Origin of the sequence: Nocardia sp. NPDC101769, assembly GCF_044766925.1 — a bacterium.
In the GTDB taxonomy this organism is placed as follows: domain Bacteria; phylum Actinomycetota; class Actinomycetes; order Mycobacteriales; family Mycobacteriaceae; genus Nocardia.
Window position 1 is genome coordinate 56597 of sequence record NZ_JBIWMX010000013.1, and the last position, 115343, is coordinate 171939.

The 115343-nt window shown below is 67.7% G+C and carries 106 protein-coding genes, 2 tRNA genes and 2 pseudogenes (2 of these 110 running past the window's edge); 49 read left to right on the plus strand and 61 right to left on the minus strand.

The annotated features are described in order from the left end of the window. The 10 genes from ACIRRA_RS21100 to ACIRRA_RS21145 form a co-directional block, all read left to right on the plus strand. A protein-coding gene (locus ACIRRA_RS21100; RefSeq protein ID WP_402770509.1) for a nitrate- and nitrite sensing domain-containing protein crosses the window boundary here: on the plus strand, positions 1 to 755 show its 3' end. Its footprint begins 1540 nt before the window's first position; 755 of the gene's 2295 nt are visible here — the last part of the coding sequence; its start codon lies off the left edge, out of view; its stop codon occupies positions 753 to 755. A gap of 20 nt (positions 756 to 775) precedes the next feature. Then, complete coding sequence (locus ACIRRA_RS21105; protein ID WP_402770855.1) at positions 776 to 1204, plus strand: roadblock/LC7 domain-containing protein; 429 nt, start codon at positions 776 to 778, stop codon at positions 1202 to 1204. Continuing rightward, positions 1201 to 1563 carry a DUF742 domain-containing protein gene (locus ACIRRA_RS21110; protein ID WP_402770512.1) on the plus strand — a complete coding sequence of 121 codons (363 nt, stop codon included), beginning with the start codon at positions 1201 to 1203 and terminating at the stop codon, positions 1561 to 1563. The genes ACIRRA_RS21105 and ACIRRA_RS21110 overlap by 4 nt, the downstream gene beginning before the upstream one ends. Positions 1564 to 1603: 40 nt before the next feature. Further along, positions 1604 to 2131, plus strand: a complete 528-nt coding sequence (locus tag ACIRRA_RS21115; RefSeq protein WP_402770858.1) for a GTP-binding protein — start codon at positions 1604 to 1606, stop codon at positions 2129 to 2131. Positions 2132 to 2145: 14 nt separating this feature from the next. Beyond that, positions 2146 to 3927, plus strand: a complete 1782-nt coding sequence (locus tag ACIRRA_RS21120; protein ID WP_402770515.1) for a gamma-glutamyltransferase family protein — start codon at positions 2146 to 2148, stop codon at positions 3925 to 3927. A 79-nt stretch (positions 3928 to 4006) separates the two neighbouring features. Beyond that, positions 4007 to 5635, plus strand: coding sequence for an ABC transporter substrate-binding protein (locus ACIRRA_RS21125; protein ID WP_402770517.1), 1629 nt, complete (start codon positions 4007 to 4009; stop codon positions 5633 to 5635). Between the two features lie 6 nt (positions 5636 to 5641). Then, entirely contained in the window at positions 5642 to 7273 is a 1632-nt protein-coding gene (locus ACIRRA_RS21130; RefSeq protein ID WP_402770520.1) for an ABC transporter substrate-binding protein, read from the plus strand. A 6-nt stretch (positions 7274 to 7279) separates the two neighbouring features. Beyond that, on the plus strand, positions 7280 to 8236 hold the full coding sequence (locus ACIRRA_RS21135; protein WP_402770523.1) for an ABC transporter permease: 957 nt from the start codon (positions 7280 to 7282) through the stop codon (positions 8234 to 8236). After that, positions 8233 to 9189, plus strand: coding sequence for an ABC transporter permease (locus ACIRRA_RS21140; protein WP_402770525.1), 957 nt, complete (start codon positions 8233 to 8235; stop codon positions 9187 to 9189). Before ACIRRA_RS21135 ends, ACIRRA_RS21140 begins: the two co-directional genes overlap by 4 nt. 10 nt (positions 9190 to 9199) lie before the next feature. Further along, on the plus strand, positions 9200 to 10864 hold the full coding sequence (locus ACIRRA_RS21145; protein WP_402770528.1) for a dipeptide ABC transporter ATP-binding protein: 1665 nt from the start codon (positions 9200 to 9202) through the stop codon (positions 10862 to 10864). Positions 10865 to 10944: 80 nt separating this feature from the next. Here the strand turns inward: ACIRRA_RS21145 and ACIRRA_RS21150 are convergent, their stop codons facing one another. The 7 genes from ACIRRA_RS21150 to argC form a co-directional block, all read right to left on the minus strand. After that, the gene (locus ACIRRA_RS21150) at positions 10945 to 11625 is read right to left on the minus strand and encodes a hypothetical protein (protein ID WP_402770531.1); all 681 of its coding nucleotides are present in this window, start codon (positions 11623 to 11625) and stop codon (positions 10945 to 10947) included. A gap of 90 nt (positions 11626 to 11715) precedes the next feature. Further along, positions 11716 to 12213 (minus strand): arginine repressor, encoded by a 498-nt coding sequence (locus tag ACIRRA_RS21155; protein WP_357003075.1) that lies wholly within the window; start codon positions 12211 to 12213, stop codon positions 11716 to 11718. 29 nt (positions 12214 to 12242) lie between these two features. Then, positions 12243 to 13187 carry an ornithine carbamoyltransferase gene (gene argF, locus ACIRRA_RS21160; RefSeq protein ID WP_402770534.1) on the minus strand — a complete coding sequence of 315 codons (945 nt, stop codon included), beginning with the start codon at positions 13185 to 13187 and terminating at the stop codon, positions 12243 to 12245. Beyond that, entirely contained in the window at positions 13184 to 14377 is a 1194-nt protein-coding gene (locus tag ACIRRA_RS21165; protein ID WP_402770537.1) for an acetylornithine transaminase, read from the minus strand. The genes argF and ACIRRA_RS21165 overlap by 4 nt, the downstream gene beginning before the upstream one ends. Next, a complete protein-coding gene (gene argB / locus ACIRRA_RS21170; protein ID WP_402770539.1) occupies positions 14374 to 15273 on the minus strand; it encodes an acetylglutamate kinase in 900 nt (299 codons plus the stop codon). The genes ACIRRA_RS21165 and argB overlap by 4 nt, the downstream gene beginning before the upstream one ends. Next, a complete protein-coding gene (gene argJ, locus ACIRRA_RS21175) occupies positions 15270 to 16478 on the minus strand; it encodes a bifunctional glutamate N-acetyltransferase/amino-acid acetyltransferase ArgJ (protein ID WP_402770542.1) in 1209 nt (402 codons plus the stop codon). The genes argB and argJ overlap by 4 nt, the downstream gene beginning before the upstream one ends. Continuing rightward, complete coding sequence (gene argC / locus ACIRRA_RS21180) at positions 16475 to 17536, minus strand: N-acetyl-gamma-glutamyl-phosphate reductase (protein ID WP_402770545.1); 1062 nt, start codon at positions 17534 to 17536, stop codon at positions 16475 to 16477. Before argC ends, argJ begins: the two co-directional genes overlap by 4 nt. An 88-nt stretch (positions 17537 to 17624) precedes the next feature. Here argC and ACIRRA_RS21185 point away from each other — a divergent pair, with 88 nt between their 5' ends. After that, positions 17625 to 19337 carry an LCP family protein gene (locus tag ACIRRA_RS21185; RefSeq protein WP_402770862.1) on the plus strand — a complete coding sequence of 571 codons (1713 nt, stop codon included), beginning with the start codon at positions 17625 to 17627 and terminating at the stop codon, positions 19335 to 19337. A gap of 66 nt (positions 19338 to 19403) precedes the next feature. Here the strand turns inward: ACIRRA_RS21185 and ACIRRA_RS21190 are convergent, their stop codons facing one another. Continuing rightward, positions 19404 to 20282 carry an RNA polymerase sigma-70 factor gene (locus ACIRRA_RS21190; RefSeq protein WP_402770864.1) on the minus strand — a complete coding sequence of 293 codons (879 nt, stop codon included), beginning with the start codon at positions 20280 to 20282 and terminating at the stop codon, positions 19404 to 19406. 147 nt (positions 20283 to 20429) lie between these two features. Here ACIRRA_RS21190 and ACIRRA_RS21195 point away from each other — a divergent pair, with 147 nt between their 5' ends. From ACIRRA_RS21195 to ACIRRA_RS21215, 5 genes are all read left to right on the plus strand, one after another. Then, positions 20430 to 20921 (plus strand): nitroreductase/quinone reductase family protein, encoded by a 492-nt coding sequence (locus tag ACIRRA_RS21195; protein ID WP_402770548.1) that lies wholly within the window; start codon positions 20430 to 20432, stop codon positions 20919 to 20921. 506 nt (positions 20922 to 21427) lie between these two features. Further along, positions 21428 to 22168: a dienelactone hydrolase family protein gene (locus ACIRRA_RS21200; protein ID WP_402770867.1), complete on the plus strand. Its 741-nt coding sequence runs from the start codon at positions 21428 to 21430 to the stop codon at positions 22166 to 22168. A gap of 165 nt (positions 22169 to 22333) precedes the next feature. Beyond that, positions 22334 to 23896, plus strand: coding sequence for an FAD-dependent monooxygenase (locus ACIRRA_RS21205; protein ID WP_402770551.1), 1563 nt, complete (start codon positions 22334 to 22336; stop codon positions 23894 to 23896). 120 nt (positions 23897 to 24016) lie between these two features. Beyond that, positions 24017 to 24892 carry an alpha/beta fold hydrolase gene (locus ACIRRA_RS21210; RefSeq protein ID WP_402770554.1) on the plus strand — a complete coding sequence of 292 codons (876 nt, stop codon included), beginning with the start codon at positions 24017 to 24019 and terminating at the stop codon, positions 24890 to 24892. A 2-nt stretch (positions 24893 to 24894) separates the two neighbouring features. Beyond that, positions 24895 to 25992 (plus strand): GlxA family transcriptional regulator, encoded by a 1098-nt coding sequence (locus tag ACIRRA_RS21215; protein ID WP_402770557.1) that lies wholly within the window; start codon positions 24895 to 24897, stop codon positions 25990 to 25992. Positions 25993 to 26047: 55 nt separating this feature from the next. On the opposite strand, the gene ACIRRA_RS21220 is transcribed toward ACIRRA_RS21215, so the two are convergent. The 4 genes from ACIRRA_RS21220 to ACIRRA_RS21235 all read right to left on the minus strand — a co-directional run bounded on the left by ACIRRA_RS21220 (position 26048) and on the right by ACIRRA_RS21235 (position 29781). Further along, positions 26048 to 27529 carry an amino acid deaminase gene (locus ACIRRA_RS21220; RefSeq protein WP_402770560.1) on the minus strand — a complete coding sequence of 494 codons (1482 nt, stop codon included), beginning with the start codon at positions 27527 to 27529 and terminating at the stop codon, positions 26048 to 26050. 99 nt (positions 27530 to 27628) lie between these two features. Further along, on the minus strand, positions 27629 to 28057 hold the full coding sequence (locus ACIRRA_RS21225) for a hypothetical protein (protein WP_402770563.1): 429 nt from the start codon (positions 28055 to 28057) through the stop codon (positions 27629 to 27631). A gap of 127 nt (positions 28058 to 28184) precedes the next feature. Next, positions 28185 to 29249: a hypothetical protein gene (locus tag ACIRRA_RS21230; protein WP_402770564.1), complete on the minus strand. Its 1065-nt coding sequence runs from the start codon at positions 29247 to 29249 to the stop codon at positions 28185 to 28187. Between the two features lie 22 nt (positions 29250 to 29271). Then, on the minus strand, positions 29272 to 29781 hold the full coding sequence (locus ACIRRA_RS21235) for a PspA/IM30 family protein (RefSeq protein ID WP_402770567.1): 510 nt from the start codon (positions 29779 to 29781) through the stop codon (positions 29272 to 29274). A gap of 321 nt (positions 29782 to 30102) precedes the next feature. On the opposite strand from ACIRRA_RS21235, the gene rho reads away from it, so the two are divergent. Continuing rightward, positions 30103 to 31275 carry a transcription termination factor Rho gene (gene rho / locus ACIRRA_RS21240; RefSeq protein ID WP_402770570.1) on the plus strand — a complete coding sequence of 391 codons (1173 nt, stop codon included), beginning with the start codon at positions 30103 to 30105 and terminating at the stop codon, positions 31273 to 31275. Here the strand turns inward: rho and ACIRRA_RS21245 are convergent. Beyond that, positions 31262 to 32047: an alpha/beta hydrolase gene (locus tag ACIRRA_RS21245; RefSeq protein ID WP_402770573.1), complete on the minus strand. Its 786-nt coding sequence runs from the start codon at positions 32045 to 32047 to the stop codon at positions 31262 to 31264. The genes rho and ACIRRA_RS21245 overlap by 14 nt on opposite strands. Before the next feature lie 567 nt (positions 32048 to 32614). Here ACIRRA_RS21245 and ACIRRA_RS21250 point away from each other — a divergent pair. Continuing rightward, entirely contained in the window at positions 32615 to 33217 is a 603-nt protein-coding gene (locus ACIRRA_RS21250; RefSeq protein ID WP_402770575.1) for a hypothetical protein, read from the plus strand. 48 nt (positions 33218 to 33265) lie between these two features. On the opposite strand, the gene pheT is transcribed toward ACIRRA_RS21250, so the two are convergent. The 3 genes from pheT to ACIRRA_RS21265 all read right to left on the minus strand — a co-directional run bounded on the left by pheT (position 33266) and on the right by ACIRRA_RS21265 (position 37802). After that, positions 33266 to 35788 carry a phenylalanine--tRNA ligase subunit beta gene (gene pheT / locus ACIRRA_RS21255; protein WP_402770578.1) on the minus strand — a complete coding sequence of 841 codons (2523 nt, stop codon included), beginning with the start codon at positions 35786 to 35788 and terminating at the stop codon, positions 33266 to 33268. A 32-nt stretch (positions 35789 to 35820) separates the two neighbouring features. Next, positions 35821 to 36879, minus strand: coding sequence for a phenylalanine--tRNA ligase subunit alpha (gene pheS / locus ACIRRA_RS21260; protein WP_402770580.1), 1059 nt, complete (start codon positions 36877 to 36879; stop codon positions 35821 to 35823). A gap of 113 nt (positions 36880 to 36992) precedes the next feature. Beyond that, positions 36993 to 37802 (minus strand): potassium channel family protein, encoded by an 810-nt coding sequence (locus ACIRRA_RS21265; protein ID WP_402770583.1) that lies wholly within the window; start codon positions 37800 to 37802, stop codon positions 36993 to 36995. Between the two features lie 119 nt (positions 37803 to 37921). Between ACIRRA_RS21265 and lipB the strand changes: the two genes are divergently transcribed. After that, positions 37922 to 38593, plus strand: coding sequence for a lipoyl(octanoyl) transferase LipB (gene lipB / locus ACIRRA_RS21270; protein ID WP_402770585.1), 672 nt, complete (start codon positions 37922 to 37924; stop codon positions 38591 to 38593). A 98-nt stretch (positions 38594 to 38691) separates the two neighbouring features. On the opposite strand, the gene ACIRRA_RS21275 is transcribed toward lipB, so the two are convergent. Beyond that, the gene (locus tag ACIRRA_RS21275) at positions 38692 to 39216 is read right to left on the minus strand and encodes a hypothetical protein (protein WP_402770588.1); all 525 of its coding nucleotides are present in this window, start codon (positions 39214 to 39216) and stop codon (positions 38692 to 38694) included. 27 nt (positions 39217 to 39243) lie between these two features. Then, positions 39244 to 40698, minus strand: coding sequence for an MFS transporter (locus ACIRRA_RS21280; RefSeq protein ID WP_402770591.1), 1455 nt, complete (start codon positions 40696 to 40698; stop codon positions 39244 to 39246). 102 nt (positions 40699 to 40800) lie between these two features. Between ACIRRA_RS21280 and ACIRRA_RS21285 the strand changes: the two genes are divergently transcribed. Beyond that, the gene (locus tag ACIRRA_RS21285; protein WP_402770592.1) at positions 40801 to 41370 is read left to right on the plus strand and encodes a TetR/AcrR family transcriptional regulator; all 570 of its coding nucleotides are present in this window, start codon (positions 40801 to 40803) and stop codon (positions 41368 to 41370) included. A 10-nt stretch (positions 41371 to 41380) separates the two neighbouring features. Here ACIRRA_RS21285 and ACIRRA_RS21290 read toward each other — a convergent pair whose 3' ends face one another. From ACIRRA_RS21290 to infC, 4 genes are all read right to left on the minus strand, one after another. After that, on the minus strand, positions 41381 to 42178 hold the full coding sequence (locus ACIRRA_RS21290) for a TrmH family RNA methyltransferase (protein ID WP_402770595.1): 798 nt from the start codon (positions 42176 to 42178) through the stop codon (positions 41381 to 41383). A 37-nt stretch (positions 42179 to 42215) separates the two neighbouring features. Continuing rightward, entirely contained in the window at positions 42216 to 42596 is a 381-nt protein-coding gene (gene rplT / locus ACIRRA_RS21295; protein ID WP_040807291.1) for a 50S ribosomal protein L20, read from the minus strand. A gap of 118 nt (positions 42597 to 42714) precedes the next feature. After that, the gene (rpmI, locus tag ACIRRA_RS21300; RefSeq protein ID WP_357002895.1) at positions 42715 to 42909 is read right to left on the minus strand and encodes a 50S ribosomal protein L35; all 195 of its coding nucleotides are present in this window, start codon (positions 42907 to 42909) and stop codon (positions 42715 to 42717) included. Between the two features lie 57 nt (positions 42910 to 42966). Beyond that, complete coding sequence (gene infC / locus ACIRRA_RS21305; protein ID WP_402770869.1) at positions 42967 to 43653, minus strand: translation initiation factor IF-3; 687 nt, start codon at positions 43651 to 43653, stop codon at positions 42967 to 42969. 329 nt (positions 43654 to 43982) lie between these two features. Here infC and ACIRRA_RS21310 point away from each other — a divergent pair, with 329 nt between their 5' ends. Then, positions 43983 to 44351, plus strand: a complete 369-nt coding sequence (locus ACIRRA_RS21310) for a DUF1844 domain-containing protein (protein ID WP_357003083.1) — start codon at positions 43983 to 43985, stop codon at positions 44349 to 44351. Positions 44352 to 44541: 190 nt separating this feature from the next. On the opposite strand, the gene ACIRRA_RS21315 is transcribed toward ACIRRA_RS21310, so the two are convergent. Continuing rightward, the gene (locus ACIRRA_RS21315) at positions 44542 to 45156 is read right to left on the minus strand and encodes a TetR/AcrR family transcriptional regulator (RefSeq protein ID WP_402770598.1); all 615 of its coding nucleotides are present in this window, start codon (positions 45154 to 45156) and stop codon (positions 44542 to 44544) included. Between the two features lie 6 nt (positions 45157 to 45162). Continuing rightward, on the minus strand, positions 45163 to 45999 hold the full coding sequence (locus ACIRRA_RS21320) for a class I SAM-dependent methyltransferase (protein WP_402770601.1): 837 nt from the start codon (positions 45997 to 45999) through the stop codon (positions 45163 to 45165). A gap of 126 nt (positions 46000 to 46125) precedes the next feature. Between ACIRRA_RS21320 and ACIRRA_RS21325 the strand changes: the two genes are divergently transcribed. The 5 genes from ACIRRA_RS21325 to ACIRRA_RS21345 all read left to right on the plus strand — a co-directional run bounded on the left by ACIRRA_RS21325 (position 46126) and on the right by ACIRRA_RS21345 (position 53040). After that, positions 46126 to 46827 (plus strand): alpha/beta fold hydrolase, encoded by a 702-nt coding sequence (locus ACIRRA_RS21325; protein WP_402770603.1) that lies wholly within the window; start codon positions 46126 to 46128, stop codon positions 46825 to 46827. 311 nt (positions 46828 to 47138) lie between these two features. Beyond that, the gene (locus ACIRRA_RS21330; protein ID WP_402770606.1) at positions 47139 to 47963 is read left to right on the plus strand and encodes an LppX_LprAFG lipoprotein; all 825 of its coding nucleotides are present in this window, start codon (positions 47139 to 47141) and stop codon (positions 47961 to 47963) included. Positions 47964 to 48366: 403 nt separating this feature from the next. Beyond that, the gene (locus ACIRRA_RS21335; protein ID WP_402770872.1) at positions 48367 to 49776 is read left to right on the plus strand and encodes a fatty acid desaturase; all 1410 of its coding nucleotides are present in this window, start codon (positions 48367 to 48369) and stop codon (positions 49774 to 49776) included. Between the two features lie 194 nt (positions 49777 to 49970). Beyond that, a complete protein-coding gene (locus tag ACIRRA_RS21340; RefSeq protein ID WP_402770874.1) occupies positions 49971 to 51080 on the plus strand; it encodes a type III polyketide synthase in 1110 nt (369 codons plus the stop codon). A 37-nt stretch (positions 51081 to 51117) separates the two neighbouring features. Next, complete coding sequence (locus ACIRRA_RS21345) at positions 51118 to 53040, plus strand: ATP-binding cassette domain-containing protein (protein WP_402770609.1); 1923 nt, start codon at positions 51118 to 51120, stop codon at positions 53038 to 53040. A gap of 54 nt (positions 53041 to 53094) precedes the next feature. Here the strand turns inward: ACIRRA_RS21345 and ACIRRA_RS21350 are convergent, their stop codons facing one another. From ACIRRA_RS21350 to ACIRRA_RS21360, 3 genes are all read right to left on the minus strand, one after another. Beyond that, on the minus strand, positions 53095 to 53580 hold the full coding sequence (locus ACIRRA_RS21350) for a RidA family protein (protein WP_402770611.1): 486 nt from the start codon (positions 53578 to 53580) through the stop codon (positions 53095 to 53097). Between the two features lie 71 nt (positions 53581 to 53651). After that, positions 53652 to 56651: an excinuclease ABC subunit UvrA gene (gene uvrA, locus ACIRRA_RS21355; protein ID WP_402770614.1), complete on the minus strand. Its 3000-nt coding sequence runs from the start codon at positions 56649 to 56651 to the stop codon at positions 53652 to 53654. Between the two features lie 123 nt (positions 56652 to 56774). After that, a complete protein-coding gene (locus ACIRRA_RS21360) occupies positions 56775 to 57602 on the minus strand; it encodes a sigma 54 modulation/S30EA ribosomal C-terminal domain-containing protein (RefSeq protein WP_402770616.1) in 828 nt (275 codons plus the stop codon). Positions 57603 to 57855: 253 nt separating this feature from the next. On the opposite strand from ACIRRA_RS21360, the gene ACIRRA_RS21365 reads away from it, so the two are divergent. Next, on the plus strand, positions 57856 to 58503 hold the full coding sequence (locus tag ACIRRA_RS21365) for a response regulator transcription factor (protein ID WP_357002915.1): 648 nt from the start codon (positions 57856 to 57858) through the stop codon (positions 58501 to 58503). 72 nt (positions 58504 to 58575) lie between these two features. Continuing rightward, entirely contained in the window at positions 58576 to 60306 is a 1731-nt protein-coding gene (locus ACIRRA_RS21370) for a GAF domain-containing sensor histidine kinase (protein ID WP_402770620.1), read from the plus strand. A 46-nt stretch (positions 60307 to 60352) separates the two neighbouring features. Here the strand turns inward: ACIRRA_RS21370 and ACIRRA_RS21375 are convergent, their stop codons facing one another. Beyond that, entirely contained in the window at positions 60353 to 61498 is a 1146-nt protein-coding gene (locus ACIRRA_RS21375; RefSeq protein ID WP_402770622.1) for a beta-ketoacyl synthase N-terminal-like domain-containing protein, read from the minus strand. A gap of 227 nt (positions 61499 to 61725) precedes the next feature. Here ACIRRA_RS21375 and ACIRRA_RS21380 point away from each other — a divergent pair, with 227 nt between their 5' ends. Continuing rightward, the gene (locus ACIRRA_RS21380) at positions 61726 to 63057 is read left to right on the plus strand and encodes a diguanylate cyclase domain-containing protein (RefSeq protein ID WP_402770877.1); all 1332 of its coding nucleotides are present in this window, start codon (positions 61726 to 61728) and stop codon (positions 63055 to 63057) included. A 161-nt stretch (positions 63058 to 63218) separates the two neighbouring features. Continuing rightward, the gene (locus ACIRRA_RS21385; RefSeq protein ID WP_402770625.1) at positions 63219 to 65495 is read left to right on the plus strand and encodes a HelD family protein; all 2277 of its coding nucleotides are present in this window, start codon (positions 63219 to 63221) and stop codon (positions 65493 to 65495) included. A gap of 90 nt (positions 65496 to 65585) precedes the next feature. On the opposite strand, the gene ACIRRA_RS21390 is transcribed toward ACIRRA_RS21385, so the two are convergent. The 3 genes from ACIRRA_RS21390 to ACIRRA_RS21400 all read right to left on the minus strand — a co-directional run bounded on the left by ACIRRA_RS21390 (position 65586) and on the right by ACIRRA_RS21400 (position 67899). After that, positions 65586 to 66038, minus strand: a complete 453-nt coding sequence (locus ACIRRA_RS21390) for a universal stress protein (protein WP_357002922.1) — start codon at positions 66036 to 66038, stop codon at positions 65586 to 65588. 460 nt (positions 66039 to 66498) lie between these two features. Next, the gene (locus tag ACIRRA_RS21395; RefSeq protein WP_402770628.1) at positions 66499 to 66915 is read right to left on the minus strand and encodes a DoxX family protein; all 417 of its coding nucleotides are present in this window, start codon (positions 66913 to 66915) and stop codon (positions 66499 to 66501) included. An 87-nt stretch (positions 66916 to 67002) separates the two neighbouring features. Beyond that, positions 67003 to 67899 carry a DUF6597 domain-containing transcriptional factor gene (locus tag ACIRRA_RS21400; protein WP_402770630.1) on the minus strand — a complete coding sequence of 299 codons (897 nt, stop codon included), beginning with the start codon at positions 67897 to 67899 and terminating at the stop codon, positions 67003 to 67005. A gap of 56 nt (positions 67900 to 67955) precedes the next feature. Between ACIRRA_RS21400 and ACIRRA_RS21405 the strand changes: the two genes are divergently transcribed. After that, positions 67956 to 68438, plus strand: coding sequence for a VOC family protein (locus ACIRRA_RS21405; protein ID WP_402770633.1), 483 nt, complete (start codon positions 67956 to 67958; stop codon positions 68436 to 68438). Positions 68439 to 68563: 125 nt separating this feature from the next. Here the strand turns inward: ACIRRA_RS21405 and uvrB are convergent, their stop codons facing one another. Then, on the minus strand, positions 68564 to 70729 hold the full coding sequence (uvrB, locus tag ACIRRA_RS21410) for an excinuclease ABC subunit UvrB (protein WP_402770636.1): 2166 nt from the start codon (positions 70727 to 70729) through the stop codon (positions 68564 to 68566). A gap of 490 nt (positions 70730 to 71219) precedes the next feature. Here uvrB and ACIRRA_RS21415 point away from each other — a divergent pair, with 490 nt between their 5' ends. Further along, positions 71220 to 71726: a DUF402 domain-containing protein gene (locus tag ACIRRA_RS21415; protein ID WP_402770639.1), complete on the plus strand. Its 507-nt coding sequence runs from the start codon at positions 71220 to 71222 to the stop codon at positions 71724 to 71726. Between the two features lie 66 nt (positions 71727 to 71792). On the opposite strand, the gene ACIRRA_RS21420 is transcribed toward ACIRRA_RS21415, so the two are convergent. Then, positions 71793 to 72218, minus strand: a complete 426-nt coding sequence (locus ACIRRA_RS21420) for a hypothetical protein (protein ID WP_402770642.1) — start codon at positions 72216 to 72218, stop codon at positions 71793 to 71795. A 213-nt stretch (positions 72219 to 72431) separates the two neighbouring features. Here ACIRRA_RS21420 and ACIRRA_RS21425 point away from each other — a divergent pair, with 213 nt between their 5' ends. Continuing rightward, entirely contained in the window at positions 72432 to 72956 is a 525-nt protein-coding gene (locus ACIRRA_RS21425) for a DUF402 domain-containing protein (RefSeq protein ID WP_402770645.1), read from the plus strand. A 98-nt stretch (positions 72957 to 73054) separates the two neighbouring features. Here ACIRRA_RS21425 and coaE read toward each other — a convergent pair. After that, positions 73055 to 74005, minus strand: a pseudogene (gene coaE, locus ACIRRA_RS21430) (dephospho-CoA kinase); the annotation flags it as partial. Positions 74006 to 74273: 268 nt separating this feature from the next. On the opposite strand from coaE, the gene ACIRRA_RS21435 reads away from it, so the two are divergent. Further along, the gene (locus ACIRRA_RS21435) at positions 74274 to 74492 is read left to right on the plus strand and encodes a hypothetical protein (protein ID WP_402770647.1); all 219 of its coding nucleotides are present in this window, start codon (positions 74274 to 74276) and stop codon (positions 74490 to 74492) included. 95 nt (positions 74493 to 74587) lie between these two features. Here ACIRRA_RS21435 and ACIRRA_RS21440 read toward each other — a convergent pair whose 3' ends face one another. Continuing rightward, complete coding sequence (locus tag ACIRRA_RS21440; RefSeq protein ID WP_402770650.1) at positions 74588 to 76111, minus strand: phospholipase C; 1524 nt, start codon at positions 76109 to 76111, stop codon at positions 74588 to 74590. A 233-nt stretch (positions 76112 to 76344) separates the two neighbouring features. Here ACIRRA_RS21440 and ACIRRA_RS21445 point away from each other — a divergent pair, with 233 nt between their 5' ends. Further along, on the plus strand, positions 76345 to 78600 hold the full coding sequence (locus tag ACIRRA_RS21445) for an MMPL family transporter (RefSeq protein ID WP_402770653.1): 2256 nt from the start codon (positions 76345 to 76347) through the stop codon (positions 78598 to 78600). Here the strand turns inward: ACIRRA_RS21445 and ACIRRA_RS21450 are convergent. Continuing rightward, positions 78546 to 79178, minus strand: coding sequence for a TetR/AcrR family transcriptional regulator (locus tag ACIRRA_RS21450; RefSeq protein WP_402770655.1), 633 nt, complete (start codon positions 79176 to 79178; stop codon positions 78546 to 78548). The genes ACIRRA_RS21445 and ACIRRA_RS21450 overlap by 55 nt on opposite strands. Positions 79179 to 79326: 148 nt before the next feature. After that, positions 79327 to 80790, minus strand: a complete 1464-nt coding sequence (gene rpsA / locus ACIRRA_RS21455; RefSeq protein ID WP_040856871.1) for a 30S ribosomal protein S1 — start codon at positions 80788 to 80790, stop codon at positions 79327 to 79329. Positions 80791 to 81085: 295 nt separating this feature from the next. Here rpsA and ACIRRA_RS21460 point away from each other — a divergent pair, with 295 nt between their 5' ends. Together ACIRRA_RS21460 and ACIRRA_RS21465 are read left to right on the plus strand one after the other, a co-directional pair. Then, the gene (locus ACIRRA_RS21460; protein ID WP_402770659.1) at positions 81086 to 81958 is read left to right on the plus strand and encodes a class I SAM-dependent methyltransferase; all 873 of its coding nucleotides are present in this window, start codon (positions 81086 to 81088) and stop codon (positions 81956 to 81958) included. A 104-nt stretch (positions 81959 to 82062) separates the two neighbouring features. Further along, complete coding sequence (locus ACIRRA_RS21465) at positions 82063 to 83565, plus strand: protein kinase (RefSeq protein ID WP_402770662.1); 1503 nt, start codon at positions 82063 to 82065, stop codon at positions 83563 to 83565. On the opposite strand, the gene ACIRRA_RS21470 is transcribed toward ACIRRA_RS21465, so the two are convergent. The 3 genes from ACIRRA_RS21470 to ACIRRA_RS21480 form a co-directional block, all read right to left on the minus strand. Beyond that, positions 83566 to 83724, minus strand: a complete 159-nt coding sequence (locus ACIRRA_RS21470) for a hypothetical protein (RefSeq protein ID WP_357002950.1) — start codon at positions 83722 to 83724, stop codon at positions 83566 to 83568. Further along, complete coding sequence (locus ACIRRA_RS21475; protein ID WP_402770666.1) at positions 83724 to 84602, minus strand: SPFH domain-containing protein; 879 nt, start codon at positions 84600 to 84602, stop codon at positions 83724 to 83726. Before ACIRRA_RS21475 ends, ACIRRA_RS21470 begins: the two co-directional genes overlap by 1 nt. A 128-nt stretch (positions 84603 to 84730) precedes the next feature. Continuing rightward, positions 84731 to 86095 carry an FAD-binding oxidoreductase gene (locus ACIRRA_RS21480; RefSeq protein WP_402770669.1) on the minus strand — a complete coding sequence of 455 codons (1365 nt, stop codon included), beginning with the start codon at positions 86093 to 86095 and terminating at the stop codon, positions 84731 to 84733. Positions 86096 to 86166: 71 nt separating this feature from the next. On the opposite strand from ACIRRA_RS21480, the gene ACIRRA_RS21485 reads away from it, so the two are divergent. Further along, on the plus strand, positions 86167 to 87087 hold the full coding sequence (locus tag ACIRRA_RS21485; protein WP_402770671.1) for a LysR family transcriptional regulator: 921 nt from the start codon (positions 86167 to 86169) through the stop codon (positions 87085 to 87087). Between the two features lie 7 nt (positions 87088 to 87094). On the opposite strand, the gene ACIRRA_RS21490 is transcribed toward ACIRRA_RS21485, so the two are convergent. Next, complete coding sequence (locus ACIRRA_RS21490) at positions 87095 to 87559, minus strand: DUF4383 domain-containing protein (RefSeq protein WP_402770674.1); 465 nt, start codon at positions 87557 to 87559, stop codon at positions 87095 to 87097. Between the two features lie 135 nt (positions 87560 to 87694). Between ACIRRA_RS21490 and ACIRRA_RS21495 the strand changes: the two genes are divergently transcribed. Together ACIRRA_RS21495 and ACIRRA_RS21500 are read left to right on the plus strand one after the other, a co-directional pair. Then, positions 87695 to 88126 carry a helix-turn-helix domain-containing protein gene (locus tag ACIRRA_RS21495; protein WP_402770677.1) on the plus strand — a complete coding sequence of 144 codons (432 nt, stop codon included), beginning with the start codon at positions 87695 to 87697 and terminating at the stop codon, positions 88124 to 88126. Then, entirely contained in the window at positions 88123 to 88962 is an 840-nt protein-coding gene (locus tag ACIRRA_RS21500) for an alpha/beta fold hydrolase (RefSeq protein WP_402770680.1), read from the plus strand. Before ACIRRA_RS21495 ends, ACIRRA_RS21500 begins: the two co-directional genes overlap by 4 nt. Positions 88963 to 89036: 74 nt before the next feature. On the opposite strand, the gene ACIRRA_RS21505 is transcribed toward ACIRRA_RS21500, so the two are convergent. From ACIRRA_RS21505 to ACIRRA_RS21520, 4 genes are all read right to left on the minus strand, one after another. Beyond that, complete coding sequence (locus ACIRRA_RS21505; RefSeq protein WP_402770880.1) at positions 89037 to 89789, minus strand: amino acid ABC transporter ATP-binding protein; 753 nt, start codon at positions 89787 to 89789, stop codon at positions 89037 to 89039. 90 nt (positions 89790 to 89879) lie between these two features. Further along, on the minus strand, positions 89880 to 90830 hold the full coding sequence (locus ACIRRA_RS21510) for an amino acid ABC transporter permease (protein ID WP_402770683.1): 951 nt from the start codon (positions 90828 to 90830) through the stop codon (positions 89880 to 89882). 6 nt (positions 90831 to 90836) lie between these two features. Next, on the minus strand, positions 90837 to 91745 hold the full coding sequence (locus ACIRRA_RS21515; protein ID WP_402770686.1) for an ABC transporter substrate-binding protein: 909 nt from the start codon (positions 91743 to 91745) through the stop codon (positions 90837 to 90839). Positions 91746 to 91898: 153 nt separating this feature from the next. After that, positions 91899 to 92984: an isocitrate/isopropylmalate dehydrogenase family protein gene (locus ACIRRA_RS21520; RefSeq protein ID WP_402770688.1), complete on the minus strand. Its 1086-nt coding sequence runs from the start codon at positions 92982 to 92984 to the stop codon at positions 91899 to 91901. A gap of 89 nt (positions 92985 to 93073) precedes the next feature. Here ACIRRA_RS21520 and ACIRRA_RS21525 point away from each other — a divergent pair, with 89 nt between their 5' ends. Both ACIRRA_RS21525 and trxA read left to right on the plus strand, forming a co-directional pair. Next, positions 93074 to 93589 (plus strand): 2'-5' RNA ligase family protein, encoded by a 516-nt coding sequence (locus tag ACIRRA_RS21525; protein ID WP_402770691.1) that lies wholly within the window; start codon positions 93074 to 93076, stop codon positions 93587 to 93589. A gap of 81 nt (positions 93590 to 93670) precedes the next feature. Next, complete coding sequence (gene trxA, locus ACIRRA_RS21530; RefSeq protein ID WP_402770694.1) at positions 93671 to 94036, plus strand: thioredoxin; 366 nt, start codon at positions 93671 to 93673, stop codon at positions 94034 to 94036. 123 nt (positions 94037 to 94159) lie between these two features. Here the strand turns inward: trxA and ACIRRA_RS21535 are convergent, their stop codons facing one another. The 3 genes from ACIRRA_RS21535 to polA all read right to left on the minus strand — a co-directional run bounded on the left by ACIRRA_RS21535 (position 94160) and on the right by polA (position 97899). After that, positions 94160 to 94591, minus strand: coding sequence for a 2-keto-3-deoxygluconate kinase (locus tag ACIRRA_RS21535; RefSeq protein ID WP_402770696.1), 432 nt, complete (start codon positions 94589 to 94591; stop codon positions 94160 to 94162). Positions 94592 to 94682: 91 nt separating this feature from the next. After that, positions 94683 to 94814 carry a hypothetical protein gene (locus ACIRRA_RS21540; RefSeq protein ID WP_402770699.1) on the minus strand — a complete coding sequence of 44 codons (132 nt, stop codon included), beginning with the start codon at positions 94812 to 94814 and terminating at the stop codon, positions 94683 to 94685. Between the two features lie 349 nt (positions 94815 to 95163). Continuing rightward, a complete protein-coding gene (gene polA, locus ACIRRA_RS21545) occupies positions 95164 to 97899 on the minus strand; it encodes a DNA polymerase I (protein WP_402770702.1) in 2736 nt (911 codons plus the stop codon). Positions 97900 to 98021: 122 nt separating this feature from the next. On the opposite strand from polA, the gene ACIRRA_RS21550 reads away from it, so the two are divergent. Further along, a tRNA-Trp gene (locus ACIRRA_RS21550) sits at positions 98022 to 98094 on the plus strand. Positions 98095 to 98155: 61 nt separating this feature from the next. Here the strand turns inward: ACIRRA_RS21550 and ACIRRA_RS21555 are convergent. The 6 genes and pseudogenes from ACIRRA_RS21555 to ACIRRA_RS21580 form a co-directional block, all read right to left on the minus strand. After that, positions 98156 to 98851, minus strand: coding sequence for an ABC transporter ATP-binding protein (locus tag ACIRRA_RS21555; RefSeq protein ID WP_402770883.1), 696 nt, complete (start codon positions 98849 to 98851; stop codon positions 98156 to 98158). A gap of 171 nt (positions 98852 to 99022) precedes the next feature. Further along, a pseudogene (locus tag ACIRRA_RS21560) lies at positions 99023 to 99964 on the minus strand (ABC transporter ATP-binding protein); the annotation flags it as partial. Continuing rightward, positions 99961 to 101196 carry a branched-chain amino acid ABC transporter permease gene (locus tag ACIRRA_RS21565; RefSeq protein WP_402770704.1) on the minus strand — a complete coding sequence of 412 codons (1236 nt, stop codon included), beginning with the start codon at positions 101194 to 101196 and terminating at the stop codon, positions 99961 to 99963. The gene ACIRRA_RS21565 and the pseudogene ACIRRA_RS21560, both read right to left, overlap by 4 nt. Next, on the minus strand, positions 101193 to 102233 hold the full coding sequence (locus tag ACIRRA_RS21570) for a branched-chain amino acid ABC transporter permease (protein WP_354846087.1): 1041 nt from the start codon (positions 102231 to 102233) through the stop codon (positions 101193 to 101195). Before ACIRRA_RS21570 ends, ACIRRA_RS21565 begins: the two co-directional genes overlap by 4 nt. A gap of 75 nt (positions 102234 to 102308) precedes the next feature. Next, positions 102309 to 103520 carry a branched-chain amino acid ABC transporter substrate-binding protein gene (locus tag ACIRRA_RS21575; RefSeq protein ID WP_402770886.1) on the minus strand — a complete coding sequence of 404 codons (1212 nt, stop codon included), beginning with the start codon at positions 103518 to 103520 and terminating at the stop codon, positions 102309 to 102311. 246 nt (positions 103521 to 103766) lie between these two features. Continuing rightward, positions 103767 to 104390: an ANTAR domain-containing response regulator gene (locus tag ACIRRA_RS21580; protein ID WP_213560578.1), complete on the minus strand. Its 624-nt coding sequence runs from the start codon at positions 104388 to 104390 to the stop codon at positions 103767 to 103769. Positions 104391 to 104611: 221 nt separating this feature from the next. Between ACIRRA_RS21580 and ACIRRA_RS21585 the strand changes: the two genes are divergently transcribed. From ACIRRA_RS21585 to ACIRRA_RS21610, 6 genes are all read left to right on the plus strand, one after another. Then, positions 104612 to 104698: transfer RNA gene (locus tag ACIRRA_RS21585), tRNA-Leu, on the plus strand. Between the two features lie 234 nt (positions 104699 to 104932). Then, a complete protein-coding gene (locus tag ACIRRA_RS21590) occupies positions 104933 to 105943 on the plus strand; it encodes a glycosyltransferase (RefSeq protein ID WP_402770707.1) in 1011 nt (336 codons plus the stop codon). Positions 105944 to 106221: 278 nt separating this feature from the next. Beyond that, on the plus strand, positions 106222 to 106551 hold the full coding sequence (locus ACIRRA_RS21595; RefSeq protein ID WP_402770710.1) for a hypothetical protein: 330 nt from the start codon (positions 106222 to 106224) through the stop codon (positions 106549 to 106551). A 146-nt stretch (positions 106552 to 106697) separates the two neighbouring features. Further along, entirely contained in the window at positions 106698 to 107375 is a 678-nt protein-coding gene (locus ACIRRA_RS21600; protein ID WP_402770712.1) for a phenylacetaldoxime dehydratase family protein, read from the plus strand. 60 nt (positions 107376 to 107435) lie between these two features. Next, positions 107436 to 108125: a low molecular weight phosphatase family protein gene (locus ACIRRA_RS21605; RefSeq protein WP_402770714.1), complete on the plus strand. Its 690-nt coding sequence runs from the start codon at positions 107436 to 107438 to the stop codon at positions 108123 to 108125. Positions 108126 to 108318: 193 nt separating this feature from the next. After that, entirely contained in the window at positions 108319 to 108681 is a 363-nt protein-coding gene (locus ACIRRA_RS21610) for a hypothetical protein (protein WP_402770717.1), read from the plus strand. Between the two features lie 212 nt (positions 108682 to 108893). Here the strand turns inward: ACIRRA_RS21610 and ACIRRA_RS21615 are convergent, their stop codons facing one another. From ACIRRA_RS21615 to trpA, 7 genes are all read right to left on the minus strand, one after another. Continuing rightward, positions 108894 to 109805 (minus strand): acyl-CoA thioesterase, encoded by a 912-nt coding sequence (locus ACIRRA_RS21615; RefSeq protein WP_402770889.1) that lies wholly within the window; start codon positions 109803 to 109805, stop codon positions 108894 to 108896. Positions 109806 to 109818: 13 nt separating this feature from the next. Continuing rightward, a complete protein-coding gene (pyk, locus tag ACIRRA_RS21620) occupies positions 109819 to 111243 on the minus strand; it encodes a pyruvate kinase (RefSeq protein WP_357002991.1) in 1425 nt (474 codons plus the stop codon). Positions 111244 to 111333: 90 nt separating this feature from the next. Next, the gene (locus ACIRRA_RS21625; protein WP_402770720.1) at positions 111334 to 112002 is read right to left on the minus strand and encodes an amino acid ABC transporter permease; all 669 of its coding nucleotides are present in this window, start codon (positions 112000 to 112002) and stop codon (positions 111334 to 111336) included. Between the two features lie 21 nt (positions 112003 to 112023). After that, the gene (locus tag ACIRRA_RS21630; protein WP_402770722.1) at positions 112024 to 112779 is read right to left on the minus strand and encodes a transporter substrate-binding domain-containing protein; all 756 of its coding nucleotides are present in this window, start codon (positions 112777 to 112779) and stop codon (positions 112024 to 112026) included. A 256-nt stretch (positions 112780 to 113035) separates the two neighbouring features. After that, positions 113036 to 113461, minus strand: coding sequence for an NINE protein (locus ACIRRA_RS21635; protein WP_402770725.1), 426 nt, complete (start codon positions 113459 to 113461; stop codon positions 113036 to 113038). 20 nt (positions 113462 to 113481) lie between these two features. Beyond that, complete coding sequence (gene lgt, locus ACIRRA_RS21640) at positions 113482 to 114660, minus strand: prolipoprotein diacylglyceryl transferase (protein ID WP_402770728.1); 1179 nt, start codon at positions 114658 to 114660, stop codon at positions 113482 to 113484. 193 nt (positions 114661 to 114853) lie between these two features. Continuing rightward, on the minus strand, positions 114854 to 115343 hold the 3' portion of the coding sequence (gene trpA, locus ACIRRA_RS21645; RefSeq protein WP_402770730.1) for a tryptophan synthase subunit alpha. 311 nt of this gene lie beyond the right edge of the window; only the last 490 of its 801 coding nucleotides appear in the window; its start codon lies beyond the right edge, outside the window; its stop codon occupies positions 114854 to 114856.

A 115343-nucleotide genomic window follows, 5' to 3' on the forward strand; every position in this document is an offset into this window, starting at 1 on the left:
GCCGGGCGGCACAGGGGTATCTGCTGGCCGTGGTCGACCACGGCGTCGGCATGTCGGCCGAGCAACTGGCCCAGTCCAATGCCAAGTTGCGTGGCGAACAGGACTTCATCGTCGCGCCGACCCGATATCTGGGGCACTACGTGGTGGGTCGGCTGGCCCAGCGCCTGGGCATCGAGATCGAGCTGACAACCTCGCCGGTCAGCGGCATCGTCGCGCGACTGACCCTGCCCGTGGAATTGCTTGCGGCGGAACAGGATCTGGTGCCGGAGACGGTGCGGGAGCCGACCACCAGCCTGGAGGTCGAACCGACCTGGGGCTCGGACCCGGGACCGGTGAGCGCGCCGACCCCGGAGCCGACGCGCGCCGCGATCCCGGCGGTGGCCGAGCCCGCCGCCCTTCCGGCGAGCCACGTGCCGGAGCGTGTCGCCCTTCCGGTGAGCCCGATGCCCGAGCCCGCCGCCGCACCGGAACCCGCCGCCCGACTCACCACCCGCAATGGTTTGGTCAAGCGCAACAAGGCCGCTCGCACCGCGGCCGCCGCGCCGCAGCCGCGTCCCGCGCCCGCGACCGCCGCGGGGCCGGAGCCGGAATCGACGACCGATCGGACCCCCGAGCAGACCCGTTCCATGCTGGCCGCCTTCCGGGCCGGCCACGAGCGCGGCGCGGAGATCTATTCGACGTCCTCCGGGCTCTTCCCGGTCACCGGCGAGATACCCTCTCGCACAGCAGATTCCGCTCCACTATCCCATCCGTGACTACCCGAGAGGAGATCCCCGTGACCGCCCAGCTGCCGAGCACCGATCCCCATACCTTCAGCTGGCTGCTGGCGAACTTCGTTCGCAATACCCCCGGGGTGCGCGATACCGTCGCGGTGTCGTCGGACGGATTGCTCATCGCCATGTCCGACGGGCTGGAACGGGTCGCGGCGGATCGTTTGGCCGCCATGGTATCCGGACTGACGAGCCTGGCCACGAGCGCCTCGCGCAGCTATGCCTTCGAGGGCCTCAAGCTGATCATGATCGAGATGAAGCGCGGCTTCCTGCTCGTCTCGGCCATGGGCAGCGGCAGTTGCCTCGGTGTGATCGCGGACGGCAACTGCGATGTCGGCCTGCTCGGCTACGAGATGTCGATCCTGGCCGAACGGGCCGGCTCGCTGCTGGATCCGGCGCTCATCACCGAGCTGCGAGAGACCCTGCGGCGATGAGAGATTCCGACTCAGTCCGCGCGGACCTCGACAACAGCGCGCACGACTTCGTCCGGCCCTTCGTCGTCACCGGAGGCCGCACCACCCCGGTGATCGACGGTCTGCGCATCGAAACCCTGGTGCACACGGCGCCGCACGCGTACTCCGCGCCCATCCAGCTCGAACAGCGCGAGGTGGTGCGGTTGTGCCAGCAACCGACCTCCATCGCCGAAATCGCTGCCGCACTGCATGTTCCGGTCGGCGTCGCCAAGGTGATCGTGAGCGATCTCGCCGCCGGCGGCTATCTGACGGTCCGTGAGGCGCCCGAGCTGTCCACCGCCGCCATCGAGAGGATCAGGGACCTTGTCCGCGCACTCTGACGTTCGCATCGCGCCACGCACGCCATCCTCGGTGAAGATCGTGATCAGCGGCGGATTCGGCGTCGGCAAGACGACTTTCATCGGGGCCATCTCGGAGATCGAGCCGCTGGCCACCGAGGCCGCCATGACCGAGGCCGCGATCGATGTCGACGATCCTGGTCACCGCGCGGACAAGACCCAGACCACGGTGGCGCTCGACTTCGGCCGCATCACGTTGGATCGGTCGCTGATCCTCTATCTGTTCGGCACCCCCGGCCAGGAGCGGTTCGTCTTCCTGTGGGACGACCTGGTGGACGGCGCGCTCGGCGCGGTGATCGTGGTCGACACCAGCCGGATCGACGACTGCTATCCGGTGCTGGACTACTTCGAGGAGACCGGGACGCCGTTCGTGGTCGTGGTCAACCGCTTCGACGGCGAACCGCGCTTCGACCTCGACGAGGTGCGCGAGGCACTCGAACTCGAGGACGACATCCCTGTGCTGGAATGCGATGCGCGCGAACGGGAATCGGTGAAGAACGTCCTGGTGGCCCTGCTCGAGCAGGTGCTGTACCACCGGCTCGCGGTGTAGAGGAGGCTCGGCTGATGTTCACCACGCGACCCACCCTGCAGGGCTCCTTCGGCATGGTGTCCTCCACCCACTGGCTGGCCTCGGCCACCGCCATGGCGGTGCTCGAGGACGACGGCAATGCCTTCGACGCCGCCGTCGCCGCGGCCTTCGTGCTGCACGTGGTGGAACCGCACCTCAACGGCCCCGCGGGCGAGGTGCCGATCATCCTCGCGCCCGCCGGGCGGAACCCGCGCGTGCTGTGCGGTCAGGGACCGGCACCGGACGGTGCGACGATCGACCACTACCGGGGCCTCGGCCTCGAATTGGTCCCGGGCACCGGGCCCTTGGCCGCCGCTGTGCCCGGCGCGTTCGACGCCTGGCTGCTGCTGCTGCGCGATCACGGGACCAAGCGGTTGGCGGAGGTGCTGTCCTACGCCATCGGCTATGCCGAGCGCGGGCACCCGGCGGTGGAGCGGATCGGCCAGACCGTGGCCGAGGTCCAGGGACTGTTCGAGACCGAGTGGACCAGTTCCGCGGCCGTGTATCTGAGCGACGGCAGGCCACCCGCACCGGGTGCGCTGCTGCGCAATCCGGCTCTGGCGCGGACCTGGCGGCGCGTGATCGCCGACGCCGAGGCGGCGAGCTCGGACCGGGACGCGCAGATCGAGGCGGCCCGACAGGTGTGGCGGACAGGTTTCATCGCCGAGGCGCTGGCCGCCGCGGCCGCGCAACCCACGATGGACACCTCCGGCGAACGGCACACCGGCACGCTCGGCCTCGAGGATCTGGCGAATTTTCAGGCCACGTACGAGGATCCGGCCACCTACGACTGGAACGGCTGGACCATCGCCAAGGCTGGACTGTGGAGTCAGGGACCGGTGTTCCTCCAGCAGCTCGCGCTGCTGTCCGAGCTGCCGGAGTACGGCACGCCCGAGTACTACCACGTGCTCATCGAGGGCTCGAAGCTCGCCATGGCCGATCGTGAGGCGTGGTACGGCGACAGCGCGACGGTCACACTCGAGCAGCTGCTGTCCCCGGAGTACAGCGAGCAGCGGCGGAAGCTGATCGCAGAGCGGTCGTCGGAGGAGCTGCGTCCCGGCAGCCCGGACGGTCTGACACCGCGGCTCAGCTCCTACGCGCAATCGAATTCTGCTGGGGCGGTACCGGTTCCGCTCGGCGCGGGCGAGCCGACGGTCGCGTCCAATGGCGGCACCCGGGGCGACACCTGTCACCTCGACGTGGTGGACCGCTGGGGCAATATGATCGCGGCGACGCCCAGCGGCGGCTGGCTGCAATCCAATCCCGTGGTGCCGGAACTGGGTTTCCCGCTCGGCACCCGGCTGCAGATGTCCTGGCTGGAGCCGGAGCTGCCGAATTCGCTTGCCCCCGGCTGTCGCCCGCGCACCACGCTGACCCCGTCGCTGGCGCTGCGCGACGGCGAGGCGGTCATGGCGTTCGGCACTCCCGGTGGCGATCAACAGGATCAGTGGAACCTGCATTTCTTCCTGGCGGTCGCGCTGGGCGAGCCGGTGCGCGGCAGCCTCGACCTGCAGGGCGCCATCGACGCGCCGAACTGGCATCAGGAGAGCTTCCCTGGCTCGTTCTATCCGCGCGTCATGAGTCCCGGTGTGACGGTGGTGGAATCGCGGATCGGCATCGAGGCGATCGCCGAGCTGGAGCGCCGGGGACACCGCATCACCGTCGGCGGCCCGTGGTCGGAGGGCCGGCTGTGCGCCGTGGCCCGCGATCCGGAGACAGGTGTGCTCGCCGCCGGGGCCAATCCCCGGGGCATGCAGGGATACGCCGCCGGACGATGAAACGAACAGCGTATGAACGGAATTGCGCGGCGGTTCTCCCGGTGCGAAATTCATGGGATGTCGAAGTAGGTTGTTGCGCATGCTCGTTCGCCTCTCCAGGCTTCTAGGGCTCGGCATGGTCGCCGTCGCGCTCGCGTCCTGCGCCCCGTTGCAGTACCCGGACCGCACCGCGACACACACCGATGATTTCGGCACCCCGGTGGGCGCGCAATCGGTGCGGGCGGGCGGAGATCTCGTGATGGGGCTGTCGGCCGAACCCGACCGCCTCGACCCGACCACCTCCAGCTCGCTCTACACCCGCTATGTCATGAGTTCGATCTGCGAAAAGCTCTACGACAACGACGCTTCCGGCAATCTGGTCCCGCAGCTGGCGACCGCCCTGCCGACGGTGTCCGCCGACGGGCTGACGGTCACCATCCCGGTGCGCACGGGCATCAAGTTCGCCGATGGCACGCCCTTCGACGCGGCCGCGGTGCAGACGAGTCTGCAGCGGCATCTCAGCTCGAAGACCTCGCAGCGGACCAGCGAGATGGGCCCGATCGCCGCCATCGAGGCGAATGGCGCGGCGCAGGTGGTGATCCACTACAGGAAGCCGTTCGCACCCATCACCGCGGCGCTGGCCGACCGGGCCGGGATGATCATGTCACCGGCCGAGCTGACCAAGGCGGGCAATGACTTCGGGGATCACCCGGTGTGCGTCGGTCCGTTCAAGTTCGTCGAGCGGGTGCCGCAGACCTCCATCGTGGTGGAGCGTGATCCGCTGTATTACGACGCCGAGCACGTGCACCTGGACAAGATCACCTATCGCATCATGACCGACGGCAATATTCGCGCGGCCAACCTGCGGTCCGGCGACATCCAGGTCGCCGACACCATCAGCCCGCAGGATGTCGACGCGCTGCAGCAGGATTCGAGCCTGCGCCTGTTACAGGCGCGCGGGCTCAACTTCCGGGGCTTCTATGTGAACATCGGAAACGTGGACGGCGTGGGCAAGCCCGCCAGGCAGATCGATACGCCGCTGGCGAAGGATGCCCGGGTCCGCGAGGCGCTGTCGCTGAGCATCGATCGAAATACGTTGGTCGACACCGTGTTCGACAACTGGTACGAACCGACGTGCTCACCGATCGTGCCGCAGACCACCTTTGCCACGCCCGCCGGAACAGCCTGTCCCGCTTACGATCCCCAGCGAGCGCGGCAGCTGCTCGCCGAGGCCGGGGTGCAGATCCCGTACCGGGTGCGGTTGCAGGTGCAGAACAGTCAGGACCAGCTCCGGTATGTGCAGGCACTGCAGGCCAGTGTCGCGGCGGGCGGGTTCGAACTCGATATCCAGCCGATCGAGTACGCGACGCTGCTGGACGTGCAGAAGCGCGGCACCTTCGAGGCCTTGTTCCTGGGCTGGTCGGGCCGTATCGACCCGGACGCCAACATCTCCCGGTTCCTGATGACCGGATCCACCGGCAACTACCCCGGGTACAGTTCGCCCGCGCTCGACGATGTACTCGGGCAGGCCGCCCGGATCACCGACACCGCGCGCCGCGCGGAGCTGTACGGACAAGCGGTGCAGATCATTCAGAAGGACAATCCGTATCTCTACACCTACCGTGAACGGCTGCTGACGGTGCATTCCACCAAGGTGACCGGCATCGAGCAGTACCCGGACGGCGTTGTGCGGGTGGGCAAGGCCGCGTTCCTCACGGACAAGGGCTGAGCGACCATGCGCATTCGCTTGCTCCGAGTCCTCGCACTCGGTGTCGTCTCCCTCGCGGTCGCCTCGTGCTCGCAGACCCGGGCGCCCGTCGCCATCGCCACGCACGCCGACGATTACGGCACACCGGTCGGCGACCAGAAGGTGCAGCAGGGCGGCGATCTGGTGATGGGGCTGTCGAACGACCCGGACCGCCTCGACCCGACCACCTCCAGCTCGCTCTACACCCGCTATGTCATGAGCACGATCTGCGAAAAGCTCTACGACAACGACGCTTCCGGCAACCTGGTGCCGCAGCTGGCCACGGAGCTGCCGCGCTTCTCCGAGGACGGCCTGACGGTCACCATTCCGGTCCGCACCGGGGTCACCTTCGCCGACGGCACGCCGTTCAACGCGGCCGCGGTGCAGACCAGCCTGCGGCGGCACCTGGGTATGGAGGGGTCGCAGCGCAGCGGCGAACTGGGCCCGATCGCCGAGGTCGAGACGGACGGCCCGGCCCAGGTGCTGATCCGCTACCGCACGCCCTTCGCACCGATCACCGCGGCGCTCGCCGACCGCGCCGGAATGATCATGTCGCCGACCGCGCTCAAGGAGGAGGGCAGCGATTTCGGCGACCATCCGGTGTGCGTCGGCCCGTTCAAGTTCGCGCAGCGGACACCACAGACCTCCATCGTGGTCGAGCGCGATCCGTTGTACTACGACGCCCAGAACGTGCACTTCGACACCATCACCTACCGCATCATGGCCGACCCGAAGGCCCGCACGGCCGCCATGCATACGGGTGCGATCCAGGTCGCGGACACCATGTCGCCCCAGGACGCGGATGCGCTGAGCACGGATCCGCGCCTGCACCTGCTGGTTTCGGGTTCGTTCGGCTACCAGGGCTTCTACCTGAACCTCGGCAATGTGGACGGGGCGGGCAAGCCGGCGAAACAGATCGATACGCCGCTCGCCAGGGATCCCCGTATCCGCCTGGCACTCTCGCTGAGCATCGATCGACAGGCGTTGGTGGACAAGGCCTTCAAGGGCTGGTACGAGTCGGCCTGTACGGCCATCGCGCCGCTCACCTCCTACGCGACCCGGGCCGCGACGGCCTGCCCGGTCTTCGATCCGGAGCGCTCACGCCGCCTGCTCGCCGAGGCGGGGGTGCAGACGCCCTATCCGATCACCATGCAGGTCATGAATGTCGCCGACCAGCTCGAGTACGCGCAGGTGCTGCGGGCCGGGGTCGCCGCGGGCGGATTCGATCTGCGAATCGTGCCGACCGAGTACTCGGCCATGCTGGACGCGCAGAAGCGCGGCACCTACGAGGCGCTGCTGCTGGGCTGGTCGGGGCGGTTGGATCCGGACGGCAATATCGCCCGCTTCCTCGTCACCGGGTCCAGCGGTAATTACACCGGATACAGTTCCTCCGCGCTGGACGACGTGCTGTCCTGGGCCGCGCACACCACCAGCCCGGCGCGTCGCGGGGCCCTCTACGAGCAGGCGGTCGCGACCATTGAGCGGGACAACCCGTACATCTACACCTATCGGCTGCGCAACCTGACCGTGCACTCGACCCGGGTGACCGGGATCGAGGTGTACGCCGACGGCGCGGTGCGGCTCGGCAAGGCGGCGTTCGTCTCGGAACGGAACAGCTGAGAATCCATGTTGCGGTACATCTTCCATCGAGTATGGCAGTCCGCGGTGACGCTGCTGCTGGTCTCGTTCGTCGTGTTCGCCGGGGTGCGGGCGCTGCCCGGCGATCCCGCCATCGCGATGGCCGGTGAGCAGGCGGACCCGGCCACCATCGCCGCGGTGCGGGCCGATCTGGGGCTGGATCGGTCACTGCCGGTGCAGTATCTGGATTTCGCCGGGAACGCGTTGAGTGGTGACTTCGGCCGGTCCATTCGGACCGGAATGCCTGTGCGCCATATGATTCGGGTGACGTTGCCGGTCACCCTGGAATTGGCGGTGTACGCCATGCTCATCGCGGTGCTGGCCGGGGTGATCGGCGGTGTGATCGCGGCGGTGTATCGCGGGCGCTGGCCGGAATGGGTCGTCAACGGCTTCTCGCTGGTCGGGTTGTCGGTGCCGACCTTCTGGCTGGGCATCCTCGCCGTGCTCTACCTATCGGTGGGGCTGGGGATGTTCCCGGCGTCGGGATATGTGTCGCCGTTCGATCATCCGTTGCGCGGTCTCTACTTCCTGACCCTGCCCGCGCTGATTCTGGGCGTGACGCACGCGGCCGTGGTGCAGCGGCAGACGCGCTCCTCGATGGTGGAGACGATGACCGCCGACTTCGTGCGGACGGCCCGGGCGAAGGGGCTCGGACCCCGCACGGTGATCGTGCGCTACGGGCTGCGCAACAGTCTGATCGTGGTGACCACGGTCATCGGACTCCAGCTCGGGCTGCTCATCGCGGGCACGGTGGTCACCGAGCGCATCTTCAGCCTGCCCGGCATCGGGAAGCTGACACTGGATTCGGTGTTCGCGCGGGACTATCCGGTGATTCAAGCGGTCGTGATGGTGATCGCCGCGTCCTACATCGTGATCAATCTGCTGGTCGACGTACTGTACACGGTGATCGACCCGCGCGTGCGAGTGTCCGGGAGGGCGCAGTGACTGTGTCGGAGAGCACGGCGTCCGGGGCGGAGGACATCAACGGGGTCGGCGTGAAGGCGACCGCTGAATCGGCTGTGGCCGTGGCCGATTCGCCCATCGTGCCCCCGCCGCCCGCATCGAGGCGCGGTCGCGTGCTGCGCGAGTTGCGGCGCAATCCGCTGGGCATGGTCGGCGCGGCGCTGCTGCTGATCGTGATCCTGGTCGGCGTGTTCGCGCCGGTGCTGGCTCCCTATTCGCCCGCCGAGGTGCATTTCCCGACGCCGTTCCAGAAGCCGGGGACGGTCGGATTCGTCTTGGGCACAGACGATCTGGGACGCGATGTCCTCTCGCGGGTACTGTACGGCACTCGCGCCTCGCTCGAGGTGGGCGCGCTGTCGGTACTGTGCGCGGTGGCCATCGGGGTGCCGATGGGTCTGCTGGCCGGGTATTGGCGGTGGCTGGACGCGGTGCTGGCCCGGATCGCGGACGCGGTGCTGGCCTTTCCGTTCGTCATGCTCGCCGTCGGGCTGACCGCCATCTACGGTGGCGGCCTCACCCAGGCCGCCATCGCCCTCGGCGTCGCGCAGGTGCCGGTCATGATGCGGGTGGTGCGCGCGGAAGTGTTGCGGCTCAAGGAAACCGACTTCGTCCTCGCGGCGCGCGCCATGCACGTCCGGTCCTGGCGCATACTCGGCGAGCACATTCTGCCGAACTCTCTGGCCCCGATCATCGTGCAGGCCACCGTGATCATGCCGACCGCCGTACTCGGCGAGGCGATCCTTTCGTTCCTCGGGCTCGGCATCAAACCGCCCGAACCCAGCCTGGGCATCATGCTCTCGGACGCGCAGCAGTATCTGATGCGCACCCCGTGGCCGGGCATCTTCCCGGGCGTGACGCTGCTGCTGATCTGCCTGGGATTCAACCTTTTCGGCGATGCGCTGCGTGATGCGCTCGATCCGAAGACGAGCCGCTGAGGGGGCCGCGATGAGCGAATCACTGCTGGAGATCAGCGATCTGCGGGTGGACTTCGGCAACGTGAAGGCGGTGGATGGGGTCGATCTGACGGTCGCGCCCGGCGAGCGCGTCGCCGTGGTGGGCGCGTCCGGATCCGGGAAATCCTCGCTCGCACACGCGATCATCGGCCTGCTGCCCGGCTCCGGCCGGGTGCGCGACGGGAGTATCCGCTGGCGCGGCACGGACATCACTCGCGCCGACGAGATGCACATGCGCGGGATCCGCGGCAAGGAAATCGGTTTGGTGCCACAGGATCCGATGTCGAACCTGAATCCGGTGTCGCGGGTGGGACGACAAGTGTCGGAAACCCTGGTGGCGCACGGCCTCTACGCCGGTCGAGCGGCCGCCGACCGTGCGATCGAACTGCTCGGCGAGGCGGGCCTGCCCGAGCCCGCGCGCCGCGCCCGGCAGTACCCCCACGAACTCTCCGGCGGCCAGCGGCAGCGCGCCCTGATCGCCATCGGCCTGTCCTGCCGCCCCGGCCTGCTCATCGCCGACGAGCCCACCTCCGCCCTCGATGTCAGCGTGCAACGCCGAATCCTCGACCATTTGGACGAACTCACCAGGGAATTGGGCACCGCACTACTGCTGGTCACCCACGACCTGGCGCTGGCGGCCGAGCGGGCGGAGCGCGTCCTGGTGATGTCCGAAGGCCGGATCGTCGAGTCGGGCCCGGCCGACGAGGTGCTGATCGATCCGCGGGAGGACTACACCCGCCGGCTCGTGGCGGCAGCTCCGGCGCGAATGTCACCCGCGAAGAGCGCCGACAGCAAGATCGCCGAAGTGAATGAGCCTCCGGTTCTGGAGGTTTCGAATCTCACCAAGGAGTTCCGAATCCGCGGTCGCCGCGGCGCAGTCCGCGCCGTCGACGATGTCTCCTTCACCATCGCCCGCGGGCGCACCACCGCCATCGTCGGCGAATCGGGCTCGGGCAAAACCACCACCGCCCGCATGATCCTGGGCCTGCTCCCCGCCACCTCCGGCACCGTGCGGCTCGACGGCGACGAGGTAGTCACCCTGCGCGGCGCGCGATTGCGGGCGGCGAGGCAGGCAATGCAGCCGGTCTTCCAGGACCCGTACTCGTCACTGGACCCGATGTGGACGGTCGAACGCCTCATCGCGGAACCCTTGCGCGCCATCGCCACCGGGGACCGCGCCACCCGCAGTGCCCGCGTCACCGAACTCCTCGACCAGGTAGCCCTCCCCGCCACCCTCGCCGACCGCTACCCCCACGAGCTCTCCGGCGGCCAACGCCAACGCGTAGCCATCGCCCGAGCCCTGGCCATCGAGCCCCGCCTGATGATCCTGGACGAACCCGTCTCAGCCCTCGACGTCCTCGTCCAGAACCAAATCCTCACCCTCCTGGCCGATCTTCAGTCCAATCTGAACCTCAGCTACCTGTTCATCACCCATGACCTGGCCGTCGTCCGCGCGCTTGCCCACGACGTGGTGGTCATGCGCGAGGGCCGAATCATGGAACAGGGCCCCACCGACCGAATCCTCCACTCCCCCAGCGACCCCTACACCCGCGACCTGCTGGCCGCCGTCCCCGGCGCCACCCCTCCCCCACCCGCCGAGGCCGCGGCCGACAGTGAATCGTCACCCCTCCCAGAACGGTCCGGCCAGCCCCACTGATTGGAAATACTCCGCCGCCTGTGCCGGATGCCGTCGCACGTATCCGGCGTCGAGATCTTTTGGCTCTCTATCTTTCGGACCTAAGTCGAGAGCTGCGACAGAAAATCCCGACCCCGCTCCGGCTGGCCGACAAGCTCCGAAGTCTCGCGAATCCGACCAAGCATGCAGTAGCCCGCGTCGTCGGCGAGCCACACGATCTGCGGCGGGCTCTCCGGCAGGCGCAGTCGGGCGGAGTCGAGATCGCGGGGGTCGGGCCGGCGCAGGCGGGCGGTGCGGCCACCGGGCTCCAGGGGCGGGATGGGCGGCCGCGGTGGCAGGTCCGGCAACCGAACCGGTTGCGGCACAGTGATATCCGACCAGGTGATCACGGTCTGTCGTTCGGCGCGGAAGAGGAGGCCGCCGCGAATCCAGTGGGAGGCCAGGATCCGCCCGGACAGCGCGACCTCGAGCACGGTGAAGCGGCCGCCGTAGGGTTCCGGTGCGGCTTCGGATACGGCGTGGAAACCGCAGCTGCAGTCCTCGTCCGGCACCGCGTGACTCCGACCGCGCCGGCATTCGGCGATCGCGTCGCGCGGGTAGGGCGCCCCGCCGGTCGCCGGAATGAAACGATCCCCGTCGATGTGCCGGGCCACCTTGCGGGCCATGACCACCCAGACACCGTCGTCGGTCCGGCGCAGGCTGGGCCGGACCACCTCGGGGGCGTGAGGCCGCTCCCGCGTCCCGGCTTCGAAGGATCCGATCAGTCCATAGCCTTCGCACATGTGCGTTCCTTGCTCGGGGATGTCCTTCCTACCGAGCGTACGCCCGCACCTCTACGCCGCTACCGCAATTATCCTGCGGCACAGTCCGATTCAGGCCAGCTGTTCGATCTTGGCGGCGAGTTCCGCGCCGGTCATGGGCTCGCGCGCGATGACGGCGATGGTGTCGTCGCCCGCGATGGTGCCGACCACCTCCGGCAGGGCGGCGCGGTCGAGGGCGCTGGCCAGGAAGTGCGCGGCGCCCGGCGGGGTGCGCAGGACGGCGATATTGCCGCTGGCGTCGGTGGAGACCAGCAGGTCGCCGAGCAGTTTCGAGAGCCGCTCGGTGCCGCCGGTCACGCCGCGGACAGGGCTGCCGTCCTCGGGAACCACGTACACGCCGGCGCCGCCGTCGGCCGCGCGCAGCTTGACCGCGCCGAGTTCGTCGAGGTCGCGGGACAGTGTCGCCTGGGTGGTCTCGATGCCCTCGGACGAGAGCAGCACGGCCAGTTCCGACTGGCTGCGCACCTCGTGCTGGGAGAGGATGGCGACGATCCGGGCCTGCCGGCCGGCGCGGGTGCGGGCAATGGCCGCACCCGACTTGCCGGACACCGGTGCGGCCGTGCGACGTTCGCCGCTGCTCACCTCTCGCCTCGCTGGTATCGCTCCAGCAGCCACACCAGCAGCGCCTTCTGCGCGTGCAGGCGGTTCTCGGCCTCATCCCAGACCGCGCTGTGCGGGCCGTCGATGACCTCGTCGGTGATCTCCTCACCGCGGTGCGCCGGAAGGCAGTGCAGCACCGTCACATCCGCGGCCGCGCGGGCCAGCAGCCCGGCATTGACCTGGAAGGGACGGAACGGGGCGACGCGGTCGCGGCCGTCGTTCTCCTGGCCCATGGAGGTCCAGGCGTCGGTGACCAGCGCGTCCGCGCCCTCGGCCGCGGCCTGCGGGTCATCGGTGATGGTGATGGTCGCGCCGGTCTCGGCGGCGCGCTTCTGGGCGGCGTCGACGATCCAGCCGAACGGCTCGAAACCCTCGGGGGCGGTGATCGTCACGTTCATGCCGGCGGTGACGCCGCCGAGCATGAGCGAGTGCGCCATATTGTTCGCGCCGTCGCCGAGATAGGTGAGGTTGCGGCCGCTCAGGTCGGAGCCCTTGCGCTCCTTCAGCGTCTGCAGATCCGCCAGCACCTGGCAGGGGTGGAACTCGTTGGACAGCGCGTTGACCACGGGAACCGTTGCGGCACCGGCCATCTCGTCCAGACGCGCCTGCTCGAAGGTGCGCCAGACGATGGCGTCCACATACCGCGACAGCACCCGGCCGGTGTCGGCGAGGGTCTCCTCGCGTCCCAGCTGGGTGTCGCGGCCGTCGACCACGACGGCGTGCCCGCCGAGCTGGGCGATGCCCATCTCGAAGGAGAACCGGGTCCGGGTGGAGTTCTTCTCGAACATGACCGCGACGCCGCGCGGGCCCTCCAGCGGCCGCCGCGACTGCGGTGCGGCCTTCAATTCCGCTGCCAGCGCGAGGATCTCGGCCTGCTCGGCGGGGGTGACGTCATCGTCACGCAGGAAATGCCGGATGGTCACTTGGTCTCCTTCTGGGCCTGGGCGGCATCGAGGATGCCGGGCAGGTCGGACAGGAAGTTCTCCGCCTGGGTCTCGGTGAGCACCAGGGGCGGAGCGAGGCGAATCACGTTGGGCTTGGCCGGATTCAGCAGGTACCCGGCCTCCCGGGCGGCCAACTCCACGTCCGTGGAGGCATCGGCGGTCAGCTGGATACCGATGAGCAGGCCCGCACCCCGCACGTGGTCGACCAGCGGGTGGCCGAGGGTCTCGATCCCGTCGACGAGGATCTTGCCCACCGTCTCCACGTGCGAGAGCAGGCCGTCTTCGTCGATGGTCCGCAGCACGGCCAGCGCCGCCGCCGCGCACACCGGATTGCCGCCGAAGGTGGTGCCGTGCATGCCCGGCTGCAGCAGCTCCGCGGCCGGGCCCTGGGCCAGCACGGCGCCGATGGGCAGGCCGCCGCCGAGGCCCTTGGCCAGGGTGATGACATCGGGCACGATGCCCGCGGCCTGGTGCGCGTAGAACGCGCCGGTGCGGCCGATTCCGGTCTGAACCTCGTCCAGGATCAGCAGCGCGCCTTGCTCTTTGGTGATGGCGCGGGCCTTGGCCAGGTAGTCGGCCGGGGGCACCACGACGCCGCTCTCCCCCATGATGGGTTCCAGGAACACCGCGGCCGTGTCCTTGTCGACGGCGGCGGCCAGGGCCAGCGCGTCACCGTAGGGCACGTGGATCACGCCGGGCGGCATGGGCTCGAACGGTTCCCGCTTCGAGGGCTGACCGGTCAGCGCGAGCGCGCCCATGGTGCGGCCGTGGAAGGCCTCCTCGCAGGCGATGATCTTCCTGCGCCCGGTCAGCCGCGCCATCTTGAAGGCGGCCTCGTTGGCCTCGGTGCCGGAGTTGCAGAAGAACGCCTTCCCGTGCCCGTCGCCGAAGTGCGCGAGCAGCCGCTCGGCCAGCTCGATGACCGGTTCGGTGGCATACAGGTTCGAGACGTGGCCCAGCGTGCCGAGCTGCTGGGTGACCGCGGACAGGATGGCCGGGTGCGCGTGGCCGAGGCTGTTGACCGCGATGCCGCCCAGGAAGTCGAGGTAGCGCTTGCCGTCGGCGTCGTAGACGACCACGCCGGCGCCGCGGACCAGCGCCACCTTGGGGGTGCCGTAGTTGTTCATCAGCGCGGTGTTCCACCGCTGCTGGATGTCGGCTGTGCTCATGAGATCTCCTGTGCGGGGGTGACCATCGTGCCGATGCCTTCCCCGGTGAACAGTTCCAGCAGGACCGAGTGGGCGACACGTCCGTCGATCACGTGCGCGGTGGGAACGCCGCCCTCGACGGCACGCAGGCAGGCTTCCATCTTGGGCACCATGCCCTCGTCCAGCGACGGCAGCAACTTGGCCAACTCATCGGTGTCGATGCGGCTGGTCAGCGAGGACCGGTCGGGCCAATTCGTGTACAGGCCCTCGACATCGGTGAGGATGACCAGCTTCTCCGCGCCGATGCCCTGGGCCAGCGCGGCAGCGGCGGTGTCGGCATTGATGTTATGCACCACGCCGTCGGCGTCCGGGGCGATGGTGGAGACCACCGGAATCCGGCCCGCCGCAATGAGATCCAGCACGGCCTCCGGCTTCACCTCGGTGACGTCGCCGACCAGGCCGATATCGGTGGCCTCACCGTCGACCTGCACGGTGCGGCGGGTGGCGGTGAACAGCCGGGCGTCCTCGCCGGAGATGCCGACCGCGTACGGGCCGTGGGCGTTGATGAGCCCCACCAGTTCCCGGCCGACCTGACCGAACAGCACCATGCGCACGACGTCCATGACCTCGGGCGTGGTGACGCGGAAGCCGCCGCGGAATTCGCCCGTCATGCCGAGCTTCTTCAGCATGGCGCTGATCTGCGGCCCGCCGCCGTGCACCACCACCGGGTGTACGCCGACGGTGCGCAGGAACGCCATGTCGGCCGCGAAGGCCCGCTTCAGCTCGTCGTCGATCATGGCGTTGCCGCCGTACTTCACGACCACGATCTTGTCGCGGAACTTCTGCAGCCACGGCAGCGCGTCGGCGAGGACGTGCGCCTTGTCGAGGGCCGAAAGCTGTTTCACCACATCGCTCATGAGCTGTAGGCCGAGTTCTCTTCGACATAACCGTGCGAGAGGTCGGTGGTGCGGACGGTGGCCTCGCCGTCGCCGAGACCCAGCTCCACGAGCACCTGGATGTCGGGGCCGGACAGATCGACCTCGCGGGCGCCCGGCGCGCCCGCGCCGTCGATGCACACCGGAGATCCGTTGAACGACACCGAGACCCGATTCGGATCCAGTTCGATGGGCGCGATGCCGATGGACGCCAGCACCCGGCCCCAGTTCGGGTCGGAGCCGAAGAAGGCGGTCTTGACCAGGCTGTCGCGGGCCAGCGCCCGCGCGCCGATGAGCGCTTCCTCTTCACTGACAGCGCCCTGCACGGTGATGTGCACGCGCTTGGTGACGCCCTCGGCATCCGACATGAGCTGCTCGGCCAGGTCGTCGCAGACCGCGAGCACGGCCGCGTTCAGATCCGCCTGGCCGGGGGTGACGCCCGAGGCGCCGTTGGCCAGCAGCAGCACGGTGTCGTTGGTGGAGCAGGAGCCGTCCACGTCGAGCCGGTCGAAGGTGTACTCGGTGGCATTGCGCAGCGCCTCGTCCAGCTGCTGCGGGGTGGCGACCACATCGGTGGTGAGCACCACGAGCATGGTGGCCAGCGACGGCGCGAGCATGCCCGCGCCCTTGGCCATGCCGCCCACATTCCACTTGTCCTGGTGGTGGAAGGCGGTTTCCTTCGGCACGGTATCGGTGGTCATGATGGCCCGCGCGGCCTCGGCGCCGCCGGACAGGCCGCCGCCCATCTCGTGCACGATCTCGGTGACGGCCGGGATGAGCTTGTCCATGGGCAGCCGGTCGCCGATCAAACCGGTGGAGCAGACCGCGATCTCGCCCGCACCGGTCTCGGTTCCCCAGTTGCTCAACGCCTTCGCCAGTTCCTCGGCGGTGGCGTGGGTGTCCTGGAAGCCGCCCGGGCCGGTGCACGCGTTGGCGCCACCGGAATTCAGGATGACCGCGCGCAGCCGGCCGCCGGTCAGCACCTGCTGCGACCACAGCACCGGCGCGGCCTTGACCTTGTTGCGGGTGAACACGCCCGCGGCCGAGTACTCCGGGCCCTCGTTGAACACCAGCGCCAGGTCCGGCTTGCCGCTCTTCTTGATGCCGGCGGCGATGCCCGCGGCCCGGAAGCCCAGCGGTGCGGTGACGCCCTGGGTCCGCACCAGCTTGCCGTTGTCGATCGTCACGGTGCCACTCCTACGGTGGAAAGTCCTGCGGTCTCGTCGATTCCGAGAGCCAGATTCATCGATTGCACCGCGGCGCCCGCGGTGCCCTTGGTCAGGTTGTCGATCGCGCCGATGACCACCAGCAGCCCGGCGTCGGTGTCGACGGTGACCTGGAGGGTGACGGCATTGGAGCCGAGCACCGAACCGGTCTGCGGCAGTACACCTTCCGGCAGCAGGTGCACGAAAGGCTCATCGGCGTAGGCCTTCTCGTAGACAGCGCGGGCGGTGGCGGCGTCCACGGTGGTGGGGGCGGTGCAGGTGGCCAGGATGCCGCGCGGCAGCGGGGCCAGCACCGGGGTGAACGACACACTCACGTCGGCGCCGGATCCGGTGGCGGCCTTCAGGTTCTGCGCGATCTCGGGGGTGTGCCGGTGCGCACCCGCGATGCCGTAGGCCCGCAGCGAGCCCATCACCTCCGAGCCCAGCAGGCCCACATCGAGTTTGCGGCCCGCGCCCGACGTGCCGCTCACCGCAACCACATTCACGCGCGGTTCGATGATTCCGGCCGCGACGGCCGGGGCCAGCGCCAGGCTCGACACGGTCGGGTAGCAGCCGGGGACGGCGATCCGGGTGGCGCCGCGCAGCTTCTCGCGCCCGCCGGGCAACTCGGGCAACCCGTAGGGCCAGCTGCCGGCGTGCGGGGTGCCGTAATACTTCTCCCACGCCGCCGCGTCGGTGAGCCGGAAGTCGGCGCCGCAGTCGATGATGATCGTGGATTCCGGCAACGCAGTGGCGATCGCCGCGGACTGCCCGTGCGGCAGGCCGAGGAAGACCACATCGTGGCCGGAGAGCTCCTCGACGGTGGTGGGCGCGAGCACCCGATCGGCCAGCGGCAGCAGATGCGGCTGCAGCTCACCCAGGGTGGTACCGGCATTGGACCCCGCGGTCAGCGCCCCGATCTCGAGGCGCCCGCTTCGGTAGGCTGGATGGCCGAGCAGCAGGCGCAGGACTTCACCGCCCGCGTACCCGCTCGCACCAGCTACCGCGACCCGTAGGGGCCCGTTCGAGGTATCCACCATGTGATGATTATGCACGACCGTGCAAGCTCATTCACAACTGGGCGGAAATCTGACAGAGAGCGCCGCTTACGGCACACTCGACAGCGCCATGTACGACGACGCCACCCAACCGCTGCCGGTCGTCGGCCCCCAGCCGGGCCGCACCCGCCGGGCACCGGAGACGCCAAACCCGACTCCCCGCCGTTCGCGGCGTGCCGAGGCGGACTCCACCAGCCGGCGCGCGGACAAGCGGCGCGCCGATGGCAAGCGCGATCGCAGCGGCGGCAAGCCGGAGCGCACCGCTGCCCAGCGCGAGCGCGACAAACGCCTGCGCCTCGCCGGACGCGGCATCACGGCCCTGGTGGCCGCGGGTGTGATCGGTGTAACAGGTCTGGTCTGGTACGGCCGCAACGACTTCGATTCCGGCTTCGTCCGCTCGGGCGCGATCGCGCCGGAGGACGTCAACCTCGACGGCGACATCAATATGCTGCTGATCGGCCTGGACACCCGGAAAGACCTGAACGGCAACGATCTACCCAAGGAGATCCTGGACCAGCTACACGCCGGTGACGGCTCGGAGGGCGGCTACAACGCCAATTCGCTGATCCTGGTGCACATTCCGAAGGATCTGAAGCACATCATCGCGTTCTCCATCCCGCGCGACGACTACGTTCCGGTACAGGGCATTCCGGGCTACGACCACGCCAAGATCAAGGAGTCCTACGGGCTCAAGAAGTACACGGTCGAGGAGAAGCTCAAGGCGAAGGGCGTGCCCGACGGGCCCGATCTGGAGCGTCAGGGCCGGGAAGCGGGCCGCGCCAGCATCGTTCAGACTGTGAAAGCGCTCACAGGCGTACCCATCAACCGGTTCGCGGAGATCTCCCTGGCCGGCTTCTACGACCTCGCGACCGCGCTCGGCGGCGTCGACGTGTGCCTCAATCACGCCGTGGACGACAGTTACTACTCCGGCGCGCAGTTCCCCGCCGGTCCCCAGCACCTGGACGGCTCGGACGCGCTGGCGTTCGTGCGGCAGCGGCACGGGCTGGAGAACGGCGACCTCGACCGCACCCACCGGCAGCAGGCGTTCCTGACCTCGGTGGCCAATTCCATGAAGAGCTCGGGCACGCTGGCCAACCCGGGCCGGCTCAAGGCGCTGATGGATGTGGCGCACAAGGACGTGGTGCTGTCGGATGGCTGGAGCCTCACCGATTTCGCCACCACACTGGGCCGCGCGGAGAACCCGACGGTGGAGTTCCGCACGCTGCCGGTGCTGCGCTACGACACGGTCGACGGCCAGGACGTGAACGTCATCGATCCGGTGGCCATCAAGAAGACGGTGCGCGAGGCGTTCGGCGTCTCCACCCCGGCCGCGCCGAGCGCCCCCGCCACCACGCCCACCTCGACGCTGGACGTGGTCAATGCCAGCGGCACGCCCGGCCAGGCCGCCAACGTGTCGAAGTTGCTGACCGCCAAGGGATTCCCGGCCGGTGACGTGGCCAACGCCACCTCCGCCGACGGCACCACCTCGACCGTCTACTACGGCACCGGCGCGGACACCGACGCCAAGCAGTTGTCGGAGATGTTCGGTGGCATCCCGGTGAGCCCGTCCACCGAGGTGTCCAGCGGGCACGTGAAGCTGGTCGTCGGCGCCGACCTCGAGATTCCGGCGTCGCTGGACCCGACCGCCGCCACCACCAGCCCGACCACCACCGCGGGCGGCTCCTCGACCAGCGCCGCGGCCACCGACACCACCACGGACGCACCCGATTCCGGCAAGCCCGTCACCACCCAGATCGGTTCGAAGATCCCCTGCGTGAACTGATCCACCCGCGGCCGGTCGCTGAAATCCCCAGTCACACAACGGTTCAGCGGCCGCCGAGTACCCGGGTCACCGTTCCAGGGCGCGGGTCCGTTCGGCGGTCCCCAGCTTGTCCGGGTTGCGGATGGCGTACAGCCCGGTGATGCGGTCGCCGGAGCTCTCGATCAGCTCGACGGTGTCGAGGCGTCCGTCGGCGGTGCGCAGCAGCAGGGCCGGCAGCGCGTTGTAGGTGCCGACCTCGACGGTCATGTCCGCCATGGCTTTCCGGCTCAGCCCGATCAGATAGTGGGCGACACGTTCCGCGCCGACCACCGGGCGGCGCGCCGCGCTCACCTTGCCGCCGCCATCGGCGATCTGGACGACATCGGGGGCCAGCACATCCATGAGGGTCTGCAGGTCACCGGTTTGCGTGGCCCGCAGGAACCGGTCGATCACCTCGCGGCTGGTCTTGGAGTCGGGTTCGAAGCGCTTGCGCCGGGACCGCACGTGCGCGCGGGCCCGATGCGCGATCTGGCGCACGGTGGCATCGGATTTGCCGACCATGCCGGCGATATCGGCGAAGCTGTGGCCGAACACCTCCGACAGCACGAACACCGCGCGTTCGGTGGGCCCGAGGGTCTCGAGCACCAGCAGCATGGCCATCGACACCGATTCGGCCAGCAGCACATCGTGACTGGCGTCGGATTCGGTGCGAATGGGCTCGGGCAGCCAGCTGCCGACGTAGTCCTCACGGCGGCGGCGCACGGTCCGCAGGTGGTTGAGCGCCTGCCGGGTGACGATGGTGGTGAGATAGGCGCGCGGATGCTCGATCCGCGCCGGATCGGTCTCGCGCCAGCGAAGATAGCTGTCCTGCAACACATCCTCGGCGTCGGCGGCGCTGCCGAGCAGCTCGTAGGCGATGGTGAACAGCAGCGGCCGCAGCCGATCGAACGCGTCCACCCCGCTCATCGGTCCGGTGTCAGCGCCGATGCTCATATCCGAAGCCTAATCACGAGCCGGGCGAACAGGCGACAATCCTTCAGGAGCCACTACGTCAACTCACTGGACAACATGTACATTGAGCCGCGTACGACCGCCGACCCGAAGGGACATCCAATGCCCGGCACCGATTCCGGCCCGCTGACCCTGGCGGGTCGCTTCAACTACTACTCCAGCACCCATCTCGGCGCGGTAGCCCGCTTCTACGCCCGCCTGCACCGCCGCCTCTTCGACCGTTTCGGCGGCACCCGCTTCGCCACCCTCTTCGGCCACCCGGTCCTCGAATTGACCGTCCCCGGCCGCAAATCCGGCCAGCCCCGCCCGGTGATGCTCATGCTGGTCCGCTCCGGCGACACCCTCCTGGTCTGCGGCTCCAACGGCGGCAACCCCGGCACCCCCAACTGGTGGAAAAACCTCCTCGCCGCCGACCACGCCGACGTCCGCATCGGCCGCGAAACGTTCCCCGTCACGACCCGCGTGGTCACCGACGACACCGAATACGCCACCCACTGGCAAACGCTCACCGCCGCCTACCCCCACTTCACCACCTACCGAGCCCTGAGCCCCCGCCACTTCCCCATCGCCGTCCTCACCCGCGCCGACGCGTGAACCACGCGGCGATCACCGGCATGCCGATCCGAAAGGCCGATGGCTGCCAGCCACGCCCCTGTGCTCCACGCGCAACTCCCGGACCGCTACGCCCATCTCGAAATCCTCGCCTCCACTGTCGATTTCCGCGGTCGCCTCCTGCCCTCTCACCGCCCTGCCACAGCTTTCGCCACCGGGCTCCACACATGCCACGAATTACCATGCGACCGTTGCCATCTGCGACGCCGACCGTATCCGGATCAACTATTTCGACGAGGCACGATTCCGAGCCCCCGATGCGAACGGCACTTGCTCGCTGCGCACAGCAGACCTCTTGATGCGTCGCTTGCGGCCTCCGGTCCAGGTTGGTACCGTGCCGTGGACCGTGACATCACGAAGGAGGTGAGACCCATGAATGACGTATCGAGGTGGGTGCTCCCCATCGTGGTCGCGGTTGGGCGTACGAAGTAGCTGTCGCCGGGAGCGCCTGTGTTGCAAGGCATTCCGAGAGGCAGAACATCATGCACCTGAACTTCACCGCGGAGACGTCGGAAAACGGCGTCCGTGAACGCGATTTCCTCCTGGGCGAGATCACCGGCGTACTGTGGTCGCCCGAATCCGTGTCCGAGAACGCACCCCTGATCCTGCTGGGTCACAGTGGCGGCGTGCACAAGCGCGCCCCGAACCTCGTGACGACGGCGCGTCACTTCGTGACCGAATCCGGTTACCGGGTGGCCGCCATCGACGCCCCGGGGCACGGCGACCGGCCGCGCAACGAGGAGGACCAGCGGTGGGCCGACGCGCTGCACGCGGCGCGGGCCGCAGGGGAACCGATGGACTCGATCATCGCCGAGTTCAATATGTCCCTGGCCGAGCGGGCCGTGCCGGAGTGGCAGGCCACCCTGGACGCGCTGCAGGCGCTGCCGGAGATCGGCCCGGACGCTCCGGTCGGCTACGGCGGCATCACCCTGGGCACCGTCATCGGCATGATGCTGGTGGCCGCAGAGCCCCGCATCCGGGCCGCGAGCTTCAACAGCGTCTTCGTGTTCGACGCGCTGTTCGAGGCCGCACGCAAGATCACCATCCCCCTCACCCTCCAGGTCGCCTGGAACGATGAGGAAATCGACCGGAGGCCCAGCTTCGACCTGTTCGAGGCGTTCGCGTCGGAGGAAAAGACGCTGCTGGTGAATCCGGGCCGGCACAATCAGATGGCCAGGACCCAGCCCGATTTCGCGGCGGCGTTCATGCGCCACCATTTGGGCCGGTAGCCGAAAGAAAGAGAGTCCATCCGGCAACGGATGACCATCGACAAAGGGAAGCGGTGATCCACTTCCCTTTTCAAGGTATATCGCACCCCCGGGCTTGCGGCAAGACCCCCGGTATACCGCAGAATCGCTGACCGTAGCCGGAATCCATGGAATGGAGTAGCGCGAGTGCGTGTGACGAATGCCGACGTGATCATTGCGGGCGCGGGCCCGACGGGTCTGATGCTGGCCGCCGAACTGCTGGCGGCCGGAGTGCGGCCGGTGGTCCTTGAGCGGCAGCCGCAGCTGCGGACCGTGCCGAAGGCCAATGGTTTCAGCGGGCAGATCCTGCAATTGCTGAGCTATCGAGGCGTGCTGGACCGGTTCGAATCGGCCGGCGCGGCGGTCGCCGCCCCCACGGCGGCCTTCCCGTTCGGCGGACTGCATGTGGACCTGAGCCCGCTGCCGGATCCGCCGCTGCGCGCGCTGCACCTTGCGCAGCCGCGACTCGAGCAGCTGCTCGACGAGCTGGTGCGCGAGCGCGGTGGCGAGGTGCGGCGCGGGCACACCGTGACCGGGATCGATCAGGACGGCGCCGGGGTCACCGTGGCGGTGTCGGGCCCGGACGGTCCGTATCAGCTGACCGCCCACTATGTCGTGGGCTGCGACGGTGCGCGCAGCAAGGTCCGCGAGCTGGCGGGAATCCCCTTCCCCGGCATCACCTATCCGGAGGTCAACCGCCTGGGTCAGGTCGCCGTGGCGGCCGGGGTGACCGTGCTGGACAACGGCGATCTCGACGTCGCCGGCCACGGTGTCGTCCCCGCCGGTTTCACCCGCACAGATCGGGGCGTGTTCGCCGTCGGCTCGCTCGCCAACGGCCTGCTCATGGTGCAGACCACCGAGGACACCGTCGCCGAGACCGATGACAACGAGCCGATGACCCTGGAGGAGCTGGGCGACAGCATCCGCCGCGTGCTGGGCGTCGACCTGCCGCTGGGTGAGCCGATCCGGTTGTCCCGCTACCAGTTCCAGGCACGGCAGGCCGAAAGCTTCCGTGCCGGACGGATTCTGGTGGCCGGCGATGCCGCGCACACGTTCCCGGCCACGGGTGTGGGCCTCAACGCGGGCATGCTCGACGCGGTGAATCTGGCCTGGAAGCTGGCCGCCGACATCGAAGGCCGGGCCTCGGACGGGCTGCTGGACAGCTACCATGCGGAGCGTTCCTTCGCGGCGGCCCGCACCATGGTGCACACCCAGGCGCAGGCGGCGCTGCGGCGCGGCGACGATCCGGCGGCCGAGGCACTGCGGACGCTCTTCCAGGAACTGCTCACCGACGCACCGGCCCTGCGGCGGCTCGGGGCCATGATCGCGGGCGCCGACATCCGCTATCCGATGCCGAATCCCAATGGCCATCCGCTGACCGGAGCCTTCCTCTCCGATCTGCGCCTGCACACCGGCGTCGCCCAGTCCCTGCACGACGCCCGCCCCGTGCTGCTCGATCTCGCCGACCGCGCGGACCTGCGCGAGATCGCCGAGCAGTGGGGCGACCGCGTCGACATCCGGACCGCCACCACCGTCGACCGCTCCGCCGATGCCGTCCTGATCCGCCCGGACGCCCACATCGCCTGGGCCGCAACGGTCGGCGAATCCTCCACCACCGCCGAACCCGGGTTGCGGGACGCGCTGACCACCTGGTTCGGCGTACCGACGCGGGCGACCGTGTCGAGCGCGGGAAACACGGTCAGCGACTGACCAGATCAGCCACACCGCTGATCCGTCCGGCCCGAGCCCTCGGCCCGGATCGATTTCCGGCGTTCAATTCCGGCATGCCGCAAACGCGGCCGGAACGAAATCGCTTGGAAGGACCGGGAAATGACCGAGTTCGTAACGCTCGAGCACGGGCGGATCGCGTGTGACGTGGCCGGCGACGGACCGCTGGTGGTGCTGTCGCACGGCATGGGGACCTGGCGGCAGGAGTTCCGGCACCTGGTCGGGCCGCTGGTCGCGGCCGGATACCGGGTGGTGAACGCCGATATGCGCGGACACGGCGAATCCAGCCTGGACTGGCCCTCGGTGACCGGGAAGGAAGCCATCAGCCGCACCGACGTGGCCCACGACCTGCTGGGTGTCATCCGGCATTTCGGGGGACCCGCGGTCATCATCGGGCATTCGCTGTCGGGCGGCTCGGCGACCATCGCGGCGGCGGAAGCCCCCGAATTGGTGAGCGCCATCGTCGAAGTCGACCCGTTCACCCTCACCCAGCAGCTGCATGTCGGCACGATGATCACCAGCCGCCGTTACCGTCGCGGCATGTTGCGCCTGTTCGCCACGCAGGGGCTGAAGTCCTTCACCTGGTGGTTCCGTTACCTCGACATCGCTTACCCGACCAAGCCCGCCGATCAGGTCAGCTACCTCGACGGACTGCGGACCGTCCTGCGGCAGCCCGGACGCTGGGCGGAATTCATGAAGACCGGTGCGACCACTCCGGCCGACGCCCACGCCCGAATCGCCGATATTCGTTGCCCCGCACTGGTGCTCATGGGCGCCGAGGATCCGGACTTCGCCGACCCGAGGGCAGAGGCCGAAGCGGTCGTGGCTGCCATGCCGCCCGGACTCGGCCGGGTCGCCATGGTGGCGGGCGCAGGCCACTACCCGCACGCGCAGTGCGCCGACCGGGTGGCCGAACTGGTCATCCCGTTCCTCGACCGGCACGCCGCCCGCCCCACGCCCGAATCGGTCAGCCACTGACCATGGCAGCCGATCCCGGCGACTGCGATGATGTCGGGATGCCCGCGCCTCGCACCATCGTTTTCGTTGTCTACCAGGGCATGCAGCTGTCCGAGCTGGCCGGGCCGCTGGATGTGTTCGCGCTGCTCAACGGCGTCCGCGAAAGGCCGCCCGCGCTACTGCCGCCGGTTCTGCAGGAGCATCCCATCGGTTCGGCGGATTCGGACGACGCGGCCCTGCCCTACCGCCTGCTGACCGCCTCGCCCGGGGGCCGCCCGATCACCGCGGACGGCGGCCTCACCCTCTCGGTGGAGCATTCGCTGCACGATATCGCCGCCGGCGACGACTTCGACACCCTGATCGTCGTGGGCGGCATGGCCTCCGGGCCGGCCGGGGCGGAGGTGGTGCGGGAGCTGCCCGCCCTGGCCCGCAAGGCGCGGCGGGTGACCTCGGTGTGTGCGGGCGCGCTACTGCTGGCCGCGGCCGGGTTGCTCGACGGCTACCGGGCCACCACCCACTGGGCCTCGACCGACCTGATGGCCCAGCGTTATCCGCGGGTCACCGTCGAACCGGATCGGATCTACGTCCGCGACCGCAATCGCTGGACGTCGGCGGGCATGTCGGCGGGTGTCGATCTGGCCCTGGCACTGGTCGAGGACGACTACGGCCGCGAGGTCGCCGCCATGATCGCGCGGCTGTACGTGGTGTTCACCCGGCGTCCCGGCGGGCAGACCCAGTTCAGCGCGCAGCTGCGCACCCAGCCCGCGCGCACGCCCGCCATCCGCGCGGTGCAGCAGTGGCTGCCCGATCACCTCGACGCGAACCTCGGGGTGGCCGAGCTGGCCCGCCGCGCGGGCATGAGCGAACGCAACTTCGCCCGGGCCTTCCGCCTCGAAACCGGCAGTACGCCTGCGGCTTTCGTGGAGGATCTGCGCGTCGAGGCGGCCCGCCGCCTGCTGGAGTCCACCGAGTTGACCATCGGTGCGATCGCCCGCCAGGTCGGCTACCGCCACGGCGAGACCCTGCATCGGGTGTTCGGCCGCCGCCTGGCCACCACGCCCGAACGCTATCGGCAGCATTTCGCCACCGGCGCGGCTCAATTGGCGGGGACCAGCGAGTAGATCGACCAGGGGCGTTGCGGCAGTTCGAATTCGAGGAGCGGCTGCGACATCCCGCTCAGAAATACGTGTGCAGGAAGTCGACGATCCGCGGCCGCTCGGCGTCGGCGTCATCGATCACCGGGATGAGACGCCACTTGTCGAACGCGGTGCAGGGATGCGAAAGCCCCAGTCGCACCACACTTCCCACCGGCACCTCGTCATCCGAGGCACCCGGCAGCCGCAGGAAGGCGTGCTGATCGTTCAAGGCCGAAACATGCGCGCCGGCAGGCAGCGAAGTGGTCGCAACCGCCGAGAGCCCGCTGTTCGCCGGTCCCGCCATTCGCTGTGGAACTGGCAATCCCAGATCGAACGGAACATCGCGCCTCCCGGCATCGAGCAGCGCGAGCTCCGCTTCCGGGCGGGACACACATCGTGCCCATCCGTGCATGGCCGACCGCAGCGGATGCTCCGCGCGCCCCGAGGCCAATGGTGAAATTCCGGAGTAGAACCCGTCATCGTGCACGAGATACGCGCCGGACCGCAGCACTACCACTGTCGGAACCCCGTGCGCGCCATCCTCATCCGCCAGTCCGGCCAGTCGCTCCACGACGAGGTCCGGATATGCGCTGCCGCCGGCGGTCACGATCGCACGACGGCGGGCCCGATCAGTGCGGGAATTCGATCCATACCGGCCGGAACCGGCGGGCGCGGACGAATCGGCCGCGGAATCCGCCGCCGGCGGCGAGGCTTCCTCCGCGCGGCCGACCGCGGACTGGAATACGAACTCGTCATATCGGCCTGCGGCCATGAGCTCCTGATGCAGGATCGCGAGCTCGTCCAGGTAGTGCCGCACGGCCGCGATGGCTTCCGGGGTGCGGTCATGGGCGAGTGCGGCCTCGTAACCGCCGACCCCTGCGAGTCGCAGGCGCCGTGACTTGTGGACCGCGTCGGCAACGGCGTGGGCGGCGGCCAGACCGCGGGCGCCGGTACGGCCGTGCGGGCCACCGAGTTCCACGACGACGTTCAGCTGGACGCCATCGGGCGCGGACTCGAGATGGCGCTCCATCTCCCGGACCGTACCGACGCCGTCGACCCAGCTGTAGAGCTCGAAATCAGGGTCACACGCGATTTCCGTTGCCGCCCAGTGCAACCCGATCGGATCCACCAGGGTATTGGCCAGCACGATGCGGTCGAGGCCGAACGACCGCCCGACCTGGGCCTGCCAGCCGGTGGCGAGGGTGATACCCCAGGAGCCGGTCTCGAGCTGTTCGGCCCAGAGCTGGGGCGACATGGAGGTCTTGCCGTGCGGGGCGAGCCGGACGCCGGCGGCGCGCGCCCAGTCGGCCATGACGGCCCGGTTCGTGTCCAGCGCGGAGCGGTCCATGGTGAGCACCGGCGTCTGCAAGTCGTCCAGGTGCGGATTCGTGGCCAGGTATTCGCGGACGGTCAGCCCCCAGGCGGCCGGGGGCAGCGACTTGTGCCGCGGGCCCAGGACAGCGTCGCCACCGGCGAGGACGCTGTCACTGAGGGCTGCGGGGACTCCCTTGTCGAGGGCCACGACGCTCCTTTCGGTCGAAGCAACCTTGCATTGCTCGAGTCGAAGCAATCATGCATGGCCCGATCCGCGACGCGTGCACCCGCTCGCGGGCTCGAGGCCCTACTCGATGCCGATGTGCTGGTGGTCGGTGCGGATGCGGCCGTCCTCGTCCAGCGCGAGAATGTCCGTCCCGCCACCGACCACGGTGCCATCGGTGGTCACCATCGACCAGGCGAAGGCGATGACCTGCTTCAACAGCACCGTCGCTTCCCCACGCTGGACGAAGCGATGTTCGCCGGCTGCCACGAACATCTCGTAGGCCCGCTCCACGCGCCGTTCCAGCGCATGATGCCCCCGCACCTCGAGCGACGGGATCGGAAAGTTCAAGCGAGTGGCGGCATCTCGCATATCCTCCGGCGGATCGACGAGGATCTGCGCGCCGTCCTCTGCCCACAGTTCGCGAACGAGTTTGCGGCGCGGCTCCGGGTCGGGCTCGTTCCACATGGCCAGGTAACGGTCGGCGAGTTCGTTGATGTCGATGTTCGTCATGGGATCGAGTCTGCGCGGGTGCGATGCGCTGCGCGATTCCCTCCAGGGAATGAGCGGGTTCTCCCGTGAGGGAATGAAACAGGGCCGCACGCGGTTTCAGCGTGCGGCCCTGTTCGCAGGTCTCGGGTCAGTTCCCGGCGAGCACCGCGAGCACAGGTTCGGACAGGAAGAACGGCTCCAGCCGCTCGCGAATCAGCTTGGCCAGCACGCCGTTCCGCTTGGCGGCCTCCACCACGGCCGGGCCGTAGCGCAGGATCTCCTCGGCGACGACCGCCTCGGACAGTCCCAGCTCCGGCAGCATGGCCGCCAGGGTGTGATCGCCGTACTTCTCGAAGAACACCTCGACGCCCTGGTCCACCAGCACGCCGACGTACTCCTTGTTGCGGGTGGTCAGCGCGATCCGGTAGATGATCAGCGCCAGCTCGTACAGGTCCTGCTGGGACAGGTACTCGCGCAGCCCGCTGACCGGCTCGCCGGCGTGCAGGTCCCAGAATTCCATGGCCGCGTCGTGCACCGGGGCGTCGCGCAGCATTTCGCGAATGGCATTGTTGGTCCGCTTGAGCGCGAATTGCGCGCCCTTGCCCGCCATTTCGCCGATGAAGGTGCCGCCGGCCTTCTCCGCCGCCTTGCGGGCGGTCTTGGCGGCATTGGTACCCATGGAGACCAGCGATCCGACGCCGGGAATCTTTCCGGCGATCTGCTTGTTGGTCTCCATGAAATCGTCGACCAGCTTGTCCACGAACTTGGCGGCGACGGTCGCGATGAGGGGACTCTCGGTCAGCCGTTCCAGGATGCGTTCCTGGGCCTGGTGCATGCCGAAGATCTTCTCCAGCAGCTGCTCGGCCGGCTCGCGCTCCACCACGTCACCGAGGGTGTAGTCGGTGTTCCCGGCAATGTTCTCGTACAGCGAGTTGGCCAGCGTGCCGACCATTTCACCCAGTACCGGGCTGCCGCCGATCAGATCGATGACATTGGCGACGGTCTGCTTGGCCTGATCGATCTCCACCACATCGCGGAAGATGATGGTGTCGGCGACACCGACCACGGCTTCCACGTCGCGGGCGATCACTTCGGCGAAGCGGTCACCGCTGACTTCGTCGACAATGAAGTCGACCTGCAGATCCAGGAGCTTCTCGGCGATTTCGCGTGGCGTCCGCGACGGCGTATCGGACTCGGTCAAGGTTCCACCCATCAATTGAAGATGGAACGCCTGATCACTCGGAATCGTTGCCGTGCACCGATTTTCGAATCTGTTCCAGACGTTCCCGCGCGGCCTTCGCCCGCGCATCCCACTGTTCCTCGACGCTACGGCCCACTGATGTCTGCCGATCGAGTTCGCCCATCCCCTGCGATGTCCCGTAGCGCTGCTCGACCTTATCGCGAACTGACTCGAAAGTAGGGACGCCGCCGGAGGTATACCCGCCGATCGACGGACCCGTTGGAATACCCGCAGGCGGTACCGGTATCCCGGTGACCACGGGACCCACTCCCACCTGCCCGGATGCGGGGACCGCCCCAGACTGCGGATAGCCTTCCACTGGCAGCGTGTCCGGAGTCACATCGATGACATCCGGCGCATGACCCAGGGTGGCCGCCAGTGACTGCGCCACCGCGTGCAGCGCGGCCAGCCCGGCCTTGCCGTCGGTGGCGGCCTCGACCACCGCCGCGAGTTCGGCGTCCGGCAGCTGCGCCAACAACGCCACGAGTTCCTCGGCATCGCTCATGGTTCCAGGCTACGCAGCGCGGGGCCGCGGGGGCCTTGCACAGTGCGCCGGCATCGGAACATTGCGCGGAATTCGGGGACGGCGTACGGTGAGGGCGTCGCAATCCCGTGGATGCAGGTCGACGCCAAGTCCCTCCCACGCGATTTCTTCCCTCCCCGAGCCGGTTATCCGGTGGCGCTGTAGCTCTCAGACGGAGCTGCACCGCCACTCGCGAGCCACTCGGATTCACCGGCGGTCGTCTACCGCCTTCGGCCGCATCCGGCCACACCAATCACTCACTCCCGGTGCACAAGTCACCCGATCCCCTCGAGGAGAATTCTCATGACCACCATCGATCCCACGCCGCGGGTCGCCCACACCGACGCGACCCAGGCCCTCGAACACATCGAAACCCTCACGCCCGCAACGGGAATCCTGGATATCCATGGCCAGAGCGGTGTGCTGCGCCGCAGCGGATACCTGCCCGGCCCCGACGACATCCACGTGCCCACCCGTTTGATCCGGAGCCACGGCCTGCGCCGCGGCGATGCCCTCACCGGCCTGGCGCAGTCGAATATCAAGAACGGCAAGCTCGCCCCCCTGGTGCGGGTCGACACCGTGAACGACCTCCCGGTCGCCGAGATCTCCCCGCGACCGCACTTCCAGGACCTGACCCCCATCCATCCCAATGAGCGGCTGCGACTCGAAACCGGGCCGCGCCAGCTCACCACCCGCGTCACCGACCTCATGATGCCGATCGGCAAGGGTCAGCGCGCCTTGATCGTGGCGCCGCCCAAGGCGGGCAAAACCTCTGTGCTGCAGGCGATCGCACACGGCGTCGCCGCCAACCACCCGGAGGCGCACCTGATGCTGGTGCTGGTCGGGGAACGCCCCGAGGAGGTCACCGACCTCTCGCGCGGGGTACCCGCCGAGGTGATCGCGGCGACCTTCGACCACTCCCCGGCCGAACAGACCGCCCTGGCCGAACTGGCCATCGAACGCGCCCAACGGCTCGCCGAACAGGGCCGCGACGTCGTCGTCCTGCTCGACTCCCTGACCCGGCTCGCCCGCGCCTACAATATGACCGGATCCGCCTCGGGCCGAATCCTTTCCGGCGGTGTGGATTCCATGGCGTTGACGCCGCCGAAGCGGTTCCTGGGCGCGGCCCGCAATATCGAACACGGCGGATCGCTGACCATCATCGCCACCGCACTCGTCGAAACCGGTTCACTCGCCGACACCGTCATCTTCGAGGAGTACAAGAGCACCGGCAATGCCGAGCTCAAACTCGACCGCGGACTGGCGAGCCGCCACGTCTTCCCGGCCGTGGACATCGCCAAGTCCAGCACCCGTCGCGACGAACTGCTGTTCGCCCCCGACGAGCGGCTGGCCGTGGACAGACTCCGCCGCACCCTGGCCGAGCTGGACGATCAGCGCGCCCTCGACCTGCTCCTCGACGGACTGCGCAAGACCGGCAGCAATGCTGAATTCCTCGCCAATATCATCCGGAAGTGAGGCGCTTGGGCGGTAGCACCCCGGCCGCCCAGGTCGCCACCGTCTCCGCCCAGCCCGGGAATCCGATGAGGTCGTTGTGCATACCGCCCGGATAGATCACCAGCTCTTTGGGCTCGGGCGCGGCGGCGTACAGGTCGCGGCCCATCCGTACGGGCAGGAGTTCGTCCGTGTCGCCGTGCATGATCATGACCGGGCAGGTCAGGGCGCGAATCCGCGGCAGGCTGGGATAGGCGTCGGGCACGAACAGCTTCGGCAGGAACGGATATACCGCGACCGCCGCGTCCCGCATGCCGGTGAAGGTCGACATGAGTAGCAGTGCGGCGGGCGGAAAGGCATTCGCGAGCTCGAGCATCACGCCGCCGCCGAGCGACTTTCCCAGATACACCAACCGGTTGGCGTCTACTCCCGGTTGCGCGAGCAGTGCCGCCCGCGCCGCCCGCACATCCAGATAAGTCCCGCGCTCATTCGCCTGGCCGGTGCTGCGCCCATACCCGCGATAATCGAAGACCATCACATCGAACCCGACCGCCGCGAGCATGGCCAGCATCGGCGACCGATCCCCGATATTCCCGCCGTTCCCGTGCGCGAACAAGATGTGCCCCAGCGGCTCCCCCACCGCCCGCACGAACCAGGCATCGATGGTCTCGCCGTCCGTCGTGCGCAGCGACAGCTCCTCGTAGGCGATGCCATACATCTCCGGAGTCGCCAGAATCCGCCGATCGCCCGGCTGATAGCTGAGCGCATTGAGGATGGGGGTCGCCGGATGCCACATGGTTCTTTCTTACCTCCCCGCCTCGCCGCCCGCCGAGAGACCTCACCCTCATGGCCCGATCCGACATATTCATCGCCGTCGATTCAGGGTGGGGTTCACGGGTGGCGTGATTCCCGGACCGTTCGTGTGCTGCTGGTGTGCGCAGGGCACGGGGAGGTGTGGTTACGTCGCCTGCCCTGCCGGGCTTGGGCTGACGCCGGGTTGGGAGCCGTCTCCCGCCGATCCCGCCCAGGGACTGCACGGATCACCTTTTACAGACACCCCCACCGCGAACTCACCGCTGATCCCCGAACCCCCAACACCCAACGCCCACAGTGATATTCCCGCTGACACCACAACCGGCACGGCCGTCGCCACCGCAACGAGGTCCTCGACCGTGACCGCCAATGCGACTGTGCTTCCGACCGCAACCACCACAGCGACCGCGACCGCCAGCGACGACTCGCTGCGGCTTAGGTGAGCGGGCTGGTAGGTGAAGGCGCGGACGTGAGCCCGGCCCCTCCCTTCTCCAGGCCTCCTTTGTCTTTTCAGTTTTCGTTCTGGGCCGAGGCGCATACCTTCGGTCTGGTGATCGACGATGCTGCGCTGCGTGCGATGAGTGCTGAACAACGCCGGGAAATCCGGCGGCGAATCACCGATATCGACGGGGTCGAACCCGGAATGACGTTGGAGCGCAGTCGATATCGGATCGGGCAGGTCGCCTACTCGGTCATCCCGCTGGCCATGGCCGCGTGGATTGCGCTGCTGGCCACTACATTGCCGGACCGATATCAGGCGGACCAGTGGCGCGTGACGTGGGTGGGGTTCGACATCGTTCTCACCGTGCTGCTGGTGGCCATGGGCTGGTCCGGCCTGCATCTGCGCCACATCCTGATTCCGCTCATGATCGTGATCGCCACGCTCCTCTGCTGCGACGCCTGGTTCGATCTGACCCTCTCGGCGGGGAGCGCGGAAGAGTGGGTGAGCATCCTGACCGCCGTCTGCGCGGAGATCCCGCTGGCCATCGCCATCTTTCTCCGTGCCCGAAAGATGATTCTGGCCACCGCCCGAGCCACCGCACGGGCACTTGGCAACCCTGACCCCACCGCGCTCTACCGCCTGCCCCTGCTGATCGAGGTCATCGACATCCCGGCGAGCAACACGACCGAGCCGAACCAACCGGAGAATTGACAACGGAGGCCCCGGGTTCGGAGCCTCCGTTGTGTTTGCCGGTTCGGGTCAGGCGCGGATGACCGCTCCTACCGCGGAGGACGCGGCGGCGACCGCCGCGTCGCGCGCGGCGCTGGCCTCGTCCTCGGTCAGGGTGCGGTCGATGGCGCGGAAGCGCAGCGCGTAGGTCAGGGACTTGCGGCCCTCACCGGCCTGCGCGCCCTCGTAGACATCGAAGAGCGAGATGTTCTCGAGCAGCTCTCCCGCGCCGGTGCGGAGGGCGTCCTCCACGGCGGCCGCGGACACGGCCTTGTCGACGCTGACCGACACGTCCTGCAGCACCGCGGGGAACGCGGAAACCACGGGGGTGGGCCGGATTTCGCGCAGCGGCAGCGCGTCGAGGTCGAGTTCCACAGCGCAGGTGCGCGGGGGCAGGCCCGAGCGCTCCAAGACAGCGGGGTGCAGTTCACCAGCATGGCCGACAACGACCCCGTCGACGACGAGCTCGGCGCAACGGCCGGGGTGCCACGGAAGATATTGCGCGGCACGACGTTCGATCACCAGGTCCGAAGCGTCGGCGATCGCGTCCACCAGGGCGAAGGCGTCGCTCGCCTCGACCGCACGACCCGCACCCCACGGGCCACGCGGCTCGCGGCGGCCGGTGAGCACGGCACCGATGTGGATCGGCTGCTCCGGCAGCGACTGCAGCAGCACGGCGATCTCGTCCTCGGTGGGACGGCGGTCGACGGGCAGCGGGCCCACCGGCACGGTCTGCTCGGTCGGCAGCGTGACCTGGCCGATGCCGTAGATGGCGAGGTCCCGCTCCCCGCGGGAGATATTGCGGGCGGCGATCTCCAGCAGCCCGGGCAGCAGCGTGGAGGACAGCTCGGCGCGCTCGACATCGAGCGGGTTGAGCACGCGCAGCGTCCTGCGGCGCGAGTCATCCGCGGCCAGGCCCCAGGTGTCGAAGACGCCGCCGGGCATGAAGACCGGTGCGGGCACCTCGACGCAGCCCTCGAATGCCAGCGCCTTGCTCACCGCGCGGCGGCGGCGCTGCTGGGCGGTGAGGCCGCGCCCGGCGGGGGCGGTGGGCAGCACCGACGGGATCTTGTCCAGACCCTCCAGGCGCAGCACCTCCTCCACCAGGTCGGCGGGCTGGGTGAGGTCGGGCCGCCAGCTCGGCGGGGTGACGACCAACTGCCCGTGCCCGGACTCGCTGACGCCGACCTCGATGGCGCAGCCCACCTGCTGCAGGCGGCGGGTGGCCGCGCCGGGGGCGTAGTGCACGCCCGCGGTGCGGTCGGCCAGGTCGATGTCCATGGCGATCGACTGCCGGGCCGGGGTGGGCACTCGCACGTCGGTCAGCACGGATTCGACTGTGCCACCGGCGATCTCGGCCAGCAGCGTGGCAGCGCGATCCAGGGCGGCCACGTTGACCTCGGGGTCCACGATCCGCTCGAACCGGCGGCTGGCCTCGGAACCGAGCTTGTGGCGGCGCGCGGTGCGGGCCACGGCCACGGGGTTCCAGGTAGCGGCCTCGAGCAGGATGTCGGTGGAGGTGCCGGATACCTCGGTGCTCGCGCCGCCCATGATGCCGGCGAGCGAGATGACGCCGCTGTCGTCGGCGATCACCACGTCCTCGGCGTCGAGGGTGCGCTCGGCCTCATCGAGGGTGCGCAGGGTTTCGCCCTTGTGCGCGCGGCGCACCACGAAACCGCCCTGCACCTTCGCGGCGTCGAAGGCGTGCAGCGGCTGCCCCAGCTCGAGCATCACGTAGTTGGTGACGTCGACCGCCGGCGAGATCGGGCGCACGCCCGACAGCAGCAGGCGACGCTGCAGCCACCACGGACTCACGGCCTTCGGGTCGATGCCGGTCACCCGGCGCACCGTGAAGCGCGTGCACAGCGACTCGGGCTCGAGCTTCACCGACCAGGCCTCGGCCTCGTCGTCCGGCAGCAGCCGCACGGCCGGGTCGCCGTATTCCAGGTCGAAACCGCAGGCCAGTTCACGCGCCAGGCCGCGCGCCGAGAAGGCGTAGCCGCGGTCGGGGGTGATGGCCAGCTCGATGACCGTATCGTTCAGGCCCAGCAGCTCATTGGCGTCCGCGCCGGGCTCGGCGGTGCCGGGCTCGAGCACCAGGATGCCGCTGTGGTCCTTCCCGATCCCCAGTTCGGCGACCGAGCAGATCATGCCATTGCTGGTGTGGCCGTAGGTCTTCCGCGACGCGATCTTGAAGCCACCGGGCAGCACGCCACCGGGCAGCACCACGATCACCAGGTCGCCGACGGCGAAATTCCGTGCGCCGCAGACGATCTCCTGCAGCTGTGTTGGATCGCCCGCAGACCCACCCCGGCCGACGTCGACCTTGCAGAAGCGGATCGGCTTCTTGAACTCGGTCAGCTCGGTGATCTCGGCGACCCGTCCGACCACCAGCGGGTGCTCGATGTCACCCTGCACCTGGTGCAGTTGGTCGACCTCTTCGACCTCCAGACCGACCCGGACGAACCCCGCGTCGAGCTCCTCCGGCGTCACCGACCACCCGGGGGTGGTCCGCTGCAGGATTTCCGTCAGCCAGGACTGAGCTACTCGCACTTGACGTTTCGCTTCCTCGTATCGGGGTCAGGTCAGGACTGGATGCCGAACGGCAGCGTGAAGCGCACATCGCCCTCGACGATGTCGCGCATATCCGGCAGGCCGTTGCGGAACTGCAGGGTCCGCTCCAGACCCATGCCGAACGCGAAACCGCTGTACACCTCGGGATCGATGCCGCTGGCGATGAGCACCTTCGGGTTCACCATGCCGCAGCCGCCCCACTCGACCCAGCCGGGGCCGCCCTTCTTGTCCTCGAACCACACGTCCACCTCGGCGGACGGCTCGGTGAAGGGGAAGAAGCTGGGCCGCATGCGCGTGGTGGTGTTCGGACCGAACAGGGCCCGCGCGAAGGAGTCCAGGGTGCCCTTGAGGTGGGCCATGGTCAGGCCCTTGTCGATGGCCAGACCCTCGATCTGCGAGAACACCGGGGTGTGGGTGGCGTCCAGCTCGTCGGTGCGGAAGGTCCGCCCCGGGCAGACCACGTAGATCGGCAGCTCACGAGACAGCATGGAGCGCACCTGAACCGGCGAGGTGTGCGTGCGCAGCACCTGCCGCGAACCCTCCGGCGCGATGTGGAAGGTGTCCTGCATGGTGCGGGCCGGGTGGTCCGGCAGGAAGTTGAGGGCGTCGAAGTTGAAGTGCTCGGTCTCGACCTCGGGACCCTCGGCGACCTCCCAGCCCACGGCCACGAACACGTCCGCGACCCGCTCGGACAGCACCGAGATCGGGTGCCGCGCGCCCTCGGCGTGCCGACCGGCGGGCAGGGTGACGTCGATGGTCTCGGCGACCAGGACCGCCGCGTCACGCTCGGCGAGCAGCTCGGCCTGGCGGGTCTCGTACGCCTGCGACACCCGGCCGCGCGCGACGTTGACGCGCTTGCCGGCGTCGGCCTTCTCCTCCTTGGGCAGCGTGCCCAGGGACCGCTGCGCCAGCGAGATCGGCGACTTGCCACCCATGTACTCGGTCTTGGCGACAGCCAGCTCGTCCAGGGTCGAGGCCGAGGCGAACGCCTTCTCAGCAGCTTCCGCGGCAGCGGAGAGCGACTCCTCGCTCAACGCAGCGGTCTGCTCGGCACTGTTGTCATCGGCCACGATGGTTCGTCACTCCCCAGGCTGGTTACGGGTCGGGCGGAAACTCTTTGTCAGCATCGGTACTGCGTACCCATTCTTGCTGGTCGCATCGTAATCCTTGTAATCAGGCCGCCTCACCCGGATTTTCCCAGCTCGCGGACCCCTTGCTGGCGTGGTGCACCCAGCTCGGCACGCAGCTCGGCGATTTCGGCCCGCAACGACCGCACCTCGCCGATCAACTCGTCGAGTTCGCGGTCGGCCCGTTCGACGCCCTCGTCCACCGTGCGCAGCCGGTCGATGACCCAGCTGGTGACGGTACCGATGGCGAAGGAGATCAAGCCGATTCCGACGGTCATCAGCACCACCGCGACCAGCCTGCCCTCGACCGTCACCGGGTAGAAGTCCCCGTAACCGACCGTGGTGACCGACACCACCGACCACCACGCCGCCTCGCCGAGACTGTGGATATTGCTCCCCGGGGCATCCCGTTCGGCGTCGAACACGGCGACGCTGCACAGCAATACGAGCAGCACCGAACTCACCCCGACGAACATCGTCAGCCGCACCCGCGCCTGGAACCGGGTGTGCCGGTCGACCGCGTCGATGATCAGCAGAGCCGCACGCAGCAGTCGCAGCGGGCGCAGCGGCGGCACCAGCACGATCGACAGGTCCAGCCAGTTGTTGCGCAGGAACCGCCTTCGATCGGTCGAAATGCGCAGGCGGAACAGGAAATCGGCGGAGAACAGCAGCCAGATCGCGATATCGACCCGGGTCAGCCAGGCATCCAGCGACGGGGTGCGGCCGTGGTCGAGCACCTGCCACACATAGGAGACCAGGAAGGCGACGGCCAGGACAGTGAAGGGCACGGTGGTCGCCCGCTCCCAGAGCACACGCCGACTCGGGTGGCGGACGAACATCACGACCGCGGTATCGGTCTCGGGCATGGGCTGACCATCTCGTGTCGGATCGACTGGACGTCGATGAAAAGCAGCATCGACACACAGCAGAATCGCATTGGCGCCCGCGCCCGGGCACGGCGGGCAGGGGTGGTACCAATGAATTCGTGAAGTCCCGGCCACTGACCCTCATCGACGACACCGACACCCTCATCGAGTACTCGACGGCAATGGACCGCATGCAGGAGATGTGGGAGGAGCGCGTCGCCGACCAGCGCCCCGACACCCTGTGGCTGCTGAGCCACGAACCCATCTTCACCGCCGGGGCCCGGACCCCCGAAGCCCACTTCCCCGCCCCCGAGACCGATATCCCGGTCTTCCTGACCCGTCGGGGCGGCCAGCTCACATATCACGGGCCCGGCCAGCTCGTGGGCTATCTCATCGTCAAACTGCGACCCGGCGAAGGCGTCGTCGACCTCATTCGCGACGTGGAGCACCGAATCGTCACGGCCCTGGCCGAGCTCGGCATTCCCGCCGAACGCCGGGACACCCCGCCGGGTTCCGAACTCCTGACCGGCGTCTGGACCCGCGATACCGGCCGCAAGATCACCTCCATCGGCATGCGCGTCGGCCGCAACGTCTCCACGCACGGCTTCGCTATCAACGTCATCGGTGACCTCACCCCCTGGAAGCTCGCGGTCGCCTGCGGCATGCCCGATGTCGACATGACCTCCGTCGAGCGGGAACTCCTCGGGCAACAGCCGCCGACGATGGACCGGGTGGTCGCCACCATCGCCGCCGCCTTCGAGGCCGCCGCCGCTCCGAGCCCGGCTCCGTAGCCGGCCCCGCGAGGCGGTGGACATCCCGAGTGTCCCCTGAATGCGTTGCGCCCCTTCCGGACCGGTCCGGAAGGGGCGCAACGCGGTTCGTGCCGGCGTTACTCTGGCGCACCAATTGCCGGAGACGCCGTTCGAGGGGCGGATCGGATCGTCGACACCGATCCGAGGGCGGCGAACAAGGCTACGCCGATGTAGACCAGTTGCTCGGGAATGCGGAACCACAGCGGTGTGGCCGCCTGACCATCGAAGGGGATGTTGTCCACTGCCGCATGGATGTTCGCGGGGAGCAGCAGGACGAACATCAGGGCCAGGGCCAGGCCCGCGAGGCGGCGGACCGGGACGAGGATCAGGCCGAGGGCGCCCAGGTATTCCAGGACGCCGGTGGCGTAGACGGTGAAATCGGGGAAGGGAACGAAGGACGGGACCATGGCGACCAGGTCGCTGTGGTGGGGCATGACCGTCACGGAGTCGGGGACGAAGTGGGCGGTGCCGGTCATGACGAGCATGAAGGCGAGGCCGTGGGCTGCGGACGCCTGCCAGGTGGCGAAGCGGGTAATGCCCAGCGCGCCCAGGAGGCGGAGGATCAGGGTGGGGATGGACAGCAGGAGCAGGGTCTCGTACATGAGGCACCTCTGTGGGGACGAACCCGGTCAGTGGACGAAAGTCGTTGTACCGGTGGATGATTCGGCGATCGCCTGTCGACTGGGCAGCAGCAACGCAACCAGTGCGCCGACCGCGACGATGGCCGCGCCCACCTTGATCGCGGGAATGAGGCCGTCCACGTATTCCTGCGGGCTCAGATACGAGCCGTGCGAGGCGAACACCGACGCCAGCACCGCGACACCCATGGCGACACCCACCTCACGGATGGTGTTATTGGCGCCGGAGGCCATGCCCCGATCGGCCGGGGCGGCGCTGGCCATGACGGCGGTGGCGGTGGGCGCGAAGGTCAGGCCCATGCCGATGCCGCCCAGCACGAAGGGCAGGACGAAAGAACCGTAGGAGACGTCGACGGTCGTGATCAGAGCCATCCACAGCAGCGCCGCCGACAGGAACACCTGACCGATGGCGATCAGCGGCCGCACACCCACCCGATCGACGATCAGCCCGGCGAGCGGAGCCACCACCATCGGGGCCATGGTCCACGGCAGCGTCCGGATACCGGACTGCAGCGGCGTGTAGCCCTGGACCACCTGGAAGTACTGGGCCAGCAGGAAGATCGAGCCGAAGACGCCGAGGGAGAAGGTGAAGAGCACGGTATTGACCGCGGTGAAGCTGCGCGAACGGAAAAGCCGCAGCGGCAGCATGGGATCGGCCGAGCGGTTCTCCCACAGCACGAACGCCGCCAGCAGCGCCGCGCCGCCGATCAGTCCGGTCAGCACCTTGGCCGAGGTCCACCCGTCGGCCGCGCCGTGGATCACGCCCCAGACCACCGCGAGCACGCCACCCGCCGAGAGCAGCAGGCCGATCGGGTCCAATTTCCGTGCGCCGCCGAAGGATTCGTTCAGGACACGGGCGGCGAGCGGAGCGGCGACGATGCCGATCGGAACGTTGATCCAGAAGATCCACTGCCAGCTGAGTCCGTCGACGACCGCGCCGCCGACCACGGGTCCGAGCGCCACGCCGAGCCCGGAGATGCCGCCCCAGATGCCGATGGCCGCGCTGCGCATCCTCTCCGGTACCGCCGCCGACAGCAGTGTCAGCGACAGCGGCATCACCGCCGCCCCGCCGAAGCCCTGCACCGCCCGTGAGGCGATGAGCATCCACGGCTCGGTGGCCAGCGCGCACGCCGCCGAGGCCGCCGTGAACAGCGCGATGCCCATGACGAACATCCGCCGGCGGCCGATCCGGTCACCGAGCGCGGCGGCGGTGAGCAGCAGCGACGCGAAGGACAGCGTGTAGGCGTTCACGAACCACTGCAGGTCGGTGAGCGACGCGTGCAGTTCGGTGCGGATGACCGGCAGCGCGTTGGTGACCACGAGATTGTCCAGCGTGACCATGAACATCGGGATGCCCACGGCCGCCAGGATCGCGCCCAGCGGCCGCTGGCGGGCGGCATCGACGACCTGGTCGGTGAGGGTCGAGGTTTCCAGTGCTTCAGCCATGACCAATCCTTGTTGTTATCGACTGATAACTAGAGAGTATGCATCGACTGATAACATGTCAATGGGACGCTGGATTCCCGATGACGAGGAGGCTCGACAGGCATGACCAGGACCCGGATGACGGCCGGCGAACGCAGCGAAGAGGTACTCGGGGCGGCCATCTCCGCCTTCGCCGAATCCGGTTACGCGGGAACCAAAACCGACGAGATCGCCCGCCGCGCCGGAGTCTCGCAGCCGTATGTCATCCGCCTGTTCGGCACCAAGCAGCAGCTGTTCCTGGCCGTCCTGGAACGCGTCTGCGACCGTATCGAAGAGCTGTTCCGTGCCGGGGCCGCACAGGCCCCCGACGACGCCACGCCCAAGGATCGCCTGGACGCCATGGGCGAGCGCTTCGGAGACTTCTTACTGGAAGGTGATCTGCCGCGGGTCTTCCTGCAGGGCATCGCCGCGGCCGCGGACCCGGCCATCGGGGACGCCATTCGCACCCGATTCGGCAATATCTACGCGCTGGCCCGCGAGACCACCGGCGCGTCGGTCGGCGAGGTGCGCCGATTCGTGGCCACCGGCATGCTGCTCACGAATATGACCGCCATGCAGGTCACCGGACCCGATCCCATCCCCGCGTCCTGGGCCGAGGAGCTCACCGACAATCTCGGCGAGGAAGGGATCTGAGACGTCCGGCTCACTTCGGGTGCTGGACCCGCGCGCTCGCGTAGAGGCAAATCGCCGCCGCGGCAGCGAGATTCAGGCTTTCGGCGCGGCCGTGGATGGGAATGCGGATCCGGTGGGTGGCGCGGGCGGCGATGGCCTTGTCCAGGCCGTGGGCCTCGTTGCCGAACAGCCAGGCGACCGGGCCGCGCAGGATCTCGTCGGCATCGTCCAGATCGACCTCACCCTTGGCGGTGGTCGCCAGCACGGCGATCCCCGCGCGCTCCAGCGCATCCAGGGTGGCGTCGATGTCACGGGAGCGGGCGACCGGAACGTGGAAAAGGCTACCGGCACAGGCGCGTACACATTTTCCATTGTGCGGATCGACCGAATCACCGGCCAGCACAACACCATCCGCGCCGACGGCGTCGGCCACCCGGATCAGGGTGCCGGCATTGCCGGGGTCCGCGATCTCGACCGGGACGGCCAGCATGCGCGGCGACCCGTCGATGATCTCCGGCAGCGGCACATCCACCTGGCGGCACACCGCGATCAGGCCGGGCGGAGTCACGGTCTCCCCCAGCATCTCCGCGGCGCGATCACTGACCAGCGTGGTCCGCACCCGTTGCGCGGCAGCGCCGGCCACCAGCTCGTGTTCGCGTTCGGCGGCCTTGGAGGAGTAGAACAGCTCCTCGATCCGCCCGGTGTCCAGTGCGGCCTCCACCGAATTCGCGCCCTCGGCCAGGAACAGGCCGGTCTTGCGGCGCACCGGCGCGCGATGGAGCTTGACCGCAGAAACGACCCGCGGGTTGTGCTCGGAGAGCACGTCCACGGGTCGTTTCGAGTGTTGCGTCGTCACGCAGGCCGAATCAGGCGGCCGGGGCGTTGACGTCGGCGGGCAGCGCGGCCTTGGCGGCGGCCACCAGCTGGGCGAACGCCTCGGCGTCGGACACCGCGAGCTCGGCCAGGATCTTGCGGTCCACCTCGATGCCGGCGGCCTTCAGGCCCTGCATGAAGCGGTTGTAGGTCATGTCGTTCAGACGCGCGGCGGCGTTGATACGAGTGATCCACAGCTGACGGAAGTCACCCTTCCGCGCCCGGCGGTCCCGGTAGGCGTAGGTGAGCGAGTGCAGCTGCTGTTCCTTGGCCTTGCGGTACAGGCGCGACCGCTGGCCACGGTAGCCCTTGGAGGCCTCGAGAACGGAACGGCGCTTCTTCTGAGCGTTGACGGCCCTTTTGACGCGTGCCACTTGTCAGTCCTTGATCGAATAAGGGGCGCTGGGTCTTTCGCGTGGACCCGGTGAGTGCGCCCGAGGTTGGTCGTTGATGCGTTCCGCGAACGGATCGCGAGCGGCTGGCTCAGCCGAATTACTTGGCGAGCAGCTTCTTGACGCGAGCGGCGTCCGCCTTCGCGACGACCTCCACGCCGTCCAGACGACGAGTCCGGGTGGACGGCTTGTGCTCGAGCAGGTGGCGACGGTTCGCCTGCTGACGCAGCAGCTTGCCGCTGCCCGACACCTTGAATCGCTTCGAGGCGCCGCTGTGGCTCTTCATCTTCGGCATGGATTCCTCAATCTGTCGTGCCGGAGGCGCGCGTCAGCGCGCCACCGGAGCTTCTCATTACTGCTGCGGGGTGGCCGGTTCGGCAGCCGGAGCTGCGGTCTCGGCCGGGGCCGGAGCCGGGGTCTCGGCCTGGACCGTGCCGCCCTGGGCCGCGGACTGCTGGGCCTTCACCCGCGTCTTCGCACCCTTGTGGGGCGCGAGGACCATGGTCATGTTCCGGCCGTCCTGCTTGGCCGAAGTTTCGACGAAACCGAGGTCAGCGACGTCGGCGGCCAGTCGCTGCAAGAGCCGGAAGCCGAGTTCCGGACGCGACTGCTCGCGACCACGGAACATGATGGTGACCTTGACCTTCGACCCGGCCTCGAGGAAGCGCATCACGTGGCCGCGCTTGGTGGCGTAGTCGTGGTCATCGATCTTCGGCCGGAGCTTCTGCTCCTTGATCACGGTCTGAACCTGGTTCTTCCGGGACTCACGCGCCTTCTGCGCGGTCTCGTACTTGAACTTGCCGTAGTCCATGATCTTGCACACCGGCGGGCGTGCATCCGGCGCGACCTCGACCAGGTCGAGGTCAGCTTCCTGAGCGACGCGTAGTGCATCTTCAACACGCACGATCCCAACCTGCTCGCCACCCGGTCCGATGAGTCGGACCTCGGGAACGCGGATGCGATCGTTGATGCGGGTCTCAGTGCTGATGGGGCCTCCTAGGTCAAGCGGTTCGTCAACGACCGCAAGCAATAACTGCAACCCCAATTCCAACACGAAAGCCCCGTGCTGGTATTTCACCACCACGGGGCCCGAGTCGACCGATCCTCGACGCAAACAGCTCGCGTCGCACCGCACGCAGGAAAAACCCACACGCAGAACCCATCAAGCAAATGATGGGCGACCGGACCGCCTGATCTGACCGGAAAGGCCGATCGACGGTGGGAGTCGGGCTCCACTTGATGCCCCGAGTCGGTTGCAGGAACCAGTCCGGGACGGTCGTCGCGGAAGAGTCTAACACTCATAGCGGTGAGCTCCGAATCGGCGGCCCCGCGACCAGCACCGACCCGCACGATGGGATGCTCTACCGCATGAGCGAGGCAATCACGAGCGACGAATCGGCCCTCATCGACGGCGAGGTGGTCCGCGAACTGGCCGAGATCCCGGCCGTCGAGGTCATCAGCCGCGCCGCCGTCATGCTGATGAGCTCCGCCGCCGAGAAGCTCGGCCTCGGCGAAGCCGATCCTGCCACCAGCCCTCACCTCGACCTCGACGAGGCCCGCCGCGTCATCACCGCCCTCGCCGGCCTGATCACCGCCTCCGTCGAATACCTCGGCCCGCACGCCGGCCCCCTCCGCGAAGGCCTCCAATCCCTCCAGCGCGCCTTCCGCGAATCCTCCGCCTACCCCGACGCCCCCGGCGCCGGCCCGGGCGAGAAGTACACCGGCCCGGTGTACTGAAATCAACCGCTCGGCCGATTTCGGGGCCGATCCACCCCCGCCCGCTCATCGGCCTGCGGCCGTAGGTCGAGAACCTGCGCCGACCGCGCCCCAGCGGGGGAAATCGCAATCGCCGTATCGGTGGGGACGAGATCCGTTGCCGGGCACGGCTGTTCCAGTGAGCAAGGTCGAGACTGTGCGGCCGAGTGTCTCAGGGGTGGGGTGCGATTCCGGCGAGGAGGGTCGCGACTACGACGTCCACGTCGACTTCGGCGGGCCGGGTGCCGGGGAGCATTGCGGTGAGGACGGTGTCGTGACAGATGCCGACGAGGAGGGCGGTTGCGGCGGTGGTATCGGCGTCCGAAGCGAGGCGGGACAGGTCACGTTCGGCGCGGAGGTAGCGGGCCAGTAGTTCGCGCCAATCATCATTGTGGGCTTTGGATTCGACGTAGCGGGCCAGTACGGCCGGACTGGACAGCAGGCCGGTGAAGACCGGGAGAACTGCGCGGTGCAGGGTGAGGCCGGCGCGCAGGTACAGCGCGAGGTTCTCCTGGACGGTCGCGGTACCGGGGGTGGGCAGGGGGCCCAGGTCGGCGTGGGCGGCGGCGACGTGGGCGCCGACGGCCGCGGCCAGCAGGGCGTCCTTGTCGGGGAAGTGGTTGTAGAGGACGCCGTCGGCGACACCGGCCGCGCGGGCGATGGCGCGGACGGTGAGGCCGGCCGCACCCTGGCCGGCGAGGAGGCGCTGGGCGGTGGTGACGAGGTGATCGCGGAGGTTGCGGTCGTCGTCGGCGCCGCGCAGCACCGCCGCCTTTCTCGGGGACATGGGTTCTTACGGTAGCGGGCGGGTCGCGGTGACCAGGTAGGCCGCATTGCGGAGTCGGACGCCGCCGGGGGTGACGAAGGGGGTCAGGGCGGTCGAGACGGCCGTGCGGACTGCGCCGTCGGTGGTGAAACCGGACAGCGAGCGGTGGTAGCGCAGCGGGCCCCAGTCGATGATGAAGTCGGTGGCGTCGTCCAGGTCGCGACCCCAGAGACCCTCGGCCTCACGGTGTTCGACGTCGATGTCGCGGAAACCGGTGGCGGTCAACAGATCCCGAATGGCTTGGGGGTCGGCCAGCGGACCATGGGTGTGCGTGATCTCGAAGTCGGCGAGATGCTGTGCGGCCGCACCGAATACGACCCCGAGGTCGGTGCCGGGCATGGGCGGCATGGTGGCGAAGGCGAGGCGACCGCCGGGGCGCAGGGCGCGGGCGATATTGGCGAAGGCGGCCACCGGGTCGGCGAAGAACATGATGCCGAAGCGGCTCAGGGCAGCGTCGAAAGCGCTGTCGGGGAAGGGGAATACCTGGGCGTCGCCTTGTTCGAAGGTGACGTTGTGGACAGCCTCTGCGGTGGCGAGGGTGCGAGCCCGGGCGAGCATCGGGCCGGAGAGGTCGATGCCGGTGGCGGATCCGGCACCGGTGCGGCGGGCGGCGGCGCGGGTCAATTGGCCGTTGCCGCAACCGATGTCGAGAACCTGATCACCGGTGGATACGCGGGCGGCGGTCAGCAGGGGCTCGTTGAAGCCGTGATTCACCGCGTCGTAGCGGTCGTGGTTGCCGGCCCAGTGTTCGCCCTCGTAGCCGTTCCAGGCGTCAGACTGGGCAGTATTGACAATTTCGGTCATGACAGGCTCCTAAATGAACGATGGTTCATGAACGTACGTTCATAATGCGCCCCGCTCCCCACCCGGGTCAAGAGCCCCGGGAGACATGGGGTTTCGGCTGTCGGTGGGCTGTGCAATCCTCAGGACATGGCACGGATACTGCTGGTTCCCGGCTTCTGGCTGGGCGCATGGGCGTGGGAGGAAGTGGCCGGGCAGTTGCGGTCACTCGGGGACGAGGTCGAGGCACTGACCCTGCCGGGTCTGGATCCGGCAGATCCGCAGCGGTTGTCGGCAACCCTGGAGACACAGGCGCGCGCCATCGTCGCGGCCGGCCGCGAGGGCGATGTGCTGGTGGCCCATTCGGGCGCCGGTGCGGTCGCGTACATGGCGACAAATCAAGCGCCGGAACTGTTTTCGCGCGTCATCTACGCCGACAGCGCGCCCATGCCCGAGGGGTTCGTCCTCAACCCGGCCCTCGGGGACGCGGCGGAGTTTCCGCTACCGGACACCTGGGCCGAGGTGGAGGCCATGGGGAACAGCCTGGCCGGATTGGACGAGGCGATGCTGGCCCGCTTCCGGGAGCGGGCGGTGCCGGTCCCGGCCGGCGTGGCGGGGCACCCGGTAACGCTCGGCGATTCGGCTGCGCGACTGAAGGTTCCGACCACCGTGATCTGCTGCAGTTTCCCCTCGGAGCTGGTCCAGCAGCTACGCGACGCCGGGGAGCCGCCGCTGTTCCGGGAGCTGCGGAACATCGACGCGGAGTACGTGGACCTGCCGACCGGGCACTGGCCGATGTGGTCGAAACCGGAGGAACTCGCCGAGTTGATCCATGAGACGGCACAGCACTGATTCCACTGAAATTTCAACGACCAGTTGGCTAATACCCAGCGACAGAATTGCGCGCAAATAGTCGGTCGCTCGGCTTGCTGCCAGCTCAGCGAAGCCGTTAACACTCGCCACCACGTGGGAAATAGTGGGTTGCGGGGCAATCGCCTGCGCGGCTGGATGATCTAAAGCTTTGGCGTCACGCGGGTGGTGCTGGTTGGATGCCGGAGTATCGCCTCGTTCGACGCGGACGCGGGCGAAGTCCTGCATACTACGACGGGCAGCGGCAAGGCTGTCCTCACATCGAGATCGAACGGAATCTTCGGGGGTTGTACATGAATGAACTGATGTCCCAAGGCGAACGTGGACGCCGCATCCGGCGCAGCGTCCTTCCGATCATGATCGCCGCCGCCGCGACCGCCGCGCTGGTGTCGGGCTGCTCCTCGTCCTCCAGCTCGGACAGCAAGGCCACCACCTCGCAGGCGGCCCCACCGTCGCAGCTGCCCGACGGCGCGCAGATCGTCGCCGAATCCGCCAAGACCACCCAGACCCTGCAGTCGGTGCACGTGGTCATGGATGTCCAGAACCTTCCCACCCTCCCCGTCGAGAGCCTCGAGGCCGACGTCACCAACCAGCCGCAGGGCCAGGGCCAGGCCATCGGTCAGGCCAAGGTCAAGGTCAAGCCGGACGCCGACTTCACCGACACCAAGTTCATGGTCGTCGACAAGACCCTCTACACCGGCGACGGCAGCAAGTACTCCCCGGTCGGCCCCGCCGAGAAGATCTACGATCCGGGCGTTCTCCTGGACAAGGACAAGGGCCTCGCCAATGTCATTGCGCAGGTGAAGAACGCGAAGGCCGAGGGCCGCGAGAAGATCGACGGCGTCGACACCGTGAAGGTGAGCGGCACCATCGACGCCTCGGTGTTCGACCCGGTCGTGCCGCAGATCGGCAAGGACGGCGGCACCTTCCCCATCACCCTGTACATCAAGGACGTCGCTCCGCCGAGCGGCGCCGGCACCACGCTGCCGTCCACGGCCGCCTCGCCGGGCACCGGCCCCAACCTGGTGCGCGCCGTGGTGACCAAGGACTCGGGCACCGTCACGGTTACCCTGTCCAACTGGGCGAAGCCGGTCCACGTCACCAAGCCCGGCAGCTGATCGCGCGCATCCCTGTCATGTGAGTTCGGAGCCGGTTCGGGGAAAAAGCAACGGCGGCAACGGCTGTCGTCTGCCCACCCCGGACCGGCTTTCGCATTTCGGCACGCAGTCCGAAATGCCATTGCCTATAACGAATTCCGGCCCGCCCCGCGAGCTGGTTAGTCTGCAGCTATCTCGGCTGCACGCTTAAGAGATTGTTCAGTGAAATGCAAGGCGCGGCAGCGACGATTTCGTCAGAAAGTTCAAACGTCGTGCCTGCGTGTGGAGGGATGCTATGACGATCGAACGACCAGAGGCCGAGGCGACGATCGAACGACCAGAGGCCGAGGCGACGATCGAACGCCCGGAAGCCGAGGCGACGATCGAACGCCAGGAACCCGAAGGGGAGTTCCGCCGGCCCCCGATGGACGGCCCACCGCCGGTATCGAATGTCTGGGTCTACGACGGCAAAGCCTACGACCTCAGCGACTGGATTTCCAAGCATCCGGGCGGCGAGTTCTTCATCGGCCGGACCAAGAATCGCGACATCACCTCGATCGTCGGTTCGTACCACAAGAATCCGGAGGCCATCGGCCGCATCCTGAAGAAGTACGCACTGGATCGCGACGCCCTGCCCGAGGACATCCACCCCAAGGCCAACGCGCCCGCCTTCCTCTTCAACGAGGGCTTCGACAGCTGGCGCGACACCCCGAAGTTCACCTTCGACAACAAGGACGACCTGCTCCACCAGGTGAAGGCCCGGCTCAAGGAACCCGAGCTGGCCGCCCGCATCCGGCGCATGGACACCTACTTCAACATCGTGGTGGCCACGCTGGCCGTGCTGTACTTCGCGGTGCAGGGCCTGCGGTTGTTCGAGCGCAGCTGGATGCCGCTGCCGGTGTTCGTGATCGCCATGGTGCTGCTGCGCAGCTCGCTGGCCGGCTTCGGGCACTACGCCATCCACCGCGCTCAGAAGGGCATGAACAAGATCTACACGAATGCCTTCGACTTCAATTACGTCGCACTGGCTTTCGTGACCGCGGACGGCCACGCCCTGCTGCACCACCCGCACACCCAGAGTGAAGTCGACATCAAGAAGAACGTCTTCACCATGATGATGCGGGTCCCGCGGCTGTACCGGGTGCCGATCCACACCCTGCACAAGTTCGGTCACACCATCACCGGCATGACCATCCGCCTGCTCGACGTCTGCCGCCTCACCCGCAAGGTGGGCATCAAGGACATGTACGGCACCTGGGGCGGCGCGCTGCCGCACTTCATCGGTTCCTTCGGCGTGCGCTTCCTGCTGCTGGGCGAGCTGATCGTGTTCACCGTGATGGGGGACTTCTGGGCCTGGGCACTGCAATTCGTGATCACGCTGTGGATCTCCACCTTCCTGGTCGTGGCCAGCCACGACTTCGAACTGGAGACCGAGGAGATCGAGTCGAACTCCGAGGACTGGGGCGTCAACCAGATCGAGCAGGCCTACGACCTCAAGGTGGTCGGCAACCGCTACGTCGACTGCTTCCTGTCCGCGGGCCTGAGTTCGCACCGGGTGCATCACGTCCTGCCCTACCAGCGCAGTGGTTTCGCGAACATCGCGACCGAGGACGTGCTGCGCGAGGAGTCCGCGAAGTTCGGGGTGGAGTGGCTGCCGGCCAAGAGTTTCTTCACCGACCGCTTCCCCAAGCAGATCCGCACCTACATTCTCGCGCCGTCCGACGACGCGGTGGAGCGCAAGTGGGGGTTCGTCAAGGAGCACTTCTCACCACTTGCTCTGAAGACCTGCGCCGTCTACACGGTTCAGGGCTTCACCGGAATCGGAACCGTCTGAACCGATTCCACTACCGCGGTGCGTTCGCGCATGCACCGGCCGCACCGCGGGTCGTCATATCGAAACGAGGGGAGAATTTCGTGTCAATCACCATCGATGAAGAGGGCGCCCGCCCCTCGACGGCGGCGACCCGGCTCGCGGGGGGCGAGCCCGGCTCGGGCTTCCTACACCGCGAAGGCTTCGCACCCGCCCCGCTGCGGCCCACCCCGCCGACCACCGTCGGCGTGATCGAATCCATCGCGACCGGTTCGCCGGACCAGATCTTCTCGCAGGCCGACGCCGCCGCCCAGGTCGCCGGACTGTTCACCGATCCGGTGCAGCAGGCCCGGATTCCGCGGATCTACCAGAAGACCCGGATCACCACCCGCCACCTCGCGGTCGACCCGATCGACCCCGAATTCCTGTCCTACAGCAAGGAAGTCGGCACCATCCGGGACCGCATGAACACCTTCTACGAGCACGCGGTGCCGCTGGCCGTGGAGGTGGCCGGGCGCGCCACCGCGCATCTGGAGGACCGGGCGTCGGAGATCGGCATGCTGGTCTTCGCCACCAGCACCGGCTTCATCGCGCCCGGCGTGGACGTGGCCGTGGTCAAGCAGCTGGGCCTGTCCCCCGCCGTCAACCGCGTCATCGTGAACTTCATGGGTTGCGCCGCGGCCATGAACTCGGTGCGCGCCGCGGTGGACTACGTCAGGGCGCACCCGGACAAGAAAGCGCTGGTCATCTGCATCGAACTGAGCTCGGTGAACGCCGTGTTCGACGACAATATCAACGATGTCATCATCCACAGCCTCTTCGGAGACGGATGCGGCGCGGTGGTGGTCGGGGCCAGCCAGCCGCAGCAGCCGCTGCCGGCCGGCGCGGTGGTCATCCGCGACAGCTTCAGCTACCTGTTCGACGACGCGGAGGACGGAATCGTCCTGGGCGTCAACGACAATGGCATCACCTGCGAGCTGTCGGAGAACCTGCCGCAGTACATTCTGCGCGGCGTGGACCCGGTGGTGACCGGCGTGCTGGCGCGCAATGGCATGACCAAGTCCGACATCGACCTGTGGGCGATCCACCCGGGTGGCCCGAAGATCATCGAGGAGTCCGTGCGCTCGCTCGGACTCGGCTCCGAGCAGGCGGCGACCAGCTGGGACGTCCTCGCCGAGTACGGCAACATGCTCAGCGTCTCGCTGATCTTCGTGCTCGAGCAGATGATCGCGCAGCAGGCCACGCAGCCGATATCGACCGGGGTGGCGTTCTCGTTCGCACCCGGCGTCACCCTCGAGGGTGTCGTCTTCGACATCATCCGCCCCTGATCCGGGCATCAGTTTCCGTCCAGAGAGCCCAGCAGCCATGCAACTCATCAGATTCCTCATCTCCATCTCGTGGATGCGGATCGCCGGCGTCATCGCCTCCGGTCTGGTCTGCGGTGCGGCCAATACCTACCTGGTGACATTGATTCGGGGAGTGGTGTCACCGGAACCGCATCCGGGCGTCACGGTGCAGGCGTTCGTCGCGACCGCGCTGATCATCCTGGTCAGCGGCGTGATCTCGCAGGTGCTGCTGATCCGGCTCGCGCAGGAGGCCATCTACCGCCTGCGCGCGGACCTGAGCGCTCGCATCGTGTCCGCGCCGCTCGAACACCTCGAGCGGCTCGGGCAGCACCGCCTCATCGCGACCCTGACCGAGGATGTGCGGTCACTGTCGCAGGCGGTCACCGCCATTCCGAGCATCTGCATCGACCTGGCGACCATCATCGGCTGCTTCGTGTTCCTCGCGATCGTGTCCGGCCCGATCTTCGCTACCACCGTCGCGGGTACCCTGCTCGGAATCGCCTGTGTCGAAACGGTTCTCAAGAAGGTGCGGCACCTGTACCAGGCCGCCCGCGAGAACGAGGACGGCCTGCTGCGGTCCTTCCAGGAGGTGTCGCTGGGCATCAAGGAGCTCAAGCTGCACCGCGGGCGGCGGCGCGACTTCATGGATCGGCAACTGCTCGGCTCCGCCGAGAAACTGCGGGTACAGAACGTCGACGCCGGCTCCAAGTTCACCTTCGCCCAGGGTTTCGGCCAGCTGCTGCAGCTGGGCACCATGGCCCTGATCCTGTTCGGCCTGGCGCGCGCCCTGGACCTGCCGCAGAACGTCATGGTCGGCTACGTCCTGGTCACCACGTTCCTCTCGATGCCCATGCAGAACTTCATGCACCGCATTCCCGACCTGCTGCGCGGTGACGTGGCACTGGCCAAGATTCGCTCGCTGAATCTGTCCATCCAGACCGCGCACGACGAATCCACGCTGCCCTACACCGAGCGTCCTGCCGCCACCGCAGCGCGGCTGGAACTCAACGACGTCAGCTACAACTACCTGACCGAAGCGCCGTCGGCCTTCCCGCCCGTGCCGGGTGGTCCGCCGCCCGGCACCGGAGCGCACCCGGGTGGCGGTGCGCGGCCGCACCCCGGCGGCGGCGGACGACCCGGCGCACCCGGTGCGCCCATGGGCGGACGGCCCGGACCGCATCCGGGTGGCCGGCCCGGCGGCCCGCCGCCCGGCCACGGCCCGCGCGGCACCGATCGGCCGGATGTCAATGGCCACCGTTTCGTCGACCACGGCGGCCACCCCGTCCCGATGGGCGCGCCCATGGCGCCGCCCCAGGCCGACGGGTCCGGCTTCCACCTCGGACCGCTCGACCTGACCTTCTCACCCGGTCAGATCAGCTTCATCGTGGGCGGCAACGGCAGCGGCAAGTCGACGCTGGCCAAACTGATCACGGGCCTGTACGTCCCGCAGCACGGCCATCTGTCGCTCAATGGCGAGACGATCGACCACGAGAACATCGAGTGGTTCCGGCAGAACTCGTCGGCGGTCTTCACCGACTTCCACCTGTTCGAGGACTACCTGGGCTTCGACGAAGGCGTCGACGAGGAGGTCCGCAAGTACCTGAAGGAACTCCAGATCGACCACAAGGTCACCGTGGAGAACGGCCGGCTGTCCACCATCGCGCTCTCCCAGGGGCAGCGAAAGCGCCTGGCGCTCTTGACCGCCCTGCTCGAGGATCGCCCGATCTACATGTTCGACGAGTGGGCCGCGGACCAGGAACCGAAGTTCCGCGACGTCTTCTACCGGGAAATCCTGGTGAAGCTCAAGGAACGCGGCAAGACCGTCATCGTGATCACCCACGACGACCGCTACTTCGACTGCGCCGACCAGATCGTGAAACTCGACTTCGGCCACATCGCCGAGGTCAAGGAACTCAGCCCGCCGCTCGCGGCCGCCGAGTAGGCACGAAATACGAAGGCCCCGCACCGATTCCGGTGCGGGGCCTGTTGTCTGCGCTCAGCAGTCGATCTCCACTTCGGCCGCGACGGTGACGCAATAGCCGAGGGGCAGGGTGGTCATGCCGACAGCTGTGCGTGCGTGCCGGCCGATCTCCGGGCCGAACACGTCGAGAACCACGTCGGAAAAGCCATTGATGACGGTCGTCGTGCCCGCGAAGCCGTGATCGGCGTTCACCATGCCATTGACCATGAGCCACGCCGAGATCCGGTCCAGATCACCGAGTTCGACCTCCAGGGCCGCGATCATGGCGAGGGCCGCGCCCCGCGCGGATTCGGCTGCCGCGGCAGGCGATACGACGCTCGGCACCTTGCCGAACGGACCGGCCGGACGCCCGTCGTCGGTGAGCGCACCGTGCCCCGACACCAGAACCCGCCGCCCCGAAACCCGGACCCACGCAAACGGAACATTCAGAGCGGGCGGCGGCTTCACGACCGGAGGCAGCCGGATCCCCAACACCGCCAACCGTTCCGCGACAGCTCCCATGACCATCCCTTCCGATCCCGAATGATGGCATGCCGATCGGGCGTGAACGGCCCGATCGGCACCCGTGAGCATCAGCGGAGAGCGGCGGCCTTGCGGCGGGCGGCGGCTGCCTTCTTGGCGGCGGTGGCCTGGGCGTCGGTCTTCGGGGCGGCCTTCTTGGCCGGAGTCTTCTTGGCTGCCTTCTTTGCCGGCGTGGGTTCGGCGAGGGAGGCGGACTGGGCGGCGAGGACGTCCTTCAGGAACTGGCCTGTGTAGCTTTCCGGGACTCCGGCAATGTCTTCCGGGGTGCCCTGGGCGATGACCAGGCCGCCGCCGGAGCCGCCCTCGGGGCCCATGTCGAGGACCCAGTCGGAGGTCTTGATGACGTCGAGGTTGTGCTCGATGACGATGACCGTATTGCCCTTGTCCACCAGGCCGTTGATGACCGTCAGGAGCTTGCGGATGTCCTCGAAGTGCAGACCGGTGGTGGGCTCGTCGAGGATGTAGATGGTGCGGCCGGTGGAACGCTTCTGGAGTTCGGCGGCCAGCTTCACGCGCTGGGCCTCACCGCCGGAGAGCGTGGGGGCGGACTGGCCGAGGCGAACGTAGCCGAGGCCGACATCAACCAGGGTCTTGAGGTAGCGGTGGATGGAGGTCACCGGCTCGAAGAATTCCGCCGCCTCCTCGATCGGCATATCGAGGACCTCGGCGATGGTCTTGCCCTTGTAGTGCACCTCGAGGGTCTCGCGGTTGTAGCGCGCACCGTGGCAGACCTCGCAGGGGACGTACACGTCCGGGAGGAAGTTCATTTCGATCTTGAGGGTGCCATCACCCGAGCACGCCTCGCAGCGGCCGCCCTTCACGTTGAAGGAGAACCGGCCCGGCTGATAGCCGCGCACCTTGGCCTCGGTGGTGGCCGCGAACAGGGTGCGGATCTTGTCGAAAACGCCTGTGTACGTAGCCGGATTCGAGCGCGGCGTGCGGCCGATCGGCGACTGGTCGACCTGCACCAGCTTGTCCAGGTGATCGAGACCGTTGACGCGGGTGTGGCGGCCGGGCACCTGCCGCGCGCCGTTCAGCTTGTTCTGGAGAACAGTGGCCAGAATGTCGTTGACCAGCGTCGATTTACCCGAACCCGACACGCCGGTGATCGAAGTCAGCACGCCCAGTGGGAAACTCACGTCGATGTTCTTCAGGTTGTGCTCGATCGCGCCGACCACCGTGAGCTGCTTGCGTTTGTCGATCGGCCGCCGCACCAGCGGCACCTCGATCTGCTCACGGCCGGAAAGGTAAGCGCCCGTGAGCGATCCCTTGTCCTTGAGCAGCCCCTCGTACGGACCCGAGTACACCACCTGACCGCCGTGCTCACCGGCCAGCGGGCCGATATCGACCACCCAGTCCGAGGCGTGAATGGTGTCTTCGTCGTGCTCGACCACGATGAGCGTATTGCCGAGACTCTTCAGCCGCGTGAGGGTTTCGATGAGCCGGCGATTGTCGCGCTGGTGCAGGCCGATCGACGGCTCGTCCAGCACGTACAGCACGCCCACCAGGCCGGAACCGATCTGGGTGGCCAGGCGAATACGCTGCGCCTCACCGCCGGACAGCGTGGCCGCGGCGCGCGAGAGCGTCAGGTACTGCAGACCGACATCCAGCAGGAAGCCCAGACGAGCCTGGATCTCCTTGATCACCTGCGCCGCGATCGCCGCCTGGCGATCGTCGAGGGTCAGGGAGTTCAGGAACTTCGCGGCATCACCGATGGACAGATCCGACAGGTCCGCAATGGATTTGTGCTCCGGCCCCGCCGACAACGTGACCGCCAGAATCTCCGGCCGCAGTCGTGCGCCATTGCAGACGGGGCACGGGATGTCCCGCATGTACCCGTCGTAGTGCTCCTTCATCGCCTCCGATTCGGTGGCGTCCATGCGCCGCTGCAGGAACGGCATCACGCCCTCGAAATCGGCGTAGTACGAACGCTTGCGGCCGTAACGGTTGGTGTAGGAGACGTGCACCTGCTCGGAGCTGCCCTCCAGGACCGCCTTGCGGGCCTTGAGCGGCAACTGGTTCCACGGCGTGTCCATGGAGAAGCCGATGGCCTCGGCCAGACCCGACAGCAGACGGGTGAAGTATTCGGCGGTCTGGCCGCGCGCCCAGGGCGCGATCGCACCGTCAGCGAGGCTCAGATCCGGGTCCGGCACAACGAGATCCGGATCGACCTCCTTCCGGATACCGAGACCCGTGCAATCCGGGCAGGCGCCGTAGGGCGAGTTGAAGGAGAACGATCGCGGTTCCAGATCCTCGATATCGAGGGGATGCCCGTTCGGGCAGGCCAGCCGCTCGGAGAAGCGCCGTTCCCGATCGTGGGCGTGCTCGTCGCGATCCACGAAGTCCAGCACCACGATGCCGTCGGCCAGCCGCAGCGCGGTCTCGATCGAATCGGTCAGGCGCTGTTTGGAACTCGGCTTCACGGCGAGGCGGTCCACGACCACCTCGACATCGTGCTTCTCCTGCTTCTTCAGCTTCGGCGGATCGGTCAGCGGATGCACCACGCCGTCGACCCGGACCCGCGAGTAGCCCTGCGAGTTCAGCGACTCGAACAGGTCCACGAATTCGCCCTTGCGGGTGCGCACCACGGGCGCGAGCACCTGGAACTTGGTGCCCTCCTCCATGTCCAGCACCTGATCCACGATCTGCTGCGGGGTCTGCTTGGCGATCAGATGGCCACAGACCGGGCAGTGCGGGGTGCCCGCGCGCGCGAACAGCAGACGCAGATAGTCGTAGACCTCGGTGATGGTGCCGACCGTGGACCGCGGATTGCGGTTGGTCGACTTCTGGTCGATGGACACCGCCGGGGACAGGCCCTCGATGAAATCCACATCCGGCTTGTCCATCTGCCCCAGGAACTGGCGGGCATACGCGGACAGCGATTCCACGTACCGCCGCTGACCCTCGGCGAAAATCGTATCGAAGGCGAGCGAGGACTTTCCGGACCCGGACAGACCAGTGAAAACGATGAGACTGTCGCGGGGTAGGTCGAGATCGACCCCTTTGAGGTTGTGCTCCCGCGCTCCGCGCACCGTCAGGCGATCCGCCACTGGCCATCCTTCCAACGTTTCAGCATCCAGACATACCCCCGACGCCATGCTAGGGGCACCCACCGACAAGTTTGATTACGCGTGCTGAAACGCTGGTCACAGCCTATTTATTGCGAGATGTGACTAGACCGGCCGATCGGCGGGCACGGCCGTGGCGCCCGCCACACTCGGCAGCTCCCGCCGCACACAGCCCGCGATGGCCCGCGGCTGCAGGACCCGATCCCGGTCCCGATCGCGCGAGCGGCCCTCGGCGCCGGCCGCGGTGACCAGCGCGAGATCGCCGTCGAAGCGCCGATACAGCAGCCGGCCGCGACGAGTACCGGCATCGGTGAAGAACAGATAGGGCAGCCCGCCCAGGCACAGCCGGGCCCTCGCCTCGTCTTCGAGCAGGACCGGCACGCCGTCGCGCATCCGGCCCTGGGTCCGCACGCCGAGCGGACCGGTCCAGCAGACCACCGCCTCGGATCCGGTCTCGGCATCGATGAACAGGTGCGCGTCGTAATCCATGGCATCCAGCACCCGCGCCGCAGCGGCGGGTGTGGCCACCTGTAATCGACAGTCCTTGCGCCGCACGATCGGTCGCGGCTCGGTCACCGCGGACAGCGAGGGCCGCGCGGGATCCGGCCAGGGCCGGGACAATTCGTCCGGCGGGCAGCCCAGCCGCAGATCCAATCGCTCCAGCGCGAAGGTGGCCGCGAACCGCCCCGGCCCGGCGACCTGCACCCGGAACGCCTTCGCCGGCGTCCGGACACCCGCCTGCACCAGCGTGCTCTCGACCTCGGAGTCGGGCCAGCGCAAGCGTGCCCGCACCGGCCCTTGGACCCCGTGCCGGCGCAGGATCCTGCCCAATCCGCGCACCACCCGGGTCACCTCCCCCGACGGGACGGGCCCGTGCGTGGTCACCACGAAATCCGGATCGAGTCCACTCGACCACACGTCGAATGCGCCCATGCCGACCCCGCTCTCCCTGTTCCGACCCGGCAACGCGCCTCCATGGCAACACACCACGGTCACCCTTGACAGTGCCGAAGGTCCCAAAACAGACCACTTTCGGGGAAGAGTCTCCGACAAAAATTGCCGGATAAATTTCCGGACAGTTCGGGCGCCGGAAACTAGGGACCTTCGGCGGTATCCGCACCTCTTCCCGCGAGATACGTTTGCCCCTACCATTTCGCGCGCCCACGACCCGAGCTTGGAGGCCGTCGTGATCAAAGTCTTCCTGGTCGACGATCATGAGATCGTCCGCCGCGGTCTGACCGACCTGCTGGAGGAGGATCCCGAACTGACCGTCGTCGGCGAGGCCGGTGACGTCGCCCAGGCACTGGCCCGGATCCCGGCACTGCGCCCCGACGTGGCGGTGCTGGACGTACGCCTGCCCGACGGCAACGGCATCGAGCTGTGCCGCGACCTGCTCGCCGACATCGACGACCTGCGCTGCCTGATCCTCACCTCCTACACCGACGAACAGGCCATGATGGACGCCATCCTGGCCGGCGCCAGCGGCTACGTGGTCAAGGACATCAAGGGCATGGAGCTGGCCAAGGCCATCAAGGAGGTGGGCGCGGGCCGTTCGCTGCTGGACAATCGCGCGGCCGCCGCGCTCATGACACGGCTGCGGCGCAGCACCGAATTCGACGGCCCGCTGGCCGGTTTGACCGATCAGGAACGCAAGCTGCTGGACCTGCTCGGCGACGGCCTCACCAATCGGCAGATCGCGGAACGGATGTTCCTGGCAGAGAAGACCGTCAAGAACTACGTGTCCCGGCTGCTGGCCAAACTCGGCATGGAACGCCGCACCCAGGCCGCCGTCCTGGCCTCGAAATTGCGTACGGGACAGCCACGTTCGGCATGACAACCATCCGGCAACGTCGGCCGGAATAGAATCCCGCTTGCCGTGTCGTATCCGCCGGACCGCAGGACAACCATGCACGACACACCCCGCACCGGTCCCTACTCGGTGCGTGAAACGCTGTCGCAGTTGCGATTACGCGAACTGCTCACCGAGGTCAAGGACCGGGTCGAACAGATCATCGACGCCCGGGATCGCATCGACGGGCTGGTCGAGGCCATGCTCGCGGTCACCTCCGGCCTCGATCTGGACCAGACCCTGAGCACGATCGTGCGCGCCGCCACCATCCTGGTCGACGCCCGTTTCGGGGCGCTGGCGGTGCGTGGGCACGAACAACAGCTCAGCCGGTTCATCTTCCACGGCATCGACGAGCAGACCCGGGTACGGATCGGCGCGCTGCCCGAGGGGCACGGCGTGCTCGGCCTGCTACTCGACGTGCCCGAACCGCTGCGCCTGGACGACCTCGCACGCCATCCGGCCACGACCGGATTCCCCGAGCACCATCCGGTCATGCGCACCTTCCTCGGCATGCCGGTGCGAATCCGCGGCGAGGTCTTCGGAAACCTGTATCTCACCGAGAAATCCGGCGGGCACCCCTTCACCGAGGACGATGAGGTGCTGCTGCAGGCGCTGGCCGCCGCGGCCGGCATCGCCGTCGACAACGCCCGGCTCTACGAGCAGGCCCGCACCCGGCAGGCATGGATCGAGGCCACCCGCGATATCGCCACCGAATTCCTGGCCGACACCGAACCCAGCAAGGTGCTGGCCCACGTGGTCGAGCATGCCCGCGAGCTGACCGCCTCCCGACAGGCGCTGCTGGCCGTGGTCGCCGATCCCGACGACGCGCCCGAAGACGTCGCCGAACTCGTTGTGGCGCAATGGTCCGGCCCCGACGAGCCGGCGGACGGGCACGCGGTGAGCACGGCGTCCACCGCCGTCGGGCAGGCCCTCATCACTCGCACCCCGCTGCGCTTCGACGACGCCCGCCACATCGACCTGGGCACGCCCATCGCCGATATCGGCCCGGCCCTGGTGCTGCCGCTGCACACCCCGGACTCCACCCTGGGCGTGCTGATCACGCTGCGCGCCGCCGAATCCGCGCCCTACACCGACGAATTGGTGGAGCTGATCGCCGCCTTCACCGATCAGGCCGCGCTGGCCATGCAACTGGCGGTGGCACAGCGCCGCATGCGCGAACTCGACATCCTGACCGACCGCGACCGGATCGCCCGCGACCTGCACGACCACGTCATCCAGCGGCTGTTCGCCATCGGGCTCTCGCTGCAGGGCACCGTGCCGCGCGCCCGGGTTCCCGAGGTGCAGAAACGGCTGGCCGACGCCATCAACGATCTGCAGGACGTGGTGGAGGAGATCCGCACCTCCATCTTCGATCTGCACGGCGGCGACGGGCACAGCACCCGGCTGCGCCAGCGCATCGAACGCGCGGTCAAGCAGCAGACCACCGCCACCGACATCCGGGCACTCATGCACATCACCGGACCGCTGTCGGTGGTCGAGCCGGCCCTCGCCGATCACGCGGAAGCCGTGGTGCGCGAGGCGGTCTCGAACGCGGTCAGACATTCCGGGGGCGACACCATCACCATCGATATCGGCGTGGCCGACGATCTCACCATCGTGGTCTCCGACAACGGCCGCGGCATTCCGGACGACGTCACCCCCTGCGGCCTGACCAACCTGGCCCGGCGCGCCGAACAGTCCGGTGGCAGCCTGGCGGTGTATCCGCGGCGCGATCCGAGCGGCGACGGCACCGGCACGAAACTGCACTGGTCGGTGCCACTGCATTGACTCGCTGAGATCGAGCGTTATCGACTCGGCGAGATCTCGGGTGTCGTCAGCCGACCGGGCCGAGCACCACCGCGGAGTTGTTGCCGCCCATGCCCAGCGCGGTCTTCACCGTGATGCCGTCGACGCCGTGCCGGACGCCGTTGACCAGATTGGGATGCGCGGGCGCCACGATCGGGGCCGACACCAGCAGCCCGCGTTCGTAACCCATTGCCGCGACGGCCACTTCGACCCCGGCCGAGGCGGCCTGGCAGTGCCCGGCCAGCGGCTTGAGCGCCACCACCGCCGGGCGATCGTCGAAAAGCTCGGCCAGCAGCGCGGTTTCGGCTGCGTCGCACTGCGCGGTGCCGGAACCGTGCGAATTGAGGTAGGCGACCTCGTCGGGACGGACATCGGCGCTGTCCAGGGCGCAGCGCACGCACTCGAAGATCTGGGAGTAGGACGGCTCCACGGAGATCACGTGGTGGCCGTCGTTGGACATGGCCCCGCCGAGCATCGCCGCATAGGGTCGCTCGGCGTCGCGGGTCGCCAGGAACGCGACCGAGGCCTCGCCGAAAACGAAGCCGCGGCTGCCCTGCTGGAAGGGGCGGCAGGCGTCGAGGGGGTCGGCGTCGTCGACCGCCGCGCCGAGTGTGACGAACGGCTGCACCATCTCCGGAATCCCGGACAGGTCGGTCGCGACCACCAGCACGTCGTCGGCGATGCCCTGGGCCAGCCACAGCTGCGCGGTGACCAAGGCCACGTTCGCCGAGGAGCAGGCTGCGGTCACGTTCATGGCCGGGCCGTGAAACCCGAACTCGCTCATCAGCATCGACACCGGGGTCGAGGGAAGTAATCGAAGATAGTCGCGCGAGCGCCGCTGCCCGCCGTCGACGGTGTAGAAGTCCCGCCACTCGTGGGCGTTTCCGAGCACGATGGCGTGCAGCAGGCCGACCGTCCGGCCGGGCCGCCAGCAGCGTTCGCGCGCATCGGCCACCGCCTCGCGCGCCGAGCCGATGACCGCCCGCAGGTAGCGGCTGGGCGGTAGATCCGGATCGCCGCCGTCCGGCACGCGGGCAATCCACCCCTGCCGATCGCGTCCGGGCCCGTACCCTGGAAAGAGCCGGGCTGCCGGTTTGCCGGTCAGCAAACCTTCCCAGAGGGTTTCGCGGCCCCAGCCGTACGCGGTGACGGCGCCGATGCCGGCAAGCGTCATATGATCTTGATGCCGACCTGCGGTCATCGGGACGGGGATGGTGCCAGGCATTCGCATCGCTCCTCTCGGGCCGTTGCCCGTAATGATCACCACTCGCGGGCCGATGCTGTGTGGAACTGTGATTCATTCAATACGGTCAGCAAGGGGCACCAGCAAATTTGTAGATAACAGAATGGTGCCGTGCTCCAGTGACGTGTCGGAACGACGATCAGGGGGTGCATGACGTGATGGGTAACGATCGGGCAAATGACTCGGCCAATGCCGAACAGCTGGCCCAGCGATACCGGTCCCTGGTGGACTACAGCCCCGACGGGGTCGTGGTCCACGAGCGTGGCACCGTCGTCTACGCCAACCCGGCGATGCTGCGGCTGCTCGCCGCCGCAGATCCGGAAGATGTGATCGGGCAACCGGTCACCAATTTCGTCGAACCCGGTTCCGTCTCCCCCATGCTCGACCGCATCCGTCGTCTCACCATCGCGGGCACGGCGTCCGACCCCGCCGAGATGACGCTGATGCGATGCGATGGCGGCAGCGTCGAGGTGGAGACCGTGTCGGTGCTCACCGCTTGGCACGAACACCTCGCCTACCAGGTGGTGGTGCACGACCTCACCCCGCAGCGCCGCGCCGAGGCCGCCCAGCAGCGCGCCGAACATTTCTTCACCGCGGTGGTGTCGCAATTGGAGGAGGGGGTGGTGGTGATCGACCGGCACGGGCGCATCGAATCCGCCAATTCGGCCGCGCGCCGCATCTTCGGCTACGACGCCGACGATCTCGTCGGCACCCACATCCACGACATCCCGCTGAGCCTGCTGGACGCCAATGCCCAGCCCATGCCGACGTCCTGGTATCCGGTGATCCGCACCCTGGCCACCGGGGAGACGGTGACCCGCTTCGTGTTCGGGCTCGACCGGCCCGACGGGCAGCGGCGCTGGCTCTCGGCCAACAGCCGGCTGCTCAACCCCAGCGATCCGGACTCGGCGGCGGTGTCGTCGTTCAACGACATCACTGAATTCCGGGCCAGCCGAAGGCAATTGGAGTACCAGGCCACCCACGACCCGCTCACCGGGCTGGCCAATCGGGCGCTGGTGCTGTCGCGACTGGCGGCGGCCCTGGGCACCACCGAGACCCTGCCCGTGTCCAGCGTGCTGTTCATCGACCTGGACGGGTTCAAGGCCATCAACGACACCCTCGGGCACGCCATCGGCGACACCGTGCTGCAGATCGTGGCGCAGCGGCTGCAGCGCGGGCTGCGCTCCGAGGACATCGTGGGCCGTATCGGCGGTGACGAATTCCTGGTGCTGTTGTCGGGCCGCACTCTCGGCGATGATCTCGACACGCTGATCGCGCGGCTGCGCCAGACCATGGCCGAACCGATCATCGCGCGTGGGCACCGCATCCAGGTCGACGCCTCGATCGGGGTGACGGACCTCTGCGCGGGCGACAATCGCACCCCGGAGGCCGTCCTGCACGACGCCGACCTGGCCATGTACCGGGCCAAGCCGCCGAACCACCAGAACGGAACCCTCGGCCGCCGCAGCGACAGCACGCATGCCTCCTGAATCTGGCAGTTTCGGGGCTTGTCACCTGGTGGTACGGCGCGCGAGGGAATCGCGAACTAGACTCGACAACTCTGTTCTCGATGCTTCGCGCCCCGTACCCAACACGGCGGACGTGGTGAAGAAGGAGTTCCGTTTTGCCCGACCTCACCGAGGAGCGTTCCGTGTCCGATTCCGCTAACGCGGCTTCCCCGGACCTGGAGCGCGAGCAGCAGTACCTCACGAAGCTCTACGAACAGCTCGACGGCATGCGCGCCTACGCCCAGCGACGGCTGCGTACCGTGCTGCTGGAGACCGGCGGCACGCCGCAGGCCCGCAGTGAGCGCGAGTCGTTCACCCAGCTCTACTCCGAGGACCTGGCCAAGTACGACGCTGCCGAACACGGCCTGTGCTTCGGCCGCATCGATATCGCCGAGAACGGTGACAGTGAGCACCGCTACATCGGGCGTATCGGCATCCTCGACGAGAGCGCCGATTACGAGACGCTGCTGCTGGACTGGCGCGCTCCCATGGCCCGGCCCTTCTACCTCGCCACCACCGCCGCGCCCGACGGCGTGACCCGGCGGCGGCACATCCGCTCGCGCAACCGCACGGTCACCGGGGTCAATGACGAGTACCTGGACCTGGATGCCGCGCAGCGCGCCGGGGTGATCGGCGGCGACGGCGGCGTGGGCAGCGAGAGCGCGCTGCTGGCCGCGCTCAATGCCGCCCGCACCGGGCACATGAACGACATCGTCGAGACCATTCAGAGCGAGCAGGACGCCATTATCCGCTCCGAGCACAAGAGCGTGCTGGTGGTGCAGGGCGGCCCCGGCACCGGCAAGACCGCGGTGGCGCTGCACCGCGCGGCGTACCTGCTGTACACCTACCGACAGCAGCTGGACAAGGCCGGCGTGCTCATCATCGGTCCGAACTCGACCTTCCTCGATTACATCGGCCAGGTGCTGCCCTCGCTGGGTGAGACCGGGGTGCTGCTGTCCACCGTCGGCAACCTGTACCCGGGAATCCAAGCGACACTGGAGGATTCGCTGCGCGCCGGGGAACTCAAGGGCTCCCTCGACATGCTCGAGGTGCTCAAGAAGGGAGTGCGGGACTGGCAGGAGGTGCCCCGGGAGCCGATCCGGCTCTACTTCGACGGGCACCAGCTGGAACTGGACCGCAAGATCGCCACCAAGGCCCGAGGCCGCGCCCGCTCCTCGCGCCGCCCGCACAATCTGGCCAGGCCCGTCTTCGCCGCCGCCGTCGTCGACGCGCTCACCGATCAGCTGGCCGCCGCCATCGGCGCGAATCCGCTGGGCGGGCGAAACCTGTTGAGTCAGACCGATCTCACCGAGATCCGCGACGAGATGCGGGCCGATCCCGAGATCCAGCGCGCCATCGCCGGACTGTGGCCCATCCTCACCCCGCAGGAGGTGCTGGGCGGGCTGTGGGCCGACCCCAAGCGCCTGGCCGATGCCGCCGGGCGGCTGAGCCACGCCGACCGGGCCGAGCTGTACCGGTCCGACAGCGGCGAGTTCAGCGACGCGGACGCGCCCCTGCTGGACGAGCTGGCCGAACTGCTCGGCATCGACGACAGCGAGGAGCGCGACCGCGCCCGCCGCCGCTGGCGCGCCCAATTGGCCGAGGCCCAGGACGCGCTCGACATCCTCACCGGTTCCGCGCCCCAGGATCTCGAGGACGATCTGGATCCCGAGCTGCTCATGGCCTACGACCTCATCGACGCCTCCCAGCTGGCCGAGCGCCAGCAGGTGCGCACCCGGCAGACCACGGCCGAACGCGCCGCCGGCGACCGCACCTGGACCTACGGCCACGTCATCGTGGATGAGGCACAGGAGCTTTCGGCCATGGCGTGGCGAATGGTCATGCGCCGCATTCCGAATCGCTGGATCACCGCCGTCGGCGACGTGGCCCAGACCGGCGACCCGGCGGGCGCCTCGTCCTGGCAGCAGGTGCTGGAACCCTATGTGGCCAAACGCTGGAAGCTCACCGAGCTGACGGTCAACTACCGCACCCCGTCGGAGATCATGGCGGTGGCGGCGGACGTGCTGACCGCCATCGACCCGGCCGCGCCCGCGCCGCGCTCGGTCCGCGACTCCGGCTTCGAGCCCACCGCGACCCGGGTGGCGGCGCCCGAGCTGGCCGACGAGGTCAAGCGGCTGATCGCCGCGGAGGCCGAGCATCCCGGCACCACCGTGGTCATCGTGCCGCACGACCTCGCCCCGGAACTCGCTCACCTGACCGATGATTCGGTGCGCGTGCTCACCGTTCACGACGTGAAGGGCCTGGAGTTCGACGCGGTCATCCTGGCCGAACCGCACCGGATCCTGGGCGAATCGCCGCGCGGCGTCAACGATCTGTACGTGGCGCTCACCCGAGCCACCCAGCGCCTGGCGGTCGTGCACTCCGCGGACCTCCCCGAGGTCCTGCACCGGCTGCGCTGACCAGGACGGCGAACAGCGAAGCGGCCGAGCCCACATCGGGCTCGGCCGCTTCGCTGGAACGGGGTCCGCTCTCTTGGAACGGGAGTTCGCTCAGCGCACGGTGTGCACGATCAGCACGTCGCAGCGGGACTTGCGGGCCACATCCGACGGCACCGAGCCGAGCAGGCGACCGGCCAGGGTGTTGAGGCCGCGGTTACCGACGACGAGCAGGTCGGCCTCCACCTCCTTCACCAGGTCCAGCAGCGAATCCACGGGCTCGCCGACAACGGCCTTCTCCACTACGTTCACCGCGCCGACGGAGACGGCCTTGTCCCGCGCGACGCGCAGGATCTCGCTGGTCGGCGCGGAGCCGCGCACCTGGTATGCCTCGTCCTTCAGCACATCCGCGGCCGCGGCCACATCGCGGTCGTCGGTCGGGAAATACGCGCAGGCGATGTACAGTGTGGCGCCCTCGTCGCCGGCCAGAGCCGCGGCCCGCTCGACGGCGACGTACGACGAGTCCGAGCCATCGGTACCGACGACGATCGTCCGGTAGGCGGTCATTTCTCCTCCAAGTACAAGGGTCGGGGCCGCGGAATCCTCGACGGTGGGGTTTTCACCGCGGCAACTTCGCCTGACAATAGCGGCATAACCGGCGGAAATATTCGATATCGCAACACATCACACTTCCGTGCCGTGATCAGGTCCGGGCTCATTCCGGTTCCCGCCGCGAAGACGGCCTCGGCTACCAGCGAATTTCCGAAGCGCCGCGACCTGGCCCACAATATGCCAACGGTGTTGCGTCCCTGGGAGATTCGTCACAAGCCCGATATGCCCCGGACCGGCTGCGGGCCGTTCGTTGTGACATCGCACGACGAACGGCCCGCGAAACAGTGACTTGGTCTTGCCTCACAGCTCGCGATATTCGGCCCACAACCAGCCGAGAATCGCGCCGAGGATGGACATGCGATCCTCTTCCCTCCCGCCGATCAATGACGCGCAATACTAACGCGGCCGGATCGGATCAGAGGCTGAAAAGCGGCCCGGTGAGCGTCAATCCGAGATCCCCGCCGGTGTGGGCGAAGAACGCGAACAGCATGAGCGCTGCGCCGGCGAGCGCGATGTCCTTGTTGAAGTGCACCATCTCGGTCTGCTTGGCCTCCGCGTCGGTCTCCTTCCAGAAGGGGTGCATGACGAGGGCGGTCGGCAGCAGGAAGGCGAACAGCAACAGCGTGCCCAGGTCGGCCCAGACGCCGAGCAGCACGCTCAGCCCACCGGCCAGCAGCAGCACGCCCGACGCGGGCACCGCCAGATCGGCCATGGGCACCCCCTTGAACTGCGCGTACTGCACCATCGTCTTCCGCTGCGCGAGATGCCCGAAGCCCGAGCCGAGGAACAGCAGTGCGAACAGGATCCGTCCGATCAATACCAGCATGTCCATAGCCCGCTCCTTCGATGATCGATATGCCATTGGGTGACACGGCAACCAACTTCGGGGGTACTGAAATTATTCCCGGACCAGCAGTCATCAGGATGGTAGCGAGATGCGGGCGTATTCGAGCGGCGGCAGTCCGATCTCCTTGGCGAACTCGTTGGAGAAGTGCGCCTGATCGAAGTAGCCGAGCTCGACGGCCAGCGCGGCCAGGTCCGAGGTGCGGCCCTCGGCCAGCAGATGTGCGCCGTCCTGGAGGCGATAGCGGCGCAGCACCCACTTCGGGCCTGCACCGACATAGCGGCGGAACAGCCGCTGCAGGGTCCGGACGGGAATGCCGAAACGCTCGGTGACCTGGTCGACCCGGGTCAGATCGCGATCATGCTCCATGGCCTCGATGATCGCCAGCACCTGGCGATAGGCGGTGTCGTCGCCCCCACCGGCCTCCTCGCGCCGGACCCCGACCAGGAAATCCTCGATCAGGTCCCGGCGGCGTTCGGCATCGTCGGTCGCGAGTACGGCCGCTGAGAGGGCGTCGGCCGCCGGGAAGATATCGGTTGCCGGGACCGAGGTATCACTGAGAGCCCCGACGTCCAGGCCGGTGAACGCGCCGAAGCCGCCGGCCCGGAACTTGACCCCGAAAGTCTCACCCTCCCCGGCCAATTCACGCACGTACTTGGTGGTCCACACACCGGTGACGAAGGCGCCGGTGCGTTCATGGGTGCGCTCGAAGGTCAGATTCACGCAGGGATAGGACAGCACCTCGGCCCGGAAGGGCGGCTGGCCCCGCCGATCCCAGCGCACCGCCCAGTACCACTCGACAAAGCGGGACACCCGCGGGTTGGCGGGCAACCGGGAGTGGTTGTTGGCCCGGTTCTGCTGGCGGGGCCACAGAATGCCCTTGGCGGTCTCCGGCGGTGGCACCGGCCGCGGCGAGAACCGGCCTCCGGCAGTGCTTCCGCCGACCCCTTCGGCAGTGTTTCCACCGGTCATCGCGCCTGTCGCTTTCTTACAAGACCATCGCCGCCGCGGCGGCGAGAGTAGTGCGCATGAGCAACGCAGTGAATCCGATACCCGAGGGCTACCACTCCATCACCTGCTTCCTGGCCGTCCCCGATGCCAATGCGGCCATCGAGTTCTACTCCGCCGTCTTCGGCGCGAAGGTACTGAGCCGCAACGATCTTCCCGACGGCCAGGCCGCACACGCCGAACTCCTCATCGGCGACTCCACCATCCAGGTCGGCATGCCCATTCCCGACGAGGGCCTGCGCGCCCCCGCCGACGACTGGGTCCACACCAGTGTCGTCCACTACTGCCCGGACGTGGACGCCGTCTCGAAGCTGGCCTCCGAGAACGGCGCCCGCTTCGTCGCCGAACCCGCCACCTTCGTCACCGGCGACCGCTTCGGCCGCATCATGGATCCCTTCGGCCACCGCTGGATCGTCATGACGCGGGTAGAGGACGTCTCGCGCGAGGAGGCCGAGCGCCGTGTGAATGAATGGATGGCCAGTTCCGCCTCCCCGAGCCTTTAGCGGACGGCCAAGTGCCGCTGACAGCTGACAACCCGTGCCGGCGGTTGGGTGCCGAACCGATTCGGGACGTACCCGGCGAGTTACCCCCGCCTGCACGAAATCAGTTGTTACGTCGGCAATTTCCCTCACGATAATCCAGCAGCGTCCATACCGCGTAGTTCCTTCTTCAGGTCGGCGATCTCGTCGCGGAGTCGTCCTGCGAGCTCGAACTGCAGCTCACGCGCCGCGTTCATCATCTGCGCGGTCATGTCCTTGATCAGGTCGGCGAGTTCGGCGCGCGGCATGTTCTTCACATCGCGGCCCTCGTAGACACCGGCGCTCACCGCCCGCCCGGGCTCACCCTGGGCGCGGCGGCCGCGGCTGACATTGCGACCCGAGCCGCCCACCTCGACCTCGGTCTCCTCGGCCTCGCGATACACCTGGTCGAGAATGTCGGCGATCTTCTTGCGCAACGGTTTCGGGTCGATGCCGCGCTCTTCGTTGTAGGCGATCTGCTTGGCCCGGCGGCGTTCGGTCTCGTCGATGGCGTGGCGCATGGAGTCGGTGATCTTGTCCGCGTACATGTGGACCTCGCCCGAGACATTGCGCGCCGCACGGCCGATGGTCTGGATGAGGCTGGTGGCCGAACGCAGGAAACCTTCCTTGTCGGCATCGAGAATCGCGACCAGCGAGACCTCGGGCAGGTCAAGACCCTCACGCAGCAGGTTGATACCGACCAGCACGTCGTATTCACCCAGCCGCAGCTGCCGCAACAATTCGACACGGCGCAGGGTGTCGATCTCCGAGTGCAGATAGCGCACGCGCACACCGAGTCCCAGCAGATAGTCCGTGAGATCCTCGGCCATCTTCTTGGTCAGCGTGGTGACCAGCACGCGCTCGTCGCGGTCGGTGCGCAGCCGGATCTCGTGCACCAGATCGTCGATCTGCCCCTTGGTCGGCTTGACCACCACCTGCGGATCCACCAGGCCGGTGGGCCGAATGACCTGCTCGACGAATTCGCCGCCGGTCTGGCCCAATTCGTACGGGCCGGGCGTGGCCGACAGGTACACCGCCTGCCCGATCCGATCGGCGAACTCCTCCCAGGTGAGCGGCCGGTTGTCCACCGCCGACGGCAGCCGGAAGCCGTACTCCACCAGGTTCCGCTTGCGCGACATGTCGCCCTCGTACATGCCGCCGATCTGCGGCACGGTCACATGCGATTCGTCGATGACGAGCAGGAAATCCTCGGGGAAGTAATCCAGCAGCGTGGCCGGCGCGGTTCCGGCGGCACGGCCGTCGATATGCCGCGAATAATTCTCGATACCGGAACAGAAACCGACCTGCCTGATCATCTCCAGATCGTATTGGGTGCGCATCCGAAGTCGTTGCGCCTCCAGCAATTTGCCCTGCTTCTCCAAATCCGCGAGCCGCTCGTCGAGCTCCGCTTCGATATCCCGCACGGCCCGCTCCATGCGTTCCGGGCCCGCAACGTAGTGGGTGGCCGGAAAAATCCGGACCATATCCACCTGACGCACCACGTCACCGGTCAGCGGATGCAGATAATAGAGCGCCTCGATCTCGTCCCCGAAGAATTCGATGCGCACCGCCAATTCCTCGTAGGAGGGAATGATTTCGACGGTGTCGCCGCGCACCCGGAAACTACCGCGGGTGAACGACATGTCATTGCGCGTGTATTGCACATCCACCAGCAGGCGCAGCAGCCGATCGCGATCGATCTCGGTGCCGACCTCCAGCTCCACCGACCGATCCAGGTACGACTGCGGTGTGCCGAGGCCGTAGATGCACGACACCGATGCGACCACCACCACATCCCGCCGCGAGAGCAGGCTCGACGTGGCCGAGTGCCGCAGCCGCTCGACATCGTCGTTGATCGAGCTGTCCTTCTCGATATAGGTGTCGGTCTGCGCGATGTAGGCCTCGGGCTGGTAGTAGTCGTAGTACGAGACGAAGTACTCGACCGCGTTGTTCGGCAGCATCTCGCGCAGCTCGTTGGCCAGCTGCGCGGCGAGGGTCTTGTTCGGCGCCATGACCAGCGTGGGCCGCTGCAACCGCTCGATCAGCCAGGCCGTGGTGGCGGACTTACCCGTACCGGTGGCGCCCAGCAGCACCACGTCCTTCTCTCCACCCCGGATGCGCCGCTCGAGCTCCTCGATGGCGGCGGGCTGGTCACCGGCCGGCCGATGCTCGCTGACGACCTGGAACTGCCCGTCGACGCGCTCGACGTCGCCGATGGGTCGGTGCTCGGAATGAGCGAGCGGCAGGTCGTCCGGGATCTCGGTTGCAAATGCCATGTCCCCAGCCTAGGACCCCCCACCGACAATCCGGTCCGCCTCCCCGGGCCTTCAGCGGACGACCGAGGGCCGTCGACAGTGGCAACCCGGGCCGGCGGTTGGGTGCCGAACCGATTCTGGACGTACCCGGCGAGTTACCCCCGCCTGCACGAAATCAGTCGTCGCCTCGGGCACGGTTGCCGGGTGTTCGACTCTGTGTCGACAGGGTCGCCCGCTACCCGGTTCCCCATGCCACGCATACGATTTCGTAAACCATCGGTAAATGTCCGAATTGACCGTTAGCCCAAGGGTTTTCGCGCCGCACGCGCGTCGCGGTGTCGCGTGTATCTCAGTCCGTTCACGACGGTTTGAATCCCGGTTCCCGGGTGTACTCTGAGCTCGCTGGTCGCACGATTCGAGAAGAGGCAGGGCGATGACCGGTCTGCATACGCCACAGCGGAATTCCGCCAATGGCGCACACCCCCACGACACGATCGGCAACACTCCTCCGGTGTCTCCGCATCGCCCCAGGCTCGAATACTTCAATCTCGCGGATCTGTCGTGGACCGATTATCGCGGGTTTCTACACCCCGTGGAGCGTTTACATGCAGAACCGTTCGGTCTGTATGTCGAACGGACAGTGGACAATCCGCGTTTCCACTACATCGAGTCCTGGCTGCTGCCCGAGCTCACGCTGCGCGCCACCGTCTACCATCTGCGGCCCGGCCACGATCGCAGCCAGACCTACTATCTCGACATCGGCGAGTACGGCCCGTGCGAGGCCAAGAAGTGGCGGGCCGAGAGTCACTACCTGCACGTGGTGGCACGCCGGGGCCAGGCGCCCGAGCTGGTCGGCATCGATCAGCTGCTGAGCGCCCATGCCGCAGGACATTTCGACACCGCGCGCACCCATCTCGCCATCGAGCGGGCCACCGCCGTGGTGGACGGCATCGCCGGCTGCGGTCACGACGTCGACCGCTGGCTGGCAGGGCAGGGCATCACGCTCAGCTGGCTGTAGAAACGAACCCGCCCGGTCCGTGCGGCACGGACCGGGCGGGCTCGAACAGGTCTGTCCGTCCTCCGACTAGCCGGACAGGCTCGGCAGCAGTCCGTTGAGTCCACAGCCGAAGCTACCGAAGCTGCTGGCCGGATCCACCTGGACGGTGATCGACTTCGAGATCAGATCCTGGGTGGCGGTCAGCGTGTGCGAACCGGTGGTGCTGGGCGTCCAGTTGATGGTCACCTTGTCGCTCAGCAGCGACGGGCTGACCGGGCTACCGGTGAGCTCGGTGCCGTTGTCGCTGAAGCTCACCGAGAGCAGGTGGTCGACCTGGACGGTCGCGGTGAGGGTGTAGGAGCAGCCGACATTGTGGGAGGATCCGCCCGAGATTTGCAGATCGGACGGCCACGCGCCGGCCTGCGGCGCGGCCAGGACGATGACCCCGGCTACCGCACCGAAGGTCGTGACTCCCAGGCCGACCCGGCGAGCGCGGGCTGTATGTGCGTTCATGCAGGTATTTCCCTTGGGTTGAGGCACCCGCCCAGGCGCGGCGGGTCGAAAGCGCGCGAAAGAACAGCGCAGCCGCACAATAGCGAAACGCGACCGCTTCAGATCGGGTTTTCGGAAAATTCGGCCCGGTCGGCACCGGATTCCAGCAATCTGTCGGCGACGCGACATCCGCTCCCCTGGACGACCGCCGCCCGACACGCGATGCTGAATGGCATGACTCGGGCACCCGCGGTAGATCTGCACCGACCCAAGGTGGAGTACTTCAATATCGACGAGCTCACCAATATCGATCCCAAAGGTTTCGTGCGGCAGGTGGAGCGGTACCAGGTCGAGCCGTGGGGGATGTACATGGCCCGCACCTCCGACCATCCCGAGTTCCACTACATCGAATCCTGGCTGCTGCCAACGGTGTCCATCCGCGCCACAGTGTTCCATTTCACCCCCGCGCACCTGCGCGACCAGGACTACTACATCGACATCGGCGAATTCGCGCAGGTCGGCCCGAAGCAGTGGAAGTCCGTCGACCACTACCTGGATCTGGTGGTCCGCCAGGGCCGCGAGGTCGAGCTGCTCGATGTGGACGAACTGCTCGCCGCGCACGCCGCCGGCTACCTGACCCTGTCCGAAGCGCAGCAGGCCATCGAGTCGGCCACCTCGACCATCGATGGAATCGCCGCGCACGGCCACAGTTTCGAGGCCTGGCTGGCATCCAAGGGCATCACGCTGACCTGGATGTAGGCGCCGAGACGGAGGGGCCGTCCGCACCGAGGGGTGCAGACGGTCCCGCTACCGTCGAGGGAGCTCCGGTGGCCGGTTCAGACGCCGAGGATCAGATTGACCGGGCGGCCCGGGTCGGCGTTCGCGTGCAGGCGCTCCCCCGCCGCAAGATCCACACCCGACGCGGCGAGCAGCGCGTCCCCGGCGACGACCGGCGGGAAACCGATGTCCGCCAGGCGATCCCGCAGGCCGTCCACGGCGGCGCCGTCCGCGACCGTGATCCGGATGTCGAGGACATCGGCGGCCGGTTTGCCCGCCACCGAGGTCGGTCCGATGTGCTCGATGCTCCGCGCGTCCGCGCCGCACGCCATAGCGAGCCGCGCGATCACCCGCTGGGCCTGCGCGGGCCACTCCGGATTCGCGTCCGCCACGGGCAGTTCCGGCCGGGCGGCGGGCGTGCGGGTGCGCAGGTTGTGTTCGAAGGGAACCAGGCGCTCGTCCCACAGCCGGTGCACCTCGGCATCGATGACGCCGGTCGCGCCATTGTTGTCGAGCAGCACGTCGGCCACGGCCCGGCGCTGGGCGTCGGTGGCCTGGGCGGCGATGCGGGCGCGGGCGTCGGCCTCGTCGATGCCGCGGAACTCCACCAGGCGGCGCAGCCGGGTCTCCTCGGCGGCGTCCACGATGACCACCAGGTTCATGAAGGGCGCGAGGCCGTTCTCCACCAGCAGCGGAATGTCCTGCACCACAATCCCATCCGCGGGGGCGGCGGCAATGAGCGCGGCGGTGCGCTTGCCGACCAGCGGGTGAGTGATGCCGTTGAGGGTGGCGCGGGCCTCGTCGGAGGCGAAGGCCTTGGCGGCCAGGGCCGGTCGGTCGAGGGCGCCGTCGGCGGCGAGGATGTCCGCGCCGAAGGCCGCGACCAGGGCGGCCAGCCCCTCGGTGCCGGGTGCGACCACCTCGCGGGCGATGACGTCACTGTCCACCAGCACGGCTCCGCGCTCGGTGAGAATGCGGGCCACGGTGGATTTGCCCGCGCCCATGCCTCCGGTGAGACCGATTCGCAACATTTGTTCAGTCTCGCATCAGCGCCGGTCATCGCACCCAGCAGGGTTGCCCCCTCCGGTCTGCGGTTTCACCTGCAAGTGCAGCGCTTGGCCATTCCGTGACACCCATGAGACCGTTTCGCAACTTTTTCGGAGAATACGGACCGTTTGTCGGCAAGATTCCGACACGCCGGGGTGAATGTCGCGCAATATTCGGTGACGCACACTTTTGTTCGGCTATGGTTCGCCGCGGGCGATCTTAGGCCGGTAACACGCAAGAGAAGGAACATCAGTGGGCACCAAAAAACTCCAGACGGGTCGCCACCGTCTGGGCCTGGCGGGCACCGTGCATTGCATCGAGATCTCCGCCGTCGCAACCGCTCTCGTCGAGCACCGCCGTTCCTGGCTGAGCGCACTGCTCAACCCGGCCCGGCACAGCGTCGCGGCCCTGCGAAAACGGTCGCCCGAGACTCCCGTCGTGCGGCACTGGGTGCCCGCCACCGCCGGCTGATCCGGCGCGGCCGGCCGATTCGCCGCCCGGGTTGATCCGCTCCCCCGAAACGCACAGTGGCCCGGTCCGATTCGGACCGAGCCACCCTTTTGCTCCTACACGATTCCGCTGGGCCGGCGCCGCGTGCCGGGGTCCTGCTCCGGCATGGAGTTCGGCGGCACCGGATAGGGCGTGCCGACGGTCGCGGTGCCCAGGGCGATATTCGGCCCGCACTGCGCGACGGCGGCGTCGACCTTCCGATTCGCCGGGGCGAACGCGGGTTTCGTGGCGTCCGGGGCCGAGGCGAAGTCGAAGGCCGCGGTCATATCGCCGGTCACGCCGCGTCGCCACGCGGTCAGGTTGGGCACGTCGACCCCGAAGCGGCGCTCGATCAGGCGCAGCTGCGAGGTGTGGTCGAAGGTCTCCGAGGCCACCAGGCCGCCGCGGCTGTAGGGCGAAACCACCAGGCAGGGAACCCGATAGCCGAGGCCGATCGGACCGGTGACGCCCTCGAACTTCTTGTCCGTCGGCACGGTGATGAACTCACCGGGCGTGCCCGCGGGCGGGGTCGGCGGGGTGACGTGGTCGAAGAAGCCGCCGTTCTCGTCGTAGCTGATGATCAGCGCGGTCTTCTCCCACACCGCAGGATTCGAGGTGAGGATGTCGAGCACCTGCATGATGCCGACCGCGCCGAAGGCCGGGGGCAGTGCCGGGTGCTCGCAGTTGAGCAGCGGCGGAATCACCCACGACACGGACGGCAGCTGGTTGGCGGCGACGTCGGCGGCGAAGCCCCGCGGGTACTCCGGGGCCTTACCGCGGCGGGCCAGTTCGGAATTCGGGTCGGCCGCCTGCTTGAAGCAGCCCATCATGCCGTCCAGCAGGACCGAGGACAGCGGGCCGATATCGCGGTTGTTGTAGATCTTCCAGCTGACCCCGGCCTCGGAGAGGTTCTCCGGCATGGTCCGCCAGCTGTAGGCGTTCTGCGGGATCAGCGTCGGGGTCTCGAGCAGCGGTCCACCATCGCGACCGTCCGGGTCGATGGTCGCCGAGACCCAGTACAGGCGGTTGGGGTCGGTCGGGCCGAGCACCGAGCAGTGGTAGCTGTCGCACAGGGTGAAGGCATTGGCCAGGTCCCAGTGCACCGGGATGTCGTCCTGGGTGTAGTAACCCATTGCGGCAGGGCCGTTTCCGACGCCGACCGACGCGATGGACATGGGCATCCAGCCGTCGTTGCGGCCGTTGTTCCACGCCTTGTGCATGCCGACCCAGCCATGGTCGGGGTCGTTGATGCATTCGCCGTCGAGGGTCGCGCCGCGGGTGGTGTCGAGGCGGAAGGGGTTGATGAAGCCGTCCGCGGTCGGGCCGACGCCGGGCGCGTACCCGTACTGGTTCCAGGCCGGGGACGGGTCGCCGAAGCCGCGCACGCCGGACATGGTGCCGAAGTAGTGGTCGAAGGACCGGTTCTCCTGCATGAACAGCACGATGTGCTCGATGTCGCCGAGCCCGCCCATGCCGGCCGGATCCGCGGCGTAGGCCCGCTCGATGATCGGCCCGGCCAGCGAGGCGAGCGAGGCCGCACCGCCCGCGGCCATGGCTTTCGCCAGAAAGTCGCGCCTGTTGATTCCGGCGAACACGCCCATGCTCCGGTAGTGCCTTCCCGCTAGGAGTGAAAGGAATTGAACACGGCGAACACATCAGGTCGCCTGTCCAGTTCGCATCCAACCTTCGAATGGTGACGGCTCAGCGAACCATTCATAACTGTAGCGAGTCCAGTTGTGAATTCCTGACAGTGACTTGCACCTCATTGCCGGGTCGGCCTAAGCTGTCAGCCATACCTGAGAGTGACTTTCAGGTCTTGTCCGTGGGAGCCTGCATGACCCGTCCGGTGCTCGCCGATCCGCCCCGATTCCCGGACTCCGCACCGCGATTCGGCGTCGTCGGACGCTGGGGCGAATTCATGGCCCGGCATCCCCGAGTCGTGATCGGCGTGTGGCTGGTGCTGATCATGGCGTGCGGCGCGGCGTATCCGGCCCTGCACGCGCGACTGGGCGCACCCGACTACAGCGTGCCGGGATCCGCCTCCGCCACCACCGAAGACCGCGTCGCACAACACTTCTCGCAGCTCGGCGCGGAGCAGGACCTGATCGTGCTGCATTCGGACCGATACACCGTGGACGATCCGCGCTTCCGGGCGGCCATCGAGCGCGTGCTGGGCGCGGCCCGCGGGGTCCCTGGCGTCGCGGGCGCGGTCGGGCCGTTCGAAGGCGATGTGAGACACCAGATCTCCGCCGACCGGCACACCGCGCTCGGCATCGCGGGCATCGACGGCGGCATGTCCGAGCGGATCGACGTGGCCGCCCGGCTGCAGACCGCGCTGACCGCCGCCTCCGATGCCGAGGTGCGGGCCGGCCTGACGGGATACTCACCGGTCGAGGGTGAACTGATCCGGATGGAGACCGCCGACATCACGCGCGGCGAGGCCATCGGCCTGCCGATCGCGGCGGTCGTGCTGGTGCTGGCGCTGGGCGCGGCCGTCGCCGCCACCCTCCCCATCTCGGTCACCGCCGCCGGGATCGCGCTCGCCGTGGGCGTGCTGTTCGGGCTGGCGAGTCTGCTGAGCTTCGACTCCTTCGTGCTGTCGGTGGCGACCATGATCGGCACCGGCACCGCCATCGACTACGCGATGTTCCTGGTGAGCCGATTCAACGAGGAACTGACCCGGCGCGGGGTGCGGGACCGCAAGGCTCGCCAGGAGATTCGCGCCGCTGTCGGCGCGACCTTCGACACCACGGGCCGCACCATCCTGGCCTCCGGGCTCATCGTCATGATCTCGCTGTGCTCGCTGACGGTGGTCGGCCTGCCCATGCTCGATGGCGTAGCGCTGGGTGTGGTGACCGCGGTGACGGGCACCCTGGCCGCTGCCTTCACGCTGCTGCCCGCCCTGCTGTCGATGCTCGGCCCGGTCGTCAATCGGGGTGCGCTGCCCGCGCGGTTGCGCCCGGCCGAGACTCGGTCGACGGCGGCGTCGAGCGCCTGGGCGCGCTGGGCACACCTGGTGATGGGCAGACCCGTGGTGTTCGGCATGCTCGGAATCGCGCTGCTGGTCGTGGCGGCATTGCCGATCGCCGGTATCCGCTACGGCATCGACATGGGCCTGAATTCGCTGGGCGATCGGCCCACCGGACAGGCGACTCGCCTGGCGCAGCACGATTTCGGCCCCGGCCTGCTCTCCCCCATTCAGGTCGTCGCCTCCGGACCCGGCGACACCGCGCTGTCCGCCGACGGCCGCACCGAGGTGCTGCGCCTGGCGACCGATCTGGCCCGGGATCCCCGGGTGGCCACCGTGCTCCCCCAGCAGGCCGATGGCCGCTACCTGGCGACCATCGTCCCCAGGGATGCCTTCGACTCGACGACCGCAGGCACGCTCACCGGCGATATCCGTTCCCGCGCAGCGACTGTCGAGTCCGCGGAGGTCCTGGTGGGTGGAACGCCGGCGATGTTCACCGATGTGTCACAGCTGATCTCACGTGGCTTCCCCTGGGTCATCGCCCTGGTCCTGACCGCCTCGCTGGTCTTCCTGACGGTGACCTTCCGCTCGATCGTCCTGGCGCTCAAGGCGATTCTGCTGAATTTACTCGCCACCGGCGCGGCCCTGGGCATTACGGTCACGGTCTTCCAGCGCGGTGTCGGCCAGGCCGTGCTGGGTTTCCACAGCGCCGGCTTCCTCCAGGTCTTCCTGCCCATGCTGGTCTTCGCGGTCCTGTTCGGATTGTCCATGGACTACGAGGTTTTCCTCATCCGGCGCATGAAGGAGGCCTGGGAGCGCACCCACGACAATGCCACCGCCGTCGCCGAGGGCCTGCAGCGCACCGCCCGGCCCATCACCGCGGCGGCCGCCATCATGGTCGCGGTGTTCGCCAGTTTCCTGAGCGCGGATGTCATGGAGCTGAAGGAGATCGGCTTCGCGCTGGCCGTCGCGGTCGCCATCGACGCGGTGATCGTCCGCCTGATCCTGGTCCCGGCCTGCATGCGGCTGCTGGGCCGCTGGAACTGGTGGCTGCCGACTCCGCGCCGTCAGCGGAACATGGCCTCCAGCGCGACCACGATGGATTCGACGACTTCGCGGTAGACGTCGCGCAGCCGCGCGGCGAAACCCGTTCCGGCCCAATGGTCCAGCGCCGCCATGGAACCCCAGATGGCGATCGCCGAGGCCAGGCGCATCTGCACGTCGTTGCGGTCTCGGCCGGTACGGTCGGCGAGCAGTATCCGGAACTGGTCCTCGAGCTCTCGCATCTGCTGCGCCTGTCCGAGCTTCACCTCGGGAATGGTCCGGACGTAGCCCATGCGCAGCCGCGTCCGGTACTCGACCTCATCGGTCACGATCTCGTCGATGAGTACGGGGATGAGCGGCCGCGCGGCCGCCAAAAGGTCGAGGGGAGTACGGGTTTCGCCGCCGCCAACCGTCCGCACGATTTCCAGGAGCTTCGGATCGGTCTCGTCGTAGAGGACCAGATTCTCCTTGGTCCCGAAATACCGGTAGATCGAACTCGGTGACACACCCGCGGCACCCGCCACCCGCTCGACGGTGACCTCCCGATACCCGTGCTCGTCGAACAGCTCCAGCGCTATCCGCTGGATACGGCCCATGGCCTCGATCTTGCGGCGTTCCCAGAGCGATGGGCTCGACTCAACGGTGGATTCGGACATGTCACGTCCGAGAATACCTGCTCACAGCAACGATTCCGGCAGGACCACATCCCCCGCGTCCGAGCCCTGCTCACCCATGGAAAATCCCCCCGGGTCCGTTCAGGACCCGGGGGGATTCTGCGTTGCCTATCCCGTCAGGGAACGCGAATTACGCGTTGCCCGACAGCTTCTCGCGCAGAGCAGCCAGCTGGGCGTCGCTCGCGAGCGAGCCACCGGCCGGCTCGGAGGACGAAGCCGCAGCCTGCGAACCCGACTCCGAGGAGTAGTTCGACGGACCACCGTTGGCGGCCTCGGCGGCGGCGTCGGCGGCCATCTTCTCCATCTGAGCGGTGTGCATCTTGTGGCGACGCTCGGCCTCGGCGTACCGGGTCTCCCACTCCTCACGCTGCTTCTCGAAGCCCTCGAGCCATTCGTTGGTCTCGGAGTCGAAGCCCTCGGGGAAGATGTAGTTGCCCTGGTCGTCGTAGCTGTCGGCCATGCCGTACTTCGACGGGTCGAACTCGGCGGTGTAGTCCTCGTTGGCCTGCTTCAGCGACAGCGAGATCCGGCGACGCTCGAGGTCGATGTCGATGACCTTGACCATGGCGTCGTCGCCGACGGCCACAACCTGGTCCGGGACCTCGACGTGGCGCTCGGCCAGCTCGGAGATGTGCACCAGGCCCTCGATGCCCTCTTCGACGCGCACGAACGCACCGAACGGAACCAGCTTGGTGACCTTGCCCGGCACGATCTGGCCGATCGCGTGGGTGCGGGCGAACTGACGCCACGGGTCTTCCTGGGTCGCCTTGAGCGACAGGGAGACACGCTCGCGGTCCAGGTCGACGTCGAGAACCTCGACGGTGACCTCGTTGCCGACCTCGACAACCTCGGACGGGTGGTCGATGTGCTTCCAGGACAGCTCGGAGACGTGCACCAGACCGTCCACGCCACCCAGGTCCACGAAGGCACCGAAGTTGACGATGGAGGAGACCACACCCTTGCGGACCTGGCCCTTCTGCAGCTGGTGCAGGAACTCGCTGCGGACCTCGGACTGGGTCTGCTCGAGCCAGGCGCGACGCGACAGGACCACGTTGTTGCGGTTCTTGTCGAGCTCGATGATCTTGGCTTCGATCTCCTTGCCGACGTACGGCTGGAGATCACGCACGCGACGCATCTCGACCAGCGACGCCGGGAGGAAGCCGCGCAGACCGATGTCCAGGATCAGGCCGCCCTTGACGACCTCGATGACGGTGCCCTTGACGGCCTCGTCCTTCTCCTTGAGCTCCTCGATCGTGCCCCAGGCCCGCTCGTACTGAGCGCGCTTCTTCGACAGGATCAGGCGGCCTTCCTTGTCCTCCTTGGTGAGAACGAGGGCCTCGACCTCATCGCCCACGGAAACGACCTCGGCCGGGTCGACATCGTGCTTGATGGACAGTTCGCGAGACGGGATCACGCCTTCGGTCTTGTAACCGATGTCGAGAAGGACCTCATCGCGATCGACCTTGACGATGGTTCCTTCGACGATGTCGCCATCGTTGAAGTACTTGATGGTCTTGTCGATGGCGGCGAGGAAGTCCTCGGCAGTGCCGATGTCGTTGACGGCAACCTGCGGCGAGGTGACAGTGGTGGGCATGTGTTGGGAGGCTCCGGACGGATTGTGGTCGGTAGTGGACATGTGGACTTTCGGTATTGCTGCGAACAGCAGGCGTTGGAACTAACGTTGGTCATGCACAGCACACCGCTGCGACGCTGCACAACGCTGTCCTGCTGTAATTTCCAAAGAAAGCATGCGGACCCACAGCACGATTGTCTGCTCTACGCGGTCTCGAGAAACCGGGTACAGAAGACACTCGCGGAAAACAGCGTACGCGACGTGTGTTGTACCAAGCAAACATGGGTCCCGGCGCGCGGGTCGATAGGGTGAGCCCATGTCCGATGATCACTCCGTCACCACCGACGATGCCCGGCACGCCGAAGCCAACACCCTGCTCGGGACGGTGGGAGTGACCCGGACCAAGGTCGACTCGCCGTCCAGTCAGCGCGCCAGCCGCAAGTGGTGGGATGCCGATGCCGCGGCCTACCACGAGACCCACGCCGACTTCCTCGGCGTGGACTCCCCCGCCGGCGAATTCGTGTGGTGCCCGGAGGGATTGCACGAGGGTGACTGGCATCTGCTGGGGGATATCACCGATAAGCGGATCCTGGAGATCGGCTGCGGCTCGGCCCCCTGCTCGCGCTGGCTGGCCTCGCACGGCGCACACCCCGTCGGGCTGGACATCTCCCGCGCCATGCTCGACCGCGGTGTCGCCGCCATGGCCGCGGGCGGCCCCCGCGTCCCGCTCATCCAGGCGGGCGCCGAGGAATTGCCCTTCGCCGACGAGTCTTTCGATCTGGCCTGCTCCGCCTTCGGCGCGGTGCCCTTCGTCGCCGACTCCGCTCGGGTGATGCGGGAGGTCCACCGCGTCCTCAAACCCGGTGGCCGCTGGGTTTTCTCGGTGAACCACCCCATGCGCTGGATCTTCCCCGACGACCCGGGCCCCGAGGGCCTGCGCGCCACCATCCCCTACTTCGACCGCACCCCGTATGTCGAACTCGACTCCGACGGCGAACCCACCTACGTCGAACACCACCGCACCATCGGCGACCGCGTCCGCGAGATCGTCGCCGCCGGCCTGGTCCTCACCGACATCATCGAACCCGATTGGCCCGAGTGGCTCGACCGCGAATGGGGTCAATGGAGCCCGCTCCGCGGCGAGATCTTCCCCGGCACAGCCATTTTCGTCACCGAGAAGCCGCGCTGACGGTCGCAGCGGCAACGCGTCCGGCACACCGCCCCGCCGTCGGCGGGCACGAGCAGCGCCACCGGCCGGAAGCACGCCCGCCGGCGGTGCGCCGTACCCTCGTCGTGAGTAGGGGGTACGGCGTGGAGGAGAGCTCGTTCGGTCGCTACCGGCTGCTCGAATTGCTCGGCGCAGGCGGGATGGGGCAGGTGTTCCGGGCCTACGACACCGGGACGAACCGGGTCGTGGCGCTCAAGGTGCTGCCGCCGGGACTGGCGCACGATCCGGTGTACCGGGCGCGGTTCCGCAGGGAGGCGCAGGCGACGGCGCGGCTGAACGAGCCGCATGTCATTCCCATTCACGACTACGGCGAGATCGACGGGCGGCTGTTCCTGGACATGCGGCTGGTGGAGGGAGTGGATCTGGGCTCCCGGCTCGCGGCCGAAGGGGCGTTGTCACCGGAGCTGGCGGTGTCCTGCACGACGCAGATCGCGGCCGCGCTGGATGCGGCGCATCGGGCCGGGCTGGTACATCGGGATGTGAAGCCGTCCAACATCCTCACCACCGCGGACGATTTCGCCTACCTCATCGACTTCGGTATCGCTCGCGGCGGCGATGACACGGGGCTGACCAGCGCCGGCGCAGCGGTCGGGACCTTCGCCTACATGGCGCCCGAGCGGCTCGAGCACGCCGGCTGCGACGCCAGGGCCGATGTGTATTCGCTGGCCTGTGTGCTCTACGAATGCCTGACCGGTTCGAAACCGTTTCCCGGTGGCAGCGTCGAACGCCAGATCGCCGCGCATCTCGCGGCACCGCCGCCGCGTCCGTCGGTCGCGCACGGCCGGATTCCGGTGGCGTTCGACGAGGTGATCGCGAGCGGGATGGCCAAGGATCCGCGTGAGCGGTATCCGTCGGCCGGTGTGCTGGCCACCGCCGCGCAGGCGGCCCTGCACGGCACCGACCTCCCGACCGTCCCGGCGATTCCGATGGCGGCGGGACGCGCTGCCGCGCAGTTCGATTCGCAGTCCACCCGGCAGGTCACCGAGCCCTCCGGCCCCGCAGCGCAACCGGTGGAGTTCCGCCCGCCCGCGCCCGATCCGGCCCGGCGGTCGCTGAGCGCGCTCATCTGGGCGGCCTCGATCGCGGTGGCGGCACTGGTCGCGGTGACGCTGGCGACCACTCAGCTGTACCACCGCGGGAACGATGCGGCGACCCCGCCGTCGGCGGGCGCGAGCAGCGTCACGTCGGGCACCGCCCACGATTCCGTGACACCGACGAGCTCGCCGCTCAACCCGTCCTCGATCCCGGCCCCGATATCGGCGAACACGATGTCGGACTACATCAGGCAGTACTACTCGATGCTGCCGGGCAATACGATGGCGGCCTGGACCTGGCTGACCACGCGGTACCAGGGTGAGATCGGCGGCTACGACGCGTACCGAAGCTTCTGGGGCACAGTCGATTCCGTCACGGTGCGGGATGTCTCCGCGGATCCGGCGCAGCTGACGGTGACCTATCGCCTCACCCTGCGCTACACCGACGGCCGGAGCGGGACCGAGCTGCGGCGGGCGCAGCTGGTCCCGCTCGGCGGGGGCTATCTGATCGACAGTTCGAACGTGGTGTCGTGACTATTTCGGGTCGCGCCCAACCTGTTTCAGGGCGAGGCGTAGCGCGAATTCGATTTGGGCGTTGATGCTGCGGAGGTCGTCGGCGGCCCACTTGGCGATGGCTTCGTGGACCGCCGGATCGAGCCGGAGCAGCACCTTTTTCGGCTCGCGCTTGACCATCAGGAGTAGAGGGTTCCAGCGTTGACGACGGGCGAGGCGGAGCGGTCGCCGCACAGGACCACCAGCAGGTTGGACACCATTGCCGCCTTGCGCTCCTCATCGAGTTCGACCACGCCCTGGTCGGCCAGTCGGTCCAGGGCCATGCCGACCATACCGACCGCGCCCTCGACGATGCGGCTGCGGGCGGCGACCACCTGGGCGGCCTGCTGGCGGACCAGCATGGCCTGGGCGATCTCCGGCGCGTAGGCCAGGTGGGTGATGCGGGCCTCGATGATCTCGATGCCGGCCAGTTCGGTGCGGGCGCGCAGTTCGGCGGTGAGCTCGCCGGCCACTTCGGACCCGTCCCGCAGGCTGGCGGTGTTCGCGTCGTCGGACTGATACGGGTGGGTGGTGGCCAGGTGCCGGACCGCGGTCTCGGACTGGGTGCGGACGAAGTCCTCGTAGTCGTCGACGGCGAAGGCGGCCTTGTAGCTGTCCACCACCTGGTACACGACCACTGCCGCGATCTCGACCGGGTTCCCGTCCAGATCGTTGACCTTCAGCTTCTGGGTCTCGAAGTTCCGGACCCGCAGCGAGATGCCGCGACGGCTGGACAGCGGGGTGACCCAGTGGAAACCGGATTCGCCGACCGAGCCGATGTACTGGCCGAAGAACTGGATCACCTTGGCCTGGTTGGGATTCACCACCACGAACCCGCTCGCTGTCAGCACCGCGGCCAGGAGCGTCACCGCCAGCGCCACACCCAGGATGGTCGACGAACCGCCACCACCGCCCCTGGTGTTCAGCGTGTGTGCCTCGACGGCGACCGCGATGATCAGCAGTATCAGCACCCCCAGCATGAGGAATCCGTTCAGCCGGAAGGCTCGACGCAACTCCATGACATTCTCCTAGTATCGAAGTGATATCACAACGATAGCGCGCAAGCGGGCCCGGGCCAAGCCCGGAAACGCGGCCGGCCCCGCCACGGACAGGTGTGGCGGGGCGAGCGCGCGTGGATCGGACGCGGTCAGTGCGGACGAATATTGCGGTTGTTGCGGAACAGGTTCGCCGGGTCGTACTTCGCTTTCAGACCCGCCAGCCGGTCGTAGGTGGCGGGGCTGTATCCCGCCCGGGTCTGCTCCTCACCGGCCTGATCGCCGCCGCCGTAGAGGAAGTTCAGGTTCTGGCCGAGAGTCCAGGGCTGCAGGGTCTTCAGCACGAGCGACAGCCGGTCGCCGATCTGTCCCGCGTTGTCCGGGTTCGGCATGGTCAGGACGCGGGCGATGTACTCGGCGTCACGGTGGTCCATGGCGATGCCGTTCGGCCCTGGGCGGCCCAGCGCGCCGCCCAGGTGGCGCAGCCCGGCGATCACCGGTACCGGCGAGTCGGGGCCGGTGGCCTCCAGGAACGCGTCCGTGGCATCGGCGGGCAGGTCGGACAGCAGCGCGTTGGTGGCGAGGTAGGGGTGTGGGTGTTCCGGATCCCGGTAGATGGCATGGCTTTCCGTGTACGGCATGACCCGCAGGTCGTCGGCCATCCGCGCGCCGACCGCGCGCAGCGGGGCGACCAGGCGCTCGCCCTCCTCGGCGGAACCGGTGAACGCGATATTGATGGTCGCGACGTACCGGCCGCGCAGGTGCGGCGGGAATGCCGGAATGTCGGGGAAGGCCATCATGGTGATGGCCGAGGTCATCTGCTCGGGCACGTCCCGGGTCCACAGTCGCCACGCCTCCAGCGCCGGCGCGACCAGCGGGGTGTCGAATTGCAGCTGACCGCCGTACACCGTGGTGATCGGCAGCAGCGCCAGCTCCAGTGCGGTGACCACCCCGAAGTTGCCGCCGGTGCCGAGCACCGCGCCGAACAGCTCGTCGCCGGGCTCCAGCCGACGCAGCCGGCCGTCGGCGGTGACGATCTCGATGCCGCGCACATGCTCTGCGGCATAACCGAATTCGCGGGCCAGGATACCGATGCCGCCACCGAGGGTGTAACCGACCACGCCAACCGAGAGCGAGGAGCCGTTCAGCGGCGCGAGGCCGTGCGCGGCGGCCGCCTCGATCAGGGCTCCGGCCTGGACGCCCGCCGCCACCAGGGCGGTCCGGGCGTCGGCGTCGATGCGGATGTCGGTCATGCGGCGGGTGGTGATGAGCACGCCGCCGTCGGTGGCGACCGACAGGCCGTGGCCGGTGTTCTGCACGGCGACCGGAAGGCCGTGGCGCGCCGCGTATTCCACGGCGGCGCGGACGTCCTCGGCGTGGGCCGCGCCGACGACCACGGCGGGGCGGTGGGTGTAAGCGGTCTGGAATCCGGCGATCTCGACGTCGTAGCCGGTGTCGCCGGGCTGGAACACGGGGCCGGTGGTGGCGGGCAGTTCGGTGATCGCTGTCTTCGTCATGTCACCAACTCTGCTCGGCTCCGATCAAGAACTCCAACAGATAGTTTTTCTCGTAGCTATAATCAATAGTTATGGAGCTCCGGCAGCTGCGGTACTTCGTGACGGTCGCCGAGGAGGCCAACTTCACCCGGGCGGCGGCCCGCCTGCACCTGGCGCAGCCAGGGCTCAGCGCGCAGATCCGGCAGCTGGAACGCGAACTGGGACAACCGCTTCTGGACCGTTCCAGCCGCTCGGTCACGCTCACCCCGGTCGGCGAGGCGGTGCTGCCACTGGCCCGGGCGGCCCTGGATCAGGTCGAGCGCATCACCCACACGGTGGACGAATTCACCGGTCTCCTGCGGGGCCACGTCCGGGTCGGCCTGATCTCCGGCGCGGCGGGCGAGGAGATCGACATCGCCGCGGTGCTCGCCGACTTCCACCGCGATCATCCGCAGATCGGCATCTCCCTGACCGAGGACGCCTCCGACGCGATGTACGGCGCGGTCCGCCGCGGCGACCTGGATATCGGCCTGCTCAGCATTTCCGCCGATCTGGACCCGGGCATCAGCGTCGAGAACATCTACGACAGCTCGATTGTCGCGGCCGTGCCGTCGGCCGCCGCCGACTTCGGCGAGCGGATCACGCTGTCCGAGTTGTGCGAACATCCGCTGATCTGTCTGCCGTCCGGGACCGGCCTGCGGGGACTGCTCGAAACAGCGTGTGCCGCAGCGGGTCTCGTGCCGAACGTGGCATTCGAGGCGGCCGCTCCCCCGCTGCTGATCCGGCTGGCCGCGCACGAGCTGGGTGTCGCGGTCGTGCCCCGGATTCCCCCGGCCGACGCGGCCCGGCTCGGGGTGCGGACCCTCGAGATCGATCCCCCGATGCGCGGCCGGCTGGTGCTGGCCTGGAATGCCGAGCGGCCCATGAGCCCCGCCGCGAAAGTCCTGCTCGGTCAGCTTCGTATCGCGCTGGGGCGCTGGAAGGATCCGGCGCCGATGTTCGTCGAGCCCTAGCTGTTCGTCAGGCCCTGGCCGCGAACACCGCCCGCGGTCCGCCGTCCCGGATCGCCTGGACACCGACCAGCACCAGCAGCACCACGCCGGTCACGATGTGCTCGACGGCATCGCTGCGGTGGTTCGGAAAGCTGAACATCAGCACGCTGTGCGCGAACAGTGCCCAGATGCCGACCACGAATCCGCCTCCGACAGCGGCGATCACGCAATACCAGGCGGCCCAGCGCTTGCGCAGCGCGGCCACCAGCGCGGGCGTGAACAGCAGCAGTCCCGCGAGTCCGTGCCAGCCGTTGTAGTCCATGCCGAGGACGGGGGTGGCCGGGGCGTGCTCACCCATGGCGAAGCTGGGTTCGGCGACCCAGCCTGCGATCGCCCAGACGATGTGGACGGCTCCGACCACGAGGACCGCCCATTGCAGGAAACTCCACCGCGCCGATTCGACCGGATGCTCCGCTACCGCCGTGAACCCCATGTCGCTGCCTCCCACAGTGCGACCAAATGCCTACTACGCAATGTAGTTTAATTTGACGACCACCGTAAATCCTGTCACATAATTACCTAAACTTCCCTATTGCGGTCATAAATAGGGAAGTTTAAGGTAGTTTTCGTGACAGATCGTCTGTACTCCGTCGACGAGGTAGCCGAGCGTCTCGGCCTGCATGTCCGCACCGTTCGCGGCTACGTGCGCGACGGGAAGCTACCCGCCATCCGCATCGGCAAGCAGTACCGCATCGCCGCCACCGATCTGGAGGCCTTCACCGGCCTGCCCGCACCCGGTAGCCCGCGCGAATCGGTTGCCCGGCAACCGTATTCGGAGGTATCGACCATCATCGAGGTCGACGCCGTGGATCCCAGCACCGCCGACCGGGTCAGCACCCTGCTGACCGGCGCCGCGGCTACCCGGGGACCGGACGGACAGCCCCTGCGGGTCCAGACCTTCCACGACCGCGAACGCGCTCGCCTGAAGGTCATTCTCGTCGGCGGTCTGGGCGACACCGCCCGGCTGCTCGAATACATGGAAGGAGTCCTCGCGTCGTGAACGCGATCTACAAATCCGAAGCCGGCCGCGCCGCCATCCAGGCCCGTTACCGGGATGTCCTGCGGCAGTGGCCGGTTCCCGCCGAGCAGCTGCACCTGCCCACCAGCGTGGGCGACACCTTCGTGCTCGCGTCCGGCCCGCAGGACGCCCCGCCGGTGATCCTGCTGCACGGCTCCGGCTCCAACAACTCCGCCTGGCGCGGCGATATCGCCTCCTGGGCACGGGATTTCCGGGTCTACGCGGTCGATCTGCCCGGCGAACCCGGCGGCAGCACCGAATCGCGCCCGGCCCTCGGCTCCGGGGCGCTCGCCCAGTGGCTCGACGATGTCCTTGCGGGCCTTCAGCTTTCGTCCGCGAGCTTCGTCGGCATGTCACTGGGCGGCTGGATCGCGCTGGACTACGCCGTCCGCCGGCCCGACCACGTCACGAAACTGGCCCTGCTGTGCCCCGGCGGCATCGGCAAGCAGCGCTTCGGCTGGATCTTCAAGAACCTGGTCGACCACCTGTTCAGCAATCATGACCTGCGCCGCTCCGCGGCCATTGTCACCGGTCTGAACCTGACCGACCACTCGGAGATCCTGGACGATGTGACCCTCACGTTCACGCACTTCACTCCGCGCACGGGCAAGCTGCCGATCTTCACCGACGCCCAGCTGCGCAGCCTCACGATGCCGGTCCTGGTGACCGTCGGCGAAGACGACGTCATGTTCAAATCGGCCGACACCGCCCGCCGCGCAACACAATCCATCCCCGACGCGACCACCCTGGTCCTCCCCGGCGTCGGCCACGCCATCCTCGGCCAGACCGCCCCCATCGAGGAGTTCCTCCGGAAATAACACGATCAGGGAGCTGTCACCGCGGGGAATTCGGGTGAATTCCGCCGGGACAGCTCCCTGATCATGTTGTGCGCCTACAGAATGCGCGACAGGAAGGCCCTGGTCCGGTCGTGCTGGGGGTTGGCGAGCATCTCACGCGGGTTGCCCGCCTCGACGACGACACCGCCGTCCATGAAGACCAGCTGATCGGCCACCTCACGGGCGAAGCCCATCTCGTGGGTCACCACGATCATGGTCATGCCGGATGCCGCGAGTTCTCGCATGACGCCGAGGACCTCGCCCACGAGCTCGGGGTCCAGCGCCGAGGTGGGCTCGTCGAAGAGCATGAGCTTGGGGTCCATGGCCAGGGCACGCGCGATGGCCACGCGCTGCTGCTGACCGCCGGAGAGCTGGGCGGGGTAGGCATCGGCCTTGTCCGCCAACCCGACTCGGTCCAGCAGCTCCCGGGCCCGGGCGGCCGCGGCGGCGCGCTTGAGCTTCTTGACCCGGGTCGGCGCTTCGATGATGTTCTCCAGCGCCGTGCGGTGCGGGAACAGGTTGAAGTGCTGGAAGACCATGCCGATGTCGCGGCGCTGCTTTGCGGCATCGCGCGGGTGCAGCTCGTAGAGCTTGCCGTTCTTCTCGCGGTAGCCGACCAGATCGCCGTCCACATAGAGACGTCCGGCATTGATCTGCTCGAGATGGTTGATGCAGCGCAGGAAGGTGGACTTGCCGGAGCCGGAAGGGCCGATCAGGCAGAGCACCTCGCCGCGCTTCACCTCCAGCGTGATGCCCTTGAGCACCTTCAGTGCGCCGAAGCTCTTGGCCACCCGGTCGGCGCGCACCATCGGCACGTTCGAAGGCGACAACGCGTCCTCGACGAGCGGAATCGGATCCTTGGAGAACGACATCGAGTCCTCGGACATATCAGCGTTCACCTATCCCGTTCCGCCTGCGACTTGAGCCTGAGCCAAGGCCCGCAACTGCTTGGCCGTCAACTGCCGCGATGAACCCCGCGAGTAGTACCGCTCCAGGTAGTACTGGCCGATCATGAGCACGCTCGTGATGAGCAGGTACCAGGTGGCGGCCACCAGCAGCAGCGGGATCGGCTGGAAGTTGATGCTGTAGATGTCTCGAGCCCGGCCGTAGAGGTCGGTGGTGAGCGGGATGGCCGTCACCAGCGAGGTGGTCTTCAGCATGGAGATCAGCTCGTTGCCGGTGGGCGGGATGATCACCCGCATGGCCTGGGGCAGCACCGTGCGGGTCATGGTCTGCGACCACGACATGCCCAGCGCCACCGACGCCTCGCGCTGCCCCTCGCCCACGGAATTGATCCCGGCGCGGACGATTTCGGCCATGTAGGCCGCCTCGTTGAGACCCAGGCCGATCATGGCGAAGAAGAACGGCGCGGACCAGTGCTGTACATCGAAGTGCGTCAGCGACGGGCCGAACGGCACGCCCACTGTCACGGTCTTGTACAGCGACGGGAACAGACCCCAGAACACCAGCTGCACGTAGACGGGCGTCCCGCGGAAGATCCACAGGTAGGCCCATGCCACCGAGCGCAGCACCGGATTGGGCGACAGCCGCATGACCGCCAGCAACACGCCCAGCACCACACCGATCACCATGGCGAACACGGTGAGTTCCAGAGTGACCAACGCGCCCTGGGCGATTCGCTTGTCACCCAGGTACTTGAAGTAGGTGTCCCAGTGGTACGCCTCGTTGGTCTTGGCGCCCCAGACGAACAGAGCCAGGGCAATCAGAATGATCGCGGCGGCGATCCACCGGCCCGGCCGTCGCAGCGGAATCGCTTTGATCGGCTCGGGCTCGGTGCTCGCGACCGCTGACGCAGCCGAGGCTGCGGATTTGGTCTCGTCCTGCGACATAACGGCTTAGCTCGTCGCCCCGTTGATGCCCGACTTGGTGATCGCGCCCTCCTGGACGCCCCAGTTCTCGGCGATCTTCTTGTACTGGCCGTTGTCCATCAGGTACTGCACGGCTTCCTGCAGCACCGGCGCCAGCGGCGAGCTCTTCTTGACCGGCCAGCCGTAGGGCGCGGAGTCGAAGATCGGGCCCGCGGGCTCGATCTTGTCGCTGGCCTGCTTGATGGCGTACGCGGTCACCGGGGAGTCGGCGGACATGGCGTCGACCTGACCCTGCACCAGCGCGTTGGCGGCGGCGGACTGCTCGTCGTAGGCGACCTTCTGGATCTCCGGCTTGCCGGCGGCGACGCACGCCTTGGACTTGGCCGGGATCTCGTCGGTGTCCTGAACGGTGGTGCGCTGCACCGCGACTCGCTTGCCGCAGGCATTGTTCGGGTCGACCGGCTTGCCCTTCTGCTGGGCCCACTGGCTGCCCGCGGAGAAGTAGTCGACGAAGTCGGCGGTGGCCTCGCGCTCCTTGTTGTCGGTGAAGGAGGACATGCCGAGATTGAAGGTGCCCGCCTCGATGGAGGGAATGATCTTCTCGAAGTCGGCTTCCTTGTAGTCGGCCGACAGGCCCAGCACCTTGGCGACCGCGTCCATCAGATCGACGTCGAAGCCGACGATCTTGCCGCTGCTCGGATCCCGGTACTCGTTGGGCTGATAGGGCACGTTCACACCGACGATCAGCTTGCCGGAGGACTTGATGTCGGCGGGCACCTTGGCGGCGATGCTGTCGACCTTGGCCACGTCGACCTTGGCCACGGCGGGGCCGCTGGACTCGGAATTACTGGTACAGGCGGTCAGTGCGAGGGCGCCACCAGCGACGACGACAGCGGCCCGCAGGACACGCCCGCGAAGAGAGTTACGAACAGACACAGCAGTCCTCCACAGTTCGGGTGCGCGACATCCGGGCGTCGCCCGCCGTTTGAAATGTAAGCGAGTGACAACGTCCGCGTCGGTCGGTAACCGAACATTAATCGGCGACACGCCATCGCGTGGCCGAACACGCCCGGTCCCGGAAGTGCGCGCTCACCAGCGGTGCAGCCGGGCGCGCACCTGCTCGGTGAATTCGGAGGTAGAGGCTAGCCCACCCAAATCAGACGTCGCAACACCGGCCCGCAATGTCTCCGCAACCGCACGTTCCACTCGCTCGCCCACCCGCCGCAGGGCGCTGTAGCGCGGGGTCCGGCTCATCCAGCGCAACATGCCCGCGGCGGAGTTGAACAGTGCCACCGGATTCGCACGATTGCGCCCGGCCAGCGTGGGGGCCGCGCCGTGCACCGCCTGCGCCATGATCTGCGTGTCCGAACAGTTCACCGACGCCGCCATGCCGAGCGAACCGCTCAACTCGCCCGCCAGATCGGAAAGGATGTCACCGAACAGGTTTTCGGTGACGATCACGTCGTAGTCCTGCGGCGCGCGAACCAGATGCGCGGCCGCCGCGTCGACGTGCTCGTCGCCGACCTCGATGTCGGGATACCTCGCAGCCACCTCGTAGCAGACGTCACGGAACATGCCCATGGTCATCGGCAGCACGTTCGCCTTGTGCACGATGGTCACCTTCTTGGAGCGCTCGCTCGCGATCTCGAAACTCAGGTGCGCGATGCGCTCGATCGCCGGGCGGGTGAACACGCCGACGGCCAGCGCCACATCCGGCGACGGCTGGAACTCGCCGGAGCCCGCGGCCATATTGCGGTCGGCGTAGAGGCCCTCGGTGTTCTCGCGCAGGATCAGCAGGTCCATGTCCGGGGCGACCGAGCGCACGCCCTCGAGGGTGCGGGCCGGGCGGATATTGGCGTAGAGCCCGAAGCGCTTCCGCACCCTGCCCGCCGGCGGCAGGCCGGTACGGTGCTCGGGCGCGTAGGAGGCGCTGTCGTGCGGGCCCATGATCCAGGCGTCGAGCTCGGCCAGACCGTCGAGGGTCCGGTCGGGTACCGGGTTGCCGTACTGCTCGATCGCCGCGTGTCCCAACGGCAGCGTCACCCATTCCACCGGTGGCAGACCCGTGGCCCGGAAGGCATCGTCGACCACATCCCGGGTCGCGCGCACGATTTCCGGGCCGATGCCGTCGCCCTCCAACAGGCCCAGGCGTACTCGAGTGTCGCTGTCGCTCATGGGAGCCATCCTCGCGCAACCCCCGCCGCGGCGACGCTCCGGCTCACAGCCGCGCATGTTTCGAGATCTGGGCGTAGGTTCGGGACACCATGGTGCAATCGGTGGAACTGGTGCTCGACGCGACGGCCGAGGCCGAGATGCGTCGGCAGTGGGCGCTGCTGCGCGAAATCGGATTGCACGCGCCCGGGCCCGAGCACCGGCCGCACATCACCCTCGCGGTCGCCTCCGAGATCTGGCCGCGACTGGATAAAGTCTTGGCGCGCCAGGAGTTTCGGCCCCTTCCGATCCGGCTGGGCGGACTGTTGGTGTTCGGCTCGCGCACGCCCATTCTGGTTCGGGCCGTGGTGCCCTCCGCACCGCTGATCGCCCTGCAGCACAGGCTGTTCCGCGTCATCGAGGAGTGCCCGGGTATTCCCGCCAATGTGCGCCCGGACATCTGGACGCCGCACGTCACACTCGCGCGGCGGCTGCGGCCGGGACAACTGGAGGCGGCGCTCGACACTGTGGCCTGGGACAAGGACTTCCGGGCTACCGTAGAGGGCATCCGGCGATGGGACGGTGACCGGCGTGACGAGTGGCCCATTTCCGGGACCGAACGACTCTGAACGACCGACCGGCTGATCACCCAGGGAAGATAACCAGTGGGCCCCGTGTTGGACCGGGGGACATCGATACGAGAGGAAACCATGGCCACCCAGACCCTGACCGAGCAGAACTTCGACGAGGTAGTCACCGGCAACGACGTCGTTCTCGTCGACTTCTGGGCATCGTGGTGCGGCCCGTGCCGCAGCTTCGCCCCGACTTTCGAGAAGTCGTCGGAGGCCCACCCCGACGTGGTGCACGCCAAGGTGGACACCGAAGACCAGCAGGGTCTGGCGGCCGCCGCGAATATCCGCTCGATCCCGACCATCATGGCCTTCCGAGAGGGCGTGCTCGTCTTCGCCCAGCCCGGCGCGCTGCCCCCGGCCGCCCTCGAGGACCTGGTCACCCAGGTGAAGGCCCTCGACATGGACGAGGTCCGCAAGCAGATCGCGGAGCAAGAGTCGAAGTAGGCCGCGCGTCCGGCGAACTCAGCGCCGCAACCCCGGAAGGGGTTGCGGCGCTTGGCTTTTCAACCGACACCTCACGCAACCTGACCCCGCTGCCTCAGCAGCGGGGTCAGGTTCCCGCTTCTCTCAGAAGTGCGAACCGAGCCGGTTGATGCCGGCGATCATGGCGCGGATGGTGGATTCGGCCGGGTCGTCGGCGAGCGCGGCGCCCCAGCCGCGGCGGCCGTTGAACTCGCACTGGATGAAGGTGGCCATACCGTCCGCGGTCCGGCGCTGGTGGAACGCGAGGATCTCCACCGGGTAGCCCTCGTCGTAGAGGGCCGAGGTCAGCGCCGCCACCGGGCTGCCCGTCGCCACGACGGTGCGCAGGTGATCGGCGATCTCCAGGGTGGCCGTGCCGGCGCGGTGGCCGATCGGGGTCCAGTCGCTGAGCTTGACCGGGCCCGTCGGGGCACAGTATCGGTCGTGGAACTCGGCGGGGGTCAGGCCGATGCACTCGGCCCGCAGACTCGCGGGGGCAGCGGCGATGAACGCGGCGGTATCAAGGGTGATGGTCATTGAACTAGGTCTTCCCGACTTCTTCCGAAGAAAGTGACAGAGGGGACCAGCAAGAAAAGTTCATTCGGCCGCAGCGAGGGGCCGGTCCGAATCAGACCCCGCTACGGCGGAGAACTACGAGTACGCGCACGCCAGCCACACTCGCGGTGAGCGAAATGAGCGCGGCGCGGTCGCGGTCGGCGACATCGAGCGCTGCGCTGCGGCTGTAGGCGGGATTCGACACGGGGTCGAGCATAAGGGGACAACCACGCAATGGCAACCATATTCGCAATCGACCCATGAGTAACTTCGCCGCAGGTCACCGGATATGCGACGGGCGCCACACCGGCCCGCGAAAGAGTACGAGCAAACACCATGGGGCCCGCAGACATCCGATACGTGAACATGCCCAGCTCACGGCTGGTCCGCCTCCCCGCAACTTCAGCGGACAGCAGTGTGCCGTCGGAGTCGCGCACCCGTGCGTGCGGTCAGGTGGGTGCCCGAATTTTGGACATACCCGGCGAGTTACCCATGGCGCGGCGAAATCAGTTGTTGCGTACCGAACGCCTCGACAGCGCCGGCCGCGCTCGCCTCTAGTGCGCGGCCGAATCCCAGCTGCGGCCCACGCCCACCGAGACCTCGAGCGGCACCGAGAGTTCGATGGCATTGGACATGTGCTCGCGCGCAAGCGATTCCAGTTGCTCGCGCTCGCCGGGAGCGACCTCGAAGACGAGTTCGTCGTGAATCTGCAAGAGCATCCGGGACTTCAGCCCGGCCACCCGGATCGCCTTCTGTGTGTCGATCATGGCGACCTTGATGATGTCGGCGGCAGTGCCCTGGATGGGGGCGTTGAGGGCCATCCGCTCGGCGGCCTCACGACGCTGCCGGTTGCTCGAATCCAGATCCGGCAGATAGCGGCGGCGGCCGAAGAGGGTCTCGGTGTAGCCGGTCTTGCGGGCCTGCTCGACGGCGTCGCGCAGGTAGTCGCGGATGGCGCCGAAACGGTTGAAGTAGATGTCCATCTGGACCTTGGCCTCGTCGGCGCTGATCTTCAACTGCTGGGACAGGCCGTAGGCGGACAGACCGTAGGCCAGGCCGTAGGACATGGCCTTGATGCGGCGGCGCGTTTCCGGATCCACCTCGGAAATGGGAATGTCGAAGGCCTTGGATGCGACGAAGTTGTGCAGGTCCTCGCCGGAGTTGAAGGCCTCGATCAGGCCCTCGTCCTTGGAGAGGTGGGCCATGATCCGCATTTCGATCTGGCTGTAGTCCGCGGTCATGAGCGACTCGAAGCCCGCGCCCACCACGAAGGTGTCGCGGATGCGGCGGCCCATATCGGTACGGATCGGGATGTTCTGCAGGTTGGGCTCGGTCGAGGAGAGCCGGCCGGTGGCCGCGACCGTCTGATTGAAGGTGGTGTGGATGCGGCCGTCGTCGGCGACCGACTTGAGCAGGCCGTCCACGGTCACCTTCAGACGGGTGGCGTCGCGGTGCTCGAGCAGGTGCTCCAGGAACGGGTGCCCGGTCTTCTCGAAGAGGCCCTCGAGCGCATCGGCATCGGTGGTGTAGCCGGTTTTGGTGCGCTTGGTCTTCGGCATGTCGAGCTCGTCGAACAGCACAACCTGCAGCTGTTTGGGCGAGCCCAGGTTGATCTGCTTGCCGATCACGCCGTAGGCGTTGTTGGCGGCCTCGGCGACGCGGTCGGCGAACTCGCGCTGCAGCTCCTCCAGCTGGTCGGAGTCGACGGCGATGCCCGCGGCCTCCAGATCGGCGAGCACGCTCAGCAGCGGGAGTTCCATATCGCGCAGCAGGGCGGTGGACTCGATGCGCTCGAGCTCGGTGTCGAAGGCGTCCGCGAGGTCGGAAACCGCACGGGCGCGCAGCATCTGGGCATTGGCAACCTCGGCGTCGACCTGCTCCTCGTCGTCGAGCAGCGACAGCTGGGTCTCGCCGCCACTGTCGACGCGCAACTCCCGGCTCAGGTAGCGCAGTGACAGGTCCTCGAGGTTGAAGGTGCGCTGGCCGGGCAGGATCAGATAGGCGGCCAGCGCGGTGTCGCTGGTGAGCCCGCCCAGTTGCCAGCCACGGCCGCGCAGGGCGTGCATGGCGGTCTTGGCCTCGTGCAACGCCTTCGGGATCTCGGCGTCGGCGAGCCAGGCGCCCAGCGCCTTCTCGTCCTCCGGGGTGAGGGTGTGCACGTCGATGTAGGCGCCCTCGCCGTCGGCGGCGGCCAGCGCCATGGCCTGGGTGTCACCGTGGATCGGCGAGCCGGTCCCGACCACGGAAACACCGTGCCGCACACCGGTTCCGGCATGTGCGGTCAGCCAGTCCGCGACCGTGCCCGCCGCGAGGGTGCTGCCGCTGATCTCGAAACCGGCCTCGGCCTCGGGCTCCACCGGGGCCAGGGTGTCGAAGAGGCGATCGCGCAGGACGCGGAACTCCAGCTCGTCGAACAGGCGGTGGATCTTCTCCCGGTCCCACGGCTGCACGGCCAGCTGCTCCGGGGTGTAGGGCAGCGGCACGTCCTTCACCATCTCGGTGAGCTGACGGTTGAGCACGACGCTGGACAGGTTGGCGCGCAACGCGTCTCCGACCTTGCCCTTGACCTTGTCCACCTGGTCGACCAGCGTGGCCAGATCACCGTATTCGCGCACCCACTTGGCGGCGGTCTTCTCCCCCACGCCGGGAATGCCCGGCAGGTTGTCGCTCGGGTCGCCGCGCAGCGCCGCGAAGTCCGGATACTGCTGCGGGGTGAGCCCGTACTTCTCCTCCACCGCCGCCGGGGTGAACCGGGTCAGCTCGGAGACGCCCTTCTTCGGGTACAGGACGGTGACGTTGTCATTGACCAGCTGCAGCGAATCGCGGTCACCGGTCACGATGAGCACCCGGAAACCCTCGGGCACGGCCCGCGTGGTGAGGGTGGCGATCAGATCGTCCGCCTCGTACCCCTCGATGGCCATCACCGGAATCCCCAGCGCCCCCAGCACTTCCTGGGTGGTCTCCACCTGGCCCTTGAACTCGTCGGGCGTGCTGATCCGGTTCGCCTTGTACTCGGGGAACGCCTCGGTCCGGAAGGTCTTCCGGCTCACGTCGAACGCCGCCGCCACATGCGTGGGCTTCTCGTCGCGCAGCAGATTGATCAGCATCGCCGTGAACCCGTACACGGCATTGGTGGTCTGCCCACTGTGCGTCTTGAAGTTCTCCGCCGGCAGCGCATAGAACGCGCGATAGGCCAGCGAATGCCCATCCAGCAGCAGCAGGGTCGGCTGCTCCCCGGACGCAGATGCGGGCACAACACCAGGACGCTGATCAGTAGAGGCAGGGGTCACCCGACAGAGTCTAGGTATCCCCTCCGACATCCGTGGGCAGCGGGCATACTCGGCCCGTCGCCGCAGGTCAGCAAAACCGATTTCATCGCGGCCGGGCTACCTGGTAGCGTATGCCCTCGCCAAGGGGTGTAGCTCAATTGGCAGAGCAGCCGTCTCCAAAGCGGCAGGTTGCAGGTTCGATTCCTGTCGCCCCTGCAGAAGGCTTCGGGCCGGTCACCGGAAGGTGACCGGCCCGAACGCTTTTCGGGGTCGGGTGTCAACCGACGCCGAGGTAGGCGGACTTGACGGCGGGGTCGTGCAGGAGGGCCCGGCCGCCGCCGGTTTTGGTGACCTCACCGGTTTCCAGGATGTAGGCGCGGTGGCTGCGGGTCAGGGCCTGCTGGGCATTCTGCTCGACCAGCAGGACCGTGGTGCCCTGGGCGTTGATGTCGGCGATGATTCGGAAGATCTGCTGGATCACCATGGGGGCCAAGCCCATTGACGGCTCGTCCAGCAACAGCAGCTGGGGGCGGGCCATCAGGGCGCGGCCGATGGCCAGCATCTGCTGCTCGCCGCCGGAGAGGGTGCCGCCCACCTGGCGGCGGCGTTCGAGCAGTCGTGGGAACAGCTCGTAGACCCAGTCCAGGGTGCGGGTGTAGTCGGCCTTGGCCTTGAACGGTCGTGCGTGACAACCCATGTCGAGGTTTTCCTGGACCGTCATGCCGGGGAAGACACCACGGCCCTCGGGGGCCTGGATCAGGCCCGCCACGACGCGTTCGTGGGCCTTCATACGGGTGATGTCGCGACCCTGGAACATGATGCGGCCGCGGGTGAGTGGCAGCAGGCCGGAGAGGGCACGCATGGTGGTGGTCTTGCCCGCGCCATTGGCGCCCAGCAGGGTCACCAGCTCGCCCTGGCCGACGGACAGCGAAATGCCGTGCAGGGCTTGGATTCTGCCGTAGTTGACCACCATATCCTCGACCGTCAGCAGGGGCTGATCGGACGGGGTTTCCGGCACGTCCGGCGCCGGGATGGGCTTGGTCAGGTCCGGGATCGCTTGTGCGCCAGGCTTGCCCGGGCCCACATCCGCACCGTCGTGCGGCGCGATCGCGGCCTGCTCGGTGCCGCTGTCCGCGACCTCCGCCTCGTCGGGCACGCCCAGATACGCGTTGATCACCGCCGGATCCTGGCGGATCTGGTCCGGCAGCCCGTCGGCGATCTTACGGCCGAACTCGAGCACCACGATGCGGTCGGTCACGCCCATGACCAGCCGCATGTCGTGCTCGATGAGCAGCACCGTGTAGCCGTCGTCGCGGATCTTGCGGATCAGATCCATGAGCGCCGACTTCTCGCTCGGGTTGAAGCCTGCGGCCGGCTCGTCCAGGCACAGCAGCTTCGGTTCCGTCGCCAGCGCGCGGGCGATCTCCAGGCGGCGCTGATCGCCGTAGGACAGATTGCGCGCCTTCTCCACCGCGTGCGCGGCGATGCCGACGAATTCCAGCAGCGCCATGCCTCTTTCGAGCGAGTCGCGTTCCTCGCTCCGGTGCCGGGCGGTGCGGAAGATGGCGCCCGGGACCGAGGTCCTGTGCCGCGCGTCCGCGCCCACCACCACGTTCTCCAGCGCGGTCATCTCGCCGAAGAGCCGGATGTTCTGGAAGGTGCGTGCGATACCGAGGCGAGTGATCTCGTTGCGCTTGGTCTTGGTGAGCGGCTTGCCGTCGAAGTAGACGGTGCCGCCGGAGGGCCGGTACACGCCGGAGATGGCGTTGAAGCAGGTCGTCTTGCCCGCGCCATTGGGTCCGATGAGCCCGAGGATCTCGCCGCGGCGGATCTCGAAGCTCACGGCGTCCAGCGCGGTGAGACCACCGAACTTCACCGTCAGCCCGTCGGTGCGCAGCAGCGGCGCGCCGATTGCGGTCTCGATCTCCCGGTGCGGCGCAACGACTTCCGCGACCACATCGTGGTCCTTGTAGACCGGCATCACCTCCGTTACGTCCAGCGTGCCCGCGCTGGGCTCTGCCTCCGGCGCCGCATACCCGGCGGCCATGTCCTCGTTGTCGAAGAGCGCGTCGCCCGGCCCCGTCATTGCCCCGCTCCCGTCGCCTGCGCGGCCACCACCGGCCGTCGCACCGCCCGATACACCTGCCGCCCGTAGGCGAGCAGTTTCTGCCGAGCCGGGAACAGACCCTGCGGCCGGAAGATCATCACCACCACCAGCGTGAGTCCGAAGAACAGATACTTGTAGTCGCCCAGCGACTGCCCGCCCACACTCACCGACATGAATCGGTTGGGCAGGTACACGATCAGGAACGCGCCGACGATCACGCCGAGCTTGTTGCCCTGGCCGCCCAGCACCACCGCGCACAGGAACAGCATCGAGTTGATGACATTGAATCCGGCCGGGTTGATGAACTGCACCTGGCCCGCGTACAGCGCGCCGGACAGGCCGCCGATGGCCGCGCCGATGGTGAAGGCCCACAGTTTGAACTTGAAGGTGGGCACGCCCATGATCTCGGCGGCGTCCTCGTCCTCGCGGATGGCGACCCAGGCGCGGCCGACACGGCTGCGCTCGAGATTGCCGACCAGCATCAGGACGCCGACCACCAGCACGATGCCCAGCCAGTACCACCAGGTGCCGGAGTTGGCCCGGTCCAAAGGATTCCAGCTGCTCGTATCGCCCAGGTTGCCGGAGGAGAAGTAGCCGCCGGGGTGACTGTCCGACTCGCCGAGCTTCGGATACTGGATCCGCGACAGCCCGAGGCTGCCATTGGTGATCTCGGGCAGATTGTCGGCCAGCAGGCGCACGATCTCACCGAAGCCGAGGGTCACGATGGCGAGGTAGTCGCCACGCAGGCGCAGGGTGGGCGTACCCAGGATCAGGCCGGAGATGGCCGTCAGCAGGATCGCGATCGGCACACACGCCAGCCACGCCCACTTGGGGTCCAGGAAGCCGCCGTTGGTCTGATTCCACGGGCTGTTCGGGCTGGTGAGCAGACCCACCGAATACGCACCGACCGCGTAGAAGCCGACATATCCCAGGTCGAGCAGACCGGCCTGTCCCACAACCACATTCAGGCCGATGGCGATGAGGGCGTACATGGCGAACTGCGCCATCACCCCGCCGAAACTGGTGCCGGGGGTGTCCAGCAGCGGCAGCTTGAACAACGGCAGTACGGCCAGCACGATGACCGCCGGCACGCCGAACGCCCACTGCGCCGGGCGGGACAACCCGCCCCACCAGTTCCGGATGGCGTCGCCGACGCCCCGCCCGGCGGGCGAATTCTGTGGCATGGGGGCCGGTTTCGTTGTCGTCGTCATGCCCGCGCCCTCCCCAGGCTCTCGCCCAGAATGCCGGTCGGGCGAATCATCAGCACGCCGACCAGCACCACGAAGGCCACCACGTCACGCCACTGCGTGCCGAACAGGATCTGCCCGTAGTCCTCGGCCAGACCCAGCAGCAGGCCGCCCAGCAGCGCGCCGCGCAGGTTGCCGATGCCGCCCAGCACCGCGGCGCTGAACGCCTTGATGCCCAGGATGAATCCGCCGTTGTAGATGATGCCGTTGGGGATCTTGAGCGTGTAGAGCAGCGCGGCCGCACCCGCGAGCACACCGCCGATGAGGAAGGTCAGCATGATCACCCGCTCCCGGGAGACCCCCATCAGCGTGGCGGTATCGGGGTCCTGCGCCACCGCGCGAATGCTGCGGCCGAATTTCGTTTTGTTGATGAGCAATTCGGTGGTGAGCGCCAGCGCGATCGCCGCGAGCACGATCACCAGCGAGATATTGGTAACAGAGGCGCCGAAGATCTGGAACTGCTCGGTGGGCTTCACCAGCACGATCGGCTGCTGCGCATTGGTGCCGCCGAGCTTGTTGCCGGTCAGCTTCGGCAGCACGTAGTGCACGAATTCCTGCAGTACGAACGACATTCCGATCGCGGTGATCAGGAAGATCAGCGGTTTCGCGCCGCGTTTGCGCAGCGGGCGGTACGCGACCCGCTCCAGGCCCACCGCGGCCGCGCCGGAGACCAGCATGCCGAAAACCATGGCGGCGCCCAGATAGATGACGGTCGAGACGACGCCCTGGGAATACACATCGCCGCTGGCGGCGAATCCGAAGACCATCAGCCCGACCAGCTGGCCGAACATGCCCAGCATGAAAACTTCCGAATGGGCGAAATTTATCAGGCGCAACACACCGTAGACCAGTGTGTATCCGACCGCGACCAGGGCGTAGATCGAACCGTACGTCAAACCTTCGACGGTCAGCCGCCAGAATTGGTCGACTACGCCGGAGACATTGAATTCGATGGAACTGCTCGCGAGGAGGGTCACATCGGCCAGAGCGGGTGCAGACATTCGTTACTTTCGCCGTCCGAGGAAAACAGCGTGCGCCGAAACCGATTCGGCACACGCTGTTCCGAATAGTGAGTGCTACTTGACCTGGTACATCCAGATCAGAGCGTTCGCCAATTCACCGGTGGAGCCCCACTTGTATTCGCGGGCCAGGCCCTGGCCGTCGTAGTTGCGCACGTAATCGACCAGATCGGGGCGGGTGACCTTACCGGCCTCGATGCCCTTGAGCACGATGGTGGTCAGGTCGTAGCCCTCGGTCGAATAGGTGCCCGGTTCATAGTTGTTGAATGCCTTGTAGGCGGTGGTGAACTTGTCCGACGCCGGACCACACGGGCACGACAGCAGCGCGTCCTTGGAGGCATTGCCCGCCTGCTTGACGAACTCGACGTCCTTGGTGCCGTCGTCGGAGATGAAGGTCGCGGTCACACCGCCATTGCGCAGCTGGCTGACCAGTGGGGACGCCTCGGCGTAGTAGCCGGCGTAGAAGATGCCATCCGGCTTGGCCGACGCCATCTTCGACACCGTCGCGGAGAAGTCCTTGTCCTTCTGCTTGACGTTGGCCGCGCAGCTCGGGTCGGCGATCGACCCAAGGCCCTCGGTGACGGTCTTGGCCAGGCCGGTGCCGTAATCCGAGTCGTCGGCGATGACGCAGATCTTCTTGAACCTGCCGGTGCCCTTGAGGTATCCGCCCACGGCCGGACCCTGGATGCCATCGTTGCCCAGGCCGCGGAAGAAGTTGCTCCAGCCGTTGGTGGTCAGGGTGACGTTGGTGGCCGACGGCGTCAGCGACAGCAGATTGGCCTGGTTGAGGATCGCACCGGTCGCCTTGGTCTCACCGGAGAAGGTCGGGCCGATCAGGGCCACGATCGACGGATCGCTGACGATGGTCGGGATGACCTGGGTGGCCTTCTGCGGGTCGCCCTCGGTGTCGAATTCCTTGACCGTCACCTGGCAGCCCGGGTTGGCCTTGTTGTGCTGGTCCAGCGCCAGTTTCACGCCGCGGATGATGTTCAGGCCGAGGTTGGCGTTGTCACCGGTGAGCGGGCCCGCCATCGCGATCGTCTGAGGTGCGCACTTCCCCTTGCCGTCGCCGGCCGGATCGGCGGCCGCGCTGGTGTCCTTCGCCGGAACTTCCTTGCCCTGGCCGTCCACCTGCACGAGAGGCTGAATGGTCAGATTCGAGCCGCCGCCCGAATTATCCGTTGATTTGCTACTGCATCCCGCCGACGCCAGAGCCAGTACGGCCGCCGCTCCGATGACCACCGCTCGCGCCGTGCGACTGCGTCGCAGGGATGACGTGCGCGTCAATGAACCAAGCACGATTCACCTCATGTTCTGTGCTCCCCCGGGGTGACCGAGGAGGGCCGCCCCATCGATCGGCCCGTCCAGAACATAGCCCCGCTACGTTAGCTCCGCATCACATTCGAATCATCCATGTGACATCGCAACAAACGCAGAAGGCCCTGCTGTTACCGCACTGTTAATTTCTCCAGTGCATTAGCGGCAACAACAGGGCGACGGCGTGGCGAATGTGTCTTACTTCGGCGCGAGGTTCTCCAGCACCACTTCCGCGACCGCCTTCATAGTGGTGCGACGATCCATGGCCGTGCGCTGTATCCACTTGAACGCCTGCGGCTCTGACAGCCCCTGGGTCTGCATCAGCACACCCTTGGCACGCTCGACCAGCTTGCGGGTCTCGAGCCGGTCGGTCAGATTCGCGACCTCGCTCTCGAGCGCCGCGATCTCATGGAATCGAGATGCGGCCAATTCGATGGCCGGCACCAGATCCGACTTGGTGAACGGCTTCACCAGGTACGCCATCGCACCCGCGTCGCGCGCCCGCTCCACCAGATCGCGCTGACTGAAGGCGGTCAGGATGACCACCGGCGCAACGCGTTTCGACGCGATCTCGGCCGCCGCGTCGATGCCGTCCCGACGCGGCATCTTCACGTCCATGATCACCAGATCCGGCCGTAGCTCCTCGGCGAGATCCACGGCCTGCTGACCGTCTCCCGCCTCACCCACCACGTGATAGCCCTCCTCCGAGAGCATCTCCACCAGGTCCATCCGGATGAGCGCCTCGTCCTCGGCAACCACCACCCGCTTGGGGGCGGACGCCGCAGCGTCCTTCTTCGAACCGCCCCCTGCTGTCGTTCCCATAGATGAACCCCTGTCGCTTCCGAATACCGATACCCGATGCCACCTCGCCTTGCGCCACCCTCGCAGGCCCGGCACGCATCGAGTCACCCCAAAGAGTACCGTTCACCCGCCCCCACAACCCACGTACCCAGGGCAAACCGACCAGTATCACAACCGCGTAACCCCCGGACCCCCTCGATTAGTCTCTTTCCCCTCCACCCGCTATCATTTCTTCCCGGTGCGCCGGGTTGGCGGAACTGGCAGACGCGACGGTCTCAAAAACCGTTGTCCGAAAGGACGTGTGGGTTCGAGTCCCACACTCGGCACCACTTGTGATTCCGGATCTGGAGATCATTCACCCACCCCACTCTGGGGGCCACTCGCGATGAGAGTCGGCGGCTCTGCGCTGTCCGGGGACTTCCATTGAACCGCTCGGGCACAGTCGGCCTGGCGGGGGGAATTCGGCTTGCGCTCAGAGGGTTCCGGGGTGGGGGTGTGAGAAGTGGTGTCCGGCAGGGGGTTCGCGGATGGTCAACCTTGGGTTGACGGGCTAGGGTGGCGGGATGCGCGTCGTGTTTGCCAGCCTTGCGACTGTGGGGCATGCGTATCCGCTGGTGCCGTTGGCGGTGGCGGCTCGGGAGGCGGGGTGCGAGGTGCATTTCGCAGTGGGGGCGGGGATGCACGGGGTGATCGGGCGGCATGGGTTGGCGGCGTTTCGGCCGGGGGATTGCTTTTCCGAGATGTATGCGGAGGATATTGCGCGGGATTTGGAGCGGTTGCGGCCGGATCTGGTGATTCATGAGTGGGGGGTGCCGGGGGCGGCGATTGCGGCGCGGCGGGCGGGGATTCCAGGGGTATGGCATGGGTTCGGGCGGATGTTTCCGGAGGGGATCGGGCTGGAGAATCCGCTGGGGATCGCCGGCGTGGAGGGGGTGCCGCATATCGATATTTGCCCGGCCTCGCTGCAGGACAAGGAATTTCTGAAAGAAGAACGGATCGAGTTGCGGCCGGTTCCGTATCCGGAGAAGGGGGAACTCGCCGCGCTGCCGGGCATACCGACGTCCCGGCCACTGATCTATCTGACGCTGGGCACCGTGTTCGGCACACCGGGACTGCTCACGCAGGCCGTATCCGGACTGTCTCGGCTCGACGCCCAGGTCATTGTCGCCGCGGGGCGGGTGGATCCGGACGAGCTCGGTGCACTGCCGGGCAATGTCAGTGTTCACGGGTGGGTGCCGCAGTCTCGGCTACTCCCCCACGTCGATCTCGTCGTGCATCACGGGGGCAGCGGTACCACGCTCGGTGCGTTGAACTTCGGAGTGCCTCAACTGGTCCTGCCGCAGGGGGCCGATCAGTTCGCCAATGCGGATGCGCTGGAGGCGGTGGGGGCGGCGATTCAGCTCGGGGCTGGCGAGGTCGACGCGGATGCGGTCGCCGAGCGGGCGGCGACGTTGCTGCCGCGGCGGGGCAATTCTTATCGAGAGGCGGCCGAGGTGGTCGCGGCGGAGATCGCTCGGATGCCCGGGCCGGATGAGGTCGTCGAGCGGCTTCGCGACTACGTCGCGGGCCGATAGGGGCACCCGGGCTCCCGTACCGGGTCGGGCGGGGGATAAATCGGGGCGAACAGTCGGATTTCACTACGGCGGGCCGCCGCGTCGCGCATCATCGGTGTCCGTAGGTCCGAGAGCATGGTGGAGGTTGCATGCGAATCCCGATATCCACGTGGGCGAAAGTGGGGCCGGCCGGGGTCGGCCTGGCGGTGGCGGTTGTGGCGTTGTGCGCCGGGTGCGGGACGGAAACAGGCGGGTCGGCGATACCGGCCGGGGCAGGATCGACGCCGGGAGAGACGACCGTGGTCAAGACGACGTCTTCGAAGGAATCGAACCAGCCGTCGGACGGGCTACCGGCGGCCTCGAACGGGACCGATCTCAGCGCCTGCTCCAACGGCAATTGCGAGGTCCGGATCGACGGGCCGACCACGATTCCGGTTCCCGGATTCTCCCGGATCAGTAGTGTCCGGATCGGGCAGATCAGCCCGGGCTCGGTCACCGCGTCGACGACGGTGTTCGGGCTGCCGGTATCCGGTTCGACCGGGGTCGGTGGCACCATCTTCCTGAACGGCCTGACCGTGAAGATCGTTGCCGTCCAGGGCAATTCGGCTGTCCTGCGGCTGAGCACCTAGTCGGCGCGCCGGGCCGCGTCCACGTTCCGGCAACGCACCGCACGGCGGACTAGACTTCGGTCGAGACGATCGAACAGCGGTTTCGAACCGCGAGCACAGCGGCGCCGTAGTCCCGCACAGATCAGCGAAGCGTGCGGAGGTCACGAATGCGGGTGAAGAGAATGACCGCGGACCTGTCCGAATATCCGGATCTGGTCGTGATCCTGCTGGGGATGCGCGTGCGCCGGCCGCGGGGAATCCTGCGGCTGCTGGGCGTCGGCCCCAAGCTGTATCGATCGCATCACGACATGCCGGACGGGCTCCTGTCGCACGAGGATGTGGTGTGGTCGCTGTGGCCACCGCACTGGGGTGCGCGGCAATACTGGCGGGATCTGGAGAGCCTGGAACGGTGGACGCGGTCCGACCCGCACCGGCAGTGGTGGCAGCAATTCCTGCGGGATTCCGGCGGCACCGGATTCTGGCACGAGGCCTATTTCGCCAGGGGCGGAATCGATTCCGTGTACGACGATATGTCCGCCCGCACCGGGCTGGCCCGGTTCGCACGAACCGTCCCTGCTCGGGGGCGGTTGTTCTCGACGCGTGGCCGGGTCGGCGATACGATCCAGGCCGGCGATCGGGCCGTGCCCGAAATCGCGCCCGTGATAACGGAATCCGCGTTGTACGACACGGCGGACACCAATAACTGTTCGGCTATTGATTTGCCGGAAGCGAACGGGCATGCTCACATTCCAGGGGCGTTGACCTGTTGCCAATCGGACATTCCGGTAAACGAGAACCAACATCAGGTGAGCGACATTCGACCGCGCGATGAACATCGGGGTTGAAACGTGTGATTCGGTCACGGAACTGTTTCGAAGCGACAACGGCGGGCATAAGTTATCCGCATGCATGTGCTGTTCGTGTGCAGCGGAAATGTTTGCCGATCCGTCATTGCCGAACGCCTCACCCTGGCGGTGGCCGCCGACCACGGACTACAGGAGCTGTCCGCGGAGAGTGCCGGCGTGCGCGCACTGGTCGGATTCCCCGTGGAACCCCTTGCCGCACAGACGATTGTGGGCCTCGGCGGCAACGCCGACAATTTCAAGGCCCGTCGCCTCAAGGCCGAGATGGTGCACCGCGCCGACCTGGTGCTGGCCATGACCGAGAAGATTCGCGACCAGGTGTGCGAACTCGTGCCCGAGGCGCTCCCCCGCACCTTCACGCTGCTCGAGGCGTACCGGATCGCCAAGGTCAGCGGCGCGCGCACCGTAGTCGGACTGCACGCCGCGCGCAACGATCTCGCCTATGTCGGCAGGGAGAACATCTCCGACCCGGTCGGCCTGTCGCCGCAACAGTTTTGCGATGTCGGCGACCGCATCGCCGAGGCGCTGGTGCCGCTGCTGCTCGCCTTGCACGCCCATCAGCATCCGCAGGCCACGCTGCACCCGCGCAGCGCCGCGGACGGGCAGCCGCCGCTGCTGGTGATAGACGGCGGCCGGGGCGAGCAGGGCAGGCGAGCAGAGCCCCCGCGGCCGGCCGAATACTACGGGCCGGCAGTCGAACCGACCCGGCACGCGGCGGAATCCGCCGGATAGCAGGCAAATCCGGCATCCCCGGCCCTGGACCCCGCGTGTCAATACACCTTGCTGCGTGGTTGGTCCGGCAAGGGATTACACTCTCGCGCGGAACACCTATCCGTTCCGCCGAACGCCACTGCCGGTGGTTCGACACAAGAACAGGACCAAGGACATGCCGAAGCGAATTTCGGATGTTTCGCTCCATGTTTACGTGACACCTCAGACCCTGCACCGCGTCACCGAGACCGTGTGCCGCGTGGTCGATGAATATGTCGCCGATCGAGATATCTTCGCGTGGCGCTTCACCCTCCCGGTGGAGTGCGACGAACCCACCCACACCGTGCTCGAAACCCAGTGGCGGCTGGACAATCCCGGCGCGGAGCCGGGCGCCCGCCGCACTTACGAGATCGCGCTCAGCCTGGTGGGCGAGGCCCGTCAACTAACCAAGGCGGGCATCGCCAAGCTCGAGCAGCGCCTGGTGCTGGAGCTGTCCGCCGACGAACCGATCCCCTACATCGTGCACGCCCTGCAGCGCGAGAACTTCGAACTCGAAGAAAACCGCGAGCTGATCTAGGCCAACTCTCGGGACTCGGGCCTTCGCCTCCCCGCGGCCGGGCTTCGCCCCCGAACCCCCTGGAGATTTCGGGGGCTCCGGCCCCTGACCCCCGAGATTAGCCCTGGCCGACACCCGGAACGCGTCACACCCATCGCCTGGAACGCGCGTCGGGCCGCGCCCCGAAGGGCACGGTCCGATCCTTTATGCGTCGTTGTCCGAGCGCTCGCGTCTCAGCGTCTCGCCGGGAAGTGGCGGATCACGCCTTCCTGCACGGTCGTCGCGAGCAGGTCGCCGTTCCGGGCGTAGAAGTGGCCGCGGGCCAGGCCGCGGGAACCCGCCGCCACCGGGGACTCGGTCGCGTAGAGCGACCAGTCGTCGAAGCGGAAGGGCCGGTGGAACCAGATGGAGTGGTTCACCGTGGCCGCGATGATGCGATCCCAGCCCCAAGACAGCCCGTGCGTGGTGATGATGGAGTCCAGCACCGTGGTATCGGACGAATACGCCAGCGCCGCAACGTGAATCAGCGGGTCGTCGGGCAACTGTCCGTCGGTGCGCATCCAGACCCGGTTGTGGCCGAGGCTCTCGCCCTTGCCCTTGAGGATCCAGGCCGGGTCGTTGGTGTAGCGCATCTCGATGGGATGCGGTGCGTTGACGAACATCTGGAGCTTGTCCTCCAGACCCGAGAACGACTCCTCCACGCGCGGAAGGTCATCCGGCCCCGGAACGTCGGGCAGGGGCGCGCCGTGCTCGAGCCCCTTACCCCAGTCCTGGAAGGCGGCGAGCATGACGAACAGCTCCTGCCCGTCCTGGTACGCCGTGACCGTGCGGTTGGCGATGGAGCGGCCGTCCCGATGCCGATCGACGTGGTATTCGATCGGCTGCTTCGGGTCTCCGCCCCGCACGAAGTGCGCGTTGACCGCGTGGATCGGACGCTCCGGACCCACCGTCCGTCCCGCGGCGATGATCGCCTGCGAGACCAGCTGGCCGCCGAACGTGCGGCTCCACACCTTCTCGGGATGGTGACCGAGGAAGATGTCAGGGCCGTTCTCCTCCAGATCGAGCAGGCGCAGCAGCTCCCGCAGATCGTCGGATAGACCGGTCCCCTCGGGGTCCGCGACGACGTCCGAAGACGTCGCGTCCAGCGACGCATTCAAATTAGTGGTCCTCCTCGCCGATGCGATGCACGTGGATCAGGTTGGTGGACCCGACGGTACCCGGCGGCGAGCCGGCCACGATGACCACGAGGTCACCCTTCTTGTACCGGCCGATCGAGAGCAACGCGTTGTCCACCTGGTGGATCATCTCGTCGGTCGTGCCCACGGGAGGAACGATGAACGTTTCCACGCCCCACGTCAAGGCGAGCTGACTCCGAATCGCGGCCTGCGGGGTGAAGGCCAGCAGCGGCAGCGGGGTGTGCAGGCGGGCCAGGCGGCGCACCGTGTCACCGGACTGCGTGAAGGCAACCAGCGCTTTGGCATTCAACCGCTCGCCGATATCGCGGGCGGCGTAGGAGATGACACCGCGCTTGGTCCGCGGCACGTGGGTCAGCGGCGGCACCCGGGTCGAGGACTCGGATTCCACAGCGTGCACGATGCGGGCCATGGTGCGCACGGCCTCGATCGGGTAGTCGCCGACCGAGGTCTCACCGGAGAGCATGACCGCGTCCGCGCCGTCGAGCACGGCATTGGCCACGTCGGAGGCCTCGGCGCGGGTCGGGCGGGAGTTGGTGATCATGGACTCCAGCATCTGGGTGGCCACGATGACCGGCTTGGCGTTCTCGCGGGCCATCTGCACCGCGCGCTTCTGCACCAGCGGTACCTGCTCGAGCGGCAGCTCCACGCCGAGGTCGCCGCGGGCGACCATGATGGCGTCGAAGGCCAGCACGATGGCTTCCAGATTGTCGATGGCTTCGGGCTTTTCGAGCTTGCCGATGACCGGCACCCGGCGGCCCACACGATCCATGATGTCGTGCACCAGCTCCACATCGGAGGGCGAGCGCACGAAGGACAGCGCGATGAAGTCCACGCCCAGCTTCAGGGCGAATTCCAGGTCGTCGATGTCCTTTTCGGACAGCGCGGGCACGGACACGTCCATGCCGGGCAGCGAGACGCCCTTGTTGTTGGAGACGGGGCCGCCCTCGGTGACCCGGCAGATGACGTCGTTGTCCTCGACACGCAGCACGGTCAGCCCGACCTTGCCGTCGTCCACGAGCAGCCGGTCGCCGGGCTTGGCGTCCTTGGCGAGGTGTTTGTAGGTGGTGGAAACCCGGTCGTGAGTTCCTACGATGTCGTCGACGGTGATACGGACTTCCTCGCCGGTGTTCCAGACGGTCTTGCCGTCGCCCTCGAACCGGCCCAGCCGGATCTTCGGGCCCTGCAGGTCGGCGAGGATACCGACAGCGCGGCCGGCAGTATCGCTGGCAGCGCGCACCTTCTTGTAGTTCTCGGCATGATCGGAGTGCTCGCCGTGGCTGAAGTTCAGGCGCGCAACGTCCATGCCACTTTCGACGAGCTCACGAATCCGGTCCTCGGATGACACTGCTGGTCCGAGGGTGCACACAATCTTCGTTCGTCGCATCACGCGTCCAACCCTAGACCTGTGACAACCCTCATGCTCACCCCGGCACACACATATACGGATCTCGTAAGCAGCCGTTCAGCTATCTCACGATCAACGCGCAACGTGCCGGGCCAGACGGGTTTCCAATCGGGTCTGACCGAAGCCGAGGACCAGGCATATTACCCAGTAGTAGATTGCCGCGACGCCATAGAGCGCGAAGAAGTCGAAGGTGGGCGCGGCGGCCATTTGCGCGGTGCGCAGCAACTCGGTCACCAGAATGGTGGAAGCGAGCGACGTGTCCTTCACCAAGGAGATGAGGGTGTTGGACAGCGGGGGCACCGCGATGCGGGAGGCCTGCGGCAGGATGACCAGCCGCAGCGCCTGCGCGTAGTTCATGCCGACCGAGTAGGACGCCTCCCACTGGCCCTGGGCCACCGAAAGGATCGCGGCCCGAATGATTTCCGCCGCATAGCCGCCGACATTCAGGCTGAACGCGATGATCGCCGCCGGAAACGGCTGCAGCACGATATTGAACGCGGGCAGGCCGAAGAAGATGATGAACAGCTGCACCAGCAGCGGCGTGCCGCGGATGATCGAGATGTAGAAGCGCGCGGCCGCGTGCAGCGGCCACACGCTCGACATCCGGGCCAGCGCGACGAACAGCGCTATCACCAGGCCGATCACGAAGCTGATGGCGGTCAGCGGCAGCGTCTTGGTGACCGTGGCCTCCAGCATGGGCCAGAGGTTGTGCCGCACCAGCGCCCAGGTGGCGTCGTCCATCGTCGAATTGCCCTGTGTCGCTTACTTGCTGACGTCGGTGCCGAAGTACTTGTCGGAGATCTTGGCGAGGGTGCCGTCGGCGCGCAGTTCGTCGAGCGCCTTGTTGACCTGATCGGTCAGCGCCTGGGAGTCCTTGCGGGCGGCGAAGGCCTGCTTGGAGACCTCGCCGGTCTTGCCGACGATCTGGATGGTGCCGGTGCCCTGCTGCTTGGTGTAGGCGTTGACCGCGAGGGTGTCGTTGACGGTGGCATCGGCGCGGCCGGTCTTGAGCAGCTGCACCGCCTCCACGAAGCCGGGGATGGCCTCGACCTTGCAGCCGGCGCCCTTGGCGGTGTCGGCCCAGTTGGAGGTTTCGGACTGGGCGCAGGTCTTGCCGTTCAGATCGGCCAGGGCGTGGACGCCGTCATTGCCGGTCTTGGTGACGATGACTCCCTCGGAGACGGTGTAGGGCTGGGAGAGCGAATACTTCTGCTCGCGTTCGGGTTTGATGGTGACCTGATTGGCGATGAGGTCCACGCGCTTGGATTCCAGTGCGGCGAACAGCGAGTCCCAGGGGGCGGTGGTGAATTCGACCTTCTTGCCGATCTTGTCGCCGACGGCCTTGATGACGTCGACGTCGTAGCCGGTGAGGGTGCCGTTGTCCTGGTAGGTGAACGGGGAGTAGCTGCCCTCGGTGCCGACTTTGAGGGTGTTCGCATCGTCCTTGCTCGAGCTACATGCGACGAGCCCTGCGGCGGCGACAACGGCGAGCATGACGGCGGCGAGCTTACGGCGCACGACGGGGACCTCTCCTCGGGCATGGGTGACCACGCGACAAACAACCGACAAAGGGTACGCCGAGAACCGACCGGGCGGCACGGCTGTGTCCATTTTGCCCTCCGCTTCGCGCCGGGCGGGTTCGCGGCGCTGAGGTCTCGTTCTTCCCTCCCCGCTCCTCTGCTTCCCTCCCCCGCTCCAAGCGCGGGGAGACGGAGCGCAGTCCAGGACGAGCGCTCCGCCTCCCCGCGCTTGCGCCGCGAACCCCCCGGTGCTGTCAATCGCGCAGCGGGCGTCCCTGCAGGTCCGGGACCTTGCCGGTGAGCATGAGAATGCCGTCGATCAGCGACCAGATGCCGCAGCCGCCGCAGGTGATCAACTGGAGCACGCCGATCGTGGTGTAGCCCAGGTAGAACCGGCCGACACCGAAGTGCCCGATGAAGATCTGCAGCAGGCCCGCGGTGAGCTTGCTCTTGTCCGAGAACGGAACTCCGAACGGGTCCCGGCCGTACGGGGCTTCCGGGTCACCGCCGTAGGGCCCGGCAGGACCCGGGATCGGGTACGGCATCGGCTGGCCGTACGGCTGACCCGGCTGCCCGTAGGGTTGCTGGCCCGGGTACGGCTGCTGACCGTAGGGGCCGGTGCCGGGGGCGCCGTACTGCGGCCCGTCCTGCATCGGTGGCTGGTCGAATGGGTCGGTCACTCACGTCCTCCTGATCGCGGTCAGGAGCCATTCTTGCCGGACTCGACCGACTTCGCCTGGTCGACCGCGGTGGACTCCGTCTCCTCCGGCTCGGAATCGCCGGTTTCGGAAGAGATATCGCGCTCGGTCTCGGATTCGTTGCCGGCGCCCGGGGATTCCGGTCCGGTGTCACCTGTGGATTCCTTGGCGGTCGGCTCGTCGACAACGGTGACGTCCGCCTTCGAATCCCCTGCCGCCGAGCCGGTTCCGGCCGCCGCACCCGCCGCCCCGAACGCGCGTAGCGCACCGAACTGCCACGGCCAGGGCCGTTCCACGCCGGCGCGCAGCTGGTCGGCGGTCTCGCGGCCCTTGGTCGCGAACAGGAAATAGGCTACGGCGCAGACGAATACGATCGCCGAGGTGAAGGAGTTGATGCGGATGCCCGCGATGTGGGTGGCCTCGTCGTCGCGCAGCAGCTCCACGAAGAAGCGGCCGAAGCAGTAGATCGCCACGTAGAGCGCGAACAGGCGGCCGTGGCCGATGCGGAACTTGCGGTCCAGGTAGAGCAGCACGGCCACGCCGAGCAGGTTCCAGATCAGCTCGTAGAGGAAGGTGGGCTGCACGATCTTCTCCGCCGGGCCCGCGGCGGTGCCGTTCATCATGTCCAGCTGGCCGCTGTGGTCGTAGCGCAGGAAGATCTCCAGGCCCCACGGAACCTTGGTCTCGCGGCCGTAGAGTTCCTGGTTGAAGTAGTTGCCGAGCCGGCCGATGGCCTGGGCCAGCAGGATGCCCGGAGCGATGGCGTCGCCGAAGGCGGGCAACGGAATCCGGTATACCCGGCAGCCGATCCAGGCGCCGATGCCGCCGAGCAGCACCGCGCCCCAGATGCCGAGGCCGCCCTCCCAGATCTTGAGCGCGTTGATGGGGTGACCCTCGGCGCCGAAGTACTTCTGCCAGTCGGTGGCCACGTGGTAGAGCCGCCCGCCGATCAGGCCGAACGGCACCGCGAACATGGCCACGTCGAGCACCATGCCGGTCTGGCCGCCGCGCGCCACCCAGCGCTTCTCGCCCAGCCAGATGGCCGCGATGATGCCGAGGATGATGCAGATGGCGTATGCCCGCAGCGGGAAGGGCCCGATGTTCCAGACCCCGCGCGGCGGGCTGGGAATGTAGGCCAGGACATCGGCGCCGGTGCTCTCGGCAAGGGCTCGTAAGGTCACGAGTCCCCACCGTAGCCCAACAGGCCCGCGGAGTGCTGTCTCAGGTCGGCGCGCGGCGTGGGATTCGCCGCCGCGGGTCGCACCGGCACCTGGTAACGCAACGGATATACGAAGCGGCGCGCACTCCCGCACCGCCGGACAACGCAGCAGGGTGCGTACCGAATTCGGTACGCACCCTTGAGTATTGCCTCGGTTACGAGGAGACCGCCGCCGAGCGGACGCCCTGCGCCAGCTCCGCCGTCAGCGCCCGGACCGCGTCCAGACCCTGCGCCGCCGCCGACACCAGGGCCGAGCCCACGATGACACCGTCGGCGTAGGAGGCGATTTCGGCCGCCTGCGCGCCATTGCGCACACCCAGGCCCACGCCGATCGGAATATCGGAGTGGCAGCGCACCCGCGCGCACAGGGCCGGGGCCATGGAGGACACCGCGTCGCGCGCACCGGTCACACCCATGGTCGAGGCCGCGTACACGAAGCCCTTGCTGGCTTCCAGGGTCTTGACCAGGCGCTCCTCGGTGGACGACGGTGCGACCAGGAAGATGCGATCCAGATTGTGGGTCGAGGATGCCACGAACCAGTCGTCCGCCTCCTCCGGAATCAGGTTGGGCGTGATCAGGCCGAGGCCGCCCGCCGCCGCCAGATCGCGGGAGAAGCTGTCGACGCCGTACTTGAGCACCGGGTTC

Coding starts and splice junctions, on each gene's coding strand:
- ACIRRA_RS21265 (WP_402770583.1), bottom strand. CDS start 37,802: ATGCCCGAGACCGATACCGCGGTCGTGATGTTCGTCCGCCACCCGAGT.
- ACIRRA_RS21230 (WP_402770564.1), bottom strand. CDS start 29,249: ATGGGTGGAACCTTGACCGAGTCCGATACGCCGTCGCGGACGCCACGC.
- ACIRRA_RS21505 (WP_402770880.1), bottom strand. CDS start 89,789: ATGGTGCGCGCCGACCGGGTGGCCAAGAGCTTCGGCGCACTGAAGGTG.
- ACIRRA_RS21570 (WP_354846087.1), bottom strand. CDS start 102,233: ATGTCTGCACCCGCTCTGGCCGATGTGACCCTCCTCGCGAGCAGTTCC.
- ACIRRA_RS21450 (WP_402770655.1), bottom strand. CDS start 79,178: ATGTCCGAATCCACCGTTGAGTCGAGCCCATCGCTCTGGGAACGCCGC.
- ACIRRA_RS21475 (WP_402770666.1), bottom strand. CDS start 84,602: ATGGAGTTGCGTCGAGCCTTCCGGCTGAACGGATTCCTCATGCTGGGG.
- ACIRRA_RS21590 (WP_402770707.1), top strand. CDS start 104,933: ATGCGCGTCGTGTTTGCCAGCCTTGCGACTGTGGGGCATGCGTATCCG.
- ACIRRA_RS21485 (WP_402770671.1), top strand. CDS start 86,167: ATGGAGCTCCGGCAGCTGCGGTACTTCGTGACGGTCGCCGAGGAGGCC.
- ACIRRA_RS21335 (WP_402770872.1), top strand. CDS start 48,367: ATGGACGGCCCACCGCCGGTATCGAATGTCTGGGTCTACGACGGCAAA.
- ACIRRA_RS21440 (WP_402770650.1), bottom strand. CDS start 76,111: ATGGGCGTGTTCGCCGGAATCAACAGGCGCGACTTTCTGGCGAAAGCC.
- ACIRRA_RS21555 (WP_402770883.1), bottom strand. CDS start 98,851: ATGGTGGTCAACTACGGCAGAATCCAAGCCCTGCACGGCATTTCGCTG.
- ACIRRA_RS21110 (WP_402770512.1), top strand. CDS start 1,201: ATGAGAGATTCCGACTCAGTCCGCGCGGACCTCGACAACAGCGCGCAC.
- ACIRRA_RS21285 (WP_402770592.1), top strand. CDS start 40,801: ATGACCAGGACCCGGATGACGGCCGGCGAACGCAGCGAAGAGGTACTC.
- ACIRRA_RS21625 (WP_402770720.1), bottom strand. CDS start 112,002: ATGGACGACGCCACCTGGGCGCTGGTGCGGCACAACCTCTGGCCCATG.
- ACIRRA_RS21580 (WP_213560578.1), bottom strand. CDS start 104,390: ATGGGAACGACAGCAGGGGGCGGTTCGAAGAAGGACGCTGCGGCGTCC.
- ACIRRA_RS21330 (WP_402770606.1), top strand. CDS start 47,139: ATGAATGAACTGATGTCCCAAGGCGAACGTGGACGCCGCATCCGGCGC.
- ACIRRA_RS21535 (WP_402770696.1), bottom strand. CDS start 94,591: ATGACCATCACCCTTGATACCGCCGCGTTCATCGCCGCTGCCCCCGCG.
- rho (WP_402770570.1), top strand. CDS start 30,103: ATGACCACCATCGATCCCACGCCGCGGGTCGCCCACACCGACGCGACC.
- ACIRRA_RS21520 (WP_402770688.1), bottom strand. CDS start 92,984: ATGAGCGACAGCGACACTCGAGTACGCCTGGGCCTGTTGGAGGGCGAC.
- ACIRRA_RS21395 (WP_402770628.1), bottom strand. CDS start 66,915: ATGGACATGCTGGTATTGATCGGACGGATCCTGTTCGCACTGCTGTTC.
- ACIRRA_RS21210 (WP_402770554.1), top strand. CDS start 24,017: ATGACCGAGTTCGTAACGCTCGAGCACGGGCGGATCGCGTGTGACGTG.
- ACIRRA_RS21165 (WP_402770537.1), bottom strand. CDS start 14,377: ATGAGCACAGCCGACATCCAGCAGCGGTGGAACACCGCGCTGATGAAC.
- ACIRRA_RS21565 (WP_402770704.1), bottom strand. CDS start 101,196: ATGACGACGACAACGAAACCGGCCCCCATGCCACAGAATTCGCCCGCC.
- ACIRRA_RS21185 (WP_402770862.1), top strand. CDS start 17,625: ATGTACGACGACGCCACCCAACCGCTGCCGGTCGTCGGCCCCCAGCCG.
- ACIRRA_RS21320 (WP_402770601.1), bottom strand. CDS start 45,999: ATGACCGAAATTGTCAATACTGCCCAGTCTGACGCCTGGAACGGCTAC.
- ACIRRA_RS21490 (WP_402770674.1), bottom strand. CDS start 87,559: ATGGGGTTCACGGCGGTAGCGGAGCATCCGGTCGAATCGGCGCGGTGG.
- ACIRRA_RS21235 (WP_402770567.1), bottom strand. CDS start 29,781: ATGAGCGATGCCGAGGAACTCGTGGCGTTGTTGGCGCAGCTGCCGGAC.
- rpmI (WP_357002895.1), bottom strand. CDS start 42,909: ATGCCGAAGATGAAGAGCCACAGCGGCGCCTCGAAGCGATTCAAGGTG.
- argB (WP_402770539.1), bottom strand. CDS start 15,273: ATGAGCGATGTGGTGAAACAGCTTTCGGCCCTCGACAAGGCGCACGTC.
- ACIRRA_RS21310 (WP_357003083.1), top strand. CDS start 43,983: ATGAGCGAGGCAATCACGAGCGACGAATCGGCCCTCATCGACGGCGAG.
- ACIRRA_RS21280 (WP_402770591.1), bottom strand. CDS start 40,698: ATGGCTGAAGCACTGGAAACCTCGACCCTCACCGACCAGGTCGTCGAT.
- ACIRRA_RS21245 (WP_402770573.1), bottom strand. CDS start 32,047: ATGTGGCATCCGGCGACCCCCATCCTCAATGCGCTCAGCTATCAGCCG.
- ACIRRA_RS21480 (WP_402770669.1), bottom strand. CDS start 86,095: ATGACGAAGACAGCGATCACCGAACTGCCCGCCACCACCGGCCCCGTG.
- ACIRRA_RS21150 (WP_402770531.1), bottom strand. CDS start 11,625: ATGTGCGAAGGCTATGGACTGATCGGATCCTTCGAAGCCGGGACGCGG.
- ACIRRA_RS21370 (WP_402770620.1), top strand. CDS start 58,576: ATGCACGACACACCCCGCACCGGTCCCTACTCGGTGCGTGAAACGCTG.
- ACIRRA_RS21275 (WP_402770588.1), bottom strand. CDS start 39,216: ATGTACGAGACCCTGCTCCTGCTGTCCATCCCCACCCTGATCCTCCGC.
- ACIRRA_RS21350 (WP_402770611.1), bottom strand. CDS start 53,580: ATGGGAGCTGTCGCGGAACGGTTGGCGGTGTTGGGGATCCGGCTGCCT.
- ACIRRA_RS21225 (WP_402770563.1), bottom strand. CDS start 28,057: ATGACGAACATCGACATCAACGAACTCGCCGACCGTTACCTGGCCATG.
- ACIRRA_RS21360 (WP_402770616.1), bottom strand. CDS start 57,602: ATGGGCGCATTCGACGTGTGGTCGAGTGGACTCGATCCGGATTTCGTG.
- ACIRRA_RS21135 (WP_402770523.1), top strand. CDS start 7,280: ATGTTGCGGTACATCTTCCATCGAGTATGGCAGTCCGCGGTGACGCTG.
- ACIRRA_RS21400 (WP_402770630.1), bottom strand. CDS start 67,899: ATGACCGGTGGAAACACTGCCGAAGGGGTCGGCGGAAGCACTGCCGGA.
- argC (WP_402770545.1), bottom strand. CDS start 17,536: ATGGTGGATACCTCGAACGGGCCCCTACGGGTCGCGGTAGCTGGTGCG.
- ACIRRA_RS21510 (WP_402770683.1), bottom strand. CDS start 90,830: ATGTCGCAGGACGAGACCAAATCCGCAGCCTCGGCTGCGTCAGCGGTC.
- ACIRRA_RS21380 (WP_402770877.1), top strand. CDS start 61,726: ATGGGTAACGATCGGGCAAATGACTCGGCCAATGCCGAACAGCTGGCC.
- ACIRRA_RS21425 (WP_402770645.1), top strand. CDS start 72,432: ATGACTCGGGCACCCGCGGTAGATCTGCACCGACCCAAGGTGGAGTAC.
- ACIRRA_RS21420 (WP_402770642.1), bottom strand. CDS start 72,218: ATGAACGCACATACAGCCCGCGCTCGCCGGGTCGGCCTGGGAGTCACG.
- ACIRRA_RS21390 (WP_357002922.1), bottom strand. CDS start 66,038: ATGACCGCCTACCGGACGATCGTCGTCGGTACCGATGGCTCGGACTCG.
- ACIRRA_RS21315 (WP_402770598.1), bottom strand. CDS start 45,156: ATGTCCCCGAGAAAGGCGGCGGTGCTGCGCGGCGCCGACGACGACCGC.
- ACIRRA_RS21145 (WP_402770528.1), top strand. CDS start 9,200: ATGAGCGAATCACTGCTGGAGATCAGCGATCTGCGGGTGGACTTCGGC.
- ACIRRA_RS21345 (WP_402770609.1), top strand. CDS start 51,118: ATGCAACTCATCAGATTCCTCATCTCCATCTCGTGGATGCGGATCGCC.
- ACIRRA_RS21130 (WP_402770520.1), top strand. CDS start 5,642: ATGCGCATTCGCTTGCTCCGAGTCCTCGCACTCGGTGTCGTCTCCCTC.
- ACIRRA_RS21195 (WP_402770548.1), top strand. CDS start 20,430: ATGCCCGGCACCGATTCCGGCCCGCTGACCCTGGCGGGTCGCTTCAAC.
- ACIRRA_RS21375 (WP_402770622.1), bottom strand. CDS start 61,498: ATGACGCTTGCCGGCATCGGCGCCGTCACCGCGTACGGCTGGGGCCGC.
- trxA (WP_402770694.1), top strand. CDS start 93,671: ATGGCCACCCAGACCCTGACCGAGCAGAACTTCGACGAGGTAGTCACC.
- ACIRRA_RS21605 (WP_402770714.1), top strand. CDS start 107,436: ATGCATGTGCTGTTCGTGTGCAGCGGAAATGTTTGCCGATCCGTCATT.
- ACIRRA_RS21470 (WP_357002950.1), bottom strand. CDS start 83,724: ATGGTCAAGCGCGAGCCGAAAAAGGTGCTGCTCCGGCTCGATCCGGCG.
- ACIRRA_RS21460 (WP_402770659.1), top strand. CDS start 81,086: ATGTCCGATGATCACTCCGTCACCACCGACGATGCCCGGCACGCCGAA.
- ACIRRA_RS21120 (WP_402770515.1), top strand. CDS start 2,146: ATGTTCACCACGCGACCCACCCTGCAGGGCTCCTTCGGCATGGTGTCC.
- ACIRRA_RS21445 (WP_402770653.1), top strand. CDS start 76,345: ATGACCCGTCCGGTGCTCGCCGATCCGCCCCGATTCCCGGACTCCGCA.
- ACIRRA_RS21405 (WP_402770633.1), top strand. CDS start 67,956: ATGAGCAACGCAGTGAATCCGATACCCGAGGGCTACCACTCCATCACC.
- uvrB (WP_402770636.1), bottom strand. CDS start 70,729: ATGGCATTTGCAACCGAGATCCCGGACGACCTGCCGCTCGCTCATTCC.
- ACIRRA_RS21215 (WP_402770557.1), top strand. CDS start 24,895: ATGGCAGCCGATCCCGGCGACTGCGATGATGTCGGGATGCCCGCGCCT.
- ACIRRA_RS21190 (WP_402770864.1), bottom strand. CDS start 20,282: ATGAGCGGGGTGGACGCGTTCGATCGGCTGCGGCCGCTGCTGTTCACC.
- ACIRRA_RS21600 (WP_402770712.1), top strand. CDS start 106,698: ATGCGGGTGAAGAGAATGACCGCGGACCTGTCCGAATATCCGGATCTG.
- ACIRRA_RS21525 (WP_402770691.1), top strand. CDS start 93,074: ATGGTGCAATCGGTGGAACTGGTGCTCGACGCGACGGCCGAGGCCGAG.
- rpsA (WP_040856871.1), bottom strand. CDS start 80,790: ATGCCCACCACTGTCACCTCGCCGCAGGTTGCCGTCAACGACATCGGC.
- ACIRRA_RS21325 (WP_402770603.1), top strand. CDS start 46,126: ATGGCACGGATACTGCTGGTTCCCGGCTTCTGGCTGGGCGCATGGGCG.
- ACIRRA_RS21125 (WP_402770517.1), top strand. CDS start 4,007: ATGCTCGTTCGCCTCTCCAGGCTTCTAGGGCTCGGCATGGTCGCCGTC.